At 53.8% G+C, this 115,343-nt stretch carries 72 protein-coding genes (2 of these 72 cut by a window edge); 35 read left to right on the forward strand and 37 right to left on the reverse strand.

From position 1 onward, the window contains the following. On the reverse strand, nt 1–1,950 hold the 5' portion of the coding sequence (locus RID21_RS16730; RefSeq protein WP_350190759.1) for an excinuclease ABC subunit UvrA. The gene continues 579 nt to the left of window position 1, outside the view; the window shows 1,950 of its 2,529 coding nt (coding positions 1–1,950); it begins with the start codon at nt 1,948–1,950; its stop codon lies beyond the left edge, outside the window. A gap of 140 nt (nt 1,951–2,090) precedes the next feature. On the opposite strand from RID21_RS16730, the gene RID21_RS16735 reads away from it, so the two are divergent. Then, nucleotides 2,091–2,717, forward strand: a complete 627-nt coding sequence (locus RID21_RS16735; protein WP_350190761.1) for a DOMON domain-containing protein — start codon at nt 2,091–2,093, stop codon at nt 2,715–2,717. A gap of 68 nt (nt 2,718–2,785) precedes the next feature. Here RID21_RS16735 and RID21_RS16740 read toward each other — a convergent pair whose 3' ends face one another. Continuing rightward, nucleotides 2,786–3,064: a hypothetical protein gene (locus RID21_RS16740; RefSeq protein WP_350190763.1), complete on the reverse strand. Its 279-nt coding sequence runs from the start codon at nt 3,062–3,064 to the stop codon at nt 2,786–2,788. 447 nt (nt 3,065–3,511) lie between these two features. Here RID21_RS16740 and leuB point away from each other — a divergent pair, with 447 nt between their 5' ends. Continuing rightward, a complete protein-coding gene (leuB, locus tag RID21_RS16745; RefSeq protein WP_350190765.1) occupies nt 3,512–4,585 on the forward strand; it encodes a 3-isopropylmalate dehydrogenase in 1,074 nt (357 codons plus the stop codon). Between the two features lie 91 nt (nt 4,586–4,676). On the opposite strand, the gene RID21_RS16750 is transcribed toward leuB, so the two are convergent. Genes RID21_RS16750 through RID21_RS16830 form a run of 17 tightly spaced genes read right to left on the reverse strand, consistent with a single transcriptional unit; the run spans nt 4,677 to nt 31,292 of the window. Next, complete coding sequence (locus RID21_RS16750; RefSeq protein WP_350190767.1) at nt 4,677–5,555, reverse strand: hydroxypyruvate isomerase family protein; 879 nt, start codon at nt 5,553–5,555, stop codon at nt 4,677–4,679. A gap of 34 nt (nt 5,556–5,589) precedes the next feature. Next, nucleotides 5,590–7,143, reverse strand: coding sequence for a hypothetical protein (locus tag RID21_RS16755; RefSeq protein ID WP_350190769.1), 1,554 nt, complete (start codon nt 7,141–7,143; stop codon nt 5,590–5,592). Beyond that, complete coding sequence (locus RID21_RS16760) at nt 7,143–8,105, reverse strand: ABC transporter ATP-binding protein (protein WP_145439956.1); 963 nt, start codon at nt 8,103–8,105, stop codon at nt 7,143–7,145. The genes RID21_RS16755 and RID21_RS16760 overlap by 1 nt, the downstream gene beginning before the upstream one ends. Further along, complete coding sequence (locus RID21_RS16765; RefSeq protein ID WP_350190771.1) at nt 8,095–9,984, reverse strand: hypothetical protein; 1,890 nt, start codon at nt 9,982–9,984, stop codon at nt 8,095–8,097. Before RID21_RS16765 ends, RID21_RS16760 begins: the two co-directional genes overlap by 11 nt. A gap of 12 nt (nt 9,985–9,996) precedes the next feature. After that, nucleotides 9,997–11,892, reverse strand: a complete 1,896-nt coding sequence (locus RID21_RS16770; protein ID WP_350190773.1) for an ABC transporter permease — start codon at nt 11,890–11,892, stop codon at nt 9,997–9,999. Further along, nucleotides 11,889–12,836 carry an ABC transporter ATP-binding protein gene (locus RID21_RS16775; RefSeq protein ID WP_350190775.1) on the reverse strand — a complete coding sequence of 316 codons (948 nt, stop codon included), beginning with the start codon at nt 12,834–12,836 and terminating at the stop codon, nt 11,889–11,891. The genes RID21_RS16770 and RID21_RS16775 overlap by 4 nt, the downstream gene beginning before the upstream one ends. Nucleotides 12,837–12,857: 21 nt before the next feature. Then, the gene (locus RID21_RS16780) at nt 12,858–15,050 is read right to left on the reverse strand and encodes a hypothetical protein (protein ID WP_350190777.1); all 2,193 of its coding nucleotides are present in this window, start codon (nt 15,048–15,050) and stop codon (nt 12,858–12,860) included. A 27-nt stretch (nt 15,051–15,077) separates the two neighbouring features. After that, entirely contained in the window at nt 15,078–16,961 is a 1,884-nt protein-coding gene (locus tag RID21_RS16785) for a vWA domain-containing protein (RefSeq protein WP_350190779.1), read from the reverse strand. After that, nucleotides 16,958–17,863, reverse strand: coding sequence for a DUF58 domain-containing protein (locus RID21_RS16790; protein ID WP_350190781.1), 906 nt, complete (start codon nt 17,861–17,863; stop codon nt 16,958–16,960). Before RID21_RS16790 ends, RID21_RS16785 begins: the two co-directional genes overlap by 4 nt. A gap of 6 nt (nt 17,864–17,869) precedes the next feature. After that, nucleotides 17,870–18,886 carry an AAA family ATPase gene (locus RID21_RS16795; protein ID WP_145185319.1) on the reverse strand — a complete coding sequence of 339 codons (1,017 nt, stop codon included), beginning with the start codon at nt 18,884–18,886 and terminating at the stop codon, nt 17,870–17,872. Nucleotides 18,887–18,916: 30 nt separating this feature from the next. After that, nucleotides 18,917–21,952: a VWA domain-containing protein gene (locus RID21_RS16800; RefSeq protein WP_350190783.1), complete on the reverse strand. Its 3,036-nt coding sequence runs from the start codon at nt 21,950–21,952 to the stop codon at nt 18,917–18,919. Next, nucleotides 21,949–23,790: an ATP-binding cassette domain-containing protein gene (locus RID21_RS16805; RefSeq protein WP_350190785.1), complete on the reverse strand. Its 1,842-nt coding sequence runs from the start codon at nt 23,788–23,790 to the stop codon at nt 21,949–21,951. Before RID21_RS16805 ends, RID21_RS16800 begins: the two co-directional genes overlap by 4 nt. An 18-nt stretch (nt 23,791–23,808) precedes the next feature. Further along, on the reverse strand, nt 23,809–25,263 hold the full coding sequence (locus RID21_RS16810; protein ID WP_350190787.1) for a hypothetical protein: 1,455 nt from the start codon (nt 25,261–25,263) through the stop codon (nt 23,809–23,811). Then, entirely contained in the window at nt 25,260–26,303 is a 1,044-nt protein-coding gene (locus RID21_RS16815) for an extracellular solute-binding protein (RefSeq protein ID WP_350190789.1), read from the reverse strand. Before RID21_RS16815 ends, RID21_RS16810 begins: the two co-directional genes overlap by 4 nt. Continuing rightward, on the reverse strand, nt 26,300–27,925 hold the full coding sequence (locus tag RID21_RS16820) for a hypothetical protein (RefSeq protein ID WP_350190791.1): 1,626 nt from the start codon (nt 27,923–27,925) through the stop codon (nt 26,300–26,302). Before RID21_RS16820 ends, RID21_RS16815 begins: the two co-directional genes overlap by 4 nt. Before the next feature lie 52 nt (nt 27,926–27,977). After that, nucleotides 27,978–29,657 carry an EF-hand domain-containing protein gene (locus RID21_RS16825; RefSeq protein ID WP_350190793.1) on the reverse strand — a complete coding sequence of 560 codons (1,680 nt, stop codon included), beginning with the start codon at nt 29,655–29,657 and terminating at the stop codon, nt 27,978–27,980. 3 nt (nt 29,658–29,660) lie between these two features. Beyond that, nucleotides 29,661–31,292 carry a DUF1549 and DUF1553 domain-containing protein gene (locus RID21_RS16830; protein ID WP_350190795.1) on the reverse strand — a complete coding sequence of 544 codons (1,632 nt, stop codon included), beginning with the start codon at nt 31,290–31,292 and terminating at the stop codon, nt 29,661–29,663. A 297-nt stretch (nt 31,293–31,589) separates the two neighbouring features. Between RID21_RS16830 and RID21_RS16835 the strand changes: the two genes are divergently transcribed. Together RID21_RS16835 and RID21_RS16840 are read left to right on the forward strand one after the other, a co-directional pair. Then, nucleotides 31,590–31,787: a hypothetical protein gene (locus RID21_RS16835; protein ID WP_350190797.1), complete on the forward strand. Its 198-nt coding sequence runs from the start codon at nt 31,590–31,592 to the stop codon at nt 31,785–31,787. Nucleotides 31,788–31,853: 66 nt separating this feature from the next. Then, a complete protein-coding gene (locus RID21_RS16840) occupies nt 31,854–36,194 on the forward strand; it encodes an outer membrane protein assembly factor BamB family protein (protein WP_350190799.1) in 4,341 nt (1,446 codons plus the stop codon). Between the two features lie 14 nt (nt 36,195–36,208). On the opposite strand, the gene recJ is transcribed toward RID21_RS16840, so the two are convergent. Next, on the reverse strand, nt 36,209–37,972 hold the full coding sequence (gene recJ, locus RID21_RS16845; protein WP_350190801.1) for a single-stranded-DNA-specific exonuclease RecJ: 1,764 nt from the start codon (nt 37,970–37,972) through the stop codon (nt 36,209–36,211). A 340-nt stretch (nt 37,973–38,312) separates the two neighbouring features. Between recJ and ilvN the strand changes: the two genes are divergently transcribed. From ilvN to RID21_RS16860, 3 genes are all read left to right on the forward strand, one after another. Next, a complete protein-coding gene (ilvN, locus tag RID21_RS16850) occupies nt 38,313–38,831 on the forward strand; it encodes an acetolactate synthase small subunit (RefSeq protein WP_350190803.1) in 519 nt (172 codons plus the stop codon). 173 nt (nt 38,832–39,004) lie between these two features. Next, nucleotides 39,005–40,009, forward strand: coding sequence for a ketol-acid reductoisomerase (gene ilvC / locus RID21_RS16855; RefSeq protein ID WP_145185355.1), 1,005 nt, complete (start codon nt 39,005–39,007; stop codon nt 40,007–40,009). 193 nt (nt 40,010–40,202) lie between these two features. Then, the gene (locus tag RID21_RS16860) at nt 40,203–41,072 is read left to right on the forward strand and encodes a radical SAM protein (RefSeq protein WP_350190805.1); all 870 of its coding nucleotides are present in this window, start codon (nt 40,203–40,205) and stop codon (nt 41,070–41,072) included. 50 nt (nt 41,073–41,122) lie between these two features. On the opposite strand, the gene RID21_RS16865 is transcribed toward RID21_RS16860, so the two are convergent. Continuing rightward, nucleotides 41,123–42,250, reverse strand: a complete 1,128-nt coding sequence (locus tag RID21_RS16865; protein ID WP_155367187.1) for a DUF4912 domain-containing protein — start codon at nt 42,248–42,250, stop codon at nt 41,123–41,125. An 866-nt stretch (nt 42,251–43,116) separates the two neighbouring features. Here RID21_RS16865 and RID21_RS16870 point away from each other — a divergent pair. From RID21_RS16870 to RID21_RS16935, 14 genes are all read left to right on the forward strand, one after another. Next, nucleotides 43,117–43,476: an AtpZ/AtpI family protein gene (locus RID21_RS16870; RefSeq protein ID WP_350190807.1), complete on the forward strand. Its 360-nt coding sequence runs from the start codon at nt 43,117–43,119 to the stop codon at nt 43,474–43,476. Between the two features lie 131 nt (nt 43,477–43,607). Continuing rightward, a complete protein-coding gene (locus RID21_RS16875) occupies nt 43,608–43,928 on the forward strand; it encodes a hypothetical protein (protein ID WP_350190809.1) in 321 nt (106 codons plus the stop codon). Between the two features lie 49 nt (nt 43,929–43,977). Beyond that, entirely contained in the window at nt 43,978–44,844 is an 867-nt protein-coding gene (gene atpB, locus RID21_RS16880; protein ID WP_350190810.1) for a F0F1 ATP synthase subunit A, read from the forward strand. A 205-nt stretch (nt 44,845–45,049) separates the two neighbouring features. Continuing rightward, nucleotides 45,050–45,244: an ATP synthase F0 subunit C gene (gene atpE, locus RID21_RS16885; RefSeq protein ID WP_145046274.1), complete on the forward strand. Its 195-nt coding sequence runs from the start codon at nt 45,050–45,052 to the stop codon at nt 45,242–45,244. 144 nt (nt 45,245–45,388) lie between these two features. Then, nucleotides 45,389–45,979 carry a F0F1 ATP synthase subunit B gene (gene atpF, locus RID21_RS16890; RefSeq protein WP_350190812.1) on the forward strand — a complete coding sequence of 197 codons (591 nt, stop codon included), beginning with the start codon at nt 45,389–45,391 and terminating at the stop codon, nt 45,977–45,979. Nucleotides 45,980–46,097: 118 nt separating this feature from the next. After that, entirely contained in the window at nt 46,098–46,700 is a 603-nt protein-coding gene (atpH, locus tag RID21_RS16895) for an ATP synthase F1 subunit delta (RefSeq protein ID WP_350190958.1), read from the forward strand. Beyond that, nucleotides 46,651–48,168, forward strand: coding sequence for a F0F1 ATP synthase subunit alpha (atpA, locus tag RID21_RS16900; RefSeq protein ID WP_350190814.1), 1,518 nt, complete (start codon nt 46,651–46,653; stop codon nt 48,166–48,168). The genes atpH and atpA overlap by 50 nt, the downstream gene beginning before the upstream one ends. A 58-nt stretch (nt 48,169–48,226) precedes the next feature. Beyond that, nucleotides 48,227–49,099 (forward strand): ATP synthase F1 subunit gamma, encoded by an 873-nt coding sequence (gene atpG / locus RID21_RS16905; protein ID WP_350190816.1) that lies wholly within the window; start codon nt 48,227–48,229, stop codon nt 49,097–49,099. Between the two features lie 73 nt (nt 49,100–49,172). Beyond that, nucleotides 49,173–50,627: a F0F1 ATP synthase subunit beta gene (gene atpD, locus RID21_RS16910; protein ID WP_145185385.1), complete on the forward strand. Its 1,455-nt coding sequence runs from the start codon at nt 49,173–49,175 to the stop codon at nt 50,625–50,627. Nucleotides 50,628–50,722: 95 nt separating this feature from the next. Continuing rightward, nucleotides 50,723–51,124 carry a F0F1 ATP synthase subunit delta/epsilon gene (locus RID21_RS16915; protein ID WP_155367180.1) on the forward strand — a complete coding sequence of 134 codons (402 nt, stop codon included), beginning with the start codon at nt 50,723–50,725 and terminating at the stop codon, nt 51,122–51,124. A gap of 491 nt (nt 51,125–51,615) precedes the next feature. Next, complete coding sequence (locus RID21_RS16920) at nt 51,616–52,104, forward strand: hypothetical protein (protein ID WP_145185394.1); 489 nt, start codon at nt 51,616–51,618, stop codon at nt 52,102–52,104. A gap of 56 nt (nt 52,105–52,160) precedes the next feature. Further along, entirely contained in the window at nt 52,161–53,303 is a 1,143-nt protein-coding gene (locus RID21_RS16925; protein ID WP_350190818.1) for a hypothetical protein, read from the forward strand. Between the two features lie 130 nt (nt 53,304–53,433). Then, nucleotides 53,434–53,871 carry a nucleoside deaminase gene (locus RID21_RS16930; protein ID WP_350190820.1) on the forward strand — a complete coding sequence of 146 codons (438 nt, stop codon included), beginning with the start codon at nt 53,434–53,436 and terminating at the stop codon, nt 53,869–53,871. Nucleotides 53,872–54,178: 307 nt separating this feature from the next. Further along, nucleotides 54,179–54,850: a hypothetical protein gene (locus tag RID21_RS16935; protein ID WP_350190822.1), complete on the forward strand. Its 672-nt coding sequence runs from the start codon at nt 54,179–54,181 to the stop codon at nt 54,848–54,850. Between the two features lie 17 nt (nt 54,851–54,867). On the opposite strand, the gene RID21_RS16940 is transcribed toward RID21_RS16935, so the two are convergent. Beyond that, nucleotides 54,868–56,298, reverse strand: a complete 1,431-nt coding sequence (locus tag RID21_RS16940) for a DcaP family trimeric outer membrane transporter (RefSeq protein ID WP_350190824.1) — start codon at nt 56,296–56,298, stop codon at nt 54,868–54,870. 256 nt (nt 56,299–56,554) lie between these two features. Between RID21_RS16940 and RID21_RS16945 the strand changes: the two genes are divergently transcribed. Then, complete coding sequence (locus RID21_RS16945) at nt 56,555–57,247, forward strand: SGNH/GDSL hydrolase family protein (RefSeq protein WP_350190826.1); 693 nt, start codon at nt 56,555–56,557, stop codon at nt 57,245–57,247. A gap of 11 nt (nt 57,248–57,258) precedes the next feature. On the opposite strand, the gene RID21_RS16950 is transcribed toward RID21_RS16945, so the two are convergent. The 5 genes from RID21_RS16950 to hpnH all read right to left on the reverse strand — a co-directional run bounded on the left by RID21_RS16950 (nt 57,259) and on the right by hpnH (nt 65,076). Continuing rightward, complete coding sequence (locus RID21_RS16950; RefSeq protein WP_145041317.1) at nt 57,259–58,587, reverse strand: MFS transporter; 1,329 nt, start codon at nt 58,585–58,587, stop codon at nt 57,259–57,261. A gap of 336 nt (nt 58,588–58,923) precedes the next feature. After that, the gene (locus tag RID21_RS16955) at nt 58,924–60,297 is read right to left on the reverse strand and encodes a DUF1501 domain-containing protein (RefSeq protein WP_350190828.1); all 1,374 of its coding nucleotides are present in this window, start codon (nt 60,295–60,297) and stop codon (nt 58,924–58,926) included. Between the two features lie 192 nt (nt 60,298–60,489). After that, nucleotides 60,490–63,312 carry a M56 family metallopeptidase gene (locus RID21_RS16960; RefSeq protein WP_350190830.1) on the reverse strand — a complete coding sequence of 941 codons (2,823 nt, stop codon included), beginning with the start codon at nt 63,310–63,312 and terminating at the stop codon, nt 60,490–60,492. Beyond that, on the reverse strand, nt 63,312–63,710 hold the full coding sequence (locus tag RID21_RS16965) for a BlaI/MecI/CopY family transcriptional regulator (RefSeq protein ID WP_350190832.1): 399 nt from the start codon (nt 63,708–63,710) through the stop codon (nt 63,312–63,314). Before RID21_RS16965 ends, RID21_RS16960 begins: the two co-directional genes overlap by 1 nt. Before the next feature lie 211 nt (nt 63,711–63,921). After that, nucleotides 63,922–65,076 (reverse strand): adenosyl-hopene transferase HpnH, encoded by a 1,155-nt coding sequence (hpnH, locus tag RID21_RS16970; RefSeq protein WP_350190834.1) that lies wholly within the window; start codon nt 65,074–65,076, stop codon nt 63,922–63,924. Nucleotides 65,077–65,214: 138 nt separating this feature from the next. Between hpnH and RID21_RS16975 the strand changes: the two genes are divergently transcribed. Next, nucleotides 65,215–66,405 (forward strand): enolase C-terminal domain-like protein, encoded by a 1,191-nt coding sequence (locus tag RID21_RS16975; protein WP_350190836.1) that lies wholly within the window; start codon nt 65,215–65,217, stop codon nt 66,403–66,405. Between the two features lie 5 nt (nt 66,406–66,410). Here the strand turns inward: RID21_RS16975 and RID21_RS16980 are convergent, their stop codons facing one another. Continuing rightward, nucleotides 66,411–67,436, reverse strand: a complete 1,026-nt coding sequence (locus RID21_RS16980; RefSeq protein ID WP_350190838.1) for a hypothetical protein — start codon at nt 67,434–67,436, stop codon at nt 66,411–66,413. Nucleotides 67,437–68,124: 688 nt separating this feature from the next. Between RID21_RS16980 and RID21_RS16985 the strand changes: the two genes are divergently transcribed. Together RID21_RS16985 and RID21_RS16990 are read left to right on the forward strand one after the other, a co-directional pair. Next, nucleotides 68,125–85,563 (forward strand): LamG-like jellyroll fold domain-containing protein, encoded by a 17,439-nt coding sequence (locus tag RID21_RS16985; protein ID WP_350190840.1) that lies wholly within the window; start codon nt 68,125–68,127, stop codon nt 85,561–85,563. Nucleotides 85,564–85,674: 111 nt separating this feature from the next. Continuing rightward, nucleotides 85,675–90,828, forward strand: coding sequence for a protein kinase domain-containing protein (locus tag RID21_RS16990; protein ID WP_350190842.1), 5,154 nt, complete (start codon nt 85,675–85,677; stop codon nt 90,826–90,828). On the opposite strand, the gene RID21_RS16995 is transcribed toward RID21_RS16990, so the two are convergent. Continuing rightward, nucleotides 90,825–91,430, reverse strand: coding sequence for a YMGG-like glycine zipper-containing protein (locus tag RID21_RS16995; RefSeq protein WP_350190844.1), 606 nt, complete (start codon nt 91,428–91,430; stop codon nt 90,825–90,827). The two genes, RID21_RS16990 and RID21_RS16995, sit on opposite strands and share 4 nt — an antisense overlap. A 361-nt stretch (nt 91,431–91,791) precedes the next feature. Here RID21_RS16995 and RID21_RS17000 point away from each other — a divergent pair, with 361 nt between their 5' ends. Further along, nucleotides 91,792–92,361 carry an antibiotic biosynthesis monooxygenase gene (locus tag RID21_RS17000; protein ID WP_350190846.1) on the forward strand — a complete coding sequence of 190 codons (570 nt, stop codon included), beginning with the start codon at nt 91,792–91,794 and terminating at the stop codon, nt 92,359–92,361. A 3-nt stretch (nt 92,362–92,364) separates the two neighbouring features. Here RID21_RS17000 and RID21_RS17005 read toward each other — a convergent pair whose 3' ends face one another. The 6 genes from RID21_RS17005 to RID21_RS17030 form a co-directional block, all read right to left on the reverse strand. After that, on the reverse strand, nt 92,365–93,213 hold the full coding sequence (locus RID21_RS17005; RefSeq protein ID WP_350190848.1) for a c-type cytochrome: 849 nt from the start codon (nt 93,211–93,213) through the stop codon (nt 92,365–92,367). 123 nt (nt 93,214–93,336) lie between these two features. Next, nucleotides 93,337–94,398 carry a DsrE family protein gene (locus tag RID21_RS17010; RefSeq protein ID WP_350190850.1) on the reverse strand — a complete coding sequence of 354 codons (1,062 nt, stop codon included), beginning with the start codon at nt 94,396–94,398 and terminating at the stop codon, nt 93,337–93,339. 55 nt (nt 94,399–94,453) lie between these two features. Further along, a complete protein-coding gene (locus RID21_RS17015) occupies nt 94,454–95,704 on the reverse strand; it encodes an NAD(P)/FAD-dependent oxidoreductase (protein WP_350190852.1) in 1,251 nt (416 codons plus the stop codon). A gap of 4 nt (nt 95,705–95,708) precedes the next feature. Continuing rightward, nucleotides 95,709–95,912 carry a hypothetical protein gene (locus RID21_RS17020; protein ID WP_350190854.1) on the reverse strand — a complete coding sequence of 68 codons (204 nt, stop codon included), beginning with the start codon at nt 95,910–95,912 and terminating at the stop codon, nt 95,709–95,711. Beyond that, nucleotides 95,909–97,372, reverse strand: a complete 1,464-nt coding sequence (locus RID21_RS17025) for a rhodanese-like domain-containing protein (RefSeq protein WP_350190856.1) — start codon at nt 97,370–97,372, stop codon at nt 95,909–95,911. The genes RID21_RS17020 and RID21_RS17025 overlap by 4 nt, the downstream gene beginning before the upstream one ends. Next, nucleotides 97,372–98,253, reverse strand: coding sequence for a sulfite exporter TauE/SafE family protein (locus RID21_RS17030; RefSeq protein WP_350190858.1), 882 nt, complete (start codon nt 98,251–98,253; stop codon nt 97,372–97,374). Before RID21_RS17030 ends, RID21_RS17025 begins: the two co-directional genes overlap by 1 nt. Before the next feature lie 479 nt (nt 98,254–98,732). On the opposite strand from RID21_RS17030, the gene RID21_RS17035 reads away from it, so the two are divergent. From RID21_RS17035 to RID21_RS17055, 5 genes are all read left to right on the forward strand, one after another. Further along, nucleotides 98,733–101,729 carry a DUF1553 domain-containing protein gene (locus RID21_RS17035; RefSeq protein ID WP_350190860.1) on the forward strand — a complete coding sequence of 999 codons (2,997 nt, stop codon included), beginning with the start codon at nt 98,733–98,735 and terminating at the stop codon, nt 101,727–101,729. Nucleotides 101,730–101,736: 7 nt separating this feature from the next. Further along, complete coding sequence (locus tag RID21_RS17040; RefSeq protein WP_350190960.1) at nt 101,737–103,191, forward strand: DUF1501 domain-containing protein; 1,455 nt, start codon at nt 101,737–101,739, stop codon at nt 103,189–103,191. A 105-nt stretch (nt 103,192–103,296) separates the two neighbouring features. Beyond that, a complete protein-coding gene (locus RID21_RS17045; RefSeq protein ID WP_350190862.1) occupies nt 103,297–106,173 on the forward strand; it encodes a DUF1553 domain-containing protein in 2,877 nt (958 codons plus the stop codon). A 4-nt stretch (nt 106,174–106,177) separates the two neighbouring features. Beyond that, complete coding sequence (locus RID21_RS17050; protein WP_350190864.1) at nt 106,178–107,641, forward strand: DUF1501 domain-containing protein; 1,464 nt, start codon at nt 106,178–106,180, stop codon at nt 107,639–107,641. Next, the gene (locus tag RID21_RS17055) at nt 107,638–109,449 is read left to right on the forward strand and encodes an amidohydrolase family protein (RefSeq protein WP_350190866.1); all 1,812 of its coding nucleotides are present in this window, start codon (nt 107,638–107,640) and stop codon (nt 109,447–109,449) included. The genes RID21_RS17050 and RID21_RS17055 overlap by 4 nt, the downstream gene beginning before the upstream one ends. 16 nt (nt 109,450–109,465) lie before the next feature. Here the strand turns inward: RID21_RS17055 and RID21_RS17060 are convergent, their stop codons facing one another. Both RID21_RS17060 and RID21_RS17065 read right to left on the reverse strand, forming a co-directional pair. Further along, nucleotides 109,466–109,903 (reverse strand): helix-turn-helix domain-containing protein, encoded by a 438-nt coding sequence (locus tag RID21_RS17060; protein ID WP_350190868.1) that lies wholly within the window; start codon nt 109,901–109,903, stop codon nt 109,466–109,468. 30 nt (nt 109,904–109,933) lie between these two features. Next, entirely contained in the window at nt 109,934–110,200 is a 267-nt protein-coding gene (locus RID21_RS17065) for a PAS domain-containing protein (RefSeq protein ID WP_350190870.1), read from the reverse strand. A 185-nt stretch (nt 110,201–110,385) separates the two neighbouring features. Here RID21_RS17065 and RID21_RS17070 point away from each other — a divergent pair, with 185 nt between their 5' ends. The 4 genes from RID21_RS17070 to RID21_RS17085 all read left to right on the forward strand — a co-directional run. Continuing rightward, nucleotides 110,386–111,300 carry a dihydrodipicolinate synthase family protein gene (locus RID21_RS17070; protein ID WP_350190962.1) on the forward strand — a complete coding sequence of 305 codons (915 nt, stop codon included), beginning with the start codon at nt 110,386–110,388 and terminating at the stop codon, nt 111,298–111,300. Next, nucleotides 111,297–112,259, forward strand: a complete 963-nt coding sequence (locus tag RID21_RS17075; RefSeq protein ID WP_350190872.1) for a 4-hydroxyproline epimerase — start codon at nt 111,297–111,299, stop codon at nt 112,257–112,259. The genes RID21_RS17070 and RID21_RS17075 overlap by 4 nt, the downstream gene beginning before the upstream one ends. Beyond that, nucleotides 112,256–113,518: an NAD(P)/FAD-dependent oxidoreductase gene (locus RID21_RS17080; RefSeq protein WP_350190874.1), complete on the forward strand. Its 1,263-nt coding sequence runs from the start codon at nt 112,256–112,258 to the stop codon at nt 113,516–113,518. Before RID21_RS17075 ends, RID21_RS17080 begins: the two co-directional genes overlap by 4 nt. A 190-nt stretch (nt 113,519–113,708) precedes the next feature. Further along, a protein-coding gene (locus RID21_RS17085; protein WP_350190876.1) for a hypothetical protein crosses the window boundary here: on the forward strand, nt 113,709–115,343 show its 5' portion. It continues 105 nt past the right edge of the window; only the first 1,635 of its 1,740 coding nucleotides appear in the window; its start codon is at nt 113,709–113,711; its stop codon lies off the right edge, out of view.

The raw sequence follows: 115,343 nt of genomic DNA on the forward strand, positions 1-115,343 counted from the left end.
ACGCCGGTACCCTTGTCCCTGACAGGCAGTACAGCGTCCCTGTTTCGAATTGAAACTGAAACGGCTCGCCGTGTATCCCCGCAATCGCGCTGTCTTTGTACGCGCGTATAATTTGCGAACTTCATCCCAGATTCCACAGAACGTCGCCGGATTAGAGCGGCCGCTGCGACCAATGGGAGTCTGATCAATGGTCTTCACCTGTTGCAGGTGTGAGACTCCTTCCAGGGACTCGTATTCTTTGTTCTGTACCTGCTGCTTTCGTAATTCCGCTTTCAGAGCCGGCACCAGCGTTTCCATGATCAACGAGCTTTTGCCGCATCCACTGACACCGGCGACACAGACGAGTTGTCCGAGTGGAAGTTCGAGTGTCACGTTTTTAAGATTATGCAGTCGTGCCCCGGTAAGGCTGATTTTCGCGTCTAACGGGGGACTTGTCTGCGAATCTGGAAAGTGAGCTGCGTGGCGGAGTGCCCGGGCGGTAAACGATTCTTCGTTCCGGACCACCTCCTCGTAGGTGCCCGCGGCGACGACTTCGCCTCCCGCCTCCCCTGCACCCGGCCCCAGGTCGAGAATCAGATCACCGGCTTTGATCAGGTCCAGATCGTGTTCCACCACAATCACGGTATTACCATTCTGCTTGAGGCGATTTAGAATGGTCAGCAGTTTTTCCGTCTCTTTTGCATGCAAACCGGCGGTCGGCTCGTCGAGAATATAACAGGCACCGGTTGTCTCACTCCCCAGGCAGGCCGCCAGTCTTGCTCGTTGCAACTCTCCCCCCGAAAGCGTTCGAACAGGTCGGGCCATCTGCAGATAGCCCAGGCCGATTTCCTCCAGATACTGCAAACGACTCCGGATCGGCGGCACCAACTGGCTGGCAATTTCCCGATTTCGGGCGCCGGAGTGTTCGAGCTCCTGAGACTCCCACTCATTCAGCCGGGCGGTGATGCCTGAGGGTGTCATTCGCATCAACTGGTCAATGGAGGTCTGGTGTAGAAAAATGGAGCGGGGATAGATATTCAGTCGCCCCCCCTGACAGTCAGGGCATACGGAGACCGTTTCCTCATCATCGTCCGCTTCAATCACCCCCAGTCCATCACAGACGGGGCAGGCTCCATAGGGGCTGTTAAAGCTGAAGGTGCGGGGTTCGGGATCCGGGAAACTCAAATTACAGGCCCCACAGGCCAGACGGGTGCTCAGATAACGGTCCGACCAGCCCTCCGGTGTCTGATGGGTTACATAACAGGCACCATTGCCATGCTTGAGAGCCAGGTCGACCGATTCCTTAAGACGGGCTTCAATCCCCTCTTTGACGATAATCCGATCAATCACAATTTCAATATCGTGGTCCATCTGCTCGTTGAGATCGGAAGCCTGTGTCACATCCAGAATCTCGCCATCAATGCGCGCTCGCACAAACCCCTCTTTGACAATCTTCTCCAGGAGTGCAGTGTGCTGTCCCTTCTTACCGCTGATCACCGGCGCCAGAATCATGACCTTCTGCCGATCTTCCAGTGCCAGAATCAGATCGACGATCTGTTCGGCTGATTGCTGGTGCAAGGGTTGCCCGCAACGCGTGCAATGCACGATTCCCACTTGGGCATACAGGATGCGAAAGAAATCGTAGACCTCGGTCAGCGTCGCCAGTGTGCTGCGTTTCGACTGGGTACGCGGGGTCTGTTCAATACTGATTGTGGGAGGCAGTCCTGTGATCTGGTCCACATCCGGAGGCGTCATCTGGCTGAGTAATTGACGGGTGGCCGGCGAGAGGTTTTCCAGGAAGCGTCGCTGGCCTTCGCTGTGCACAGTGTCAAACACCAGGCTGCTTTTGCCACTACCACTGACTCCGGTCACCACCGTCAGTTGCTGATGTGGAAAAGAGACGTCGATATTTTTCAGATTATGGCAGCGAGCCCCATAAATCTGAATGGCTTGTATCGACTGGCTGGGCATAGACGACTTTCTGAATCCCGGTTGGTTTTCAATAAAAAAACAGCTGGGAAAGAACGGGAACAACGCTGGATGGTGTGACAGGCAACTGATATGATTTTAATCGCTGTTGAGAATATTAAAAGTTCAGGACCTGAAAGCTTATGTCGATCATCCCACATTCGTTTTACTTTCGCCACGCGATCACGCTGCAGGAAGTAAAAAAGATTCCCCATCAGAAGGGGCGGCTGCTCAAGCTGCCCGCTGCCTGTACCCTGCCCGATCTGACGTTTCAGCAGGATGCCTCAAAATGGGGAACGGTCAAGCTGGCCTGGAATAACGAGGGACTGGGAATCAGTCTGAAAGTGGATGCGAAACAGCATCCCACGACGCCTGCAGAGACCTTTCAGGTCTGGATTGATACACGCGATACCAAAAACATTCATCGGGCCAACCGGTACTGTCACCTGTTTCAGTTCCAGGCCTGTGGAAATACCCGGAAACAGCCGCTCTGCACGCAGATGACAATCAATCGCGCCCAGTCAGACTCTCCACAGTCGGACCTCTCTCAGATCAAACTCTGGTCGGAGCTCAAAAACAACGGCTACGAACTGGAAGCCTGGCTACCTGCAGAAACGCTCAACGGCTACGATCCTGCCGCTTATCCACAGCTCGGTTTTTACTATAAGATCTTTGATTCGGAACTGGGTGAGCAATTCATGACGATCAACCAGGAATTCCCCTTTGGCCAGGACCCTAGTCTGTGGTCGACCATGCGACTGGAATCCTGAAACGAAAACAGCGATGAACCAGGTACGTTCATCGCTGTTGATCTGATATCTCTGGGATCAGTCGGAGATTATTTGTTTTTTTTGGGCAATGCAACTGCGTAAAGCATGGTGACTGCACCGATCGACATCAGGCTGAAGGCAGCCCAGTCGGGGGGATTCAGTTCTTCCTGCTGATCCTCATTCAGTGAGGTCATTCCCAGAAATCCACGGAACTCAGGTTCGCGAACGGGCTCTGGTTCTTCTTCCACCGTCACTTGGTGTGAGAGGACCATCTTGTCCACAAACAGAAATGACGTACCCGTCAGCAATACAAACAAGCCGGCAGCAAAAAATGATGAGCGAAACATGCGATGTCCCTGTCCTGTAGCATACATCGATTACTATTTCGCTAGCTCCTCCTGAGCGTAAGCCCCTTTCCAAAAAACCTTCCTGACCAGTCTTGGGGGCTGTGAATGCGAATCGACGAAGTAAATCAAATAACGACCCACTCTGCAAAAACAGCGGGTTCTTATCTTTCTCTATCGGTAACTTGCTCTTTTCACTTGATTTTCTATGGGAATTCAACTGTTTCGGATAATAACAGCTGTCCGGTTATGACAGTCATACTGGTCACCAACAAGGTGTACATTCGGTTTTAGACCCCTTCAATCCTTGAAACTGCATCGTGACCGGGATCCATGAAAAATCGCCTGAGCCCCGACTGGAGTTTTCACTGTTCAGTCGCTAAATTGACTCTTCCGTAAGATTTATCAAATGTTTGCTGACAAATTTTCAGATCAAGTGAGGAAAGAACCGTGGAAGCTCGGATTACCCTATTACCCGGCGATGGTATCGGGCCGGAAATTGTTGCACAGGCCAAGCGAGTAATTGATACGGTTGCCGATAAATATGGCCACCAGTTCGAAACTCCTTCCTGCCCCATGGGAGGCAATGCCATCGATGATTTCGGCGATCCGCTGCCTCCACAAACTCTGGAGACCTGCCAGGCATCGCAGGCGATTCTCCTGGGAGCCGTCGGAGGTCCTAAATGGGACGATCCGACCGCTAAAACACGTCCCGAAGCCGGTTTGCTGAAAATCCGGAAGGAACTGGGACTGTTCGCAAATCTGCGTCCGATTAAGCCCTACAATGAGTTGCTCGACGCTTCACCGCTCAAACGGGAAATCATCGAAGGCACCGATATTCTCTTTTTCCGTGAGCTGACCGGCGGGATTTACTTTGGTGAGTCTGGCCGCATGGAATCTCCCGATGGCGAAAAAGCTTACAGTATGATGACGTACACAACGTCGGAAATCGCCCGTATCGTCCGCCTGGCTGCAGAATCGGCCCGGAACCGGCGGGGCAAGCTGACCTCCGTCGACAAAGCAAACGTGCTGGAAGTCTCTCGTCTCTGGCGTCAGGTTGCCGCGGATGTGATCAAGAACGAGTTTCCGGATATCGAATACGAAGTAGTTCTCGTCGATGCAATGGCCATGCACCTGATCTCGCGACCTTCTGATTTTGATGTCGTCGTCACTGGAAACATGTTTGGCGACATCCTTACTGACGAAGGATCGATGCTGCCCGGTTCCCTGGGACTGCTCCCCTCTGCATCACTGGGCTCCGATGGCCCCGGCTTGTATGAGCCGATTCACGGTTCCGCACCGGATATCGCCGGCAAAGGGATTGCGAACCCGTTGGCAACGATTCTGGCCACCGCCATGCTGCTGCGACATTCGCTCAGCCTGGAAACGGAAGCGGCTGCCGTCGAAGAGGCTGTCGCCCGGGTTGTGGCTGCAGGACATCGCACAGCTGATATTGCCGCCGGTGGTAAGAGCATTTCGACCAGTGAGATGGGCGACCTGGTTATTCAGGAACTGACTGCCTGAGAACGGTATTCACCGTAATTCAAAGCAAAACGGCTGGGAAGAAAAATGATTTTCTTCCCAGCTGTTTTTCTGTTTTCTGCAGCTGAATTGCTTAGACGTCACACAGAATGACGGCTTCTTTCAGGCCCTCGTAGGGATCGCGCGTTGGAATAAATTCCTGTCCGACAAATCCCTGATAATCAATGTCGAGCAGCGCCTGCATGATTGGTGGATAATTGATTTCCTGTTTCATATCCAGTTCGCCACGCCCCGGATTCCCGGCTGTGTGCACGTGACCGATGTAGTCCTTATGTTCGTGCAGGCGACGGATCACGTCCCCGTCCATGATCTGGACATGGTAGATATCAAACAGCAGCTTCATTCGGTCCGAACCGACCTGTTTGATGATGTCGATGCAGTAATCCGTATGATCTCCCTGATAACCGGGATGCCCTTTCATGGGATGGCTGCTGTCCCGTGAATTCAACATCTCCAGGCAGAGATTCACATTATTCTTCTCGGCGTAACCAATGATCTTTTTCAAGCCGGCAACGCAGTTCTTCGCTCCTTCATCATCACTGATACCGTCCCGCATGCCGGTGAAAGTGATCACATTTTTGACGCCGCCCGCGGCACATTCATCGATTCGCTTACGCAGAATTTCAATACATTGATCCCAGTTATCCGGGTTGTTGAATCCGACTTTGAATCCATGGCTGGATGCGATCGCACAGGTTAAACCATGTTTCTGAAGTGTTTTCCAGTTCTCGGCCGGCGTCAGTTCTACACTTTTGATTCCCAGCTGACTGGCGACCTGGGCCGTTTTGTCGATGTCCCAGTACTTCTTGAAGCACCAGTGAACGACTGACTGATTGATATTTCCCTTAATTGTTTTGGAAGAAGAAGCATGGGCCGCCGAAAGCCCGAGCGCCGTTGCTGCCAGCGCGCCTGATGTCTGCAGCATGTTTCGACGACTGATGGGTGAGTGCATAAGAACCTCTGTTTCAGCAGGTAAAAGGAACAGTTTATTGTGAAGCCAGATGGACCAAACGTTCTTTGATCAGAAAATGAAAAGCAATAATGCCAATCATCATCATAAACGTTACCGCGACGGAAAGTCCATCCATATCAGGCGCCCCTGTTCCCAGGGAAAGTAAACTGACTGAAATGAAGAAAAAGGTGTTACCCATCCACATGATGAAGAACGAAAGGGGCAATGCCCCCCATTTAATATAGGTGGACAGAAAAGCCGTCAGATGCCAGAAAAACAGGATCTCGGTACACATCATCCAGAACCCGGGTTCGGCAAAGACCAGACCGGAATCGTAACGCATTTCTCTGAGGCTGAATAACACACCCAATGACAGATAGAAGAAGGCTGGCAGGATACTCAGTAACGATCCCAGTACTTTTGAATAAGCAATCTTCGCCATCGACTCGGGGAGCATCGCCGTGGAGACCAGCGTTTTCCACTGGATTTCCACATGAAAGATCCGCGCTGAGATCAGGCTGATTTCAATCAGAATGACAATCAACATGGTCCAGAACATCGTCATTCCGATTTCCTGGATGGAATAGCTACGCGTGGTATAACCAAAAAAAGTACAGAGAGAGAACAAAGCCATTCCGTAGGCAACAAATTTGATCAGGCTCATACCATAGCCGCCGTGGACAAAAAAGAAGTCTTTCCACATCAGTGCCTGAGACCAGGCGCGCCCCGGGGAAAACAGACTGCGTTTCTTTTTCGCGACGAGTCTGCGTTCAGGAGTAGAAGACTGTTCGAGCAACGCAAAGCGGGTGAACAGCCAGTTCGCTACGCCAAACAGGAACAGTCCAAACAACAGATTACTCCAGAACTGGTATCCCCAGGCCGTCTCGTTGAAGCCAGTCGACAGGATGGTCGTAACCTGTTTAATCACGGATGAATCGTAGATCCATTCGAGCATTATCCCCGCGACTTTCACAGGGAAGAAATTTCCTGAGATCCAGTCCTCTTTGATGGACGCGGTCAGTAACAGTTCAAACAGAGGGACACCCAGAAAGTACGTAACCAGGCCGATAAAGACCAGGGTGGAAGCCGTCCGCGAACGTGCGCTGATCACAGAGCACAGCAGGCCCAGATTGGCAACCAGAAACAGGAAGGCTGCCAGCGCGATATAGGCGGCCAGAACCTGCGAGAACATAACGCCGCCGAGCGTGATTGCCAATAGCGTAAACGGGAACTGAATCGAGAGCAGTAACAGGGCGGCAATCAGGCGGGGCAGCATTTTCCCCAGCAGAAGAGAGACCGGGTTGACTCCCGCCATCAATAACAGTCCGATGGTCTCTTCTTCCTTTTCTTCGGTGATCGCTGTTGCGAAGAAGCTGATGCCTGCAATCAGGATAAACACAAAATTCAGATAGACGATCTGGCCGAACAAAGCCAGACCAGCCGCCCCCATCATGGAACTGCTCATCTGGGCGGAGAAGAGGCAGAACAGAATCAGGATCGCAAACAGGAAGCGAAACAGGTGTGTGCGCATCAGACGAAAGTCGACTGCCAATGCACGGTGAAACAGCGCAAAGGTTCCCTGAAACATCAGCGTACCCCCTGCTCTGTGAGATCCAGGAACGCCTGGTTCAAGTGCTTCTTGTCGCGCTGGAAGGAATCTATGACTCCATTGAGTGCGATGATTTTAGAAAGCAGCGCACTGGAATTGAGGATCGTCATATCAAATGTCACCCGCATTTCCCGTGGTTTGGGTGTCTTTTCGACATTGACGATACCGGGTTCATTCGCCAGAGCTGCGATAATCGCATCCGGTTCCGACTCAAGGGTGATCTTATAGACGGGATGTTCCTGTTCATAATTCAACAGGCCATCCATGGATCCGCTGTATTTGATCAAGCCCCGGTCGATAATGGTTACACTGTCACACAACTCAGCGAGTTCGCTGAGGATATGTGAACTGATGAAAATCGTTTTGCCCATTCGCTTCAGTTCCTGGAGAATTTCCATTAACTCAATCCGGGCACGGGGATCCAGACCGGATGCCGGTTCGTCTAGCAATAGCAGGTCGGGATCATTCACCAGCACCCGTGCCAGACTGACCCGCTGCTGCATGCCTCGTGACAGTCCGCTGATCAGCGAATCTCGGCGGCCATCCATGTCCGTTAATGTCAGCACATCATTGATGACCTGATCGCGCTGTTCCTGCTTTAAGCCATAAGCAGCCCCAAAGAAGTCCAGATATTCGAAGACCGTCATCTGTCGGTAAGTACTGAAATGATCGGGCATGAAACCGATTCGCCGTCGAATCTCTTTGACGGCGGTACGCACGTCATGCCCAAAAACAGCAACTTTGCCTGCCTGTGGTTGCAGGAGCGTACAGATGATTTTGAGCGTCGTCGTCTTGCCGGCACCATTTGGTCCTACGAACCCATGCAGGGATTGTGGGTGAACCTGGAAACTGATTCCCTGAAGTGCACGATGCCCTTTGAAGGAATGCGAGACATTCTCAATATTGATGACAGGCGGATGATTCTGTTGGTCATTTATCATTGGTCAGATTCTTTTTCTCGGGTAAGGCGAGATTACAGGCGAAGAGAATACGTCCCTGCTGGGTTCCCTGCACGTTGGTTTTTACTTTTAGTGTTTCCGGAATCTCGCCATACAGGAAGAGTTGCAGGCGAGATGAGTTACCCTGGTACTGTTGCAGCTTTTCGGAGCTGAGCAGACCGAGATCTTTTAATATCAAGTGCGTACGCAAGCTGTCATAGACTTGCTCAATATCTTCATCCGAATTTGCGGTCCTGAGCCGTGAAGAATACAGCAGATCCGAATCGAGGTGTCTGTTCCAGGCTGAAAGCAGTTCTCGGCTTTTGCCTAACGATAATTCGCTCGGATTTTCACCGGAAGAGGGAATCAGATCGTAAACGTATTTTCCGAGGATGAGTTGCTGGCGATTCAGGCCGGGGGGAAGTGGCGTTTCTGACTTGAGGGTCAGCTGTTTGAGAATCACGTTCCCGTTTTCCATGTCGATTTCATAATCCTGCACAGAAAACCGGGGGGACGTATAGGGGGCTTTGATCCGGTATATCATCCGGCGGCTCGAAAAGGGAGGAATGTCGGATACGAACCTGCCGTCGTTGCCATTGAAAATCCCGCCACGAACCCGTTCGATCACTTGCGCTGTTGAAAAAATGGCACCTTCACCGTCTTCCGAAAACTGGTAATCGTCCCCCTCAGTGACGAAACAGTTCATCCAGCAGGTCAGGTCTAGATGATTGTCGGGGAGTGGTTTCGCAAGCAGCACGCTGTTGATAGTCGTTTTCTCTCCGTAACCGCGTTTCCCGATGGTCCAGAAGATAATGCTGAATACGCTAACGGTACAGAGTAGAAACAGGAGGGAATTGCGATACCGCATCATATTTTTTCGATGCTGAAACAGATAACAGCCGGGAAAGATCAGAAATATATAGAATAACGTCATAATATAAATTACCGCCCAGTTATGAGTGGGGCGTGTCAGTTCGGATAACTGGTAAAGAAATCCAGAGTTGATGTCCCCATACTGGTAAGGATCATAGTTCTCTCCGCTGGACTGGGATTCATTCGCCAGGGGAGCAGCAGTATAAATGCCTAACGACTTTGCCTCGCTGTCGCGGACGGCCTGAATTCGTTCATCAAGAGTCGTCGCTTTCAGTTGATTCAACTTGGTAGCGTGGCGAATCACCAGTCCCGCACCGACGCGAAAATGATCGAAGGGGGCATTCAGGGGGGCTAAGTTCGATGTAAATTTCAAACTCTCGCCACTGGGGTCGGGAAGCAGATGCAGAATGCCCCCCTGCTCCAGCCATTCCATGAACGAGTCTCGACGGGCCACATCCCAGCGTGGCACATGACCCAGAATGACTTCATCCAATGAATCCGTCGCGGTCACAAACGGAGGAAACAGGTCTTCCGGATATTTCTTAAAGCTGGCTCCCCCCTGAAGTAGACCATCGCTCCCGGCGATGATAATCCGAAGAGGCCCGGTTGTGGTGACGGTACCTCCGGTTCGTTTGACGCTGCGATATTGTACAAAACCGGGGCCCCAGTTCAGACTCCAGTCTTCATCCTGACCATCGACGATATAAGGATAGAACTGGACCCACTGGGAGCTGTAAGGCGGCAGATAGACTTTTTTATACAGTGGCGCGCCGACTTTTGTTCCATTAAATTGCTGACGATTCAACTGGACTGCTTCGTCGAAGACCTCAGGAGTATTATTGCTTAAACGCAGAGAGAGCGGGACAAATTTTCCCCGAACCGGTTGGTTATTGAATCCCCAGATGGTCTCCTCGACATCAATCGCATAGACAGCGGGAGGCAACATCAACAACATGAAGATCAGCAGCAGCTGGTTAATGATTTTGTAGTTTAGATACGTTCGAAACATCCTCGTCACATTCTATCCTTCCAGGGGAGAACTCAATACTGGTTTCGAATTACTCGGTGGTGCGGGAGGAACATAATCCTGTTCAGGCGTGTCCCCCAACCGCCCCAGTCTCTCATCAATGTGCCCGAGACACAAGTGGCGAAACCAGAAACATAGGCAGCCATAGATCAGGGAATTAAGGATGAGAGGAATCCAGATCGATCCGAAATCATGAAATTCAGCAATTTCATTCACCACGATAAAAGAAGCAGGTCCCAGTAGAACGCCGTAGATCACTGAATCTTCATTCATTGAGGGATTTAATACAAAAAGGGGAAACGCCAGGATGAACGGGGACAGGCACCAGAGAATGACGCCCCCCAGAGCCGTCAGGATGGCTTTCGTCTGGGATTTGATTTTCATCCCGATCCAGCAGAACAGATAAATCAACATCGGCAGGTAGATCGAAATCGTCAGCATCGAACCTGTAAAATAGGCGAACCAGCTTGTTGAGTAACTGGAGCGGCGGTAAGACGAATAAGAATAGCCGGCCAGGTGGTACTCCATTTTCCACCAGGTTTCAAACAACACGATGGTCAACAGGGGAATCAACAGCACCAGGCAGAGTCGTCTGACGCCGGCAATCTTCTGTCTGAGAATTTCTCTCCCTGAGAGAGGCGCCGTGAGCAGGACATCGAGTGTTTCGTGAGAACGCTCCCCTGCAATCAGACTGGTCGCTGAAACCGCGAGCAGCAGCGTTGTCAGGATCCAGACACCCCATAGCAACATGACCGCCCCGGGAACTACCGGTTCCGGACTACCGGTGGCAATCAAGATACACAAAAACAGAATGGGGACTTCCAGCGCGACCAGGATGCGAAACAGATAACGAAACGTGCCCAGTGATTTCTTGGATGTTTCCCGCCAGGCGATGGGATCATTCTCGGGCAGCTTCACATCATCCTGGACCAGTACGATACCCCGTGTCACGCGATTATCATTAATTTTACTGAACTGCGAGTCCAGTTTTTTGAACATATTTAACAGTAGATTTCGCGGCGTCAGGAAGGCTCGACGCACGAGAAAATAATGGGCCATAATCAGAAACATCAGGGTGACAGTCAGCATGGGAATACTCAAAATGAGTGGTCCCAGGATTGCGGAGATACCGGTCGTACGGGAGCACAGATCAAAGAGGTAGGGGCCGAACAGGAACAGGTTCAATTCAGACGATCGCCCCCAATTCCCCAGCAGATTACTCAAAGCCGGTATATTTTGCAGCACCTGTGAAAAAACGTGAAACAGTTCCCGGTAATAAAACAGATTCAGTTCGTAGACGATGATCGGCCCAAACAGCATGAAAAAACCAAACACATAGGTCGCAATAAAGGCACCAACCGTACTGCGAAAGAAACTGGAGCAGAGAACGCCTAAAGCGGCGACCTGCAGCATCGTCATGAGCAGAAACCAGATCCCGCTGATAAACATCGCCGGTGAAACCCCACCCAGGGCATAGGCGAAAGCCAGAATTGGAAGCCCCAGTGTCAGGAATGTGAGCATCGTAATTAAACGCCCCAGGTATTTTTCGAGAATGATGGTCCCGGGACTCAGTCGAGTAATCAGTAACAGCCCCAGACTGTTGCGCTCTTTTTCGTGGGTGATCACGCTACAGGAAATCGCGGGCAGGAAGAGATAAATGGCGATAAACTGCAGATAGATCATCGCCTCGAAGATATCGCGGCCCCGCCCCAGAATGGCCATCGGGTTATTTTGCAGTCCCGACATCAGATCAATGTAAATAAAACCGACAAATCCGAGGAACAGCAGCGCATAAATGGTGCGGATGATGTAAGTTCTACGGCGGTTGGCCAGTTCTGTCAGCTCTTTGGAGAGCAGCGGAAGCCCGAGTTGGATTCCTTTGAATTTCATGCCGTCTTGCCTTCCGTCAACTTCATGAATACCGTTTCCATATCCATGGCTTCCGCCTGGAACATGCGGATCCGGGCCCCCGTCGCTGCCAGTCTGGCGTGCAGTTCATCGACGGCCATCTGGTCTTCCTGCAGTTGAATTGCCAGGCGATCCGCCTGCACGGAAACGGACTTGACCCCTTCGAATTGTTCGATCTGTTGACAGATCCCGTTCATCTCACCGACAATCTGCACGTGAATGACTCGGCTGAGCTCAAGCCGTTTATAAATCTGATCCAGTGATCCCTGGGTGACAAACTGACCTGCCTCAATAATGCCGATACTGGTACAAAGCTGCGATAGTTCGTGCAGAATATGGCTGGAAATGATGATCGTCTTTCCCATCTCTTTGAGGGCCACCAGAAGTTCACGGACCTCAATTCGCGCCCGCGGATCCAGGCCGCTGGCTGGTTCATCCAGCAGCAGCAGATCCGGATCGTGCAGCAGGACGCGTGCCAGGGCCAGTCGCTGTTTCATTCCGCGCGACAGTGAGTCAACAGGAGAGTCAATCTTTTCTGTCAGATCGGTCAATTCCAGCACGTCGTCAACAATTGCTTTGCGTCGACTGCGATTAATGCGATAGGCGGCGGCGAAAAAGTGCAGATACTCGCGGGCGGTCAGGTCTTCATACACGCCGAAGAAATCGGGCATGTAGCCGATCATCTCGCGGATCAGATGCGGTGCTTTATGCACAGAAACTCCGTTGATTTTGACTGCGTCGCATTCATACTCCCGTTGCAGCGTCGCCAGAACTTTGATCGTGGATGACTTCCCGGCACCGTTGGGGCCGATGAAACCGAAGACTTCGCCTTTGGGAATCGTAAACGAAATCCCTTTGACAGCTTCATATTTACCGTAGCGGACCCACAGATTTTTCACTTCCACCATTGGAGGTTGTATGCTCATAGTATTCAATTCACACCTCTGTCAGAGGGCTTGTACGGCCTGCCGGCTTGGGGAAAACAACAGTTGACGATAGACCGTGTCCTGGGTCTGGCCCGGAATAAAGATCACCACCAGCCACTGTCCGGGAGCGGAAGGGTCCAGAATGCTCAGGTCTTCATAGTTGTTTCCCCCGGAAGGAGAAACCTGCGAAACAATCTGGAAAAGTCCTCCCTGATTGCGTACGCACAGGTCATCCATGAAACTCTGCTGAACATGGTTATGGATTCCATTGTGATACTGCTCGGTATTGAAGAGTCGGTATCTCGACGGGTAACGCGTCTGGTTCTGTGAGGGATGTTGCAGCCGGTGGTTCATGGGATATTTTGCCACTTTTCCGGCAGAGGTTCCGTTGTAGATCATCACTAAAGCCTGATTACCGAATTCTGCTTCAATCTGTTTTTTCAATTGCTCTCGCCCCTGCACGGTGGCCAACTGCTTTGTGTTAAATGATGCCCAGTTAAAAGACGGCTGTTCTGACTGGGGGTAATTATTGACGATGCGATTGAGCTGCGGCGTCCATTGCGGCATACGCTGGAAAACCGAATATTGTGTTGGAATGGAGCCCGCATAATAGGGCGGCCCGACCAGAGCGGCGTCCGTCCCGCGTGAATAGCGGTAATAATTCTCTCCCATTCCCAGTTCCAACTGGTTGAGCGAGGTCAGCAAGCCGGATTTGACTGGTGTTTCGACATCCTGATAAGAGCCCGTGAAAATCAGCTCGATCTGATTTTCTTTGACGGGTCTTCCCTGTGAATCCAGGTCAATGATCACCAGTGATTTGCGTTCGTGCGAAGTCTGCATGAAGAAATTCGAAATCAGAAATGCGATCACTGCAAAACCGACGGAGATCAGCGGGAAGGTAATCCAGGTAAAGCGTCTCAAGTTAAAACGACCCAGAACATAATATTCTCCCGGACCGATTACGGTGACGTAGCACAACAGAATCAACATAATCAGCGACGCAGGCACGATACGGAGATGTTCCGGCATCAGACTGGAGACGACAGCGCCCCCCGTGCTGACAGGGTGATAATTCAGATTGAACATTTCGGCGGGAGTATAAGCTTCTCCATAGCGACTATGATTCTGCTTTACCCGATCGACATAGGCATTGATCAGCGGCTGTTCGTCCCAGCGTTGATTTGCTGCGTAATAGTCCTGTTGAGACTGACGCAGTTTCCAGAGAAAAAAGGGAATCTGTCTGCGTTGCGTTTCAGATAACGAGTCGTTTGCGATCGCATCTGCAGTCACGATCACAGAGCGCCCCCAGCCGGTTCGAAAAAACCAGGTCGTCTGGGCTTCGTCCTGCTCCAGTTTTCCGGCGGAGTTGAGCACAAAGGGCGTGCTTCCCACATTATCTGACAACTGGTTGAGAAACTGCACCTGTGAAGGCTTGGGATTCTCCCCTACCAGCACGCACAGACTGCCCCCCGAGCGTACCCACTGCAGAATGGCCCGCAGATGCCGTGATTCGAATGCTTCCAGCCCCTGCTCTGTAATCAGCAGGATGTCGTATTGATGACAATCTAAAGGAAGCTGGGGAAACTCAGCCGGTCCTACATAGATCGAGAATGTCTGCATATTGAGAGATAAGGGGCGATTTGTCAGGTAGCCTCGATTATCCAGACCGTGTTTTCTGAGAATTTGCCGCAGATCGACGGGTAACGGATCGGAGGGACTGATCGCTTCAAATTTAAGTTCATCCAGGAGACGTTTTTCAGCCTGGGAGAGACTGGTATCAAACGAATCACAAAAGCCGACAGCAAACATGCGTTCATAAACACGCCCGACACGGAGTAGAAACTCATTTTTCAGATCGTACTTTCTGTCCGCTGTAACGAAACTGACCTGTAAGCTGACATTGGAAAACGCGTTGTCCACCTTCATCGGAGGCAGCATCATGGGGATTTCATGGAAACCGGCGTGTAACGCAACATCATTCGAACGATACTGACCAAACTGTTGAACGCCATCGTGGGCAGTGACCAGGAAATAGCCTTCCAGAAGTCCTGTCGAGGCAACCGAGCATTGCCAGACCAGGGTCAGTGGTCCATCTCCCTTGGGGGACTGAGATGTCTGCCGCAAATCAACCGTCATGGGCAGGTTCTGCGCATGGACGGCAGCAGGCATCGACAGACACAGCAACCAGATCAAAATCAGGAGTTGGCGCAACATGGTTCGATTTCAGGTTGAGGACGGATTTTAAGTAGGAACACCCGATGGTTTGCGTTGGAAATACCACCATTCGAGTAGTAACAGGAAAAACGCGATCAGGGCAAACTCACTCCAGAGCGGTTTATCGCTGTCAATCTGCGCTGCCGCTGCGCTGACCGGAACTTCGCTGAACTGGATCTTCTCTACGGAAACGAGAGAAGTTTCCAGAGGGTTCAATAAACTCACGCCAATTTCGGCATCTTTAGCACCTTCGCCACTGATGTTGTAAGTGCCCACATGGAGCGCCGCGATGCCGGACAAGACGCCATTCGCATCACTCTTCACTGTCATCGTCTTACCGACAGGGGACTTAATCTGGTAACTCTGCTCCGGCTGATATTCCACAACCGGTAAAACCGGTGTTGCTGCGGCTTGAGTTTCAGCGATTCCTGCCTCCTGCAGAGTTAACTGTACCAGGTTCGAAACCAGAATGGGAAAACCAACTCGATAAGGGAGTGTCGAACGGTCTGTATCGAACAGAAAATAGAATTCCTGATCGGTGGGAGTCCTTTTCTGCAGTAACAGTGGTCCCAGTTTGCCGTGAATCAGAACTTCGTAGCCCAGTTCTTCCAGATTTTCTACGCCGGAGTTCTCCGTCCAGACCGGCTGCTGGGTGATCTGGACATCACTCAACTGTACGTGTCTGAGCAGCGATGAACTGCGGTTCCAGTCCACCACTTCGGTCAGTTCCGTTTCCAGCTTGATATACTTCTCTAACTCTTCCGGTACAAAGCCGACTCCCAGTTTGATTAATGCTTCACGATCCATATCCTTAGCGGCACCGGAAATGACCAGATCGTATTCCGCAGGCGCTGAGCTTTGATCTGGTTGTGGATAAAGGATCATCTCGGAGTTTTCATCCAATGCATACCGATAGCTGGCTAACTCAGGATCCACATAAACCAGAAGTTGGCGAGACTGGGGAATGGTCAGATAGGCTTCGTTATCGGCGACCAGACTGTCTGCGCCTGCAGGAGTCAGGATGGCTTTGATTTTTGAAGCGCCTCCCGCATCAACGGAGAATTCCAGTCGTTGTGATTCTCCCGGGCCCAGAACAATCTCTTCCCGGGCGACACTCTGTCCATCCTGGATCAGTTCGACCGAGGCGGAACTGTCTGCCTGCTTTGAGTTCTCGATCCGCAGGAAGACATCCCAGGTCCCCGCCTGATTTTTGCGGGCATTCATGGAGGTGATTCCGACATTCACGCCAGCAGGAGGCAACAGCTGGTAATTCAGCTCAAAGGGGAGTTCAAAGTCGATCTCTTGTGGGAAATTACCATCGGAGTAGAAGAGGACTGATTTAATCGGGGCGGTGCGTGAGAGTGCCTGTGTCATCCGCAGCGCGTCTTCCAGCTGGCTGGGAACATCATCTACTTCGAGTGATGCCAGCGACTTTTTGAGAACACGCTGATTGTCGGTGAAATCAGTCAGCCGCCGGGCAGTCGAGCCGACGGCGACCAGCGAGATTCTCTGGTCGGGCAGCATATTCTCGATCAGCTCATTCACTCGCTCTTTGGCGAGATCCAGCCGTGACTTTTTTGTTTCCGGATCGGTCGCAGCCATACTGGCGGAGCAGTCGATCAGAATTGGCAGGTATTCGGCCCGTTCTGCCCCGCTCTGGATATAAGGCTGCATTAAAGCCAGAACCAGGAACAGCAGTAACAGGATCTGCAGCAGTAACAGAATGCTGCGTTTGAATTTCTGAAAAGGAGAATTCACCCGACGGTCATTGATGACCTGGCTCCAGAGTGCCAGCGAAGGCACGCGCTGATGCGGTCGCTTGAGTTTCAAAAAGTAAAACACAAGCAGCGGAATCAGCAGCAATAGAAACCAGGCACCCTGCAGAGCGTAAAATCCGGGCCAGAAATTCATCGTACCCATCCTTTCCGCCGCAGCTGATCAAAGAGAACATGCTCCAGGGATTCACCACTGTTGACTGAGAGGAAACGTCCCGAACGCTGTCGACACAGGGATGAAAGGTGGTCTTCCAGCATGGCTCGGTGCTCGTGATACAACCCCAGCAGGTCACCTGCAGAGGAAATATCGAGAGTCTGGCCTGTCTCGCTGTCGACCAGACGCAAGTCCCCGTTGATTTCCGGATTGACTTCTGAAGGAGCCAGAATCTGAACCCCGAAGATTTCCAGCCCTGCACTGAATAACAAATTCAAAGGACGCTGCAGATCACCGAAAGATTCAAAATCAGAGAGAATGACCGCGATCCCCCGTCCACGGTGCGTCCGTAACACATCTTCCACGGCCTGCTCGACCGGTTCATCTCCGCCTGGTTCCAGAGCCGTCAGAAAGTCAAACAGTCGTTTCATACTGACCCGACCCGATGAGGGCGGAAACTGGGCCGGACGCCCTCCCCGCTGATTACAGGCATATGCGCTGACCTTCTCAAAGTTTAACAGCCCCATGACTCCGAAAGCTGCAGCCAGTTGTTTTCCCCGTTCGAATTTGTCTTCGTAATCCATTGAAGACGAGGCATCGAGGATGATGACGACGTGCATTTCCTCTTCATGCTGATACTGTTTCATGAAGGGACGATTCAGACGCGAAAATATATTCCAGTCGATGTAGCGGACATCATCGCCGGCCACGTAGTTCCGATAATCAGAAAACTCGGTGCTCGATCCCCCTTTGCCGGTCAGGTGTTCGCCTCGACTTCGATTCGTAAGCCGCCTGGTCGGGTTGAGGCGCATCCGCTCCAGCATCGATAACGTCTTGTTTTCGAACAGCGGGGTATACTGCGTTAAGGCTGAATTCTCGGCCACGGTCCGTTACTCCTTCTCGGGCAGTTCCTGGCAGATTTTGGTGATCAGATCGGTTACTTTGATATTTTCCGCCTGCCCGTCATAGTTGAGCAGCACCCGATGCTGCAGCACCTCGTTCGCAAAGTAGCGAATGTCTTCAAACGCCACGTGCGCCCGGCCTTCACTCAAAGCACGCACCCGCGCCGCTTTCACCAGGGACTGCGCTGCCCGGGGACTGGCGCCCCAGTGAATGAATCTGCGGACCTCATCGGTTGCGAAATCGGTTCCCGGATGGGTTGAGAGCACCAGACGAATGGCATAGTCGCGGATTGGTTCGACAACCACAACCTTTTCCAGCACCGAACGCAGTTCCAGAATCTGACTGCTATTGAGCAGTTTGGTCAGTTCGACCGGCTGTTTCAGAATGGTCTGCTGCACAATCGTGTTGAGTTCTTCACGGTTAGGAAACGGAACATTAATTTTGAACATAAAGCGGTCCAGCTGTGCTTCCGGAAGTGGATAGGTCCCTTCCTGCTCAATCGGGTTCTGGGTTGCCATCACAAAAAAGGGCTGGTCCAGCCGATACTGTGTCCCGCCGGCGGTGACGGTTCCTTCCTGCATCGTTTCCAGCAGGGCCGACTGTGTCTTGGGTGACGCCCGGTTGATTTCGTCTGCCAGCAGTAACTGGGTAAAAATCGGTCCTTTGCGGAATTCGAAGCGGTAGGTCCCGGTTTCGTCGGTACTCATGATATTGGTGCCGATAATATCCGCAGGCATGAGGTCCGGAGTAAACTGAATCCGTTGAAAATGAAGGTCCAGTACCCGGGAGAGTGCTTTCACCAGTTCGGTTTTCCCCAGTCCGGGGACCCCTTCCAGCAGGACATTGCCGCCACAAAACAGGGCATAGAGTGTCGATTCTACGACCCGCTCCTGGCCGATAATCATCCGGCCCACTTCGGACCGCACCTCGTTGAACACTTTTTTAAAGTGATCGGCTTCGGCCTGTAACACGATGGGTTCGTCGGTTGTTTCCGGCTGATTCATATTATTCTCCACGGTTGAAAACCTGTCTGATTACTGATCGTTATCTTTGTCTTCTGAATTTCGTTTTCGTTTCATGTCCAGTAAACGCCCTGTCGTGGACTGATTATCCGGTGGCGTTTGCGGCGGAGGTGGTGCCGACTGCTGATTTCCGGAATCTTTTGCCCCGGGGGGCTTAGGTGTAGTTGCAGGTCCCTTCTGCAGACCCTGCTCCTGTAGTTGGGCAAGAGTCGACTGGCCAGTTTGTTCGGTCGAGCCGCCGCGGCGGGCATCCAGATCGTCCACCACATCCTGTTTGCGCTGCAACAGTGCTCCCATCGTAGCGGTGCTCTGTTTCTGCTCCTTCCCGAACCCAAACCAGCCTTTGATGACGTACCAGTCAAGCTGTACCCGACGGATGGCAACGTCCAGGGGAACGAGGATTGCCAGTGCCATCAGAAACCAGTCGAAGACCGGGTTGGAACTCTGTTTAGGATCGCGGCGACCGTAAATGACGTCTGTTGCATTCACGGGATCCAGCCGTTGCCCGCCGGTCTTTTGTGCAATTTCTTCCAACACAATGGGATTTGAGCGAAACCGCAGGAATTCTGGTGAATAAGGTACTATGAAACCCCCGTTGGCGTGATCTTCCCGTTCCCCCGATTTTCCAAGAGCCGTGACCTGGTATCGCCCCTTCCCCCAGAGAGGTACCTCAGCCTGGTAGCGACGGGGGCTGACCTGCTTCAGCACCACGGTCTCTTTCCGATCATGGGGGCCAGCAATCCGAGCTGCGACATTTAGAAACGATTCTTCCGGGTGAAAGTCTTCCACCATAATCGTTGCTTTATTACCTGTAACATGGCTCCACAGTTTCAGATGATCCTGTTTCTGCACACGTGAGATCTTGATCATCAGCTGTTTAACAAACGCCTGGTAGTGATCCCAGTTGACCCAGTCTTTTCCCCAGTTGGGAGAGAGGTCCGAAGTAAAGGCGGCCGTCGTTCCCAGTCCGTAACGCCAGAAGGAAAGAACCGGATCAATCTCCCCTTCGGCTTCTTTCTTTTCCGGCGCGTTTAAGACACCTTCTGCCCGTGGTTTGATTGTGGTTAACACATAACCAAACAGGGGTGGAATGCGTTCGATGCCGTTCAATACCGGAGAAATCATTCCGACCTCCGGCACGAACGTTTCATTCTGAATCATGCTCCGTTTCAGCGTTTTCGATTCTTTGATGAAGATCGAAGGTAACTGGTTGGGATCGGAGGGGAAGTAATACCGGCCTCCGGTGGCGCCCGCGATGGCCCGCATCGTCGAAATATCGCGTCCGCCATGTGGGAAGATGGCGACCATCGAAACGCTGACTTTATTCTTCTGAAAATCACTGATCAACTGCGGCGCGGGGGGCTGAGGATCTCCATCCGAGATGATGATCATGTGCTTGGTGGAGGCATCACTTTCTTTCAAACCCTTCAGTCCCAGGCGCATCGTGTTAACAAAGCTGGGCATATCGCCAATTTGCGCGCCATTGATCTTGGGAACCATTTTTTCATAATCGCCGGCAGGCGTCAGCTTGAACAGCCACTTTTCGCCCTCCATATAATCGTAGACCAGAACCCCGACTTCATCCTGGGCTCCTAAAACCTTAATCGCCTGTTTGGTAATGCGTTTCCCCCAGGTGTTCCCCTCCGGAAACTCACAGGTATGCAGAATAATTGCCAGCGCGCCTTTAGGTAGTACTTTCTTTTTGGTGATGTCCATCGTGACGGGCAACGCGTCTTCAATAACCGTACGGTGATAGCCCCCTGGGCCGAAGCTGTTGTCTCCGCCGACCATCATGAAGCCGATGCCCTGGTTGAAGACGGAGTCGTGGACGGCTTTGAGTTGAATGACATTAAACGCATCAGCGGGTACGTTCACGAAAAGAACCGCGTCATAAGGCATCAGCGAGAGCGAGTCACTCGGGAATTCATAAGCCGAAACGACATCGACATTGCGTTCTCCTTCGCGAATCGCTTTCACCAGCGACTCCCAGTCCCGGTCATCACCGGCCGGATTCGTTACAACGAGAACTTTCCCTTCGCCTTCGACGTAGATGTAATTGATGACGGTATTGTTTTCGCGGATCTGGTCATCGGCAGCCTGGGTTTCGATTGTCGCGGAATACTCGTAGTAGCCGGGATCACGCAGGTAGACGGGGACGACAAATCGATTTTTGCCGGCTTTGAATTTGACTTCCTGTTCGTAAATCTGTTCTCCGTTCTCACGCAGCACCAGCTTACCCGCACCATCCTGCAGCGAAGAGAGTACCACGGAAGCTTCATAGTTTTCGCCCAGTTTGACGAACCGTGGCAATTCCAGATTTTCCAGCCAGACTTCTTTGTCGTATTCGTATTGAATCGGCAGCACATCCACGGCGATATCGCGGGATTTCAGCTCGTCCAGAATCTGTGAAATGGAGCCTTCAGTCTCGGTGCCATCGCTGATCAATACGATGCGTCCGCGGTTTTCTTCAGGCAGCATGGCAGCGGCCAGTGACAGAGTCTGCTCGAGATTGGTCGCATCCCTGTCGATACGCGAATTCAATGCTTCAAACGGGAACGACATGCGGGGCGGCAGTTCGACAGCCGAATTTCTTCCGAAGACAACGAGACCGGCTTCATCCATGGGCGGTTTTTCGGTGACCGTTTTCGTAACGAATTCCAGTGCCTCGTCGACGGACCGTTCGCCGATGGAATCGGATAGATCCACCGCGTAGACCACCGAGATCACATCCCGTACTCGAACGGACCGTGGCTCTGCAATCAGGATCACAAACAGCCCCAGCATCACCAGACGCGTCAGCAGCGCAGCCAGTGCCCTGCCCCTGCTCAGCCCGCCATAACCGGCGACAGAGAGCCACCAGACCCAGACCGCGAAGAAAATCAGCACGAATGCCCAGGGCCGGGCAAAGAGCAGGACTCCCGAAAGTTCGAGGCCCACGCAAAGGCCGGCATAAAGCAACAGGAAGAAAATCAAAGGGAGTGCCCGCCGCCACCTCACCGACGTGCGTGCTCTGGGAACTAACTGTTGATAGAGTTCTTTGATTTTCATGGTGTCAATTTTACGATTAAACGATTTCCGGTGTCAGCCACGAATACCTGATCTTTTGAATTTACTGTCAGTCCCCAGGGAGTCAGGAATTCTCCCTGTTGCATCCCCGTTTTCCCAAACCGCCCCAGGATGTTTCCCTGCAGGTCTGTTTTGGTAATGCGTCCCGATCCGTATTCCACGATATACAATTCACTGGTCTTGCGGTCGATGGCGATGTCATAGGGGTAATAGAGGGGAATTCCCCCGGTTTTTGCTCCCAGAATTTCCAGAAACTCACCTTCATCTGAGAAAATCTGAATCCGGTTATTGATTGCATCCGAGACATAAATTTTGTGATCATGCCAGACCATTCCCGCCGGGCGCTGAAATTCCCCCGGTCCGGTCCCCACCTTGCCGAATTCGAGCAGATACTCGCCCGTTTCCGAGAACTTCTGAACGCGATCGTGATTCCCATATTCGCAGACGTAGATGTCTCCCTCCGGATCCTGCACCACAGACACCGGGTAGATAAACTGGGAAGGACCTTCACCATACTCGCCCAGCATGCGGAGCACATTTCCCTCTTTGTCAAAGAAGACGACGCGATGATAGTGGGTATCCGCAACCGCGATCTCGCCATTTCTGAGCAGACAGACCCCTTCCGGCTTGCCGATCTCAAAATCAGGCATCTCCCACTGTTTGATCAATTCATCTTTCGCATCATAAACCAGGACCCGTCCTGCGTTATCCAGGACGTAGAGTTCATCGTCAGGCCCCACATTCAGACTGCGCGGCGCGGGTACCTTGATGCCTTCCGCGGGAACCGGCCACTGAGAGATGTCGGAAAAGGATAACTCTGGCGCATCCCCTGTAATACAGCCTCCGCACAAGAGCAGACAGCAGAAAAGAATCAGCAGGCGAATGGAAATTCGCTGTCCCGCTTCCAGGGCTGCTCGCGCGGGTCGATGATAAAAAGTATGTGCTGCACCGGTTTCCCGGTTCATGGTGCGGACTTCTTCCATGGTACCGAGAAAGTGAGTCTGTTTGATTTCGAACGGACCGGCTGGGTCAGTGATCAATTCCACCTGTTCGGGACGGGCCAACATGGGTAAAACGGAGGTATCCCCGGACGAATCGATTTCATTCACGGGCCCCAGAAATGAAGCCGCCTTCACCGAGGGGGGCGAACGATAAAGTTCATTGACTGGACCATGATAGACAACCTGCCCCTGATCCAGGCAGATGACCTGTTGTGCTTCGCGCAGGACCAGTTCGGGAGAATGTGTGGAAAATACAAGTGAAATACCGTGGGAGAGACAGTACGCGCGAATGAAATCCCAGTACTGGGGCCAGTGTGCCTGATCGACGTGGACCAGTGGTTCATCCATCACCAGGACTTTCGCCTGACTGGCCAGGGCCCGGACTACCGAAAGCCGGGACGCTTCTCCCTGGGACAACTGTCCGGGGTATTTATGACTCACTTCGGTTAACCCGAAGGCGGCAAGCAGTTCATCGACGTGTGCCTGTTGCTGATCTGGGTCCGGGCTGACCAGCAGACAATGCTCGCGGACCGTATACTGGGGCCAGAGTCCCATACTGTGGGGCACCCAGAACAGGTCGAGGGTTGCGGTTTCCGAGTGTGTCTGGTTGCGTTGAATGTCTCCCCGATCGGGCCGTTCAAAGCCAACCAGCAGGTTTAACAGAGATGTCTTGCCTGCACCGGAATACCCCATGATGGCGGTCACCCCGGCTGGAATTTCCAGGTCGATGCCCTCCAGGCGTACGCCCCCCTGCCAGGACAGGCTGACTTCGCTCAGTCGCCAGAGAAGTGTTTCAGATTGGGGAGCCGTTACAACCATGGTTGAACTTTTTTACTTTCAGGCAGGCACTCGATAGCTGGCGATCCAGAATCGTTTCACAATGGGAACAAGTGCCAGACAGAGACAGACCGGCACCAGAAAACAGAAAAAGGTGATCGCGGACAACATTGCGTTCTGTCCATAATGCATGAGTCCGTATAAACGAACAGCTGACGTCATCGTGCTGCCGGGAGCGAGAATCGAGCTGATCGTGACGTCCCAGTAAGCCCAGAAAGCCAGCAGGACCACGGCCCAGAATTGCATTCTTCCCGAGACGGCCCAGAGCAATTCGCCCCCCTGCCCGGCTTGAGAGGGCCGCGGGGACTGACGAAGTAACTGTGCCAGAAACAGTCCGGCATGCTGTTCTCGTTTGAGGAGCATCAGCCGCAGGAACAGGGCGCGGGGAAACAGAAACAACACAAACCCGAGCAGCACCGGAATCGGAGTACCATACATGACTGAGCCGGCGCGGGTGAGAAACAGGGATGCCAGCCCAAGCGCGAGGATCAGCGCACCACACAAACCAGGTAGACAGCACAAGAGGCCCATCAGTCGGGTGAATACGGTGGAATCCTGTTTTAAAAAGAATGAGGCCAGTCCCCAGGCGGCAATACCGGTTGTCGCTGCGTAGGCCAGCGCCCAGGCGCACTCCTGTAAAATGCTGATGAGTTGATACTGATTCTGGAGCAGATTCAGCAGTGATTTTAAACTCCCACCACTGATTAAGAGAAAGGGAACCAGCACGACCAGGGCAAAAGCGGCCCCCAGGTAACACCAGTCCCAGAGCTTCGCTTTCTGAAGAGTGGGAGCTGGCGTTTCAGTCGCTTCCACTTTTCTGGTCTCTCTCTGAAACCGCTGCAACAGGCTGAAGACCCCCAGCAGGATGACGACTTCAATCGCGAGAGGCCCCAGCAGAAAAGAGAGTGTTTCCTGCACGGGAACGCCGCCCGCCTGCGCATCAAAGATCCAGACGGTCCAGGAATCGCGGTACATCAGCGAGGCCATTTCAAATTCCTGAAAGCTCAACAGAAATAACAGCGTCCAGACAGGGATCGACAATCGCAGGGAATTCCAGAGAAAAAAACTGGCCCGGGTTTTCAGGCTGGCCAGTCGCGAACCCGGCGTCCGAAAGACGCGTCGGATGAAATCCGCTTCGGGAGAGATTAACGCTCCCCCTGCCATACTGAAACAGAGTATGCCCACAGGGACCACTTTCATTAAAACCAGAGTTGAGTATGTCAGTTCGAGCAGGGCAGGATACTGCACGAATCTGACAGAAATCAGAGACCAGGCATATCCCACCAGGAGTTCAGGAACAAATAACGGTGATAAAATCAGAATTAACAGGAACCAGGCACGAGATTCAAACGCTTTCCGTGTCGGCGGGGTCAACCGCCGGGCTAAAAAGACTCCGATGAATGAAATACATAAACTGCGCAACACGGTCACGCCACAGGCAGTGGCCAGGCTCATTTCAAGTACTCCGTTTTGAGCCAGTCCAGCGTCTGCTCTCTTTGTTTGACCAGATTCGTCAGGGGATATGCTTTTTCGATCTCAGACCGATACTGTTTTACTTCTTCTGGAACCTGCTCCCAGTCGACCGGCCCCAGGGGAATCTGGCGTGACTGCGAGCGGGCCAGTTCCAGTTCAGCCCGCTCCGAGAGCAGAAAATCGACCAGTTTCTCGGCCTGCTCCCGCTTTTGAGTTCCTTTAATGATCGCCACGCTGTTGGGAATCAGAATGACTTTGTCCTCGATCGTCACGGGGACGGCAGCTACCGGCTGTTGCTCATCGACGGCGACAAAATAGTCATCCGTGTCTGTATAGCCCAGTACGCAGGCACCGCCGGCGACAAGGTTCTTGACTTGAGAATTTCCGGTCGTGACCTGAATCCCCCGTTTGAGTTGTTCCGCATACCAGGCTTTGAGTTGATCCAGTCCCCAGACATCACAGAGGATGGTGAAATGAGTGAGCGTCGTCCCGTACAGGGGTTTGGCAATCGCGACCTGGTCCAACGGCCCGGCCAGAACCTTCTCGATGGCGGCGGAATCCGCCTGCAGCTGATTCGTATTGGTAATAAAAACCCGCAAACGGGCTGCGAAACCGGTCCAGCAACCTTCCGGATCTTTGAATGACTCAGGGATTCGTTCGTATCCGGAGCCTTTATAGCTTTCCAGCAGTCCACGGGATTTCAGATCCGCGGTGCCCAGGGTCTGATTATTCCAGAAGACATCGCACTGGGGATGCTCCTGTTCCCGTATGATCAGATTCGTCAGGCCGAGAGATTTAGTCGCTTCGGTATCGAACCGGGGTTCGACGGCAATTCCCGTCTCCGCCATGAATTCGTTGAGTATTTTTTCCGAAAAGATAGAGTCATGTGCGCAGTACACAACCAATGGATCTGCCTGCTTCTGAACATAGAAGACGACTCCAATTCCCAACAGGGCAAGCAGCAGGATGATAATTAAGGTAAGCCAGCCGGGAGCACCCTGGGGCCTGATTTGTTCATTCATTTCTGAGGTGTATTCTCGTCAGTTTTTTTCTCGAGTGAGTTGAAATACTTCTTGATTCCGTCGTGATACCCGGGCGGGATCTGCTCCTGCATGATGGCTTCGCTCATGCCCTGCTTGAGATCCGTGACCAGCTTGTTGTAGTTCTTCTTAGCTTCGCCACTGTCGCTGAGCCCCTTGGATTTGAAGGAAAGCAGGACCTTACCAGCGGTGATGGCCGACTTGGACTTTTCGGTTTTAAAACCTTTATCACCCGTGTCGTCTTCATCGACCTTGCCTCCTCCGCCCTGTCCCTCATTGCCGGTCCCTTCACCGGGCATTTCTCCCCCCATCATTTCTGCATAGAGTTCTTCGTAGTCTTCGAGGGTCATGCAGTTTTCGCAGGCTTCACCGTCGAGGCCTGATTTGTCGTTTGCCTTTTTAGCCATCTGTAGAACTTTGAGCGCTTCTTCCAGCTTTTTCATGTCTTTGGCCGACTGCGCCACTTCTTTGAGTTCCATTTTTGCCAGGTCCATGGACTCCATGGCTTCTTTGAAAGCCTCTTCGGGAGAAAGCCCCTTGGACTGCGCCATCTGCATCTGTTTCATGGCTCGCTTCAGCGCTGCAGCCATCGGCTTGGAAGAAGTCTGTTCCCGGGCGAATGACTCCATCTCTTTGAGTTTCTTCTGGATTTCATTCTGCAGTTTTTCCCGTTTGACCGGGTCTTTTTCTTTCATCAGCCGTTGCAGCTGATCTTTCAATTCATCCATCTCTTTGGTGAGTGACTGGGTCGAACCTTCCTGCAGCTCCTTAGACCACTTCTTCATGCCGTCGTCTTTCGACATGCCACCAAATTTCTGGGCCTGGTCTGCCTTCATCATCATGCTTTTCATATTCTCTTCGGCGCGCTGCCGCCACTTGCCTCCCAGGGACTTCTGGTGACCAGCCAGGGTCTTGGCATTTTCCTGTTTTTTGCCGGGGGTCATCTTGCGAAAGTCCGATTTCAGATTCTCTACCGCCAGTTTGACATCTTTAGACTCTTCGTCGCCTGCACCGTTATCTTTGTTCTTCAACTCAGCCATGCGGGCCTTTGTTGCTTTTTTCTCTTTCTGGAACTCCTTGACCTTTTCCTGTTCAATTTCCGCGGCCTGGACTTCACCGAAGGGGTCAAGTTGCGGCGCGTATTGCAGTGTCAGAAACAGAACCAGCGAGGAGGCACAGACCCAGCCCACCCGTTTCGCCCAGGCAAATTCCACAACCTGGAATGGTTTGATTTTCTGTGCCTGCTTTTCTGCGTCTTGCGCGACCAGGGGCTTATAATTGCCGACAGCCTGTTCCAGCATCGTCACCGTCAGAAACAGATCCTTGGTTCCCTGTCGCTGATCGATCAGGCGGGCTGCCTGTTCGCGATCGGGCCGGCGAAACAGAATCGCTGACAGCACCAGCGTACCGATGGCGACACTGCTGATGGACTCCAGTGGGAACCAGCCGGTCCAGTAGCCCGTCAACCGGCTGAAGAGCATCAGCGCCAGGTACAAGGATGCAGAGATTACAAATGACACAAAGAGAGCACGCCCCCAGACCGCCAGAGCCAGGCGGCGTTCTACGCGTTCGATCAGTCGATTTGATTTTGTCATTTGTTCCATGAGTTTTCTCCTTATTGACAGGAGTTGTTAGTCCATTGATTTGTCTGCGATACTAATCCGATTTCGGGGAGAGGGCCTCCGCCTCATCGGCGCTGATCAGGTGGTCCTGATTCTGGTCCAGTCGTTTAAATGTGGCTGCATCGAACAGAAATTCCCGTTCCGAAATGTCACCATCCCGGTTACGATCCATGCGTTGAAACCAGCGCGGTCCAGAAATGGTACGTGGGATTGTACTGTTCTGGTTCATTGCCATGGAATCCATCCGTGGATCAAACTGAAACAATTGCGGTTTCCCGAGTTCAAATGTCAGTTTGAAATGTCCTCGTAATTCTGCAGGATCCAGTGACTGGTCCCGGTTTTTATCATACTCCCGCACTCGCTGGAGACTGTTTTTGAGTTCGCGAGGGCTCAAGCGTCGATCCAGATCGGCGTCGAGAATTTCAAACAGCGATTTGCCATCGTTGCTGACTGTCATGACGACCTGGTTCTGTACGGAAGACGTTTTCTGAATCAGGTAGTCGGTCAGCTCTTCCCTGTGCAGCATTTCATCCTGATTCTGGTCCGCTTTCTGATAGTCGGCACCGGGGATGTTCAACTGCATGAATTCGTTTGGAGACAGATAACCATTTCTATCACTGTCGACAACGCGAAAACGAGTCTGGTAGAAACGGACATTGTCGGCCAGCATGTGCCGCGAACTCTTGACGCGAAATTCGAGTTGCAGACTGTCGAGCCGTAACTGCAGTCGCGAACGGGACGGAGATTCAACCTCGGTGACGCGGGGTGTCTGCTGACTGACGAATTTGAGCGTGGGCCTGAATGCTTTCTGTCGGGGGAGCGCCATTTCCAGTTGCAGCTCACTTGCGGGATGATGCAGCCAGGCCGATATCTCCTCTCGATTCAAATAACCATCCGCGTCCTGATCGAAATCCTGAATCTGGGATGTCCCACTGCTGGTGGAACTGAAACAGGCCAGAGCCAGGGCATCCTGCTGGGGATTGGCGTGTTCAACATATTTTTTCAACAGTTCGTCAACCGCCTGGCGAATCGAGCGATCGTTGTCCAACTGCCGGAAGGGGGTCTCGGTTTCTCCCTGACCTCCTCCAACCACGGTTTGAGTCTGATTCGCATTAAACGGGCGAAGTTCCGCCAGATTCAGCACTTCATCTTCATCACGATCAAACTGTGTCAACGCGCGGGAGCTGGCTTCGAATTCCGCATCGCTCACGGAACCATCGCCGTTGTAATCCAGTTTGCGAAAGAGTTCGATCACCTGGGACGATCTTGTAGGAGCCCCCGCGATGCGAAACGCAGAACCCTGGGCCCGGTGAATATAAGTCGCAAATTCACCGATGCTCAACTTCTGGTCCCGGGGCGCTACATCCAGTAAATGCAGCCGCTCTGCCGGGCTCCCCTGATCAAACAGGCGGATACCGAATGCCGGGACGTTTTCCATCTCGGTCTGATCAATGAACTGATCCTCGTTACGGTCCAGCGAGGTAAACAGGCGTTGGATGTAATCAGTCGTCGTCGCGCAGAAATCAGCTTCATCAACCTGAATGTTGACTGCAATCACGACGGGGGCAGAAGGTGCCAAAAGTAGTATTCGCTGGGCCGTCGCTGCCTGCGGCGCGGAATCCTGAACTTCTCCTGCCAAACTGATGCGCAACGGGACCAGTCCCAGCAGAGCTGCGGTCAGGTAGCAACAGATTGTCCTGGCGGCTGCGGTCATGTGTTAATGATTCAATAAAAACTCGCTACTGTTTAACAGAGCCCAGAACAGATTCGCATAGGCGTCCGTCTGGTCTTCACTGGCTGTGATATACGATTTCAGTCTGTTTTGTTCGGCCGATGTGGGAGGCCGGGAAAGCGTGGACAGATAAAAGGCTTCGATTTTCTGTTCGACCGATTGACCGGGGAAATCTACTATCGCGGTAAACACATCGGACTCTTCCAGACTGGTCGCGTTGGTGATAAAGGTACCGTTCATCAGCGCCAGAGCCTGCAATATTGTAGCCCGGGGCTCTAGTTGGTTTTCGGCCTCCGATTGAAACAGTTCGTAAATTTCCGTCTGGGGAGAATTTGTGCCTCCTGCGACCAATCGCGGATCCGTTTCTGTCGTCTGGCGGAAGAACCCCGTGGCCTGGACCAGATTGGCAAAGATCTGTTCTGAGGTCAGGCCCCGTGTCGGCATTTTTCCATACCATTGTGCACGAGACTGACTGGGATCGGTCTGGCGACTGGTGAGCTGATAGGTCTCAGAATTCGTGATTTCGCGAATCAGATATTTCAGATCGTAATCATGTTGCTGGAAGGCACGCGCCATGGCATCCAGCAGTTCCGGATGCGAGGCGGGATTGGTCGCAGAAAAATCATCGACCGGGTCCACGATGCCTCGACCAAAAAACAGACTCCAGATTCGATTGACCGACGCTTTGGCGAAATAGGGGTTCTGTGAAGATGTGATCCATTCCGATAGCCGTTCTCGGGGGCCACGCTGATTCTGTTCCCAGTCGATCTCTTTTCCGTTCAGAAGACTGGCTTCGACCAGTCGATTTGTATCGGGAATTTTGATGGCGGGTTTGCCGGTGACTTCTCTCAGGCTGAATCCGGTAATCAAATTATTCTGCTGGGACTGATCGAAATTGGCAAAGAAGGCTGCAAACTTCCAGAACTGCTCCTGCTTCCAGGTATCGAAGGGATGATCATGGCACTGGGCACATTCAATCCGGACTCCCAGAAAGGCACGGGAAGTACTGGCAGCCAGGCTCTCTGGTTTGAGCTGCTTAGCCACATAGAAAGCCCGCGGAGTGGGTTCCATTGTCTCTGCCTGTGCTGCGTCCTGATCAAAGGACGCTCCAATGATGGCACGTGCCAGAGCAGCGTAGGAAGTGTCGTTTCTCAGTTGAGTTCGCAGCCAGGCTTCGAATTCCGGCACCTGTTGGCGTGCAAATGGATCTGTGCCAGCTTCGGGAATCAAGATCTCCCGCCAAAGACTGGTGAAGTGGACCACGAACCCCGGACTGGCCAATAAGCGTTCAATCAACTGAGACCGTTTATCTGGAGTGGTATCTGCCAGAAACTGGCGTACTTCCGCTACCGGTGGAATTTTGCCGGACAGATCCAGGTAGACCCGCCTCATGAATTCCGCATCCGAAGCACAGGGGGCGATCTGAACGTGTTCGCGCTGGTGAGCCTGCCTGATAAACTGATCGATCTGACCGGCCAGCCGCTGTGGTTCGCTGTCGGTAGCAGACTTTTCCGCGGCCATGATACTCGACTGCATGCAGATGAGCAGTAGTCCTGCCAGTAGCAGACTGCCCACCTGAGTACCTCGGTTGTGCTGATTTTCGCTGGCACTTAACACGGGTGCAGTCCTTAATGAGAAACGGACAACGGATTCACTCAGTCTAAAAGAAATGATTGCCAGAAGTGGCCTGATTACATATAGTCAATTGTACAATGAGCTTGCAGCAATACAAGGGCGTTCCCGGTCTCGACTCCGGAACCGGGCAGATCGGAATTAGCTACAGAAGCACTGATCTTGAAATATTTTATGAAAGTTCATGAAATACTGATGCCCCCTTAGTAAGTTAGAGGCGATAGTAAGTCCGTTTTGCTCAACTATTTCTCCAGATTCACGATTTTCTTACTGAAAGATGACATGTTGCTACTGTCGGGTCTGCGTCAACAGATGAAAAAACACAAAGATGATCTGCTGGTGATTGTCGGCGGTGCCGGATTGTTTATTTTCGGATTCCTGGACGAGGGCCTGGCCTGGTTTTTCAAGTCGTCGGGTGTGCTCATGTTTCTCTGGGGCTGTGCGACCCTGTATGTGAATCTCAAATCGAGCGAACAGTAATAACAACGTCTCCGTCCAGGGACTGGTCGGGCGTTTTTGAGTGTGTTAACCATGAAAATCATTTCTATGACTCGATCTATATTTTACTTGCCATTCCTGATCTGTGTGACGGCCTGTCTCCATAGCGTCCCGGTTCTGGAGGCAGGCGACTGGCCGATGTGGCGCTATGACGCCGGTCATACGGCCTCCTCGCCTGCTGCCCTGCCCGACCAGTTGACGCCTGTCTGGACCCGGAAGTTCAGCCCACGGAAACAGGTCTGGGATGACCCGTTAAACAATGACCTGATGACGTACGACAAAGTCTTTGAACCGGTGGTGTCTGGCCAGCGAATGTTTGTCGGGTTTAATGACGCCGATAAACTCGTCGCTCTGGATACTCGGACCGGGGAGACGCTCTGGACGTTCTTCACCGATGGTCCCGTTCGTTTTTCGCCGGTTGCGACGGAAGACAGGGTCTACCTGGTCAGTGATGACGGACACCTCTATTGCCTCAACAGCAGCGACGGAACTTTGATCTGGAAGTTTCGTGGCGCGCCAGCGGCACAGAAGACATTGGGAAATCAGCGGGTGATTTCTGCCTGGCCTGCCCGCGGCGGTCCTGTTTTATACGACGATCAGATATATTTTGCAGCCAGTATCTGGCCGTTTATGGGGACGTTCATTTATGCTCTGGATGCAGAGACCGGAACGGTCACCTGGGTAAATGATTCGACCAGCGCCAGCTACATCAAACAGCCGCATAGCGCCCCTTCTTTTGCGGGTGTGGCGCCACAGGGCACGCTCGTGGCAACTGAAGAACTGCTGCTGGTGCCCGGCGGTCGTTCCGTTCCCGCAGCCCTGGATCGCAAGACCGGCGAATTGAAGTACTTTCACCTGGGAGGCAAAGGGAACGGCGGTTCGTTCGTGATTTCAGGCGAGAAAGAATTCTTTGTGCATACCCGCTATCGGGGAGTTCGTGCTTACAATCTGGAAACCGGATTGCCCAACCTGTACGTGCACAATGAACCGGTGCTCCACGAAGAACAGATCTATTCCGCCAGTCTCAAAAATAAACAGCCGGTGCTGGAGGCCTTTAATAATCAGCATAAGGCACTCTGGTCTCTCCCCGTGGATGGACAGGGAGATCTGATCCGAGCCGGAAATCGTCTCTACGCAGTGGGCGAGCAGACGCTTTCCGCTGTCGAACTGCCAGCCAGTCCAGATGCCAAACCGCAGGTTGCCTGGCAACAACCCATTTCCGGAACCGTCGCTCGTTTACTGGCTGCAGATAACAGGCTCTACGCGGTCACTCAGGAGGGCGCGATCATGGCGTTCGCCGCACCGGGAGAGCAAACTGAATCCATAATCACGGAGGCCACATCGGAAACGAAACCGGCCGTCGATCCCGCTGCCATGGAACTAGCTGCCAGGATTCTGAAACAGACCGAAACCCGTACCGGATATGCTGTCTGCGTGGGCGGGGATAATCCTGATTTACTGGACGCTTTCCTGCGACTCTCTCCGTTGCAACTGTTGGTGCTGGAGCCTGATGTGCAGCGTGTCGCTGCACTCCGCAAACGTTATGACGCTCGTGGGGAATATGGCACGCGTATCTCGGCTCACCAAGCAACTCCGACCCGTTTCAAGTCGCCACAACACATTGCCCGGGTGACGATCGTCAGCGCTCCGCAGGTGGAATCGCTGACCAGTGCCTCCCTGCAGCAAATTTATCGCTCGGTTCGCCCGTATGGCGGTGTCATCTGGATTCCTGCAGCAGACGAGCGACTTGATTCTCTCAAAAATATGATCCGTCAGGCGCAGCTTCCTAAAGCTGAGGTGGCTGAACTGGCCGATGGTCTCCTGATTCGCCGAGTGGGGGCACTGCCTGATTCGGCCGACTGGACGCACCAGTATGGGGATATCGCGAACAGTGTGAAATCGAATGACAAGCGAGTCAAACTCCCGTTAGGTGTCCTCTGGTTTGGCGGTAATTCGCACGACGATGTGCTCCCGCGACACGGGCATGGCCCGCCTGAGCAGGTCATCGGCGGTCGCACATTCCTGGAAGGGATGAACAGCCTGAGTGCCCGCGATGTTTACACGGGGGAAGTGCTCTGGAGACGTGAATTTGACGACCTGGGCACGTTTGGCATCTATTTCAATTCGACTTATGCCGACACGCCACTAAGTACGCAATACAACCAGAAACATATTCCCGGAGCGAATGCCCGCGGCACCAACTATATCGCCACAGCGGAAGAGGTCTATCTGGCCATTGGCGCTGAGTGCCATGTGCTGAGTGCCGTTGATGGGCAGACGCAACGAATCGTCAAACTGCCGGATCCTAAAAAAGACTGGGCCTTTATCGCTGTGGACCAGGATATCCTACTGGCTGGAAATGGATTTGCTCATTACGGCAAAAAAGTTGAGGAGAAAGCTGGCAAGGACGGCCCCGCGGCGACTGACTTGTCTGCCAGTCGAGGGTTGATCGCCTTTGATCGTCGGTCGGGAGAAAAACTCTGGCAGGTCGATGCCGTGCATTCATTCTTACACAACGGAATCGTCGCGGGACGGAATCGGTTGTACTGCCTCGACAAACTTCCTGCGAGTGCCGAGAAAAAACTGTCGCGGCGCGGCATGGCTGATCCTTCACAGTACCGCATTCTCTGCCTGGATCTGCAGACCGGGAAAGAACTCTGGTCGACAAAGGAAAGTATCTTTGGTTCCTGGCTGGGCTACTCTGAAAAACATGATCTGCTGTTGCAGGCCGGTGCCCGGGCCAGCGATCGCCTCAGTGATGAAGTGGGCCAGGGTATGATTGCCTACCAGGCCGATGACGGCACCATTCTCTGGCAGAAAAAGGATCAGAAATATACCGGTCCGCTGGTGCTGCACAACGATCTGATTATCACTTCGGCTAATTCGTACCAGGTCTCAGGGGGCGCCTTTCACATCAGGGATGGCAGCCCTTACACGATTACGAATCCAATTACCCGCGAAAAAGAGCCGCTGAAGTTTTCCCGTACCTATGGCTGCAATTATGTGATTGCCAGTGAGAATCTGCTGACATTCCGATCTGGGGCTGCGGGGTTTTATGATCTGGCCAATCAGAGTGGGACCGGTAATTTCGGCGGGTTCAAATCGAGTTGTACTTCGAATTTGGTTGTGGCGAATGGTGTATTGAATGCCCCCGATTACACTCGCACCTGCAGTTGCTCCTATCAGAACCAGACCTCCCTGGCCTTGATCCACATGCCTGAAATCGAAATCTGGACCAACAGCCAGTTACAGGACGCTGCAGAGTCGACGGGAGTGGTGAAACAGGCGGGGATCAATTTCGGTGCCCCCGGGGATCGCGGGGCAGACACCGGTACGCTCTGGCTGGATTATCCTAGCGTGGGTGGGGAGTCTCCTGACTTAGCAGTCACCATCTCAAACAAAAAATATCGCACCTTCCGCCACCATGCGCTTAAAATCAGCGATTCACCGTCGAAACCGGGTTTGAGCTGGGTCGCTGCCTCCGGCATTGAAGATCCGAAGAAGATTACGATCGCCATCCGCCAGGAGGATTCAGCCAAACAAGGAGAAGGCATTCCTGTGGCCAGTGTAGATGATGACGCGGAAGAGAATCCCAAGGGGAACGTCAGCATGAACAGCAGCGATCTGGAGCTGACACTGGATGGCGGTAATCCACAGGTCGTGGCGATTCGTTTTACCGATATCCCCCTGTCACGCACCGACGAACTCGAAGCAGCCTATATTCAATTCACTGTCGATGAGACGGGCAAGGAAGAGTGCCAGCTGAAAATTCAAGGTGAGCTGACTGTCGATTCGAAACCACTGATGGAATCAAAACACAATCTCTCCGGCCGAAAACGGACGCGGGCTGTCGTCGCCTGGTCGCCTCCTGCCTGGACCAAGGTGGATGCTGCTGGTGAAGCACAACGGACGCCTGATTTAAAACCCATTCTCGATGAAATTCGCCAGCAGCCTGGTTGGAAACCGGGCAATCCGATTTCATTTATCATCACCGGTACGGGCACACGCACAGCCCGCTCTTATCGGGGACCGACTTCCGGATCGGCGCGACTGGTACTGAAAAAGAAAGAGACAGCGGCGGAGAACCGTCCTGAAGATGTTGCAGCGAAAACGAATGAAAATGCCCGACGATATTCAGTTCGCCTGACTTTCAATGAACCGAACATGAAACTCAAAATCGGGGAACGAAAGTTTGATGTATTCCTGCAGGGAGAACGGGTGCTGCAGGACTTCGATATTCTGGCTGAGACTGGTCAGCCCATGCGAAGCCTGGTCAAGGAAATCCCCGGAGTGGTGGTGACCGATCAGCTGGAGCTGGAATTCAAGTCTGTCCGTGGCTCTCAGGCCGCTCCCCTCATCTCGGGGATCGAGTTGATCAGTGAAGACTGAGAGCGCCTTTCGGCTCAGGAAGTAACGGGAGTATCAGCTGTTTCAGAAATCCAGTCCTTCAGTTGGAGCTGTACGCTTTCAAAACCACGAAAGCGGTTGATATTCGGAGCGAAGCTGATCGAAAAAGGACCGCCGGCTTCTTCCATCTGGCTGGCCCACTCCCCTTTGCCGAAAGCGATGGCACGAATGCGGGTTTTGTGCTGCTGGAAGACCAGTGAAAGGTGCCGTCCCCCTTCTCCCATCGTTTTGGGAGGCTCGGCCAGTTCGACCCGGGTGGCGACAAACTGAGGCCGTGGATTCTCCTGCCCGAAGGGGCCCAGGCAATCCAGTTCCAGAACCGCCTGTTTGGTGATCTCATTCAGACATACTTCCGCATCGATCTTCACCAGTAGATCGTCGTCTGACGGTGGTGGTGCCGTAGCCGCATAGGCGGCGAACGCCTGACGAAAGTCTTCGATTTTGTCCTCTTCGATGCGCAAGCCTGCGGCAGCCTGGTGACCGCCGAAGCGCATCAGGTGCTCAGCACAGGATGAGAAACCGGCATGCAGATCGAAGCCGGCGAAGGACCGCGCCGATCCCTGACCGGTGCGGGTCGCGGCTTCAAGGGCGATCAATACCGTTGGTTTTTCAAAATGCTCGGCGACTCGGTTTGCAACGATGCCGATCACACCGGGGTGCCAGTCCGGATGGGCGAGGACCAGGGTCTGATGCTCTTCCCACTCGGCGTTCTCTTCGACCATCTCGCGTGCCTGTTTGAGAATCCGGCGTTCGACCGTGCGACGGTTTTTATTGAGTTCATCCAGGTAGAGTGCCAGCTGCACGGCCCGTTCCCGATTACTGGTGGTGAGCAGTTCCACTGCCAGGCGGGCCTGCCCCAGTCGACCGGCGGCATTCAGTCGGGGCGCGATGGCAAAACCGATGTCTTCGGTATCGAGTGGCTGACCGGTTTTGATCTCCGCGACTTTCATCAGTTCCTGCAGTCCCAGGGGAGCCAGTTCTGCAAGTGCCCCGAGTCCGTAGCGAACAATAATCCGATTTTCACCAACGAGGGGAACCACATCGGCAATAGTCCCAATTGCAGCCAACCCGACGGCACATTTGAGAAACTCGCGCATCTGGGGAGAGGCTTTCTGGCCATCACCCAGTTTCTGACAAACGGCCCAGGCCAGTTTTAAAGCGACACCGGCACCACAGAGGTGAGGAAATCCATAGTCGCCTCCGGGGAGACGAGGATGTACGAGGCAGGCCGCAGCCGGCAGCTCTTCATCCATCTGATGGTGATCGGTAATGATCAGTTCCAGGCCGAGTTCTTTTGCGAGAGCAGCCTCTGTGACACTGGTGATCCCACAGTCGACGGTAATCAACAGCCGCTCGGGATCTTCTTCGTGTAATTCGCGAATGGCATCGCAGTTCAGGCCGTAGCCATCATCCAGGCGGTTGGGGATGAAATAGTCACATTGTCCGTTGGCCAGGGTGATGCACTGCAGCAGAATACTGGTGGCGGTCATGCCGTCGACGTCGTAGTCGCCGTAGATAGTAATCCGACGTTTAGAGTTCAGGGCAGCGATCACACGGTCGGTAGCTTCTTCGATGCCGGGCATACTGCAGGGATCGAGCAGCTCATTCATGCGAGCGTTGATAAAACTGCGGGCAGTGCCCACATCCTGGAGCCCGCGGGCGATCAAAACCTGGGCCAGGAGGGGAGAAATCCGCATTTCAGAACTGAGGCGGCGTACCTGAGATTCATCGTGGGGGGCAAATCGCCAGTTTTGAGTCATCCTTGCTCTCGCTCTTCTTCGTCAGAGGGCCAAATTCCGCTTGTATCGGGTATTTATTAAAACAGAGTCCAGGCTGGCTGTCAAAACCCCCGCTCCGGGAACTGGCGAAAATGCCCGAGTCGTGGGGTTTTCTACGCAAATGAACCCAATCGGAGGTAAACCTGTCTGTTCCGGAAGTAAGGTAGAGGCATAACCGGTCTAATCGTCCTGATCATAAGCCGAGTCTGAGAGTTATCGACTGCGGGACTTGCCGCGACTCACTGCCGCGACTAGACTGTATGCTTCAATCACTTGTCACGTATTTTTGAGTTTCTGATTGTACACGGATTAAGGTTTTGGGATGAAACACGTTCTTTCTGCTCTGGTCATGAATCAACCGGGTGTCCTGGCCCAGATTTCAGGCATGCTGGCCTCACGCTCTTTTAACATTGAGAGTCTGGCGGTCGGTGAAACCGAAGAACCCCAGTTTTCCCGAATTACTTTTGTCGTCGGCGATTACAACAAGCTGGATCAGGTCAGAAAACAGCTGGAAAAGCTGGTTACCGTAGTGAAAGTGGTCGATTTTTCCGGACAGGACTTTGTCGAACGCGACCTGATGCTGATGAAAGTAGCGACTCCCGGAAAAACCCGCTCAGAAATTCGCGAATTAGTCGAAATTTTCCGTGCGAAAATCGTTGACGTGAGCACCGAAAACGTAATGATCGAGATTTCCGGTCAGGAATCGAAGATCAATGCATTTATTGACGTGATGCGACCGTTTGGGATTCTTGAAATGGTTCGTACAGGTCGGATTGCCCTGTTACGCTCTGAAGTCGTGAAAGCAGAAGCTCCCACTGAGGAACCTGTGGAAACAGCTTAAGAATCCGCCGCGAACAAACAAAAATGTGAATCACGGTTGTTTTGTTCTCTCTGGACGGCCTGTTGTGTTCCGAACTTCATTCGAATCAACGTGTGGCTGTTCAAGTTCCCTTTTGTAGAAGCGGATCCGGTTCTGCTTCTAACCGCCTTACAACAATACAAGAGATCAGGATTATGGCAGTAACAATTTATTACGATGACGATGCAGACTTGTCGCTGTTGAAAGACAAAACCATTGCCATCCTCGGCTACGGAAGCCAGGGACACGCTCAAGCTCAAAACCTTCGCGACAGTGGCTGTAACGTCATTATCGGTCAGCGGAAAGGCAGTGAAAACTACGATCTGGCCGTCAGCCATGGATTTGAACCGGTCTCAATCGCAGAAGCCACCAAACAGGGCGACCTGATCAACATTCTGCTTCCCGACGAAGTTCAGGGCGATCTCTACAAGAGCGACATCCTGCCGAACCTGAGCAAAGGTAACCTGCTGCTCTGCTCACATGGTTTCAACATTCACTTCAACCAGGTTGTTCCGCCTGCTGGCGTAGACGCAGCCCTGGTTGCTCCCAAAGGTCCCGGTCACCTGGTTCGCAGCGAATACGTCAAAGGGGGCGGTGTTCCCTCGCTGATCGCTCTGGTTGAAGGGGCTTCTGAAAGCACCCGTCAACTGGCTCTGGCCTATGCCAAAGGTATCGGTGGTACTCGTGGTGGTGTGATCGAAACATCTTTCGCTGAAGAAACCGAAACCGACCTGTTCGGCGAGCAGGTTGTCCTCTGTGGTGGTGTCAGCGAACTGGTTAAAGCCGGTTTTGATACTCTGGTTGAAGCCGGATATCAGCCCGAAATGGCCTACTTTGAATGTATGCACGAACTCAAACTGATCGTCGACCTGTTCTACCAGGGTGGTCTGAACTACATGCGGTATAGTGTCTCCAACACTGCTGAATACGGCGATTACTCCAGCGGTCCACGGATCATCACCGACGAAACCCGCAAAGAAATGAAGAAGATTCTGGAAGAAATCCAGACCGGTGAATTTGCGAAGAACTGGTTGCTCGAAAACAAAGCCAACCAGGCTTCCTTCAAGGCGATTCGTCGTCTGAACCGGCAGCATCCCATCGAAGCCGTTGGTAAAGAACTGCGGCGGATGATGAGCTGGATTGATTCCAAAGAAGTCTAATCCAGGTCAATTCCATCGAATGACATTGCAACGCGTCGGGAACGGATCTCTGTTTCCGACGCGTTTTTTATTTGACTGAACTTCACGATTCCACTCACTGCCGGGCGATAACTTACCAGCGGCCTCTTGTCTTTCCGGGTGACGACTCATATAAAACAGGTAGAACCGCTGTTTTTTCACGGGAAATCGAATCATGACTTCTTCACTCCCCCTGCACTCCCAGCACCAGCGAACTTATCACGAGAATAAGTTCGTCTACCCGGTTTTATCCCGGCGGAGTAAGGGGATTTCTATCGGCGTGAACCTGAATCCGGACAAGATCTGCAACTTTGACTGTATCTACTGTCAGGTGGATCGCCGTGAGGAGTCAGAAACACGATTCGTGGGCTTCGAGCAGCTGCTGCAGGAGCTCGATCATATGCTCAAGTTCGTGCTGAGTGGTGAGATCTACCAGGACGAAAAGTTCCAATCAGTCCCCCAGGAATTACGCCGCCTGAATGACATCGCCTTTTCCGGTGATGGTGAGCCGACAACCTATAAGAACTTTGACCAGATTGTCGCTGCTGTTGCAGATCTCAAGCGCAAGCATGGCGTTGATGACGTGAAGCTGGTCCTGATCAGCAATGCGAGCATGTTCCACCGTCCGGGCACACAGGCTGCCTTGAAGATTTTCGATGAGAATCAGGGAGAGGTCTGGGCAAAGCTGGATGCGGGAACGGAAGAGTACTTCAAACTCATCGATCGTACGAAAATCCGATTTTCACAGATCCTGGAGAACATCACCGCAGCTGCAAAACAGCGGCCAATTGTGATTCAGAGCCTGTTCATGCTCGTGAATGAGGAGCCGCCGAGTGATGCGGAAATCGACGCTTATTGCACGCGTCTGAATGAATTCGTCGCTGCGGGAGGGCAGATCAAGCTGGTGCAGGTCTATACGATTGCCCGCAGTACAGCGGAAGCTTATGTGACTTCCCTCAAGTCAGAACAGGTTGACGAGATTGCCCGTAAAGTGCGCGAAGCGACTGGCTTGACAACCGAAGTCTATTACGGCAACGCCGACTGACAGAGAAGCGCACTCTGTCAGTCATCTGGCGAGGCGAGCGCAAATTCGAGTTATTCGTCGAGTTGAACGGGTTCCAGATCTTTGGTATTCCGTTCGATAGCCAGAACGATCGTCTGCTGACGTCGCTTGTTGGATGAGGTGTTGACTGCAGGAATCACCTGACGCCCGTTGGGCAGGCTTAACCGCAGGGCAAAACGCCCTTCCTTGCTGACCGGGATCTTTTCGCCGAGCAGTGTCACTTCTGCCTGGGGATCGGAAGTGCCGTGAATCAACAGTTCCGTTTCAACATGGAATTCCTTTTTCGCCTGCTTGGCACGGGAACCGTTGGATTCGCCGCTGGGATCCAGACTTAAAGGTAAAGCGAGTCGTGAGGGAACGCCATTTCCGTTTTCCGCACGGGACGTATAACGCCGCGAACGGGTTGCGGAATAGTTGTTGTCCAGTCGACGCTTGATGCGTCCGCCTTTATCACAGACTTCCGGCATCGGAGGTGTGAGTTTGTGCGAGTAGACCAGTCCGAAAAACTTGTTTTGCGGAGTCACAAAGCCCAGTTGCAGTTTGTAAGAGCGGGCCGGTTGATCGATCTGCACAAACCACAGACCGGAATCAATTTTGACTTCGACATCTTTCACATAGGCTTTGCTGGTGCGGCTGTTCTCGTTGGTTGTGATGTCGTAGACACGGATCACCGGAACGGCCTGATACCAGTAGGCCCCCAGGGCTGCTTTTGCCCGATCCAGACTGGATTGGGTAATTGTCCAGTTCGCCATTAACCAGTGGGAGTCTTTGACCTGTGCGGTCAGTTTTGTCTCAACTGATTCTGAAGTGGGGAGCATTCGATCACTCTGAGGCTTCTGACTATTCGATTTGAGAAGCTTCTGGATCCGAGCTGGTTGTTCGGAAGGAGTTTGAGTGGTCGAATTCTGAGAGGGATAAGCAGGGACAGCTGCCGGGTTCGGAGTAGACGAAGGGGTTGGTGAGGAACTGGTAGATTTTTTATTGCTGGCAGTGGTGGTTTTGCGTTTGGGCTTGGACTTCGCCATCTTGATTTTAGCGATGGCATTAACCAGTTCTTGCTTACGCATACCGTGCCAGCCTGCAATTCCGTGAGATTTGGCGGTGGCCGCTAAATCGCGACGTGTTTGGCTCTCAAGGGACTTTAGAATCGCTGGGGACATTTGGAATGACTCCCAAAATCAACCAAGACACTGGTCGGCGTCTTGATCATGCTCTTAGTCTTCCATGACACTCAGGATCAATGTAAAGCATATCTGCCCCGTTCCACACACTCTTATGGCCGCAGACCACATAAATCCTTTGATGCTAACGGCCCGAATGGTATGAACACCTTGTAAACGTCAAATCAATATTTCGACCAGGACGCTACTCTCCCAGAACAGAAAGCCACTAGTAGTAATTCTCACTTTCAGGAACCAGAACTGAACCAAAGAGTTAGTCCTGAGATTCCTTACCCTTCAAGTCTGCACGTCTAAACAGTCACAAATCGTCGTATACAGTCTGGTAAAGCGATTATTACCGGGTCTGGAAACGCGTTTGAACGGTGTTTGAGATGTCGGCTGACACATGAAACATGTTTGAAGCGTTAGGACACTTTTTAACACGGGCGTTGATAAAAAGCAACTAATGGGGCATTTGCAATTACACAAAAACTTATCAGAATGTTCGCTATCCTGTTATATATTTATCACTTAAGAATTTAGCCTCATCAAAAATTCATAGAGTTGATCAAGAGCCTGGTCAACGAAACCCCACGTGATCATACGCTTCACATTTCCCGTCCTCCCCAGAGTCTAAGTGGTTGTACTGATTTCAGATCAGCAGACTCTCTTGTAACCGTCGCCTGCAAACTAGAGAAAGATCTCGGTAGCATAGATCTATTCTTACGCCTAATAGACCCCCCGTATCCAGAATGCCAATTTTGAGAAAACCGGTAATCACATATTTCAGGTTGCAGATACTTTGACTCCTGGGAGACATCTCTTTACAGTCTGAACAAGTCAGTTCGGATTGGTTCTTTAAGTACGTGCTGACTGCGACACGATCTTCTGTTTTTGATACATCATCGAAAGCATCCTCCATGCCTCAACCGGACCGGCGCGGTCGTTCTGCCCTGGTAGAAGCCCATCAATGGGTCAGCCGCCTGACAACAGTCAGTCTGGAAATGGTACTACCTGCTTTTCTGGGATATTGGCTCGATAAGCAGTGGGGAACTCTGCCCTGGCTGACCGCAGTCGGTGCAGTGTTTGGTTTTATAGCCGGGATGATGCATTTGCTGCAAATGGCTAAAGAAGCCGAGCAGAAGGAACGAAAAAGGAAAGATCGGTCAACCGACAAAAAGAATTCAAATCAGAGGGATGACCAATCGTCTGCAACAGACTCCTGAATCTCTCGAATGATAACCGCCAGTAATACACACAACACTACCCGCTGACCATGCAATCAACGCCAAAGACATCAGACTCAGCTTTCAAACAGTGCGGCATTCTTACCGCTACACTGTTGGGTCTGTTTGCAGTGCTTTATCTGCCGGCTCAGCGACTGGTTGGCCCCCTTGCAGTGGAAGGCTTAACCTATGCCACCCTGCTCTGCCTGATTCCGGGCCTGATCCTCTTTCCGGTGGTCGGATTTCTGAATCGTGAAATCGCTCCTGTTGCCATCGTGGGTATCTCCACGTTACTGCGACTGATGACAGTCGGGCTAGGTGCCTTGATTGTTTTGAAAGTCAAACCTGATTTTGGTTTACCCGAATTTTTGATTTGGTTATTGATTTGTTACTTTGCGTCTCTATTGGTTGAAACATTACTGCTCGTTCGGTACTCTGCCGAAGCCGTTTAGAGTTAACAGAGTTTTGATCAGAAACATTTTTTAATATCGAGCTGAAGCAATGGCCGCGGGTCACTCTGATACCTTCCATCATGTTCGCGATTTCGCTCATTTCGACCTTCCCACCGGTTTGCAGGTTGAGCTGCCACGTATTTTGGGCTTCCAGATTACGAAATTCATGCTGCTTCAGCTGATCGCAGTCGCATTCCTGTTCTTTGTTTTCCGGGGACTGGCGAAACGGGCCGCAGGCGGTCAGGTCGTCACCGGACGCTGGTGGAACTTCTGGGAATCCATCGTGATCTACATGCGGGACGAAGTCGTCCGGCCAACGATTGGTGAAGGACATCACCACGATGATGACGATCACGATCATGGTCATCACCACGAACAACAGGTAGGACACCCTGCCGATAAATATCTGCCGTTTGTGCTCTCCTGCTTCTTCTACGTTCTGATCTGCAACCTGCTGGGTGCGATTCCCTGGCTGGGTTCCGCAACCGGCGAGTTGAACGTGACGATCGCCTTGGCATTCACCACATTCTGTGCCGTCATCATGTACGGCGTCAGAGAACTGGGCTTCTTCCGTTTCTGGATGTCGCTGGCACCGTCAATGGAACTGCCTTTTCTGCTCAAGATTATTCTGGTACCCATGATCTGGGTGATCGAGCTGGTCGGCTTTCTGATTAAGCATGCCGTACTGGCCATTCGATTGTTTGCCAATATCATGGCAGGTCATACCGTGATTGCCGTCTTCCTCGGCTTCATCGCTTTGACTGCTGATTCAAGTATGTGGGCCGTAGTGATGCCATCCAGTATCATTGCCCAGGTCCTCGTTGGTCTGCTGGAACTGTTCGTTGCATTCCTGCAGGCATATGTTTTTGCGTTTCTTGCAACTCTGTTTATTGGAACCGCAGTACATCCTCACTGAGATGTCCGTCGGTATCTGACTCAGACTTGCTGTGTATATTTCTAGAGTGTTCCTCGTTGAGAAAGGTCAGGGGATAATTACAATGATCCAGGCTTTACGGATTATGTGCGTGACATGTGTTGTTGTATTGGCCACAGCTGTTCCAGCATTGGCTCAAGAAGGTGGCGCAGCTGAAGAAGGTGCTGCCGCAGCACAGGCAGCTGGTATCTCTCTGGGTGCCATTGGTGCCGGTATCACCATTATTGGTGCTGCTCTGGGGATTGGCAAAATCGGTGCATCTGCTGTTGAAGCAATCGCCCGTCAGCCAGAAGCCGGTGGTAAGATTCAGACTGCAATGATTATTGCTGCAGCGTTGATCGAAGGTGCTACCTTCTTCGCGCTCATCATCTGTCTGATCTGATTCTGCTCAGGCAGAGAACAGACGGTCGAATCGTCAGACATGAACCGCTGACGTGATTTCGGGCAATATCTTTAACCTCCTTCAGACAACAATGTGAGATTTTTGATCATGTTTAAAAGTCTTTTTTCAAGCCGATGCATGATCATGCTGCTCGTATTCGGTGGCATGATTCTGGGTACTGCCCTGCTGGGCTCAGATGCATCCTTGTATGCAGCAGAAGACGCAGGTCACCATGCAGGCCCGCCCCTGCACTGGAAAACCGACCTGGCATTATGGTCATTCGTTGTGTTCGTGGCATTCATCGTTGTACTCAAGTCATTTGCCTGGGGACCACTTATCCAGGCTCTGGACGAACGGGAACAGCGGGTTGTCACGGCTATCAGCGATGCGGAATCAAAACAACGAGAGTCTGAAGAACTGGTTAAAGAGCATACCCGAAAGATCGAAGCAGCTCAGGACGAAATCCAGGCAATGATGGTCGAGGCCCGCTCCGATGCAGAACGCATCAAGCAGGATGTTCTCGAACAGGCGCGTCAGGAAGCAGAGTCAATTAAATCTCATGCTGTCGATGAAATCGAACGTGCCCGGGAACTGGCATTGAAAGATCTGTTCGACCAGATGAACTCCCGCGTAATCGATGCTACCGAGCATGTTCTGGGGCGTGCCCTCAACGAGTCCGATCGTGATCGGCTCGTTGAAGAAGCTCTGGCACAGATTTCCGGAAGTTCGAACTGAACTAACGACAAAACTTTTTCAAACCTGTTGTATCAAGTTTGAAGTATTCATCCTTTAGCAGTGAGTTGTGATCAGCGTGAACGATCAGGAACAAATCAAAGCTCGGATTCCAAGTGTGATGGAGGACCCTGGTGCCATTTCGGTGGCCAAGGTTTATGCCAAAGCGTTTCTTGGTTCAGTCCCCGAGTCCGATAAAGACTCCGCCATTGAGGAGTTTGCTGAATTTCTGAATGTTGCACTGAATCAGTATCCCCAGTTCGGGAAGATGCTCACCACGCGATCGCTGAATAAAGAGGAATCTTTACAGCTGATCGACCGGGCGATTGCCCCGCATGCCTCGGAACTTTTCACGAATTTCCTGCGTGTGCTGGGACGGCACGAGCGACTGAATCTGTTACAGCAGATCTACACACAGATCAACAAACTGCGTGATGCAGAAGTCGGTAAAAAGGCCGTTGTGGTCAAATCGGCTTTCGAACTTACGGATCCTATTTTAGACAGCATCCGACAGCGTTTGAATGACACACTGGGCTTTATCCCGGTATTAAAGACATCCATAGACCAGAACGTCCTGGGCGGACTGGTTATTCAGGTTGATGACACAGTTTATGATGGTTCCCTGCGTACTCGGCTGAAACAGCTGCGAGGACGTTTGGACAATAGGAGCATTCATGAAATTCAAAGCGGACGAGATCGCTTCAGTTATCCAGAAGGAAATTGAAGACTTTCGCGGCGAAATCGAAACCAGCGAAGTGGGGCGGGTCCTTGAAGTGGGCGATGGTATTGCTCGCGTCTATGGACTGTCTTCTGCCATGTCTGGTGAAATGGTTGAGTTTTCCAATGGTGTACGCGGCCAGGTCTTCAACCTCGAAGAGAACTCGGTCGGTATCATCATTTTCGGTGATTACCTTTCGATTGCCGAAGGTGATGAAGTACGCAGCACAGGAGCCCTGCTCTCCGTGCCTGTCAGTGACAACCTGCTGGGGCGCGTTATTGACCCGCTGGGTGCGCCACTGGACGGAAAAGGCCCGATTGTGGCAACGGAATCCAGACCTCTGGAAGTTGCTGCCCCCGGTGTTGCTGCCCGTCAGCCTGTAAAACAGCCACTGGCTACCGGGATCAAGGCGATTGACGCCATGACCCCCATCGGACGTGGTCAGCGTGAGTTGATTATTGGTGACCGTAAGACCGGTAAAACCGCCATCGCCATCGATGCGATTCTGAACCAGAAGGGGAAGGACGTAGTCTGTGTGTATGTCGGCTGTGGTCAGCGATCCGCCAGTATTGCCGGCGTTGTTGCTCAGCTTGAAGAACACGGTGCGATGGACTACACAGTGGTTGTCGCCGCGTCTTCCAGTGACCCTGCACCGCTGCAGTACATTGCTCCTTACGCTGGTGCCGCAATCGCAGAATACTACATGTATCAGGGTAAACACACCCTGGTCGTTTACGATGACTTGTCCAAGCAGGCACAGGCTTATCGCCAGCTGTCACTGTTGATGCGTCGTCCTCCCGGACGTGAAGCTTACCCGGGTGACGTATTCTACTGTCACAGCCGTCTGCTGGAACGTTCCGCCCGTCTGAGTGATGAACTTGGTGGTGGTTCGATGACTGCTCTGCCGATTATTGAAACTCTGGAAGGGGAAGTATCTGCCTACATTCCCACCAACGTGATTTCGATTACCGACGGTCAGATCTATCTGGAACCGGACCTGTTCTTCGCCGGGATTCGTCCCGCGATCAACGTGGGTATCAGTGTATCCCGCGTGGGTGGTAACGCTCAGACGAAAGCAACCAAGAGTGTTTCCGGTAGTCTGCGACTCGACCTGGCGGCCTTCCGTGAACTGGAAGCGTTTGCCCAGATGGGTACCGAACTGGATAAAGCAACCCAGGCGCAGCTCGACCGCGGTTATCGCATGGTTGAACTGCTGAAACAGCCTCAGTTCAAGCCGATGTCAATGGCCGACCAGGTTGTCAGTCTGTTTGCCGGAACCAAAGGTTTCTTCGACAAAGTGCCGATCAACCAGGTTCAGGACGCCGAAAACGAGATGCTGCAGTTCATCCACGATCAGTATCCTGAGATCACCGACAAGATCACAGAAACCGGACAGCTGGAAGACGAAACCGTCGAACAGCTCAAAACGGTTCTCGCGACCTTTGTCGAGCAGTACCTGCGTAAGAACGCGTAGTCGACTCGTTACCGTATTCATTGCTTGCACAGTTAATCGAAAACAGGTTTAGAATCTAATGGCCAAAGCACGTGCCATCGTCAAACGATTAAAGGCAGTTAAAAACATCCGTAAGATCACACGGACCATGGAATTGATCGCCACCGCGCGATTCAAGAAAGCCATGGACCGTGCTGCGGAAGCTGCTGCCTATACCCGCAAGATTTCCGAGCTCGTCGCCGATCTGTCCCAGGCAAATCTGGAATTCCACCATCCCCTGCTGGAAAAACACGAAACCGAAAAGAACTCGGTACTGCTCGTGCTGACATCCAACCGGGGATTGTGTGGCGGTTACAATACCGGCGTTTTGAAACTGGCACTCAAGCGTTACCAGGAACTGCAGAGCGAAGGACAGAATGTCCGTCTGGAAGTTTCCGGTAAGCGTGGCATCAGCTTTTTGAAATTCCAGGGAGTTACGGCCGACAACAGCTACACGCACTTCGAAGATCGTCCGACCTTTGAAGAAGTAGACGATCTGGCCAGCCGTTACATCACGGAATACATCGAAGGCAAAATCGATCGACTCGACGTCGCCTATACCGAATTCATCTCGTCTTCCCGCCAGGCAGCGGTAGTGCACTCACTGCTGCCGATTGGTGCACTGGAAACATCAGCGACGGATTCGGATGAACAATACGACTATGAATTCCTGCCTTCTGCTCAGGAAATCCTTGAGGAAATTGTTCCGACTGCATTTAAGGCCCGTCTGTTTAAGTGCTTCCTTGATGCCGCGGTGAGTGAGCAGATTGCCCGCATGGTCGCCATGAAAGGCGCCACGGAAAATGCGAATGAAATGGTGGGAACCCTGTCGGCTCAGTATAACCGGGCTCGACAGACCCAGATTACATCGGAAATCCTGGAAATCATCGGTGGGGCAGCAGCTCTCGAGTAATTTCCGGCCATCCCGGCATGGCACATTATGGTTTTTTACAGATTGATCAACATCAGAAAGTAGAGACATATCAATGGCGACAACCGAAGCCAGTACAGAAAGTTCAGTTGGCAAAATTACTCAGATCATCGGTTCTACCTTTGATGCTGAGTTTCCCGAGCATGCAATGCCGGAAATCTACAACGCTTTGACTGTCAACGAAAACATCAAAGGTGTTGAGATCAAAGTAACCGGGGAAGTTCAGCAGCATCTGGGTGGCGGCCGTGTCCGCTGCGTCGCACTGGGCTCTACCGACGGCATGGTCCGCGGAATGAGTGTGCATGACACCGGTGCTCCCGTTTCTGTTCCCGTTGGTAAGGGAACTCTGGGGCGTGTCTTCAACCTGCTCGGCGATCCCGTTGATGGTCGTGGTGCTGTTGAAACCGACGAACGCTGGCCGATCCACCGGAAAGCTCCTGCTCTGGAAAACCTGAGTGCTAAAACCGAGCTCTTTGAAACCGGGATCAAAGTGGTCGACCTGCTGACTCCTTTCGTGCGTGGTGGTAAAGCTGGTCTGTTCGGTGGTGCCGGTCTGGGTAAGACCGTGATTCTGACCGAGTTGATCGCTCGTATCGCGAGTGCCCACGGTGGTTACTCTGTATTCGCCGGTGTGGGTGAGCGGACCCGTGAAGGGAACGACCTCTGGCTGGAAATGCAGGAAACCAAAATCGGTCAGACCGAACGTTCCGTGATCGAACAGACCTGTATGGTCTTCGGTCAGATGAACGAACCACCGGGAGCCCGTCTGCGTGTTGCTCTGTCCGCTCTGACGATGGCAGAATGGTTCCGTGATACAACGGGTACCGATACCCTGCTCTTCGTGGACAACATCTTCCGGTTCTCACAGGCTGGTTCAGAAGTATCCGCTCTGCTGGGACGTATGCCTTCCGCCGTGGGTTACCAGCCGACACTGGGTACCGAGTTGGGTGAACTGCAGGAACGAATCACTTCAACCAAGAATGGGGCGATCACCAGTGTGCAGGCTGTTTACGTGCCTGCTGACGACCCGACCGACCCTGCACCGGCAACGGCCTTCTCCCACCTGGACGCGTTCATTTACCTGGAACGAAAGATCTCCGAAAAAGGGATTTACCCGGCCATCGACCCGCTGGCTTCTTCCAGTCGTATTCTGGACCCACAGTATGTGGGTGAGCGTCACTACCGTGTGGCTCGTGAAGTTCAGCAGACTCTGCAGCGTTATCGCGAACTGCAGGACATCATCGCGATTCTGGGTGTAGACGAGTTGAGTGAAGAAGACAAACTGATTGTGCATCGTGCCCGCCGTATTGAGCGGTTCCTGTCACAACCGTTCCTCGTGGCAGAAGTCTTCACTGGCAAAGCCGGTAAGATCACTCCGCTGGAAGATACCATTCGCAGCTTCGAAGAAATCTGTGCCGGTAAGTGGGACCACCTGCCGGAATCCGCCTTCATGTACGTGGGTGCGGTTGAGGAAGCAGAAGAACAAGCCAAGAGAATGGCTGAGAATTAAGACGTTTTTGAACGTCGTGATCAGATTGTGGCCGAAACTGGTTTCGGTCACAATTTCCATTTGAATATCCTGTTTTGAATGTGGTTAGAGCACCCATGGCTCAAGAATTTCGCCTGTTATTAGTCACACCGGAAACGACTCTGCTGGATCAGCCCATCCAGAGCCTGCGTTGTACTCTGTATGACGGTCAAATCGGAATTCTCCCCGGTCGTATGCCCATGGTGGGACGTCTGGGTTATGGCGAACTGGTGTTTGAAGCCACTGACGGTAAAGAAGAACGCTACTTTGTCGATGGTGGCTTCCTGCAGGTCAAAGGCTCCGTGATCTCCGTTTTGACCGAACAGGCGATTCCGGCCAGCAAGTTGAATGCTGCCGATGCGGAAAAGATGCTCGAGGAAGCCCTCGATCGCACCGCAGTTGGCGATGAGCAGTGCCAGGCCCGTCAACGGGATCAGGATCGTGCCCGGGCGATGCTCGCACTGGCCCATCAGAAATAACCTGAACTTCAGGTTCCAGATACATCTTGATCTACAGCTCTGAATCTCATAAATAAGCTGAAATGCCTCGCGCGTTTCAGCTTATTTTTTTACTGGAGCCGTACATGACCGACGCGGAATCCCGCCAACCCGCCCCGCGCCCCTCGGTTGGAGTTCTCTTCAAATGCTGTAATGTCTACAGCAGAATCTACTCAAACCACAACCAGAGTGCCTACGCCGGGCATTGTCCCCGCTGTGCGGCCCGGATTGAGGTACCCATTTCGAAATCAGGGGGATCGAACAGTCGATTCCTCTCTGGATCCTAACTTATTACTGGAAAGAGGCTTATCTCACCTGAAAATCTGACTTTCTCAGGAAGAAAAATGCTCCTCACCGCCAGAAACCTCTTGAGCTAAATCCTGAATTGCTCTAGGATTCGCCGCATTGATCAAATCAACAAACCAGAAATAACTTCCATTCTGACCTGCCTCTTCCTGATTTGAGCCTGATCCATGGATTATCATCTCAAACCTCTGGGTAAAACCTGTTCTTCGACGGGCAAGGAATTTGCGCCCGGTGAAACGGTGCATTCTGTGATCGTCGATCAGAACGGCCACCTGATCCGGATGGATTTTGCCGAAGATGCCTGGACGGGTCCTCCAGAAGGGGCAGTGGGAGACTGGACATTACAAGTACCGGAACCGGCTGCTCAGGGAGCACGCAAAATCGATCCCGATGCGTTGATGCAGTACTTTGAGCAGCTTTACGAGAATCCAAATCAGGTCCAGGAGAAATTCCTGTATGTCCTGGCACTGTTCCTGGTACAGAAACGTCGCCTGAAGCTGGATGGCTCGCGGAATGAGGATCAGAACTCCTATCTGCAACTGTCGGGAACACACGGTGAAGGCAGTTTTGAAATCCGCGATCAAAACCTGGAAGAGTCAGAAATCGAAGCCCTGCAGCAACAGTTAAACACACAGTTTTTAGAAGAGTGGGAATAAGGGACGTCCCCACTTTCGGACCATTCAACATGTCGCATGTTCAAGGAAGAACAGAAATGAAGAGATCCAGGCTGATCTTTCGACGGCTGCGTGCCGTGACGCAAGTTTGTGCCTTGATCTGCTGTCTTCTGCTGCTCTCAGCGTGTTCTTCGGTCCGCACTTTTCTACCCCAGGAAGCTCCTGTCTGCGTTCTGCCTCCCAATGCCAGCTACACACAAATTGTGAATCACCTGAATTCACAGACTGACGGCGTCTTTGGCTGGCAGTCATCTTCTGTCAAAATCCGGGCACGACAGAAAGGGGGCATCCCTGTCAGTCTGAGTGCGATGCTGGCTGTAGAACAGCCCCAGCGTTTTCGCCTGGTGGCCAGTTCTCCCCTGGGACCCGAGGTTGATTTCGGCTCGAATGACGAACGATTCTGGTTCTGGGTTAAACGCAGCGATCAGAAAAACATTTTTACCGTCCGGCATGACCAGTACGAGGCCATGGGCTCTCAGCTGAATATTCCCTTCGAACCGGGCTGGCTGCTGGAAGCCCTGCGGGTAGTGCCGCTGAATGACAAAGAACTTGCGATTCAAAAAGAAGGTCAGAATTCACCAAACGTGAAACTGATCTCCGATCGCCTGCTGCCCAACGGCAAACTGGTACAGAAGATTATTGTCGTCAATCTTTGTACCGGGCATATCATCGAACAGTCCCTGTATGACAGCCAGGGACAACGGATCGCGACTGCTACGCTGGGTGAATACCACACCTGTGGTGCCACCAATGCGGTTCTGCCACACGTCATCAAGCTCGACTGGCCCCAGGCGGGAATCGTGATGACGATGACCATGTCACAGATCAGCGTCAATCCGGGAGTTCCTTCCGATGTCTGGGGACTGCCACAGATTCCGGGCTACCCCGTGCTGGACCTTGCTGCAGGCCTGCCCCAGGTCAGGCATCAGGAAGCCTCCATAAGACATCGCCCGACACCAATTGAATCACGGGTTGCCGAGCGGGTCGAACCCGCCTGGGCCGATTCACCGGGTCCGGAGCCTCAGTGGAGACCGACGCAGGAAGAACCTCAGTTCGGTTTCGAAGAGCCGGACACCTTCCCTGCCAGCGACACAATGCCTGCCCCCGATGGAAATCCCTTCCGCGCGCCAGGCTCGTTTGAAGGGGTGGCAGAAGAACCGCCGGGGCGCGTGAAGCTCTAACTTCGGCTGACTAAAGCCTAGATCAGCCAGGCACGCATTTCCTGCAGAATCCCCGTCGTAATTTCGCCCCGATTCGGTTATACCTTGATTCCGGTGGTTTTCGAATTACTTATCTGGGGAGAGCTCATCCATGGATGAATTCATGCAGGCGGCGATTGAGGAAGCGGAACAAGGCTTAAAAGAGGGAGGCGTTCCCATTGGTTCGGTGATCGTGCATGAAGGCAAAATCATTGGCCGGGGGCATAACATGCGTCAGCAGCAGGGAAGTGCCATCCTGCACGGCGAAATGTCAGCTTTGGAAAATGCAGGACGACAGCCGGCGTCTGTCTATCGCAACTCGGTTCTTTACACCACGCTCTCCCCTTGTCCCATGTGCAGCGGTGCCATTCGCCTGTATCAGATTCCCCGCGTGATCATCGGCGAAAATCAGACCTTTCTGGGTGATGAAGAACTGCTGAAAGCAAGCGGCGTTGAACTGGAAGTGCTGCAGGACCAGCGGTGTATTGATCTGATGAACCAGTTTATTGCAGCGCATCCGGATGTGTGGAACGAAGATATCGGCGAGTGATATGACTATGAGTGTGTCTATTTTAACAAAACCTGCGTATGACCTTTTCAGGCGTCACAGAAATTTTAACCTGCTGTCGTTCCTGCTCATTGTCGGCTCTGTACTGCCAATACCCCGCCTGCAGGCGCAGCCTTATCTTATTAAACTTGACCGCCCTCTCGTTGAAAATACGAACTACCAGGTTTTCTATTCCGTTACCATAGAAGGGGGAGCTGAGTTTCAGGATGCCGACCGGGTTATTGTCCCCTATTCCGATTCCAAATATGTTTCAACTCATACCATTGAACTTCAAGGAGAGTTGAAACTGATGCGAACACCACAAGGACTGCAGAAAAACATCCAGGTCCACTCGTTTAAAGTGAATGAAGAACTGCAGAGTGATGATTTCTTCTTAGAGCTGACCGAAAAAGAGTTAGTGATCATCGAACAGGGAAACAGAAAGCAGTTTTTCGTTAACGAAAAAAAGGTGACTGGATATGACCAGGAAGTTTTAACCAAGCTGTTTTTTATAGACCGGATTGGTGCAGTCGGGACAGATATACTTCTAGGGACTGAATCTGAACAGCAGATTGGCGGTACCTGGAAGTTCTCACAAAATACGATCGACTGGAGTGAATATCTTGCGTCCTTCTCGGCTGTGGATGACTTGGACCTGAATATGGACCGATCAGGGACGGTCAAACTGTTATCGACAGGGAAAGTTCACGGCATCGACTGTCTGCAATTGCATTGCTCGGAAGAATATTCTGATTACATGACAGGCTATATTCTCGACAATCTGAAAATTCTGGATTCCAGTCTGAAACAGACTGTTACCGGCTCGATCCCCAAAGATCCTGCTTTGCCCTGGAGAAAAGTGGAACTCGTCAGTCAGGCCGAATGCACGACCCATCAACGGAATGAGCCATTCCACGATGTTTTTCACACACAATGGATCGCCATTAAGGCATCCAGGGAAATCTTGCTTCCCTCAAAATAAATCCGTCACGAACAGAATCACGGCAGATCAAAGATGAACGAGGTCTGCAGGCGGTGTGCATCGCCTGTCCCGCCGCCGACGTCTTCCTTGGTTCCGTACAGATACTCAACACCGATCTTAACGTTCTCGATCGGATTCCAGATCAGGTTTGCCGCCAGGTAAGTGGTCTGTTTGACATCTGTGGCCGTTTGAAAGGTTGAGGTATCAAGGGTATTTTCGGCATAGGTGAAGTTGGAGCTGAGTTCGTCATTCCAGTCATGGGTCAGACCGACCATCCAGCCGAACATGGGTAACAGATCACCCTTGTTGGCGGCTGTCGGCGCGGCATCAGGCAAAGCCCGGTAACTGCCGATCCCCTCACCGAATACGATCTGTGAATAGACCTTTGTGCGTTCAGTAATCAGCCGCACCCCAGTGAAGTTGAATCCATAGGCGAAGCTGGTAACAACATCCTGCCCTGTCGGCTGGAAGCCGACGACACGATACAGGCCCGCGACCTGGTATTGACCACAGTCATTCTCATAACGCAGTCGGGTGACAAAATCAGGGGAGGGACTGCGAGGTTCCCCTGTGATTCCCTGAGGAGGTTCGATAATAAAATTTGAATCTTCTACCGAGACCGCGAACGTTGTATTATCATTGAAGACTTTCTCTGTCCAGCGAACCTGCGCCTGTCTGCGGTTCACGGCTGAAACGGAGCCTTCAAAGTCGAGTGTCGCAGGAGCTGCTGCCACGTCGGTGAATGTCGTCCAGGTCTGTCCTACCAGCAGTGAACCAGACTGACCGAAAGCATGCCTTAACCGAAAACGGTCTCCGTCACTGAAGAAGTCACCTTCCACGTAGACGCGAACCAGGCGGCCATTTGTCAGCCAGCGGGTATCAAAACTCAAGCGGGACTGTCGCGCATGAAACCGGGCATTCGTCCGATGCGGGGCACCGATGGGAATGTCAGTCGTCACAAACGAGTCTGTCGAATCGATAGGATCGAAATCGTAGATGAAATCAGCTTTGACAAAGCCACCGATTTTCATCGCGGCTTCTTTTCCAAAGATAATTAATCCGTCGGAGAACGAGGGAGCCGCGTAGAGATCCAAACCGACGTTAAACTGGCGGGCATCTGTGATATAGGGATCCGAGAGGAGCTCCGGGTTGACTTCGCCACTCCCGACGCCCATGGTCAGCGGAGGCACAATCGCCTGACTGGACTCGGGCTCATCCGGAAGCGGACTGTTGTCTAAATTGTTCGCCTCATCCAGCGAGATATTCACCCGGCCGGGCTCATCCGTCATTACTCCCGGTGCAAAGGGCTGATCAACAGACAGAAACGGATCGTAAGCGGATCGCGCAGCAGGCTCCGGTGGCAAAGACCGACTTTGTGCCCCGACTGTGGCGGGAACAACGGTCAGTGCCAGCAGCAACGTACAGGCAAGCTTCGTATTCCAGTGCATGGGATGAGAAGTGGGGAATTGGATTTTGAGCTGAGAGAGTTGAGGAGAGACAGATTTATAGCAGAAACTGTAAAATGTGAAAACCTCGATTTCCAGCTGGAGAACGACATTCAGGCACTCATATCTAGCTGTTTGACATACACTTACGACTCGCTGCCAATTGTGATCATGGCTTGCGTTCTGTTAATTTATCTGACTATGATGGACGCCAGGACTCGCGTCTGATTCAAATCAACCTGCTGGAAAGACCGCCATTATGCTGAAACTGATCTACCTGCTGTTGCTGGCAACTCTCCTGCTTTGTAATGAAACCTGTTCTGCTGCAGAGGTCATCAATGCGGGCGTCGGCGGTAATCGCAGTTCACAGCTGCTGAAGCGACTGGAGCGGGATGTAATCTCGAAGCAGCCGACCGTGGTCGTGCTGATGGTGGGCACGAATGACCGGCTTAACTCGGGAGGCTTTATTGACATCAAGGCGTACCGCAAGAATGTGGTATCGCTGGTCGATCAGATTCACGCAGGTGGTGCGAAGGTTGTCCTGATGACGCCCCCCACCTGTATTCCGGAGCTTTTGTTTACCCGTCATGACCCCACAAAGTACGCCGACCAGGCGCCGCAAGCACGCATGCAGGAAGTACGAACGGTCCTGCTGGATCTTTCGCGTCAAAAGCAGATTCCGGTAATCGACTTTCATGACTATCTGATCGACCACAAAATCGCGGACGCTTCTAAAACCAGCGTCATCCGTAATCCAGCGAACAGCGGCGTCAAAGATGGCGTGCATCTGACACCAGCCGGTTATCAGCTGCTGGCCAGACTCGTCGCTGAGAAACTGAATGCAGAGCAGTTGGATGTCACAAAAGTGATCTGTTTCGGTGACAGCCTGACGAAGGGATCCAAACAGGCGAACTACCCGGCTTATCTACAGCAACTCCTTTCAGACAAGTAAACCCACCACGATCAGTCCTCTTCTTCCGCCGCTGGTTCAGGTAGCCAGAAACAGGCGATCGATCCGATCAGGTAAACCGCCAGAGCGACGCAGGCCGCTGCGAGTGCCGTCGATTTACTCGGCATCAGCGGAGTCAATGTTGTCGTCACCAGGGCAGCCGAAGTACCAATCATGCGGCCGCCGATATTGGCCGCGAAGCTTTCCCCGGTACCTCTTAAGTGCAGCGGATAGGCGCGGGGCAGATAGTTCCCCCAGAAGCTGAACTGGGCAATCGTCACCAGCCCGGCAAAGAAAATGCCCCACTTCAGCAGCTCCAGATTGTCGCGGGCCGGAAAAAGATAGACCAGCGGAATCAAAATCAGGCCGGGAATCTGAAACAGACGCATCAGTCCACGACGACTGACAATCCAGATGGCACACACGGCGAACAGGAAGCGTCCTGTCAGACCGCCGATCTCCTGGTAAAAGTTAACCTCAGCGGCGGTGGATTGTTCGATCTTCTTCTGGACGGGCACCGGCTTCCCCGCAGTCATCTCTTTGACCTGCGGCAGCGAGGGGACGATGCGCGGCGTATGCTGCAGGGCACCGAAGGCGGCTCCGTAACTGCAGGCGAACATGATGGTCGTCACGATGGTTGTACGGCGATAACGGGGTGAAAAAAGCTCCGCGATACTGGGGCGTTTCAAAGTCCCGGCATTCTTCTTTTTCTCCCACTCGGGAGACTCCGGCAGGAACGGACGGATAATAATCAGCGGCAGCGCTGGAATGACACCGGAAATCAGAGTATACCGCCAGGCCTCATGTCCACCTGCGATCGCGGGGAATTGATCACCGTATTGTAATGCGAGCCAGTTGGCACCGGTCACCAGCAGTCCGCCGAATGAAGAAAACGCCTGGGTGAAACCGAGTACGGCTTCACGCCGTTTCGGATCGGGAAACAGTTCTGCCAGCCAGGCGACCGCCGCAACGAATTCCACACAAACGCCGATAAAGGTCGTACAGCGGAGGACGATCAGCATTTCGATTGAAGTCACAAAGCCAGCCGCACAGGCGGAGAAAGCATAGAGCAGGATGCTTCCCACCAGCACCCTGCGGCGGCCCAGCAGGTCCGTCAGATAGCCCCCCAGTAATCCGAAGACGCCACCCACCATTGCCGGCAGAAAGAAGAGCATGCCGACCCAGTATTCAAACTGCGGGGTCCCCGGACTGGCACCGACAAGTTCCTGCAAGGCGGGACGAACAATCAGGGGAAGCATCAGCAATTCGTAGATGTCAAATGCAAAGCCGATGGATGCGATAATGCAGATCAACCACTGCGTACGGGTAAACCGGGGGTTCATACGGAAGGCTCTCTTTCGGATCAGGGAGGGATTGGGCAGTAACGGGTACTGGCGAGATGGCAGTCAGGTCACTCAGCTGGTGACAGGAGAGAGCTTCCCTTTACCGGGAACAGCAAAGGAAACTACCGGAGAGCCCACGAACTCAGACCGCAGATTAATCCCCGCGGCTGGTAATTCGTTTCGATCGCGGCGAAATTATTTTCAGGAAATCAGAAAACGTCAACTCACGCGAGGGTGGGAAAATTAAATATTTATTTCAGAGGGGCTCACGCTAGGCGCAACAAAAAACGGCAGTCTCCCGGGAAACGAAAGACTGCCGTTCGGTTTTTTGTTCTCTCAGATGAGCTCGCGAATCGGTTCGATTCCCTGGTCGACCAGGTATTGAGGTGTGCCCGCCGTGTCGAAGATACGGGTTCCGTTGAGATCGAGGCCGATGTTCTGGTACAGCGTGGCAAAGACTTCCTGGAATTTTACAGGGCGATCTTCGGCGTATTCCCCTTTGCGGTTGGTACGGCCAATGACCTGGCCGGCGTTCATGCCGCCTCCGGCGAGCATGGCACAGGAGACCCGGGGCCAGTGATCGCGGCTATTGTTTTTATTGATCTTGGGCGTACGTCCGAATTCGCCCCAGACCACGACCGAAACGTCTTTGTCGAGCCCCCGTTCGTGCAGGTCGGTCACCAAGGCTGCTAACCCCTGGTCGAGACGTGGAAATTCTTCACGTGACTTGGGGAAGTTCATCCCGTCCGGACCGTGCCAGTCCCAGCGACTGTAATTCAGCGATACGAATCGCGCCCCTGCTTCGACCAGCCGGCGTGCCATGCAGAAGTTTTCAATCATGGGGGGAGCACCGTCCCGCTGGAATTTCTCACTGCTTTCGCCGTAGCGGGCAAGGATCTGGGGATCTTCCTTGGACAGGTCCAGGGCATCGGCGAGTTTCGAAGTCGTAAGAATATTCATCGCCTGCTGCGAGTAAACGTCCATGCTTTCCATGAGACCACTGGTGTCAGCATCGCGGCGGAAGGAGTCGAAGGCTTTCTGCAGTTTTACTCGATCACGTAATCGTTCGAGCGTGATGCCCTGCAGGATCATATTGTCTGGCGAACTACGTGCCTTACGGCCCACCAGATTGAAGGGAGCATAGGGTACGCCCAGAAACCCACCGGTTCCCGGTTCACCCCAGGTACCATTACCCGTCTTGTACATCAGGGCGACATGCGCGGGGACAGCTGTATTAACGGGGCCCTGCAGTTTGGAGACGAAAGCGCCGGCGGCGGGCCAGCCTCCGGGGGGCTGACGACTGCCAAAGGTTCGCCCCGTCATACACTGATATGCATCGTGTCGGCCGTCGGCATCAGAGATCGTGCGGACGGGAATGAACTTATCCATCATGCTGGCCATGCGCGGAAACAGTTCGCAGATTTCCACGCCGGGCACGTTGGTCTTGATGGGAGCAAATTCACCGCGGATTTCTTTGGGCGCGTCCGGCTTGGGATCCCAGAGATCGATGTGCGATGGCCCGCCGGGCAGATAGATGTTGATGATCGCTTTGTGATTACTGCCGGTCTGGCTGTCGGCTTCGGCTCGCAGGGCACCGGGTAGAGAAATTCCACCCAGGGCCATGCCACCAATTTTCAGAAAGCTGCGGCGCGAGACGCCGTCACAAAAGGTTCCATTTTTCGCGGTCGGTTTACCCAGAATTGTCAGCATCGGATCACTTCCCTGGAGGCGATGATTTGCAGCACAATCAAATCAACATAAACATGCGTTGATATGATAGCACGCTCGAATCAGGGACGCAAACCGAATCTGACTGCGAAAAGCCGATTTTATGACCACGATATAACACGCCATTCACAAAAGTGAATGGCGTCTGAAAATGTAAAGTTTCTCTAAGCAAAATCAAGGCCAGTCGGTCACATGACTGTCATTGATCAGCAGCAGATATTTGAGTGTTTCAGGCTTGAGTGTATCCGGGAGATAACGGGCTGCACCGTCACACAGGCCGACACAGAATCCTCCGGGATAAAAACCACCAAGCTCGGGAACGGTTTTCCCGTCAAAGGAAATGTCCTCTGGCTTGGTCCAGGGAATCTCACGCCTGGCTTCAACAATCGCGATTGTGTTGGACGTTCCGTCGGTGATCTCACGCATGCGGACCCCGGCTACCGGTTCTGCCTTTGATTCGACACCACCGCCTCCTGCCAGTCCGCCAGTGGCAAACGGCTCTGTGCTCATCTCTATCCCTGCCCCACCAGCGGGGCGCGTTGATTTGCCAAACACGGTATTGGGACCTGCCACAGCCAGATAGGAAGTCAGATGGCCGGGACGATTATCGCCGGGATTTTTAAAGACCGCAGGCATTTTTGCCAGGACTTGTTTGTTATGCTCGCTGTCCCAGGGTTCGTTCAGGCGATATTCCTTGTAGAGTTTTTCCTGATCCAGGAAGGGCAACAGTGCGACTCGCCAGCTGTGAGGCGTTTTCCCATCTGGCCCGATCACAACCGCGGGAGGAAAATGCTTGTGTTTGCCATGAAAGAGATGCATGGCCAGCACCAGGCGTCTGAGATTGCTAAAAGATTCCATCCGCAGGGCCGCTTTACGTGCTTCAATCATCGCGGGAACGAAAGATGATAGCGTATTGTTGAGAACAGTCATGTCGGTCATTGAAGTTGTCAAACTGACATTTTCCCCGGCTTGATCAAAGTGGAGTGATTTGACGAGATCCAGAGATGACTCCACAAGCGGCACCATTGCCAGCTGTTCCCGGTTTTGACCTTGAACTATCTGTTGCAGATGCTGTTGCAGGAGATTGGTCCCGAGCACCTGTGCCGCCTCCAGGGTCTTACGGATCTCCCCACCGTTCTGCTGTTGATAGAGCGTAGACTGCAACGAGAACTTGTGTTCCAGATTCACTCCCAGGGATATCAGATCCGTGTGTTCCCAGACCGGTGCCAGGGATCCTTTCCAGACCGAGTCGTTTAATTCCAGTTTCCACTGATTCTTCCAGACCAGTTCGCGAAACTGACGCAGGTTGAACAGTGCGGCGATGGAATCTTGTGACACAGGTTTCCAGGGCTCTATCCAGCGGCTCGACTGTCGGTTACTGCGGGCTGTAATAACCTGTTCCAGACCTTTTGTCGTTTTCGAGACGATCAATTCATGGTCGTTGACGATCGACAGGCAATATCCAGGGTAAGTCTCTGACTGCAGGTAGTGAACTCTCCCATCAGTCACGCCGCTGAATATTTTGCCTTCACCACCAAATGATTTGGTGACTTGCTTCAAATCGAGAGTCGTCTGAATGACGGCCACATGATTCAGTGGCTGGCTTTGGGGCTGACCTGGTTCGGGCGCTAACAGAATCAGGGTAACCGACTGGATTTCTGAAAACGGTATATCCAGTGGATACAATCGAGAGTTCTCTCTTGCCGCTTTCAACAACTGCAGCCGGGCCATCAGCAGTGCCTGCTGCGCGAGCAACTCGGCTGGTCGCAGGGCTACAACCCCCAGGGCATTATTGGGAACCATGTCGATCTCAAATGGAACCTGCTTTCCCCGTACTATTTTATCGCGATCAACCGCACCTGCTGCGGATAGTGGGTCGCTTTCTGCCGAAGGTTGTTGGGCCAGGCTGATCTGATTGCTCCGGAAACCTGACGCGCAAAGGCCGATTACCAGCATCACACCGAACACCAATATTCGCTGGGTACGCGAGACGATATTTCCTGGAGTACGCCTCTGTTTCAACATCTCAATCCTCCTTAAAAAAGTGGAATGTGTGGGGAGAAAGGCCCGGGCCGGCCCCGTAAGTCGATGACTTGTCTGCGAAACAGCCATTTCTGCCAGGACAACCAGATAAGGAGCGGTACCGCCACTGATCGTCGCCGCGGTGGCATCTGCCGACAACTCCTGTTCCAGGCGCAATCGTGCGACAAGCCAGTGAATCAGCGGGTGATAAAAATAGAGGGAGCGGCTGAGTTCAGCCCCCAGAATCGCCAGGTAATCGCGATGCCTGATATGAGCCAGTTCATGGGCGAGTACAGCCCGTAGTTGTTCGGAATTCCATTCGCGCCAGGCAGTCGGCAGGAGGATCACTGGTCGCCACCACCCAATCACTGCCGCTGTTGTGAGTGAAGCATGCTCGCTGATTTTCAACGGGCAGGAAATCTGTTGTTGAGCTACCAGGATATCCAGCGTCTGCTCTGCAACTGATCCGCTAAGCGAAGTTGCCTGACGCAGTAATCGATTGAGTGAATAGAATGCGAACACCAGTCGGATTGCCGCCAGCAGGAAGCCCACCACGAACATCCAACCAACGATCCCTGCCGGTGTGGAAATACTGGCGGACTGATTGGCTACCGGTTTCTGTTGCAAGCCTTTTAGAAAACCTTCCCAGACGGTTGACCATTCCGTTTCCTGCGGGGATTGCTTCAAAATCGGCGTCTGTAATTCATTCTCGGGAGCTTCAGTTACGGTTGTATTCTGGATGTCTGAAGCGTCATTGATAGCGGGAGTTGTTTGCTTCCCGGTTGTCTGCCAGCGGGGCCAGGGGCTGAGGGCGAACATTGCCAGCAGCAAAGTCATTCCGATCGAACAGGAGAGGAGAAACGAGCGTGTACGGGGACCAAGTCGTTTCGTCGTACTGTAAATGAGTAATCCAGCGGCGGAGACCAGCGTTACCTGCAGTCCCAGCCAGAACAGGCTGATTCCAAGTTGATGCATCAGGACTTCTCCTTCAGAATTTCCTGGATTGCTTTGAGTTCCCGAGGGCTCAGCTGCCGCTCATCAAGCAAACGCAGTAACAGTTTTTCTCGTGAGCCTCCAAACACCTTTTGAATCATGTCTCCCAGCATGCTGCCCGATACATCATCAAAAGAACGGACAGATCGGTAAAAATACGGACGGACCTCGTTCGTCTGCTCCAGAAAATCTTTTTCGACAAGGATTCGAATCAGAGTGGCAACTGTGGTATAGGCCAGGTCGCGCCCCGCAGCTTCCAGGGCATCGCGAACCTGAGTGACAGTCAGTTCGACGAGGGACTCAGCTGACTGCTGATCCCAGAATACATGCATGATTTCCAGCTCACGCGTCGTTAATTCTTTGGCTTTCGGTCTGGCCATGTGCGCTCCTGCTTAATGAGAGAACAGTCAGTCAGGCTTAGTTTGGTTTTTTAGATTTGGTTTTATAGTAATCAATGATACGAAGAAGTCAAACGCATTTCTGAAAAAACAAAGAGCACCGCTGAAGCATGAAAAAAGGTGTCCCCCCAAACTTATGAGAGAGGACACCTTCAGTCGAAAGACCTGTCTGATTATTTTGCGGTTGTAGAGTTCAGCGTTCCACGAGTGCTTCGGTTTCTGACTCACAGGACTCGTCTTCGGCCGGGAGTTCCAGCTGATACAGATCGCGGTCGCTGACGGTATAGTGAGGAGCCGGGATCGGTTCCGATGTGGGAAGAGGCTGCTGGTTATCCTTCGACCCGAACAGGGTCAGCGAGACGACTTTCATGAAGCCTTTCCAGGAGGAGAAAGTCTGGTCGACCGCCGTCGGCTCGTGTCCGCAGTGCACCATGCAGTCCCGGCATTTTTCATTGCCGCTCTTACGGCCATATGCTTCCCAGCTGGTGGATGACATCAGCTCTTCGAAGGTTTCGGCGTAGCCCTCTTCCAGCAGATAGCAGGGTTTCTGCCAGCCGAAGATGTTATAGGTCGGGTTCCCCCAGGGGGTGCATTCCAGTTCCCAGTTCCCTTTGAGGAACTCGAGAAATAATGGCGAATGATTGAACTTCCAGGCCTTTTTCGGGGCGGACAGAATCCGGCGGAACATCGAAACCGTCTGATTCCGTTTGAGAAAATGCTCCTGGTCGGGGGCTTTTTCGTACTGGTATCCCGGGGAGAGCATCATGCTTTCGATGCCCAGTTCGGCGAGTTGATCAAACATCTGCCGCACGCGTTCCGGATCGGCATTGTTGAACAGGGTGGAATTGGTTGTGACCCGGTGCCCTGCTTTCACAGCGGCTTTAATCGCGCTGATCGCTTTATCGTAGATCCCTTCACGACAGACGGCTGCATCGTGATCTTCCTTGATGCCATCCAGGTGAATGGAAAATGTGAGATACTTCGAAGGAGGATAGTTTTCCAGATGTTTTTCGAGCAGAATCGCATTCGTGCAGAGATAGACGAATTTCTTACGGGCAACCAGACCCGCAACGATTTCCGGCATCTGGGGGTGCAACAGTGGTTCACCGCCGGGGATCGAAACGATGGGAGCACCACACTCTTCGACTGCCTGGAAGCACTTTTCGGGGCTCAAATTCTGCTTGAGAATATTCGCGGGGAACTGGATCTTCCCACAGCCGGCACAGGCCAGATTGCAGCGGAACAAGGGTTCCAGCATCAGCACCAGGGGATAGCGTTTGACGCCTTTGAGTCGTTGCGTTACGACATATTTTGCTACAGTCCACATCTGGGAAAGGGGAACACCCACAGTCGCCTCCATGTTGCGAAAAATTCTAAATCCGTTCAGAATAGAGGTTTCATAGCAGTTTTCAGAAACGCTGTCACCCCCAAATCGCGCGTATCTCGCAATCCAGCAAAGAGTTATTGAAGGTTTAACCCGGTCCACATGAAAATCGCCAGCCTGAAGGCTTATCGCATCCATGTTCCGCTGAAGCGTAAGGTGACGCACGCTTCATACAGCAGGACGGAATCGGAGTCGATCCTGGTCCGCTGTGAGCTGGAGGATGGCACCGTGGGCTGGGGGGAATCTGTGCCCCGCCCCTACGTGACCGGGGATACCGCCGATTCGGTGCTATCACAATACCAGGCGACCGATTTTCGGCCGCTGACGGACTGGCGGTGGGACAGTGCCGCGGAAATGGTGTCACTTTGTCTTTCTTTGAAGCTCGCAGCGCCGCTTGATGGACCAGCCGCATATGAGTCACGGGGCTGCCTGGGAAATGCCGCCCGTTGTGCATTGGAGCTGAGCCTGCTGGATGCGGCAACCCACTCTCTCAATGTTCCCATCTCGGAAGCGCTGACGTGTCTGGATGAGGGGCAGACACTGACTCAGCAGCTTCCCGAAGTGCGTTACAGTGCCGTGCTGACATCAATGAAACCGGTCAAACAGACTTTATTATCGTTACTCTATCGTCTGACGGGCTTTCGTCAGTGCAAAATCAAAGTTGGCATGCCTGGCTGCGATGATCTGGCACTGCTCCGGAAAGTCCGCCGTCTGACAGGCCGCCGCATGGGGCTGCGGATTGACGCTAATGAAGCCTGGAGCCGCTCTGAACTGGAAGCATACGATGCTGCTTTGAGTACGCTGGAGATCCAGTCGATCGAACAACCAGTGGCCCATGCTTCTCTCACAGACTTGAAGGGCATTCACGGACAATTGAAAGCCTGGGTGATGCTCGATGAGTCATTGTGCAGCTATCAGGATGCAGAACGGGCGATCGCCGAGGGGTACTGTGACGCCTTCAATTTACGGATTTCCAAGCTGGGTGGGTTGATTCCCACGTTTCAAATTGCCCGTCTCGCACAGCAGGCAGGGATCTACTGTCAACTGGGTTGCCAGGTGGGAGAGACAGGCGTTCTCTCGGCAGCAGGCAGGCAATTTGCCAGCCATATCAGGGGAATCGAGTTTCTGGAGGGGAGCTTTGATCGCTATCTGCTGAGACAGAACATCATCAATGAGGAGATCTCGTTTCAATGGGGGGGCAGAGCGCCCGCGCTGAAAGGACCAGGGTTGGGTGTTACTGTGAATGCAGAGCGTCTGTCAGAGTTCATGCAGCAGGAAATGCAACTGATCTGATACGATCAGGGAATCAGGAAGACAAGGCCGGTAACGGTTAAGCTCTCAAACAGAGCACCGCGAGCACTGAGCGGAAGCCGCTCAACCTGATAAGGGGGACAGTTTCCTGGTTTTTCATAGCCCAGAGTGTACTGGCACTCATACAGCGGGTATGCACCAATCATGTAAGGCAGTGCGGGAATGCGACCGAAGAAACGACCTGCAGAAATGAATGGTTGAATCGCAGGACCGTAGTTATAGCCATACCGTTCGAGGTAAGGTTCTTCGAAGTAGAGCGGATTGTGTGGAACCGCTGCTGCAACCCAGTCTTTATTCATGAGCTGCCAGTCGCGGGTGGTGCCCATCGTCACTTTTTCCGCAGGAATGTCAGCCAGGTGCTCGGCTGCCGTGTTGGTGGGCAGGTCACCTGTGGGTGGTTTGGTATTCAGAGTCAGCGACGTTAAAGGCTTTAATCCCAGTTCCACCAGTCGGGGTGCTTTCTTTGCGGCAGGCGGATTCGTCGGTGCTGGCGTCATCGGAGAATCGGGTGCAGGCGGTACAGGAGCCGGTTGTGTCTGCTGCTGAATAAAGTGAAATTCTGGTTCTTCCGTCGTCGTGATCACTGGCTTCTGAGCAACAACGGGAGTTTCTGGCTCTGGATCGACAGCTGGTGCAGGCTGAGGGAAGCGGATCCCTGTCAGCTCGATCGGCTGGAAATCCTTTGTTTCATCGAATTCGATGGTGAGTTCTCGTGATTCCGGCAACGGAGGAAGTTCAACGGGTTTAGAAACCGGTTTCGGACTGGTTTTCTCTGAAACCTGGAATTTATTGAAGCCGGTAATCGTGATCTGGTCAGATTTTACGTCGTCAAGCGTCTTATCTGGTGATAACTGTCTGCGGGAGGCTGCGGCTTGCGCGAGTGCAGACATTTTCACTTTGTCATATTCGGGAGCGACTGAAAAATGCGCGCCGTGATTGACTGCACAACCGCTGAAAACCAGACAGCTGAGACAGAGCAGTAATCGAGACGATTTGACGGTCAACCGAACCAAAACAGGCGCTCCAGTGAATAAACAGTTGATATCACAGTACTTAAGAACTGAATATCAGATACGAATTCGTAGAAACAGGAGTACTCATTCTCAGTTATCGGCTCTGGGAGTGCCCCGGGGACATCAGTGTCTGACTGAGTCGTAAGGTCATTGCAAACCCCCCAGTCATTCAGAGAATCCAGTATTAAGGCCAAATCCAATGGACATACAGTTACTCTCTGCAGGTGAATCCCGTTATTCCCCCTTCTTTCAGTGTGATTATTCAATTTGTGCTCGAACAACGTTCGTATTTTATCAGTTCCTATACGTAGGAAGATTAGTCCGGTTAAGGCACACTGATCAATCATGACTGGAGTCGCGGTTCAGATAACATGATTAAAACGGCTGTATTACTTATGAAGACAGCAGCTTTCCATTTTTGACAGATGATTCTGCTCCGTTAAAAATGATTGACATACCTTTTAGTGAGCAAAGATAATGTGGGGAGTCTTTCTGCAACACCATCGACCTGATCGCAGGTGCACATGTCGGCCAGGGGTAACGTGGTTTTCGCAGAAATGCAGGGTCGGTGTGCGTAAAACGCTCCCTGTTTGTGTTCCCCTCTACTGTATTGCCTCTTGAATGGTATTCGCGAACTCATGCCATTAATTTTCTGTGCATTACAAGGAACTCGAAGGAGCATCTCAACGTGCGATTTTTAGAATGGCTGAATCGATGCCTCGGCAAGACTCCCCCTGCCCCTAATCTCGAGTTCAATTCACTCCGCGCTGACAGTCACGCAGGACTGGAACTGGTACGTCTGGAAGAACGTATCGTTTTGAACGTGGATGCTGGCCTCTCAGGTGCCGCCAGCGATGTTCTGCAGATTAACCTTGATGCTGCCAACGATGAAGCGACCGTCTCCGTCGTTGATGGCGGCGCTACGATTCAGGTCGACGATGGTCTGGGCCTGCCCGACAGCATCATGCAGTTTGATGCAACGCAAATTAACTCCATTCTCGTTACGGGCGTCGATACATCACAATCAATTCAATTCTTGGGGCAGAATGACCTGATCATCCCAGACTCACTGGATCTGACCGGTTTTAGCGGTGATGTAAAAATCGGCATTGAAATCCAGCTTGGAACCGCTGGTGCTCCTGACTTCAGCACCCAGTCTACGGTCACCTACCTGGGACAGTACGACCGGGTCGGAGACCAGTTGAATGTCGTATTGCAGAATCAAATCGGTGCTGATGATTCGTTTGCCGTACAAATCAATGGCAATGATGTCGAGATCCTCGATCGAAACAACGCGAACGCCCTGCTCTTTTCCACTTCCCTGACCGGCTTGAATTCGATCCAGATCCAGGGAGCCGACGGTGAGACTGATCTGCTCGCACTCAATTACGGCGATGCCCAGCTGACTCAGCTTTCAATCTCATTTGACGGTGGTCTGGGAGGCAATGACGCTCTTGAATTCTTCGGGGGCACCTTTGATACCGTTACTCACAACCTGACTGGTCCGGGTGCCGGTGCCGTCGATTTCAGCGGAAATGCAGTTACGGAAATCAGCTACACCGGTCTGGAACCGGTGTTCGGCGGAAGTAATACGGCTAACAACGTCGTCATCAATCTCCCCACTGCCACGACCGATGCGATTCTGGAAAATGCCGCTCTGCCGGGAGAAATGCAGATTCGCAGCCTGAGCAGCAGCTTCGAGCTGACGACATTCGCTTCTCCAGCAGACTCCCTGCAAATTACTACAGCCGGTGGTGCGTCGATTGTTGAACTCGATTCCTATGACGCCAGCTTTGCCCCGACCGATCTGATTCTGTCTGGTCAGGCTGGTGACACCTATCAACTTGCCGGTAGTGACCTGCTCGACGACAGTGTCGCGCTGACTCTCTCTGGTGGCGCCACACTCGATCTGGGCAGCTTCGATGAAACCATCGCACAGTTCACGCTGGAAGATGGTACCGTCATCGCGACCGGGGGCATCTTGACGTCCCAGTCTGATCTGGATCTCCGCTCCGGCAGTGTCAAAGCTCAGTTGAACGGGAATAACCTCATCAAGAACGGTTCGGGGACTGTCATCCTGGACGCTTTAAACGGATACATCGGATCGACCACTGTCAACGACGGTACCCTGCAACTGGCCCAGTCAGCTGCGATTCCTGATACATCCAGCGTCGATCTGACGTCTGCAACCAGTGTGCTGGATCTGAACGGGTTCTCTGTCTCTCTCACCTCCCTGACCGGGACGGGGAGTGTGCTGCTGGGAGGTCCTGCCAGTTCGCTGACTCTGAATCAGGCGATTTCGACCTCAGCTACGTTTGAAGGTGGTATCTCCGGTGACGGAAGCCTGACGATCGCTGGTGCGGGGGAAGTCATTCTTTCCGGAAACAGCTCGTTTACGGGTGCCACCAACGTGCAGGACGGCGTTCTCAAAGTTGAGGGAACCCTGGCGACATCGGAAGTGATCGTCGCGACCGGTGCCACCCTGGGTGGTTCCGGCAGCATCTCAGCGCCCGTGACCATCAATGCCGATGCAACCCTGGTGCCGGGATCAAGTCCGGGAATCCTCAGTACAGGCGACCTGACACTCGACGCAGATGCAGATCTCAATATTGAAATCAATGGTACGACAGCGGGCTCAGAGTACGACCAGATCCAAGTGGCAGGCGAAATCGATTTGACCGGAGCGACGCTGAATATCAGCAGTTCTTTTACGGCCGCTGCCGGTGACCAGTTCCTGCTGATTGACAATGATGATGTCGATGCAGTCACAGGCAATTTCGCCGGACTGGCCGAAGGGACCTTGTTCAGTTTCAACGGCAACCAGGTCTATATCACTTATCAGGGCGGAGATGGTAATGATGTTGTATTGACGGTCAATTCACCGCCCGATACGACATTCCAGTCATTTCACATTGATGAAAATAGTCCCAATACAACTTCAGTCGGCACAATTCTGGCAACTGACCCTGATGCTCCGCCGGACAATATTACATTCAGTCTGATTGGTGGATCCGGAGCAACTGCCTTCGCTGTGAGCAGCAGTGGAGAAATTACCGTTATCGATCAGGCGCAATTGGATTACGAATCGACGGTTGCATTTTATCCACTGATCAAGGTGACAGATGATTCCGGCGCATTTGATACCGCATCCATCGCAATCATTCTGAACCCTGTCAACGATAATACCCCGGTTGTTCTGGATCAGGTTCGTGATATCGACGAAAATTCGACCAATGGAACTTCTGTTGGTGCTGCAATCGTCGCTTCAGATGACGACCTGCCGAACGACACACTGACTTTTACAGAAGTCGGGGGCACCGGCACAGCAGCGTTTGACATTTCTCCCAGTGGTCAGATTGTCGTCGCTGACCAGAGCCTGCTCGACTACGAAACGACAACGTCCTTCACTCTGGACATTCTGGTGTCGGATGGTGTGAACGCAACCGATACCGCAACAATCACCATCAATCTCAATCCGCTGAATGACAATGATCCGGTTATCGCCAACCAGACTCGCGAAGTCGATGAGAACGCAGCCAACGGCACATTGGTCGGCGCGCTGATTGTTGCCAGTGATGCTGATCAACCGGGAGACACCCTGACCTTCACCGAAGCAGGAGGCACAGGTTCTGCTGCGTTTGATATTACTTCTACAGGGCAGATCATTGTTGCTGATCAGAGTCTGCTCAACTTTGAAACCAATCCCAGTTACACACTGGACGTGATTGTCGATGACAACAAGGGCTCTACCGCCACCGCGACTGTGACGATCAACCTGAATGACCTCGTGGAAAGTATGGTCGTGACTGCCGGCGACTGGTCCAGCAATGACATTACGATCATTCGGGACGGCAGTCAGTTGCGCATTCTGGAAACGGGCACTTCCAACGAGATCGTGCCTTCACATGAGTTCGATAAGGTCTCCAGTATTATCATCACCGGAAATGGTTCCGATAATACCGTACGGCTGGATATGAGCGTCGACACTATTCTGCCACCAAGTGGCATCAGCTTTAATGGTGCGGGGGGATCGAATACGCTGGTCAGTGCCGATCAGACGACCGACTGGCTCATCAATGGCTTGAACTCCGGCAGCCTGCTCTCTGGTACCGTCAATTTCAGCAACGTGGAGAATCTGACGGGGAACGCGGGCGCCGACACCTTCACCTTCCAGGATGGCGGACAGCTTACCGGTACCCTCAGCGGAGGGGACGGAACGGATCACATTGACTTCTCAGCTGTGACCAGTGCTGTGACTGTCGATCTGCAAACCAGCAGTGCCTCAGGCGTGAATCTGTTTAACACGATCGAAAGCCTCAGTGGAGACGACACACAGGATGCCATCAGCGGACTGAGTGCAGGCACCACTTACCTGATCAATGGTACCAACCAGGGATCGGTCTCCGGGATTGACTTTGATGGTTTCAATCACCTGGCTGGATCGACAGGCAGCGACACATTCCAGTTCAGCGGTAGTGGCCAGATCACAGGCAGCATCGACGGCCTGGGCGGCGGTGACATTCTGGACTATTCAACGTCTACATTCAGTCTCGATCTCACTTTGTCAACAACAGGAGCAACCGATGGCTTTACAGGGTCGGAAGCTTCCACTTTAGCTGATTTTGATAATATCGACACGATTCAGGGGAGCAGCAACACTGATGCCCTGACAGGGATCAATGCGGCTGCAGCCTGGTCGCTGGATGGCACGAATCAGTACACAGCATCGAACACGCTGAACTTCAGTGATTTTGAGAATCTGACCGGGGGAACCGACGTTGATGAGTTCAATATCAGCGGCAGCCAGTCTTTGAATCTCTCAGGTAATTCCGGTAACGATGTCTTCGCTTTTGCGGATGGCGCAACCCTGACGGGAACAATTGACGGTCAGGCGGGTGCCGACCAGATCGATTTCAGTGCCCTGACCTCTTCGATTGACGTGGTTCTTGTTGCCAACGGAACCTTTGACGGATTCCAGGGAACCGAGGCGTCGATCAGTGGCGGGTTTGACAATATCAACAACATCACCGCAGGATCGGGAACTGCCGATAAACTGACCGGACAGAACGCGGCCGCTACGTGGTCGATTCAGCCGGCGAGCGTCTACGGCAGCGGGACTTCCCTCTCCTTCTCCAGTTTTGAAACCCTCCAGGGGGGCAATGATGTTGACCAGTTCAACATCAACGGATCGCATACGCTCGATTTGCTGGGCGGTCAGGGGGCGGATGTCTTCCGCTTCAGCAATAATGGGTCTACTCTGAACGGAACGATCGATGGTGAAGCCGGCGAAGATCATCTGAACCTCGACAACTATTCTTCCGATTTGAACGTCACGCTCAGTGCACTCGGGGGAATTGACGGCTTCGCTGGCAGTGAATCTGCCAAGTCCGTCAGCTTCGCAAATATCGACGTGCTCACCGGGGGCAGCGGCAGTAACACGCTGACGGGGATAGACAGTGCCGCCACCTGGACACTGAATGGCGTCAACATTTACAACAGCACCAACACACTGACCTTCAGTAACTTTGTGAACCTGACCGGAGGCAGTGCCGCCGACAGTTTCCAGGTCACTCCGAATGCGGAAGCCTTTAACATTGTCGGCGGTGACCCAACCAGTAACCCGCTGGGTGATGAGCTGCACGTGGATACTTCCGCAGCCGGAACGGCAGTCGTCTCAAATAATGGGAACGGCTCAGGATCGGTTACCGGCGGCTTCCCTACTGTGACCTACAGTGAAATTGAAAACTTCACGATTACGGGTACCGTCGACATTGAACTGCAGGGAACTGCAAACGCTGATGACATTGAAATTCTGGTCAACGGTTCGGACATCGAATACCGTCTGGGCGGGACATTGATCGGCACCAGTACTCTCTCAGGTACGACTTCAATCACAGTGAACGGCGGGGATGGCGATGACAGTCTGACCATCGATGCTGCACTCGCTGCGGCCGGGATCACTGTCGATTACGATGGCGAAGGCCAGGACTCGACCAGCCCGGGGGATGTGCTGAACCTGCTGGGAACGACCACTTCTGTTGAGTATTTCTTCGTTGACAGCAGTTCTGGTTCGATCCGCATTGATGGTGCAGGCACTGATTTCATCACCTACAGCGGCCTGGAACCGATCACCTCAACGATCAACACGACCAACGTGACTCTGAATTACAGTGCTGTCGCGGAGATCATTACAATCAGCGATGCCGGCGGTGGGCAGACCACCGTCACTTCGACAGCCGGCGAACTATTGACGTTTACCAACCCCGATGGTCTGCTGACGATCAATACAGGCGATGGCGCTGACCAGATCGAACTGAATTCACTGGCCAGCGATTTTACTGCTTCACTGACCATAAACGGGGAAGGTGCAGCAGACATCCTGAACGTTAATGGCAGTCTGACTTTCGACTCCGGGAAAAACTTGGAACTGAATGTCGAGTCGATTACCGTTGCCAATGGTACGGTGCTGACCGCAGCCAGTATCGCCTTGAATGCCGACACTGTCGACCTGGATGGTGACCTCGTTGCAGCGACCGTCTCCGGTGATGCTGCGACCGTGAATGTACTGGGATCAGCCGGAGGCGCCGATATTCAGGATGCCGTCGATGTTGCAGGTACCGGTGGTATCATCAACATTGCCGCCGGCATCTATCATACAACGGGCACACTGGAAATTGATGAATCGGTCTCACTGATCGGAGCCGGTAAAGACGTTGTCGAAATCCGCAAGGCGGGAGCTCCTACGAATACTTTTGACATCGCCGTGAATATCAGTGCGAACAACGTTTCTATCTCAGGAGCCCAGCTGGGCTGGGAGACGCATACCTCCGCGACCGATTATCGAGGCTACGTGGTTTACACGAATGCAGACAACACCACACTGAATAATCTGCTCTTCGGCGACAATTACCGTAGTGCGGTCGTCTTTGAGGGAGCGAACAACCTGGAGGTCTCCGACTCTATCTTCGAAGGGAATTACGGCCGTGCCGCGATCCGCGACGGAGACGGGGGCAGCGGTGAAAACTTCCTGATTACGCGGAACGAATTCCGTGAAAATCATTTCCGCTGGGGACCTATCGCAATTGGACCACAGGGGACCTTTGGTGATCCCAACAACCACGCTTTCAGTGGTGAGATCTCCTTTAACTACTTCGGCAACGGTCTTGAAGCGGGCGCATTTCAGGAAGCCGGCGACCAGAATTATACGGTCACGATTACCAACCGGGGAATGACGGCCGACGGTATCGACGTCAATCACAATACATTCGACTGGCAGGATTCTTCCACGACGAACTCAAACGGAATCTATGCACAGCCCGGGGGGATCTATTTCGATCCATCCCTCGCAGTACCAGCGAATTCAGTGAATATCACCAATAATATTTTCAATGGTTTCAGCTATGAGGGGCCGCAGCCTTCCGCTACGACTCCCGCCTGGGATCCTACCGGTGGCGTCTTCGGCGGTGCCCTGGAATTTGACGGCGTCGATGATTTCGGCCTCTTCCAGTCGGCGAACTTCGATGTAGGAGAATCCGGTACTCTCAGTTTCTGGGTGAACATGGATGACCAGGGACGTCGCAACCAGTTCTTCGAAGGTCCGAATAACGGGGGCATGGAGTTCCAGTACCGCACGAACGGTGGTGGTCAGTTCTTCGGCAGCCCTAATCGTAATGACGGAAACGGCAATACCTACATCATTCAGAATGGTGGTGCGGGCGGGACGACCGGTGTCTGGCAGAATCTCCAATATACCTGGGACTTCAATGGCGGCGTCAATCCGGAAATGCACCTTTACATTGATGGTGTCGAGGTCGGTTATCTGAGCGGGACCTATGATTCGGATCTCGCCCAGTGGACTGCGACCGTCAGTACCATCAATGAAATGATGAACGTCGGACGCGACCCGGGCGACAGCAGCCGCTTCTTTGACGGTAAGATGGACGATGTCGGCTGGTTTGATCAGGCACTCGGACAGACCGATCTGGATACCATCCGCACGACCGGCGTCAGTGCCCTGTCCGGAGATGCACGGCTGGTGGCTCACTGGGACTTCGATCAGAATTCAGGAGATATCGCCGTTGACAACGTGAGCGGCATTCAGATGTACCTGGTCACCGATGGGATTGTGCCTTTTGGTCCGGAATTCCAGGAAACGGCAGGTGTCTTTGGTGGTGCCCTCGAATTCGACGGCATCGACGATTTCGCAACCTTCCAGGATGCCTCATTCGATGTGGGACGTAAAGGAACGTTGAACTTCTGGGTCAAAATGGATGAGACAGGCCGTCGAAACCAGTTCTTCGAAGGTCCTGATAACGGGGGCTTCGAGTTCCAGTATCGAACCAACTCCGGGGGGCAGTTCTACGGCCGCACTCAGGATGGCGGAGATTACACGATCCAGTCGGGAGGCCAGTCGGTCAACGGAGGCGTCTGGACCAACATCCAGTATACGTGGGATGCTGACTCGGGCGAGATGCACATCTACATCAATGGTTCAGAACAACCTTATCTCTCCTCGTTCGATGAGAATCTGTCCGGATTTGACAGCACACACTTCACCGACACGGTCAATGGATTAATGAATGTCGGCCAGGACCCGGGTGACAGTGGGCGTTTCTTTGACGGTCTGATGGATGATATCGGCTGGTTCAATGATGTGCTGGACTCCACCGATCGTGCCACGATTATGAACACGGGCGTTTCCAGCATGACCGGCGATTCTCGTCTGGTCGCGCACTGGAACCTGGATGATCCTGCGGGAACCGAAATCGTTTCCGGCGACAGTGGTACCAACATCACACTGTACCTGCAGGCGAATCCTCCCCTGCCCCCGATTGAAGGTTTCGGTGTCATTGCACCGCTGAATGCGAATGTGACCTACAACGCCTTTAACGGGAATGACCTCGACTCGAACGTAACCCTCGATTCTACCAACACGTTTGGCGACCCGCTGTTTGCGTATGCCAACGATCCCAATTATATCCCGACCGACTCTCTGGCTACTCAATACGTGATCGGCTTTGGTTCCTCGGCCGCCTACGGTTCCTCGGAATTCGCTGCAGATACAAACACCAGCATACCTCACATTGGAGCCTTCCAGAACCTGCCCACCGTATATCCGGGAATCTACGGGTCTGGTGATATTGTCGTCTACGGAACGGGTGAAGATGATCAACTGGTATTGACGCTGACCGGCGAAAACACGGCAACCTTCGTGTTAACACGCGACTTCGGCGGACCGAATGAACTGGTTCTGGCCAGCGTGTCAATTACTGACATTACCTCAATCACCTTCAACGGTCTGGGGGGTGACGATGTCTTGATTGTCAATCAGCCCGACAACCTGTTCTTCAACCCCACCGACGGCATCACCTTCAACGGGGGCACCCAGAACAACGACGGTAACTCGCTGGGAATCGCTGGCATTCCAGGGGACACGCTGGTCCTCAATCACAGTACGCCTCTGGAAGCGGATTCGGTTGGTTATGTCTTTACACCGGACAGTGTGCCTGCGGAAGGAGAAGATGGCATCATCACCATTTCCGACAGCAGCATGACGGATGGTTCGACAACAATTGCCTTCACCGGCCTGGAACCCATTCTGGATAATCTGCTGGTGGCTGATCGAGATTTTGACTTTACCGATGCTGATGAAACCATTTCGCTGTCCGACGATGGCGTTATTGGTGACAATTATTCATTCATCGATTCGACGCTTAGTGAATCGGTACTGTTCCTGAATCCGACGAACTCGATCACAATCCGCACTGATAGTGTGGGGACACCAGCTGGCATTGATACTGTTCTGGTAAATTCGCTGGACAGTCTGTTTAGTGCCAGTCTGTCGATCTTCGCTGGTGCTGACGACCCGGTCACCTTCCAGAGTACGGTCAACCTGGGAACCGGCGACCTGTTTGTCACCGCAGAAAGTGTGAATATCCTGGCAGACATCGACGCCGCTTCGGTGGAAATCAGTTCGTCCGGAGTGACCAGCACAACCTTCAACGGCGGAACCGTTACCACGACAGGTTCTCAGCTTTACCATAATGCGGTCATTTTTGTAACTAATTCCACGCTCACCAGCAGCGGCGGAAGCAATATCCAGTTCAATGACTCCGTCGATGGTGCGATTGATCTGCAGATTGACACGGCTGGGACAACGATTTTCAATGGTGCGATCGGCAGTAACTCCCCACTCAGCAGTTTGACAACCAACGCAGGGGGCACCACACAGATCAATGGTGGCAGCATAGACACGACTGGCAACCAGATCTTCAACGACGATGTCGAACTGGGGGCGAATACTAGCCTCACCAGTACTGGTAGTGGCGCAATTACCTTCAATCAGCGATTGAACGGTACATTTTCGCTGGAATTGAATACAAATGGGGACACAACCTTCAATGGGACCGTGGGTGACACCAACGAACTGGCCAGCCTGACCACGGATGCCAACGGTACAACGTTCATTAACGGGGCCAGCATCGCCACTGAAGGCGGCCAATTATTCAACGATGCCGTGCTGTTGGGAGCCAATACGGTTCTCTCCAGCTCAGCCTCGGGTTCGATTAATTTCAAGTCGACGTTGAACGGTGCCCACACACTCAACATTAATACTGCAGGAGCCACAATCTTTGATGACCAGGTCGGCAATTCAACTCCCCTGACGAGTCTGACGACCGATGTGGATGGCACGACGGAAGTCAACGGTGGCACAATCACCACGACCGGCGGGCAGACCTTCCACGACGTTGTCTCGCTGGGAGCATCCGTGGTCTTCACTTCAACTACCGTGGACGATATCACCTTCGATCAGACACTGACGGGCGGAGCCGGTATTACGATCGAGGTCAGTTCGCGAGACAACGTGATTCTCAAGGGGGCAGTCAGCACCGATGGGGCTGTTACGGTAACTGCGGATTCAGACACTTCCGGCACCGGCAATGTGACTATGGAAACCGGGTCCAGCCTGGATGCTGGTACGGGGACAATCGACATTGATGGTGCGAACGTGCTGACGCGTTCGCTGACCACCACCAACGGAACTGCGAGTGCAATTACCATTGATGCTCATAACGGAAATGTGATTACTCGGGACAATGGTGTAAATGCTCTGGGAGACATCAAGATCAACGCCACCGGCAGTATCACCCTGGAAGACAACGGTGTCAATACGGGTGAAGGTGGCAGCGTGATTGTACAGGCTGACGGGGATGTCATCTCGACAGGCACTGGAATCGACACCACCAATGGTGCTGCTGCGGGAGGGAACATTGCTGTCACTTCTAACGCAGGCCAGGTCGATCTTTCCAATGGCTCATTGCTCACCGGATACGGAGGCAGCATTACGGTCAATGCGGTTACCGGATTCACCACACTGAATACCAGCCTCGATACAACGGCTGGCACCGGTGGAGGCTCTGTTGAAGCGAATGTTACGGACGGAACGATGTCGATCACCGGTGGTGATGCGACAGTCAATGGTGCCGGTTCTATCCTGCTGACGGCTAAAGGTACAACCTCCGATATTCAACTGGACACAAACCTGACCAGCGCTGACGGCAGTATTACGCTGCTGGCGGATAATGACATCACCCTGTCGGCGACGACCAGCATCATCAGTCAGGCAAGTGGAAGCATTACCCTGACGGCTGACAATGATGGTTCGAACGTCGGCAGTATCACCATGGATTCCGGCAGTCGGGTCGAATCACAGGGGGGACAGATTCAAATCTCCGCTGCGGGGGACATTGCCCTCTCCGGCATTACGACGACTGGTGGCCGCGTCGATATTACTTCGACCCTGGGAGGAATTACGGACAACGACAGCACAGGCGTCAACAATGTGACCGCCAGCCAACTCGTACTGAATTCGAATCTGAGTATTGGTCAGCTTGCGGATGCCATCGACACCGCCATTGCCTCCCTCGAAGCAGATGCGGGAACGGGAGGCCTGTTCCTGGACAACACGGGAGCCCTGACAATTGGGGGTATCACTGCCCAGGATGGTCTGGACGCAGACCAGGACATTGTAGTTCACAACACGGGAACGCTGAATGTCACGGAAACCGTGCAGTCAGCCACCGGTTCAGTCACCCTGGATGCGACAGACACGTTGACTGTCGACCTCGCGACGACCATCAGCACACTGGGAACCGGTGCGATTCTGCTGACATCAGACCGGAATATCAAATTGAACAGCGGCAGCAACCTGAAAACGGTCAACGGCGGTATCACAGTGCTGGCCAATGACGGGGGCTTGACCATGGGCGATTTCATCGGTGTAGAGGCAGACAATGCGACGATCTCGACTACCGGAACAGGCAACATCCTGATTACCGGCTTCGGCGGAGCGGATGTCGTGACCAGTGATCATCATGGGGTCTTCCTACATTCCGGAACGACAGTTTCGTCCTCAGCCAGTGGAATCGATGCCGGCACGATCACCATCAATGGGACCGCGGGAGAGGGAATCAACGACAATCATGGTGTCTTGATTGATGGTACAGGCACGAATGTCACGTCTGCCGACGGTGTGATTGGAATCACTGGTACCACGGATTACGGCACTGGTTTTGTGCTCTCCGATCAGGCACAGGTTGTCTCGAACGGAGCGGGTGTTAATGCAGCCGACATCACCATTTTAGGAACAACGACTGCAGATCGGGCGGGAGTACAGATCAGGAGCCTGATTCAATCGACGGCAGGAGCCATTTCCATCACCGGTGAATCAACGGGCGGAGGAACAACCTCACAGGGCACACTGATCGAGACGACCAACGGAATCGTGATCAACGAAAACGGTCAGATCACGATCAACGGCACCTCGAACGGTGACGATGGAATTGAGATCTCGAATGACGCAGTGGTCTCGGCCTCGGGTACTGGAAATATTGAACTGCTGGGCGAATCGACGGGTTCCGGCAGCGGGATTCACCTGGATGCCACACTGAAAAGTAATACAGGAACGGTCATCCTGACTGCAGAAGACGACCTGCTGCTCGGTAGTGTCGCTCTGATCGATTCAACCTCCGGCACCGTGACTCTCATCGCAGACAATGCAGCGGGCAGTAACGGCAATCCGATTACGATGACAGACGGATCACTGATTGATGCGGGAACAGGTACCATTAACCTGACTGCAGACGGGGATGTGTTTCTGGCTGGTCTGCTGACCACGGGGACGGTTAATGTTGATTCCCTGTCGGCTGCGATCAGCGACAATGGTGACAGTCATACAGATATCGTCGCTTCCACTGCCGTTCTGAACGCCGTGACTGGGATTGGTGTTGGAAATCCACTGGAAACAGAGATCGGCACGCTTTCCGCGACCGTCTCGGGAGTCGGCAATCTGCTGATTGACAACGGGATCGCCGTCGAGTTACTGGACCTGTCGACATTTGACGGTGCGATCACCGTGAATAATACGGCGAGTCTTACAGCAACTTCGGTCGTTTCACAGAACAACTCCAACAGCGACGATAACGATATCACTCTCAATGCCACCGGAACCAACAGCGACATTCTGGTCACCACAATTATAGCGACCGGCCTGGCGGATGTCATACTGACTGCAGAAGACGGTATTCTGGATACGAACGGTGCCGACTCGAACCGGATCGCCGCCGATGACTTGAACATGTCATCCAGCAGTGCCGGTGGTACGCAGGACGGTATCGACGTAGATACGAACGTCAACAGCGTGACGGCTGACGTGAACACCAACGCCGGAGGCCTTCGCATCGATGAAGTGGACGGCATTACGCTGACGCAACTCACGACGTTTGACGGTTTCATCAGCGTCAATGCTGCCGGAACCATTGAAGTACTGGATGTTACTTCTACGAACAACTCGTCTTCTGACTTAAACAATGGCATCACTCTGACAGCAACCGGAGTCGACAGCGATATTCTGGTGACATCTCTGACCGCTGAGAATACGGCTGATATCACATTGAACGCCGACCGGGACGTACTCGACTCAGACAGCACCGACAGTCAACTGACCAGTGGCGACCTGCTGACGATTGTCGCTGGCCGCAATATTGGTGGCATTACGAATGTCTTTACTGCAAATGGCTTTGATCCCTTGCAGACCAGTGTGGGCCATCTGAACCTGACCAGCGGTGACCAGATCGTGATTGACAACACGGGCACTACGCCGGAACTGATCAACCTGGATGCGGGCACAGGTACCGCGGGCACAACCTATATCAGAGCGACCGGCGGGGCTCTGGATGCTTCCACAACTACTGGTATCAGCAACACCCAGGATTCCATCAGCTTTATTTCCGATGTTTCCATCACTGTTCCGACTGGTCTGCAGACTGCGAATCTGCGGCTGGATGCACCGGACATTATCGACGCTGGTGGGGGCGCAATCGACGTCAATGCGGTGAACTCCATCCTGTTCAAATCCGGTTCTGCAGAGACCGTGAATATCACCGCACAGCAGTTCGACGGTACTGTGCTCGGTTCTGATTTCGTTATCAACAACGACTCCCCTGCCCTGGAACTGGTTGACCTCAATGAAGACAACCTGAGCCTGACCGGGGGGACGGACACCAATATTTCGTTGAGTTCTGCCGGCAGCATCACTGTCAGCGACCTGGTACAGACACTGGGAACCGGTACACTGTTTCTGGAAACGACGAATACCGACGCCGATCTGATTCTGAATCATAGTCTGCTGAGTGATACTGGCTCGGTCACGATTTCGACAGCCAACGATATCCTCTTCAACGGGACGACGAATCTGACCAGCACGTCGGGGGCCGTGAGCCTGACCGCCGATGCAGACAATGGAGCGGGAGGCCTGTTTGGTGGCATCACCATGGCCGATGGAACATTCATCAATGCCGGGGATGGGGCAGTCAGCCTGATCGCCAGCGATGACATCGTCCTCAGCCAGATTATCACGACCAACAACACCAGTTCTGCGATTCTGATCGATACTGACTCCAGCCTGGTAGACGCCGGCGACAGCACGGGAGAAGACCTGATTGCCAATGAGTCGGGAGCCCGGGTCACGATTATCGCGTCCCTCGGAGCCGGTAAAGTGGCCGATCTGAACGGCCATCTGGAAACACACATCGATCAGATCAATGTCACGAACCAGACAGCGGGCGAAATCCGGATTTTCGAGACGGATGATCTGATTGTGCACGATCTGATCCAGTCCACAGCGGGAGACATTGAAGTCTTCACCACAGGTAATATCCTGCTCAACGGCTTGATTGAAACTGTATCTGACAATGTGCTGCTCGATTCCAAGGCGGCGATCATCGACCAGAACGATGGTGTCCCGGGTGAACTCAACATTCATGCCACCAGCCTGGATATGAATGCGGTTACAGGGATCGGCACCGGTGACACACTTGAGATGAGTGTCGATACCTTCTCAGCAGATACTACCGATGGAGACGTCCTGCTGCACAACACCGCGACAACGGGTGTGACTGCAACCAGCATCACTACCGGTACCGGCAACATCGATCTGAAACAGGTGGGCGATGAGTCCCTGGCCATCGAACTGGCGACAACCGTCGACGGTTCGATTACGGTCGCCAACACTGGAGATGCCCAGAGTGACACGTTGACGCTGACCTCATTGTCTACCGGAGGCGCAACACCGGCCATCGATGTTTCCACGTTGAACTTCGGTAACATTCTACTGGGTGATCTTATCGCCCTGGAGGGGGCAATCGCCGTCACTTCCGCTGGTGAGATCAATGACGCGGTCGACGATCAGGGTGCCCCGGAAGTCGATCTGAATGCGGCATCAGGCTCAATCACACTGGAAGCGGTCAACGGGATTGGTAACACAGATCCGATCGAGGTCTCTGCGGGAACCTTAGCGGTCAACAGTAACACCGGTGATTTGAACCTGCACCACGTGTCCTCGGTCGCGACCGGATCAGTGAGAGTCACGAAGCTGACAACGGGGACCGGTGACATCGACTACGAGCAGACAGGACAAGAATTTGCATCATTTGAAGAGATCTCAACTACGGACTCTGATATTACTGTGAAAGCGGATGGTTCTCTGCTCTTTGAAAATCCTGGCGTTCTGCTGAATGTTGTTGAAACGGATGGTATCGGTACCATTGATGTCACAGCAACAGGCGTTAATTCCTCGATTGAAATCAACGATAGCTTCAGCACGGCTGGTGGAACGATTGACCTGACCGCACAGCACAGTCTGAATTTTGGCAGTGAGGGCGATTTGAGTTCCTCAGATGGGAAAATCAAGCTGCTGGCCGATTCTGCTTCTGTCGGGGCCGGAGGTGGTGGTATTACCATGTCAAATGGAACCATCTTTGACGCCGGGGTGGGAATTGTCGATCTCCAGGCCGGGGATTCGATCACCGTTGGCCAGTTGATGACGACCACCCTGACCCGCCTGACTACCACAGACGGCGGGATTGTGGACGCCGGCGATGCCGGTGGCCGCGACATCATCGCGGATGAACTGGTGATCCGCAGCGCAACCGGTGCTGGCTCTGCGAATGCTCTGGAAACTGCGGTCGCCCTGCTGGCTGCACACAATACCGCTTCCGGCGATGTTCTGATTCATAACGACCTGGGAGGCGCACTACTGACGATTGGAACTGTCGATGGACTGGCGGGGATCACTCATGCGGGAAGCGTTGCCGGAGACATTTTCGTCTCGAACGCCAGTCCCCTGACAGTGGATTCCCCGGTCACCAACGGTTCGGGTGGTAACATCGGCCTGGAATCGACGGGGCCCGGGGATTTAACCCTGAATGCCTCTGTGCGTGCCTTTGGCGGAAACGGAAATATCGATCTGCAGGCAGGCTTTGGATTCCTGGCCATCAATGATACGGGAGTCGCCTCCGATCACAGTGTTGCGGGGACCGGAGTTCTCTCCGGACACGGTGACAGCGGTGTCTTGATCGATGCCAATACCACAATGAATTCTGAAACGGGGGCAATTGCCGGCCTGCCACCTGATCTGCGGAATATTCTGACACCTCAGATTGAGCCCACAGGACTGGCGACGGTCACTGGCGACTTCGGACGCTTTACCGAACAGAATTTCTTTATCACCATCGACTGGGGTGATGGGACAGTGGAGACGTTCAACTTCTCCGATCCTGGTTCGTTCGTGTTTGAGCATACCTATACCGCCAACCCGGATGCGGGAAACCCTGCCGCTGATATTCCGATCCTGGTGACCATGCAGGGAGATAAGCAGTTTACCTTCTCTGATGGGAATGGCACTCTCGATTTCACCAGCGAAGCCGACGTTCTGGAAACGCCTGGTGAGGGCCTGGCGACTGTCGCCATCGATACGACTCCCCAGGTACCGCAGCTGATCTTCCCACAACAGGAAGTGATCCTCGATGCTTCTTCGCTCCAGCAGACCGTGTTCAGCATGCGGGAAACTCAATTGCTGGAAACGGCCATCAATGAAGCCAATCGGAATGCAGAACGTCTGGTCTTCCTGCGGATCCTGGCTCCTAACGGCGATGTGATTGAGGATGTGCCGCTGCAGGAATCTGACCTGGATAACCTGCCGAAACTGTTCAGCACACTGCCTGACGGCCGCTACCAGATTTATCTGAAGGAAGCGGGTGAAGAGCGGGTACGTCTGCTGATGGATGTCGATATCCGCAACGGGAAAGCCAGCGATGTCACCGAGGAACAGTCCAATCCTCCCACCGGTTCAGAGCAGCAGCCCCCGCCGAATAGCACTATCAATTCCCAACTTGAAGACCAGGAGCAGCGGACGTTGTCCTTCAGCGACCTGGAGCAATTAACGACGATCGTCATGGCGGACGCGGGTGAAGCAGACCTTTCCGACCGGATTGACCTGCTCCTGCAGATCCTGATTGACGAAACCTCAGACTGGCAACCTCTCCTGACGCCTGGATCTGACGTAGAATATGTACAGGAACAGCCGACCCTCCCCTTACCTGCTGAAGCGACGGCACAACTCGAAACCAGTGAAAAAGCCTGGGGCAGTGCCGCTTTACTTTCCGGTTATTTCCACGGTCGTTCATTATTCCGCAAGCCGGTGACGCAGAACGAATGCGAATCCGCGATGGAAAAATATGGCAGCCGTCTGTTGAATCGGCGATATAAACTGAATCGCAGGCAGAAATAACTGATATAATCGAGCCACCGAACTCGTGCAAATAACCGTAAGAATAGAAACAGACCAACGCTCAAACAGAACTGAGATCGTCGCCATGAGCGACAACATGCGGGTATCATTATGAATGAATTTCCGGACAAAGAAGAACAGAACGAAGCAGCGGCCGACGACGATCTGAGCCTGCGCAACGATCAGACGCTGCCCGATTCGATCTCTGATTCTGATGAGGCTGGTAGTGACATCGACCAGACGATTATTTCGGATCAATGGGATTCCGAAGCGCTGGCTGATGAAGCGCGAGATACGTCGGATGCCACAATGTCTGATGATCAATTCCAGACAATGGAAGAGTCTGATTCGGAAAATGATACCTATGAAGACCTGGCAGGCAACGATCAGACCATGGTCGACAACGGGGTGTCCGATGAGATCAATGCCACCATTGTCGATCCGAACCTGAATGATCTGGACCGGACGATCACCGAGGAAGAGCATGAAGGCTGGGCCGGCATGCAGACGGTCAGCGAAAATCCTAACGATCAGCCCGAACAAGGTAACGACCAGACCCTGATTATCGATGAGCCGCTGGACCAATCCGATATTGGCGCGACCCTGGTCGAGGATGGCAGCTCGCCTGCCGACATTGACGCCACCATTGTCTCTGACGATGTACCACCGGAACTGGTGGCGACCATGAACGATGCCTGGGGACCGGGGATGGCTACAATTCCGGAAGGTCCGGAAATGACCATCAAGGCCCGGGAAGTTCCCCTGGAGGAACTGACGAACCAGACTTCGCTGGTGATCAAAAAACGGGACTTCAGCGACAAGATTAAATCAGAATACCTGGAGAATGCGGAATACGAACTGCTGGAAGTCCTGGGACAGGGAGGAATGGGAGTAGTCTATACCGCCCGCCAGACTTCGATTGACCGCCAGGTTGCGGTCAAGATGCTCAAGGGCAAAACCGCCAAGAACAAAGACCAGCGGCATAAGTTCCTGGCCGAAGCGGTCGTCACCGGGGAACTGGATCACCCGAATATTGTTCCCATCTACGATGTGGGGAGCAACAACAGCGGTGCGCTCTTCTACTCGATGAAAAAGGTTGAAGGACGTCCCTGGCTGAAAACGATCCGCAAAAATTCCCTGGGCGAAAATCTGAACATTCTGATGAAGGTGGCCGATGCGGTCGCGTTTGCCCACTCGCGAAGCGTGGTCCACCGCGACCTGAAGCCGGAAAACGTGATGCTGGGTGAATTTGGCGAAGTGCTCGTAATGGACTGGGGGCTTGCCCAGTCGACGTCAGGCTTCCGGAAATCAGAGAGCATTATCACTACATCCAGCATGGGTGGGACCCCCGCCTATATGGCTCCGGAAATGGCAACCGGCCCCGTCGATAAGATCTCACCGCTGTCAGATATTTATCTGCTGGGGGCGATTCTGTATGAAATTCTGACAGGACGTCCGCCGCATACCGGCAAAACCGCCATGAAGTGTCTGATGGCGGCGGCCAAGAACGAAATCGTGCCGACCGAGAAAACGGGTGAGCTGGTTGACATCGCGATGAAGGCGATGGCCCTGAGACAGGAAGATCGCTACCAGAGTGTACAGGAACTTCAGCAGGCCATTCTGCAATATCAGTCGCACTCAGAGAGTATCTCACTGGCGACCCGCGCCGAAGAAGACCTGAAACAGGCCATCGATACCGAGAATTACGAAATGTTCTCTCGTGCCCTGTTCGGATTCCAGGAAGCCGTTTCCCTCTGGCCGGAAAACAAGACAGCCCGGGAAGGCGTCGAAAAGACAACCTTGTGTTATGCGAACACCGCTTATGCCAAGGGGGACTACGATCTCGCACTCTCCCTGTTGAAGGAAGAAGAAGCCGGACACGCCGATCTGATCGACACCATCCGCGAAGCCCAGACAGAACGCGATGCCCGTCAGCAGCGTCTGAAAACCGCCAAGCGGGTGTTCGTGGGCATGCTGACGACCGTGCTGGTCATCGTGACCGGTGCTTTCTTCTGGATTCGCGCTGAAGCGGAAAACGCGCGTCAGGCCGAAAAAGTGGCGGCAGAAGAACGTGACAATGCCTTGAAAGCAAAAGAAAAAGAAACGATCGCATTAACCCAGGCGATTGAGTCGGAAAAAGTCGCCATTGCACAAAAAATAGAGGCGGATAAAGCGCGAGAGAAAGAAGAAATTGCGCGTGAACAGGCGGTCAAGAACCGGGAAGTCGCTATCAAGGAACGCGACCGGGCTAATGTCGAGCGAATTAAAGCAGAACAGGCCAAAGAGAAGGAAGAGTACGAAGCCTATATTGCCCGTATCGGACTGGCGGCAGCCAAGATCGATGAGAATGCTTTCGAAAGTGCAACCGAACTGCTCAAGGGATGTCCCGAGCGGCTGCGGAACTGGGAATGGGGCCGACTGATGCATCTCTGTTCGCAGAGCAGTCGGACCTACGACGCCAAGGCGCCCGTAGACTCTTTGGCGTTGTCGCAGGACAATACACAGTATGTCACAGGGAGCCGCGACGGTTATGCCCGGCTCTGGGATCGTGCAACCGGTCAGATCCTGGCAACATTCGATCATAAAAATCACCCGGTGCTGGCAGCAGCCATCAGCCCGGATGGGACAATCCTGGCGACCGGCAGTGAAGACCCGAATGGCTATATCAAGCTCTGGGACCTGGAAACACATCTGCCGATCGCCCGCAAGTTTGAAGATCCGAGCCAGAGTGCACCATTCGACCGGGGACATACCGAAGGTATTCTGAGTATCAGCTTCTCCAAAGACGGCGAGCGTCTGCTGACCAGCTCGTATGATAAGACGGCCCGTTTGTGGGACGTCGATTCCGGTCAACAGATTCGGCGTTTCTGGGGACACAACTGGTGGGTCTGGGATGCGAATTTCTCGACTGATGAACGGCGGATTGTCACTGCCAGCCAGGACGGAACCGCCGTGATCTGGTCGGTCGAGACGGGAGAAAAAGGCGCTCCGTTCACCGGACACCAGGGGCCGATCTATTCCGCTCATTTTTCACCTGATCCGCAAAGCACGCATGTTGTGACCAGCGGCTATGATCGCCGGGTTCTGCTCTGGAAACCGGAAGACATTGTGCCCTTCGATTTCTCGAAAATCGTTTCTGGACAAAAAGTCAATGCGCCTCCCTACCTCGCATTCGAAGGTCACCAGGACAGCGTCCAGTCTGCCGAATTCTCGCAGGATGGTTCGATGATCATCTCTGCCAGCCATGACAACACGGTCAAACTCTGGGACGTGGAAACGGTGAAAGCCATTAAGACCTTCCGCGGACATGACAGCTGGGTCCAGGCGGCAACGTTACTGAACGATGGTAAGTGGATCCTTTCCGCGAGTCACGATGCGCATACGAAATTGTGGAACATCGCCGGTTATGCCGAGATCCGCACTCTGAAAGGGCGCGTTCTGGAGAAGCATGTCGATGCGGTTCTGGATGTCTCCTTCTCGAAAGATGGCAAGCATCTGGTTACTGCCAGCCGCGATAAAACGGCCATTTCCTGGGATGTCGCGACCGGCACACCGGAAAAAGAATTTACGGAAGGTCATGCATTCCTGGCTTCCAGCGCCGTCTTTCTGCCGGACCGGAAACGCCTGGCAACGGCCGCCGTGGATAACTCGGTTCGGATCTGGGATATTCAGACAGGAACCGAACACAAACGCTTCGAACACACGGGACGGAGTGCCGCCATTGATGTTTCGGCCGATTCCCGACTACTGCTGACCGGCAGTGATACAAAGACCGTGCGGATCTGGAACATTGAAACCGGTAAATTGATCCGGGAACTGCGCGGTCATAAATCAGAGGTCAGTGCCGTCGCTTTTTCCGATGACATGCGCTACTGTGCCAGTGGAGACGCCCGTGGACGCTGCATGCTGTGGGAAGTCGCCAGCGGGAAACTGCTACATCGCCTGGAAGCACATACGCGTCGGATTAATGGGCTGGCCTTCCTGCCGGACGGAAAAACGCTGTTGTCCGCCAGCGGTGACAATACCGTGGGTAACTGGGATATCACGACTGGGGAAGAGAATCAGCAAAAGATTCTGAAGCACCCCGATGCCATCATGTCGATGGATGTGTTTGACAACGGCACCAAAGCTGTCACCAGTTGTGCGGATGGACTGGTCCGGATCTGGAATTTATCAACGCCGGAAGTTGCGCAGACAATTCATCCTGCCAACGGGTTGATCAATTCCGTCAGCGTTTCCCATGATAACAAGCGGCTGTTGACTGCCAATGTGCAGCAGCGGGTGATTCAAGTCTGGGCTCTGGACACCGGAAAAGAACTGCAGGTTCCCGGCAATAACGGACACTTGCAACCATTCCTGGATTTCAAAACCCGGGGCGGCATGCTCTGGACGGCAGTCTTCTCTCCCTATCATGATTCCATTCTGACGGTCGGCGGTCGTGATGCCCGGCTCTGGAATGGGGTAACCGCCCAGCAATTGATGGCCTTCCACCCGCACGGCGTGGTCGCCTCAGCTTCGTTTTCTCCGGACGGTAAATGGCTGGTGACCGGCAGCTGGGATAATTCTGCCAAGATCTGGAGTACCGAAACCGGACAGGCAGAAAAGAAACTGGAACAGAAACATACGGGCTATGTAAATACGGTACGCTACTCTCCCCAGGGGAATCGGATTGTGACCGCCAGCGATGACGGGACTTCAAAAATCTGGGATGCACAATCGGGCGAGATGCTGCTAAGCCTCGATCAACCCGACACGCACGTGAAGAGCGCCGTCTTCTCTCCCGACGGAAAGAAAGTTGTGACCGCCTCCGATGACAAAACCCTGGTGATGTGGGATGCTCAGACAGGCAAGAAACTGTCCACCTTCAAGGGACACGACTGGCCTGTTCTGGAAGTCGCATTTTCACACGATGGCACGCGGCTGATCTCCGGTTCCGAAGATAATACGGCGATTATCTGGGATATCGCGACTAAGGAGAAAAAGGTACTGGCCGGGCATACGGCGTCGGTGGAATCTGTCGTCTTTTCACCGGATGATACGCGAGCCTTCACGGCCAGCGACGATGGTACCGCCAAACTGTGGGATACGAAATCGGGTAAGGAAATTCTGACGTTGAGCAGCCACTCACAGGGTGTGACCTCGGTCGATTTTTCTCCCGATGGACGTTTCGTCGCAACAGGCAGCCAGGACGGACAGGCTATATTGTGGCTGACCGTCGACTGGAAAGACAAAGCGGTCGCCCGCGTCGTCAGCCGCGCCCCTTAAAAGTGGAAGTGCCCGTGTACGCCATAGTGCGGGCGAACATATCGTGGACGCGGACGGGGTCGAACGTAGACCACCGAAGGTGATGTCACAACCGCCCGTTCCCGGACAATGACTGGCTCGGCAGTGGTACTGACGTAGTTGTGTTGCTGCATGTACTCGATCAGCTGGTCACTGAGTCCCTGCTGTTTGAGCATGATCAGCGTCTGGGGACTGAGGTCGAAGGCACCGCCGCGACTGCGAATGGCGCCCATGATGACGGAATCGCTGACGCCGCTGTGGGCCATCTGAATGACGTCGCTGTTGCTGATCGCCCCACGTGCCATGCGTTCGTGATTCGCCTGGGCGATGGCGACATCGCGTTCTTCCCGGGCATCTTCAGCGTTGCCGATCAAACCGCCGGCGAGTCCACCGGTGGCGGCACCGATCAGGGCCCCTGCTCCGGCATCGCCGGAATTACTGCCAATAATCGCACCGGCCAGAGCACCGATGCCCGCGCCACTGGCCATGCCGGCTTCCGTATGGTTTCTGGCAGCGCAGCCTGTCTGAACTAACAGACCTGCGAAAATAAGAGTGATACCAGCCCGATACGATAACGCGTTCATTGATGTGAATCCTTCCACACAACACTTGCAGTTTTTACAACCCCTGAACAGATTCTCCACGCTGACGGGCAATCATCGTCCCCTCAGTTAATATATCGGGATCGCAGGCTTCCATTATCAGATTTTCTGGGGGTTGCCTAGATGAATTTCTCAATAGTAAACTGCCAGGTGCAAGTTTATGATTTGCGGTGTGCCTAAGATGTTATTTACAGGGCTTTTAACAGGCTGCAGAAAAGTCACGAAATAGACACTTCACAAAATGACACACCCGGGCGAACAATAGGTTCAATTCACGGGCACATCAGCGAACCGCCCGCTGACGACATTGATATTCCCCTGCACACAGGAAAGCATTGGACGCATGCACTCAACCGATTCTGACCCCGTCACCATGGTTGTGACGGCCCACCCTGCCCCCGGAAATCAAAAGGAATGGGAGCAGACACTGACGAATACCATACAGGCCTCGCTGAAATTTCCCGGTCACCTGGGAACGACGGTCCTCAAACAGGAATCTCGCTCCCGGCCCACCTACCAGATCGTGTTGAGGTTCGATCGGTTGGAGAATCTCGAACGCTGGAAGAATTCACCCGAACGGGAGCACTGGATCTCTCGCCTGCATGCCCTTGAGCACCGTCCTCCGGTGATCACTCACAACACGGGGCTGGAAACCTGGTTTGAATTTTCACACCAGGACGAGCACCACCCGCATCCGCCTAAATACAAGATGGCCATCATTATCTGGATCGCCGTCTACGTGAGTATCATACCGATCATCAACCTGATTCGTCCTTTTACCAGCGAGCTGCATTTCCTGATCGGAAGCGCGATCACCACCTCGATTACAGTTCCGCTGATGACCTGGGTAATGATCCCGCTGCTGAGCTGGCTGCTCCAGAACTGGCTCTATCCGAAACCGAACAATTCCTGACGGCTACTTCGTGGTAGACGAAGCGGGCTTCCAGTCGTAAACGCCGCGCTGTTCGACCGGGGGCAGATGCTCTTCCAGGATGAAATGCGGACGCGAATGCGAATTGACATAGACGGCGATATCCAGGGCTTCCTGCTCGGTCAGATCGGTTTCCCCCGGCGGCATGGCCACTTTGAGCCAGGCTGCCAGCTTATCGTTTCTGCTCAGTCCCGCGCCGTCGTTATAAGAATCTTTGCCCCACACTGGTGGTCCTTCGGATGTTCCCGCGCCTGATGCGTCGTGACAGTCGGCACAGCGTGCTGCGTAGAGTTTCGCGCCCCGTCGTTCTTCTGCCAGTTCCGCCTGCAGACTGAGGGGTTGCACATGACGAGGGCCCAGTGGTTTCTGGTGATTCATTTTGATCTCAGCGCCCGAGGAGAGCCAGGTGATATACGCGGTAATCGCCACTGATACTTTGCTGCCGAGGGGAGGACGAATTCCGTTCTGGCTGCGCATGAAACAGTTCAGCACTCGATCTTCCAGCGTGATCACCCGTTTTTCGCGGGGAGACCAGGCCGGGTAAGCGGAAGCCACTCCCAGAAAACTGGCGGCTTGCGGATTGGTGCCGTTCTCCAGATGACAGGAAGTGCAGTCGAGCTTATTGCCGATATACTGTTTAGAAAGTGGATGCTCGTGAGTGCGTGCGACGATTTCTTCCCCCAGCTTGACGATGGCACCGAGTTCGCCGGGAGGATATGCCTCCGGGATGAGCGATTTCTGTGGTTCCTCAGAAGTCTCCCGTGCAGACAGTGTCGTCAACACAATTAACAGGGCCAGTCCAGTAACCGGTAGCGTCAGCCAGCGTCGTTGCATCGTCTTCTTTCCAAATTCGGTCATCTCTTACAGGGAGCAGCAGGCGCGTATCTCCCCCGCTCTGCGCGTACGTCTGGGATTATACGCACAGAAAGACCGGCAGTGGTGATTTTCTTCCGCTTTTTATTTCAGAGGGACATAGGCATAGCCGTCTGCCTGCAGATTCACCAGAGACGTGAGTGCGGAGACCGCGACATCCGTGAACACAACCACCTGGTCCGGCTGCCCCCCTTTACCGACGAGTGACTGACCACAGACGTAGATCTCGACACCGGCTTCATGCAGTTCGTGCAGGCAATCCAGGTTCGGATTACTTTTCGTATCGAAGCGTTCCGCGTAGGCATCATCATTTAAGGCACAGAGCGTGGCGTCGCCATGCAGGACGACCGCGATTTTTGCTGCCGCAGGATCCTTCCCGGCTCCCTCGTAAATATTCACAAAGCGGGCCACTTTTTCGATGGAGGGGTTCAGCTTGTCAGCAGGGCCTCCCTTGGTCAGGTCGACACAGATTTTACTCTGATCCCGTGGCTGCTGAGCTGCGCCTGGCAACTGGACGACCTTGCCATATTCCTTGATACGGGGATGATGGTATTCCAGTGGTGCAGGATCTTTGGCTGACGTAGAGACCGGGTGGTTCTTCATTGCCTCGGGGAATCCCCGTTTGACGAATTCCGAAACGGTCTTCGCATGCTGTTGAATAAGCTTCACAACGTAGGGGTTCTCTGAAGTCTCAATCACCCGCACACCTTTGGGTGTGTTTTCGGTGACCATTTTGATCTGTCTGGCATGCTTGAAGAGTTCGGCGAACAGGGGATCCCGCATCCGAATGGGCTGCTGTTTTTCAACCCGCTCTTTCATCCAGTAGACGTGTTCCCGGATTTTCGCCGCGACCTGTGGATCGTCTGATTCGGTCAGCGTCTTGACGCCATTGGGAAGTAGTTGCACATCGCGACGAATCTTCTGATGATTCGTTAAGAGGTAACGGAAGTCGGCATGATCCCGGTCATGTGCCTGCGAATGACCATTTCCTTGACCCTGACCGACTCCCGCATGACCTCGTCCATGTCCCTGCCCCCGTCCGGGACCTTTGCCACGTCCAGGTCCCCGCTGTGCGAGTGCGGTTCCGGCAATGGCACAGACCAGCAGTAAGGCAACAGAATTCCGTAGATAGTTTGACTTGTTCACTTTGACGCCCTTTCCTGATTTTATTCACAGAGATTTACGCAGTCCCGTCGTGTGGTTACGCCCGTCCCTTGAGCATGCCTTTCCAGTACAGCACGGGAAGAAAATATTTTTTCAAAACCCACATGCTCCAGCGTTCCTTCGACTGATCGAAGAGAAAGGTTTCATGGGGATGTTTGTCGTAGTCGAATTCCGCCAGCACAAGTTTGCCATACCCGGTCACCAGCGGACAGGATGTATATCCATCGTACTTCGCCGTCAGCGTTTTGCCGGCGATGGCCGCTTTCAGATTCTTGACGGCCACCGGTGCCTGTTTACGGATGGCGGCTGCGGTTTTGGAAGTCGGCAGATTACTGCTGTCCCCGAGGGCAAACACATTCGGATAACGGACATGCTGTAGCGAGTACTTATCGACATCCACCCAGCCCTTTTCGTCAGCGAGGGGGCTCCGGGCGATGAACTCAGGTGGCCCCATGGGAGGCGTCACGTGAATCATGTCGTAAGCAATTGTGGTTTCAACACCAGTCTCCGTATGCTGGAAGATCGCTTCTTTCGTCTCTGCACTGATGGCGACCAGTTTCTGGTTGAAACGGGTATCGATGTTTTTGCGCTCGATCACTTTATCCAGTGTTTTCCGATATTTTTCGACCGCAAAGATCGAACTGCTGCCGGAAGCGAAGATGATCTGCGTTTTATCGCGTACTCCTGATTTACGGAAATAGTCATCCGCGAGATAACAGATCTTCTGCGGTGCGCCACCACACTTGATGCCGGTTTCGGGCTGTGTGAAAATCGCCTTCCCCCCTTTGAAGTCGCGGATATTTTCCCAGGTACTGCCTACCGACTCGAACGAGTAGTTGCTGCAGACGCCCTCTTTACCAAGCGCGTCTTTGAGACCAGTGATGGCATCCCACTTGATACCGATGCCTGCACTGACCACCAGGAAATCGTATTCAATCGTCTGTCCATCGCGGGTTTTCAGGCGGTTTCGCTCTGGTTCGAATGAAACGACGGCGTCTTTAATCCATTTCGCTTTGGGGGGAATCACGGAGGCTTCGGTGCGTCGCGTGCTTTCCTTGCGAAAGGTTCCGCCACCGACCAGGGTCCAGGCCGGCTGATAATAATGATTCTCCGACGGGTCAATAATGGCCACGTCATAATCACTCAGCCAGCCTTTGGTCAATTTCGCGGCAACCGTAATGCCCGCACTGCCGCCGCCGACAATCACAACCTGGTGATGCACGACTTTCTCGGAAGGTGGCTGCACCAGTGTCTGATTCTCTGTTTCTGCAATCACATCGGAAATCATATGCTTATTCTCCCTGTTCTGGATGTCGGGATACCGCTTGCGGCTCTCGACCGTCAGTGGTTTCGCTTTTTACAGGCTGAAGACAAGGCTGGGGGTTCAGTTCACACAGCCCACTCAGACAGGTCTGCATTCCCAGTCGGGGCAGGATCCAGAGATTCAAGATGAACCAGAGGGCCAGCACCACGAGTAAAACGACGAGGTCAGTCATGATTTTTTCTCCAGTGAACAGGATGCAGCAGAACTTGTAGCACAACTGATGGGGCCGGAGCTGCCGGTAGTGGGCAGTCCCGCGGTTTCCCATGCCTGGTAGCCACCAGCCAGGTTGATGACGTCAATACCAGCCGCCTGCAATAGACTGGCCGCAATTGCAGAGCGAGCCCCACTACGGCATTGCACGACCACTGGCTGATGGCATTCCAGGGTAGATATCATGTCAGGAAAATGTCCGAGGAATCGGTGTTCGGCCTGAGGAACATGCCCCTGGTTCCATTCCGAGTCGGCACGGACATCGAACAGCGTTACCGCCCCAGACTCGATCTGGGGCGCCAGTTCGGCTGGCGCTTTCACGGGATAGTGTTCCGTCGCCCGACCGGACTGAATCTCTCCACTCCGTTCGAACCAGCCGGAGACGCGATCGATGCCGATCTTGTGTAATACGCGATAGGCTTCCGGCAGGTCGGCAGCGTCTGCGATCAGGTAGACCGGCTGATCGTAGTCAACGAGCCAGCCCGCCCAGGCTGCCAGCATCGACAGCGGAATATTGATTGTGCCCGGCACATGTGCTGTCGCGAATTCACTGGAAGGAGACAGGTCGATCACCGTGGCAGAGGAACTGACCAGCGACTCCTGTAATGCCGGGAGCGGTTTGGGCAGCGTGACCTTGCCGAGCACCAGCGGTCCTTCTTTATTAACGCGTTTCATCACCGCAAAGTAGCGGGGCGCTTCGGGCTGATCGGACAGGATGTAGTTCACGAATTCGGTTTCGTCTGCATACTGCAGGGCCGGATTGAATCGTTTTTCATAACCAACGGTGGAAGACGGAATCGCTCCGAGTCCCTTGCCGCAGGCACTGCCCGCACCATGGGCCGGCCAGACCTGCAGATAGTCGGGTAATTCTTTAAAACGCTGGGCCGAATGATAGAGCTGCTTCGCACCAACTTCGGCACTTCCCTGAACGCCGGCGGCAGCTTCCAGCAGGTCCGGACGTCCAATCGAACCAACGAACACGAAATCGCCCGTGAAGATTCCCATCGGCTCATTGGCACCGCCGCCCTGATCGGTTAACAGGAAGGAGATACTTTCCGGTGTATGACCGGGAGTGTGCAGGACGTCAAAACGAATATTCCCGACCTGGAAAGTATCTCCTTCTTTCAACAACTGTGCCTCGTACTGATCCGCAAATTCGTACTTCCATTCTGCAGGACCTGCATCGGAAACGTACAACTTCGCTCCCACGCGTTCTGCCAGTTCCCGCGCACCGGATACGTAATCAGCGTGGATATGGGTTTCAGCCACTCCGGTGAGTTTGACACCTTCACGCTGTGCCATCTCGAGGTATTGTTCGATGTCGCGTCCCGGATCGACCACGACTGCTTCTTTGGTTTTCTGACAGCCCACCAGATACGATGCATGGGCCAGTTTCTGATCGTAAAAGTATTTCAATAACATCACTCATCTCCCTGATGCTGAAAGGTGGAAATTCTGTGGTGAGAAGGCAGCAGCGCATAGTTGTTGCCAGTTGTGATGCGCGCCTGCCGAGCGGCTGCAGGAACCAGTTTGCTTCCTTCATGGACGATGACGAACCCGCCGAGCAGAATCAGAAATCCTGCAAAGACGGTCTTCAAGACATGTTGATTCAGGTGGGCATTTAATTTGTGGCCCACGACACTGCCGACAATGCCGATTAAAGTGAAGACGAGAATTGTCTGCCAGTTGACGGACATCTGGTGTGAGACCAGAAAGTGTTCGTACTTGACGAAGCCGACGGTGGCGTTAATCACGATAATGACCAGGCTCGTACCGATCGCTTTTCGCATGGGCAATTTGCCCAGAATGACCAGTGCGGGAACAATCAGAAAGCCCCCCCCCACTCCTACGAAGCCGGTCAGCATTCCGACGCCGATTCCTTCCGCCGCCATTTTCCAGCGGGGTGACTGCTGCGCTGAGGGCGCAAGAGATTCGTGGGCGCCCTCGGGTCCGCGCGCTCTGCGAAACATCACGAAGGCGGCAGCCAGCAGGATGGTGCCAAAGACTACCAGCTGCAACGCCTCCGTGGCCAGACCTCCCAGCCAGGCCCCTGCCAGTGTTCCCAACATGCCGGGAAGTCCGAAGAAGACCACACTGCGCCAGTCGATTAATTTCGAACTGGCATAAGGGATTGCAGCGGCGATGGAGACCATCCCCACAATCGCCATGGATTCGGCGATGGATTCCTTGGTACCATGCCCCACGAGATAGACTAAAATGGGCACCGTAATCGCCGACCCGCCCGACCCGAGCAGACCCAGAGTCAGGCCAATCAGCAGTGAACCAATCAGAATGTATGCCATGATGCTCTCCCAGCAGATTCCATGCAGACTGGCCTGCGGGAGATTCATTCCCTGATTCAAACAGCGGCCAGTCCGATGAATCACATACGCATTATATCGGAACATCGCGACATATCAATATAGTTATTCTGGAATAGCGATATTTAGCGAGCTAATATTTCCTGAGCCACCGGAATATTCAGCCGATCGAGATGGGAGAGACTTTTACAGTTGGCAGTGGAGCGGAAGCAGAGTCCCTAAAGTACTAATAAATAGACACTTATGGTCCACGGTCTGGTTTTCGTTCCCTATCGCAGTGGCCTGTTACCCGAGGCACACATTCAAAGAAGCCCGGCTGTAACAGACAAATAGACCGAACTGGACACTTACCGAGGTCTGTTTCTCGAGAGAAACTGTTGGAACGATTCGAGCGGCGTGGTATAGTGGAGCTTTCCTTCCTGATGCCCTAAGTCGTTTCACCACAACAAGACAGGTATTCCATGGCACTCCGACGGTCCCCCCTGCTCTTTCTACTGTTCTGGCTGAGTCTCGTCTCGTCCGATCTGGCTGCGCAGGACCGTACCCTCGACTTTAAAACCGACATCGCCCCGCTGTTCGCCGACCACTGTGTGCGCTGCCATTCACCCGATAATACCAAAGGGGGCGTATCACTGGCCGGCGTTCAGGATCTGCTGGACAACGGGTATCTGACTCCGAGAAAGCCGGACGAGAGCTATCTGCTGGAACTGGTCACCTCCCAGGAGGGGAAGCCGCCGGCCATGCCTCAGGAAGCGTCCCCGCTGTCAGACAAGCAGGTCGCGCTGCTCACCCGCTGGATACGCGAAGGCGCGGTCTGGCCCAAAGACGTGGTGGTCAAACAGAAATCCAAGGCCGATACCAGCTGGTGGTCTCTGCAGCCTTTGAAAGAAGATTTTGCTGCGATCAAGCCGGCTTCTGCTGAACAGGGACTGACCATCGATGATTTCATCCGTCAGAAACTGGCTGCAGAACAGCTGACATTGAGCCCTGCTGCAGATCGCCGCACACTGATCCGCCGTCTGGCCTTTGACCTGCATGGGCTTCCTCCGGATCCGGCCGCAGTGGATGCGTTTGTGAATGATCCCGATCCACGGGCCTACGAAAAGCTGGTTGACCGCATGCTGGCTTCGCCCCGGTATGGGGAACGCATGGCACAGCACTGGCTCGACCTGGCACATTATGCGGACACGCATGGCTTTGAGCGGGATAAACGCCGCGACAATGCCTGGCGTTACAGGGATTATGTGATAGCTGCCTTTAATGCGGACAAACCGTATGCCCGTTTTCTGCAGGAACAGATCGCCGGGGATGTCCTCTGGCCGGATGACGAACAGGCCATCATCGCCACCGGCTTCCTGGCCGCGGGACCATGGGACTTTGTGGGGCAGGTTGAAACCAAAAGCGATGTTCTGCGTCGCTCCGCCCGTTCGCTGGACCTGGATGATATGGCGACGCAGGTCATGACGGCCTGCATGGGCATCACCATCAACTGTGCCCGCTGTCATGATCACAAGCTGGATCCGATCACACAGAAAGAGTATTACCAGTTGCGGGCGGTCTTCGCGGGTGTCAAACGAGCCGAACGCGTCGTCAGCCAATCCGCAATCAAGGAATATGAGAGCAGAAAACAGGAGCTGACAGCTCAGCTCAACGACATTGATTACCGGATCAGCAAACTGGAAGGGACCGGGCTGGATCTGGCAGACATCGTCGGTGGAGGCAACGGTCTGGGGACGGGAGCCTTTCGCCAGGGGATCGACGCCCGCACCGCGAAGGTTCAGACCCGCGACTTCGGTGCATTAGGCAATGTGCAGACCAACCGGTTTGTCGCATCAGCGTTCAACTTCGTCGACGGCGTCTTCATCCCCGACGGGCAGGCAGGGAACGCGAATATCATTGTGAGTTCTACCGGAACCACGATTACGGGGCTCCCCCAGACCTCCGGTAAAGCGTGGGACATGATCCGCAACGGCCCGGTCGCCAGCCAACATTCTCCCGAATTGGACGGAATCGACTTTACCGCAGCGGGACACAGCCTGCTGGGCCTGCATGCGAATTCCGGGATTACGTTTGACCTGCAGAAAATTCGCCAGTCCACACAACTGGCTGAGCTGAAATTCACAGCGAAACTGGGTTACTTTGGTGCCAGCGGTCCGTTTCAGGCGGATGTGCGGGTTTTTGTGGATGGGGAAGAAGTTGCGAAGTATACGCAACTCAAACGGGAAGCAGGCCTGCAGCAGCTTGACATCGACCTGCCCTCGTCAGCCCGTTTCCTGACACTGATCGCAACCGATGGCGGCAACGGCTACAGCCATGATCAGGTCGGTTTTGGCGATCCCCGTCTGGTCTCAGCGACACCCCGCAAAATGGAACCGGCAGAGAAACAGGAACTGGCACAACTGAATGCTCAGCGGAAGCAGGTGGCATCCCGTTTGAAGTCACTGGGTTCCCCGCCCCGGTTCTACGGCGTCGTCAAGAATGAGAAAATGCCGGAAGTGCATCTGCTGGTGCGTGGAAATCCTGAAGCACCTGCTGAAGAAGTACTGGCTCCTGCTGCCCTCGCTTCACTACAGATGCTGGAGCCTGAACTGGGATCAACCAAGAGCAGTCAAGGCGAACGCCGTGCCGCACTGGCGGAGTGGATTACGCATCCCGACAATCCCCTGACTAAGCGGGTGATCGTAAATCGACTCTGGCTCTGGCACTTTGGTCAGAGCATTGTGAAAACGCCGAGTGACTTCGGTTATGGCGGGGGACGTCCTTCCCATCCGGAACTGCTCGACTGGCTGGCAGGCGAACTGCAGCGGCAGAACGGTTCATTAAAAGCGATGCAACGACTGATTCTGTTGAGCGACACTTATCGACAGCAGTCGCGGGCGGAAGCCGATCAGCGTGGCTACAAAGTGGATGCAGACAACCGTCTGCTCTGGCACCAGAATCCGCGACGCAGAGAAGCCGAAGCGATTCGCGATGCGGTACTGTTTGTGAGTGGTAAACTGAATCCGCAACGGGGCGGCCCCGGATTTGAAGATTTTCAATACCAGGACGCTTATGCACCGATCTACACGTATGTGACTGCGGACAAACCTGAATTGTGGCGACGCAGTATCTACCGTTATCGTGTGCGGACGACTCCCAACCGGTTTCTAACCACACTCGACTGCCCCGATCCCGCAAACCTCACGGCCCGCAGATTGACAACGACCACGCCGCTGCAGTCACTGGCGTTGTATAACAATGATTTCATGTTAAGACAGGCCCGCTATTTCGCCGTACGGATCAAAGAGGAAGTGGGTTCCCAAACCGACGCTCAGGTCCAACGGGCCTTCCAGCTGGCACTGGGGCGAAAGCCGACCACGCAGGAAGCCGGGCTGGCCAGTGATTTCGTTACCCAACAGGACCTGTTTGCCCTCTGTCGCTCCCTCTTGAATTCGAATGAGTTTGTCTATGTCGATTAAACTTCAAATGCAGCAGTCGCTGCCGCAGCAGCCAGAAGTGCCCTCAGCGGCGCCACTGTTCTCGCGTCGTCAGTTTCTGCAGACGGCAGGGGGCGGCTTCAGTGGCATGGCCTTAATGGCGATGCTGGCCGGTGAAACGAAGGCTGAACCGCACTATCCTGCCAAGGCGAAACGCGTGATTCAGATTTTCTGTCCGGGTGGAATGAGCCATGTCGACACCTTCGATTTTAAACCGGCATTAGAGAAACGGGCGGGACAGCCCTTTGACCCGGACGGCAAGCTGCAGTTCTTCGCGTCGAAACCGGGCAACTGTCAGCCTGGTTACTGGAAGTTCAAACGGCATGGGGAATCGGGCCTCTGGATGAGTGATCTGTTTCCCAAGCTGGCGAACTGCATTGACGACATGTCGTTCATTTATTCGATGCACAGTAAAACGGCCCTGCATGGCCCCGCCTGTTTCATGATGAATACGGGATTCACGCTGCCCGGCTTTCCCAGCATGGGAGCCTGGGTGACTTACGGTCTGGGGAGCGAAGCGGAGGATCTGCCCGCATTCGTCGTACTGCCCGATCCACGGGGACTGCCTCCCGGTGGCATCATCAACTGGGGCGCCGGATTTCTGCCCGCGGTGCATCAGGCGACGACACTCGATACATCTAATCCCCGGCAGCCCATTGCCGACCTCTTTCCACCGGATGAGTTCGCAGCGCAGACCAAACAGAGCGAACAGCCGGGACTCGACTTCCTCCAGAAACTGAATCGCCTGCATCAGCAACCCCGTTCCGGTAACAGCGAACTGGATGCGCGAATCAAGGCGTATGAGATGGCAGCCCGCCTGCAGTTAAGTGCACCGGAGGTGACCGACCTCGCCTCTGAGACGACCGCGACCCGCGACCTGTATGATGTCGATCATCCCGAAATCGGTCCCTTTGGACGACAGTGTCTGCTGGCGCGGAGACTGGCAGAACGGGGCGTGCGGTTCGTGCAGATTTATTGCGGTGCGGAGAACACGACAGCCAAAAAGATTCGTCCGAACTGGGACAGCCACGAAGACCTGGTCCGCGACCACGGATACTGGGGGGCTGTGCTCGATACCGGAGCCGCCGCTTTACTGCAGGATCTGAAGCAGCGGGGCATGCTGGACGATACGCTCGTCATCTGTACGACCGAGTTTGGTCGACAACCGGCAGGTCAGGGGAAACAGAGTAAGGGTCGTGACCATAACGCGGGTGCCTTTACGTCCTGGCTGGCGGGCGGGGGCATCAAAGGGGGCGTCGGCTATGGGGCCACCGATGAGCTGGGCTTCAAAGCGGTCGAATCGCCGGCTTACAGTTACGATCTGCACGCCACGGCTCTGCATCTGTTGGGGATCGATCATACAAAACTGACGTTTTATCATAACGGAATCGAACGCCGTCTGACCGACGTGCATGGTCACGTCATTCAGGAACTGCTGTCCTGATGTATTTTTGTCTTGAATGACCTGCTGTCTTACAGTAGAATCTAAATATAGTTAAGTAAATCGCCGCGCTTACCAGAAACCTCACTCCCACCTGCCTGCATCAATATGAATTTCAAGCGATGTGCTCTACTCCTGTTTCTGCTACTGCTGAGCTCATTTTCTGCACAAACCGGCTCCGCTGAGGAGAAAAAAACGCCCGTTTTCGAATCGGACATTCAGCCCATTTTTTCCGCCAAGTGCGGTAAATGTCACTGGGATAAGGTCCGTAAGGGGGGCCTGGATCTCTCCCGCATCGAAGGTCTGCATAAAGGGGGCGAATCGGGTGAATCATCGCTGGCGGAAACTGTCGATGAGAGCATGTTGTGGATCATGATCGATGGAGGCGGCATGCCTCCCGATGACTCACCGCAGTTGACTGAAGACGAGCTGGCGCTGATCCGCAAATGGCTCGAAACGGGAGCCCAGGCAGAAAAGCCGATTCAACTGGAAGAAGAAAAGCTCAACCAGCACGATGTGCTGCCGATTGTCTTACTGCGTTGTACCGCCTGTCATGGCGCGGCACTTAAACGGGGCGGTCTCGATCTGCGCACGCCGGCGAGCATGCGGAAAGGGGGCGAACATGGTCCCGCTTTTGTCGCAGGCAAGCCGGAAGAGAGTCTGATGATTAAGCGGATTGAAAGCCAGGCCTGTCCGCCGCGTGAGCTGCTGCTCAAGTTCTTTGTCCGCCGACCGCCGGAATCAGAAGTCGAGAAACTGAAGAACTGGATTGCCGCTGGTGCTCCGGTGGCCGATATCGCGCCCGACGTCGCCACCACGGGGCCGGATCCCCTGGTGACTGCAGAAGATCGTGAGCACTGGGCCTTTCAACCGCCCAAAGCACCCGAAAACGTGAAGTCCATCGATGAATTAATCCAGAAACAACTCAAGGCACACGAACTGGATTTTTCCCCGGAAGCGGACCGCGACACATTGATTCGACGAGCCTATGTCGATCTGATCGGCATGCCCCCTCCCGTTGAAGAATGGAAGTACTGGCGAACCAGCGACGATCCGCACTGGTATCAGACGATGATCGATCAGTTGCTGGCCTCACCCCACTATGGAGAACGCTGGGGACGTTACTGGCTGGATGTCGCCGGCTATGCTGATTCTGAAGGGGGTGTCTCCTCGGATCCACTGCGGGCCGTTGCCTGGAAGTACCGCGATTACGTCATCGACGCCTTTAATAAAGACAAACCATACGATCGCTTCCTGCTGGAACAGATTGCCGGCGATGAACTGATCGATGTGCAGCAAGCGCCCGAAGTTACCCAGGAAATGGTCGACAACCTGGTCGCGACCGGATTCCTGCGCATGGGCATCGACCAGACCGGTTCCCGCACGATGAACTTCGTCCCGGAACGACTGGGAGTCATCGACGACGCAATTAACGTCATGGGCTCAGGTGTCATGGGGCTGACCATGGAATGTGCCCGCTGTCATTCGCACAAGTATGATCCGATTCCCCACCGTGATTATTACCGGTTCAAAGCGGTCTTCCAGGGAGCACTGGATGAATACGACTGGCTTACATTCAAGAATCGTTCGCTGGAGTTGGGCACCCCGGAACAGAAACAACGGGTCAAACAGACCAATCCGGTCCTCAACAAAGAGCTGAAGCAGCTCGCTGCCCAGCGCAGAAAGGCAGAAGCAGATCTGCAGCTGGAACTGCTCAAGCAGCATTATCCGGAGCAGAGTGAAGAGGATCGCCAGAAAACGCTGCGGGCCCTGAAAATCGCCGATAACAACCGGACGCAGGAACAGCGAATCCTGGTCGAAAAGTTGAGAACCGCCGAGCTTATGCCGGAGACGGCCTGGAATGACGCGGTGCAGGCAGCCAAACAGCGACTGAAGGAGACCGATCAGGAGACAGCACGCGTGCAGGCGAAGATGGAACCGCCTTTGACGATTCGTGCACTCTGGGATCGCGGACGTCCTTCCCCCACGTATATCCTGCGACGCGGAGAACACGCGCAACCGGGTGAACTGGTTGGTCCGGGGGCACCTGCAGTGTTGGATCCGCCGGGAACGCCGTTCGTCGTCAAACCTCCCTTCCCCGAGGGCACTCCGAAAACCGGTCGCCGTCTGGCGCTGGCCCGCTGGTTGACGCGGGACGATCATCCACTGACCGCGCGGGTCATGGTAAACCGCGTCTGGTATCACCATTTTGGAACCGGCCTGGTCAAATCGCTGGAGAATTTTGGCGTCAAAGGGGAACGACCCTCGCATCCCGAACTGCTGGACTGGCTGGCTGTCCGCTTCGTCGAAGAGGGCTGGAGCATCAAAGAACTGCACCGTCTGATTATGAACTCCCGAACCTATCGCCAGTCGAGTCAGATCAGTGACGCGATCCAGAAACACGATCCGCAGAATCGCCTCTTGTCACATTTCCCGCTGCGGCGGATGAATGCAGAGGCACTCCGCGATTCCCTGCTGTTTATCTCCGGTAAACTGGATGACAATGCCGGCGGTCCCCCCGATTCGGTCAGCGTCGATCAGAATGGTCTGGTGAGCGCAAATGCAACCGCCGAGGGGGGCTGGAGACGCAGTATCTATCTGCAATACCGACGAACGCAGATTCCGACGATGCTGGACACCTTCGATTATCCCGAAATGGGGCCCAACTGTGTCACGCGGAGTATTTCTACTGTCTCACCCCAGTCACTGATGCTGATGAACAATGAACGGGTCCGCGACCTGGCGGTGGCCTTTGCGGACCGGGTTCAGCAGACGCTGGCAAAGCAGAACCAGGACTCCCCTGCAGCCCGCGTTGAGCTGGTTTACGAAATGGCTCTCTGTCGTCCCCCCAGTGAAACCGAACGCAAACTGGGGGTAGAGACTCTCAAGGAACTGGAGACCAGCTGGAACGAAAATTCCCAGGCGGCCCTGGAGACGTATTGCCATACGATCCTGAATTCCGCTGCATTCCTTTATGTTGATTAGTACGATGAAGCATTCTTCCGAACCACTGCAGACACGTCGTGACTTTTTTGCCCGGACCAGCGATGGCATCATGGGCGCAGCGCTGACGCACCTGTTCTGCCAGGACTTTTTTGGCGGAACCCAGGCACTCGCATCCGAGTCAGAACACGCGCCACAACAGTACAACCTGAAACCCAAGGAACCACACCATCCGCCCAAAGCGACATCGGTGATCCACCTGTTTATGAACGGGGGGCCGAGCCAGATGGATCTGTTCGATCCCAAGCCGGTGCTGGACAAGATGGATGGCAAACCCTATCCGGGAAACATCGAAGACCTGGGGAACTCGAACACGAGCAGCATCGGGGAAATGCTGGGTGGACAATACAAGTTCGCCCGTCACGGGGAATCGGGAATGTGGATGGCCGACGTCCTGCCGGAAACTGCGAAGCTGACCGACGAACTCTGTCTGATCAATTCGATGTGGACCGACCACCCCAACCACGACAATGCCCTGTATAAAATTCACAGCGGGCGGCTGTTCATGGGCTATCCCACGTTTGGCTCGTGGACCGTCTACGGCCTGGGCACCGAAAATCAGAATCTGCCCGCATACGTCGTGCTGACAGATCCCCTGGGGGCTCCCAAGAACGGTACCCGCAACTGGTCAGCCGGCTTTCTGCCTCCGACTTACCAGGGAACGCGGCTGCGTCCGACCGGTTCGCCTATCCTGAACCTGAAACCGCAGTACGAGCAGCCTTCCGCGGTGACCGAGTCTGCGCAGAAACTGCTGAACCAGCTGGATGAGATTCATCGTAAAGAGCGTCCCTATAATCCACTGCTGGATGCCCGTATCGAATCCTACAGCCTGGCGGCACGGATGCAGATGTCGGCTACCGAAGCCCTGGACCTTTCCAAGGAAACGAAACCGACACTGGAACAGTATGGTATCGGCGAGAAAGCGACCGACTCGTATGGGCGTCGCTGTCTGCTGGCCCGCCGTCTGGTGGAACGGGGTGTGCGGTTTGTACAGATCTTCCTGGAAGAACAACCGTGGGACAGTCACGCCGACCTGAATGCCAACCATCGGCTGATGTGCGAACGCACGGACAAACCAGTAGCCGGACTGCTGCGTGACCTGAAACAGCGGGGACTGCTCGATAACACACTGGTCATCTGGGGCGGTGAATTCGGACGGACGCCGACCACCCAGAAATCATCGAACGGTTATTCGGGCCGCGATCACAACATGCAGGCTTTCACTTCCTGGATGGCCGGCGGTGGCGTGAAAGGGGGCACGACCTACGGCGTCACCGATGATTTCGGACACAGCGTCGTCGAGAATCCGGTGAGCGTGCATGACTTCCATGCAACCATCTTACACCTCCTGGGTCTGCATCATCAGAAACTGCACTTCACCCGCAGCGGTCTGGAAGAGCGCCTGACCGGGGTCAAACCGCCTCGCGTGGTCAAGGAGATCATCAGTTGAACCGGTCCGAATCAGGCCTGACCCGTCGTGAACTGCTGCAGTGTGCTGCGACAGCTGGTGTCGCAGTCACATTGGGAAACAGTCTCAGTCAGGCAGCCGATCTTAAAGATGGGCGACCAACGATCATCGATTCCAACGTCAGCCTGTTCGACTGGCCTTTTCGTCAACTCCCGCTGAATGAAACCTCACTGCTGATCAAGAAGCTGCACTCGCTGGGCGTGGTGCAAGCCTGGGCCGGCAGTTATGAAGGTATTCTGCACCGCGATCTGTCTTCCGTCAATCAGCGACTGGCTGAGGAATGTCAGAAGTATCCCGAACTGATACCGTTCGGCACGATCAATGTGTCACTGCCGGGCTGGGAAGACGATTTCCGGGATTGCATCGCCGTACATCAGATGCCGGGAGTGCGGGTCTACCCGGGATATCATGGCTACGCTTTGGATGATCCGCGCTTTCAAGATCTATTGAAGCGGGCAGCCAGCCAGAAGGTTCTGGTGCAGATTGTCGTTTCGCTGGAAGACACGCGTACGCAGAGTCACCTGTTACGAGTGGCAGATCTGGATTTACAGCCGCTGCCGGAAGTGGTCAAGCAGATTCCCGACTGCAAAGTCCAACTGCTTAACGCACGTCCGCGATCACCGCTGTTGAAACAGCTGGAAGAGACACCCGGTATCTACTTCGATACCGCGCGCGTCGATGGAACCGATGGCGTACCGAAGCTGATCGAAGCTGCTCCTGCGGGGCGAGTCCTGTTTGGCAGCCATGCGCCGTTTCTGATTCCCGAAGCACCGCTGGTGCGTGTTTATGAAGCCCGTAAGCTCGACGCACCGGCGCTGGCTGCCCTGCTGTCGGGGAATGCCAGTCGCCTGCTGGAATCCTGTCAGATAACACAGGCTTCTGCTGTACGTGAACGCAAACCGGAGGCCGTACCCACGACAATCGATGCGAGGCAGATTCATGCCGGCCTGCCTGGTCAAGCACAGTTGAAACGCTATCGCATCTGGGATTCCTACTTCACGCCTTCACATTCGAATCCGGGAAGAGACGGGAGTAGTCGGCTGATCGCGGATATTGAGCGTGCATTACCTGCTGCCCGCACCGGTCAGTTTGAAAAACTGTGTTACTTCGCACATGTGGGACTGGGCACAACCAGTGATTCCCAACTGGAGCAACTGCTGCGTGCGCAACCTGACGTAGTGCTGAAACCGCTGGAGCGCTGGCCCGAGCTGTTAATCGGGATGATGCAGCTGAATGCCAACGATGTGCCGGCTTCCCTGGCGGCTTTGGATCAGTGGATCAAGAACGGACCGATGCGGGGCGTCTATTTCGCCAGCAGTGGTCCCGGGGCACAGGTTTGCACGCATCCGAACTTCAACCCGCTGGTCGAACGCATTGGCGAGCTGAACGGGGTGATTATGCAGCACACCTGGTTCAAGACCGGTGGCAAAGGGGGACCGGGTGAATCGACGCCGGACGACCTCGTGGTTCTGGCCAAACGATTTCCCGACCAGCAATTCCTGTGCGCCCATGCAGGCGGTGAATGGGAACAGGGCATCCGCGCAGTCCGGGATTGCGGGAATATTCTTGTCGAGACTTCGGGCTTCGACCCGACGGCGGGCTTCATTGAAATGGCCGTCCGCGAACTGGGGGCCGAACGCGTGGTCTTTGGGAGCCACCTTCCCTCACGCTCACTGGGAACCGAATTGTGCAAAGTCACGTGCGCTCAGATCACCGAACAGGAGAAATTCCTGATTCTGGGTGAGAACTATCGGCGGTTGCTGGCGGCGCAGGCTGCGAAAGCAGACTGATGGCAGCTGAGCTCTATCATTCTCCCCGACGTCCCGTGCGGCGATAATCCTGGGGCGTCATACCGGTTGTTTTGCGGAACTGGCGTGTGAAGGCACTCTGGTCGGCATAGCCGACATTCAGGGCGATCGTAGAGATGGGAGCGTCCGTCTCGCATAACTGCTGTTGAGCCAGATCGATGCGGAGCTTCAGCAGCCACTGGCTGGCATTCAAACCGAATACGCGACGGATACGGCGGTCGAACTGATAGCGGGACATCTGTGCCTGCGCAGCCAGTTCCGGAATGGAGGGAGGTTCTGCCAGATGCTGTTCGGCATATTGGATGGCGGTGGCAACGTGCTGATATTCTGCTGTGGCGTAGTCGGGCAGTTGCAGGTCTTGGGAAACCCCAACCAGACCGACCACGGTCCCCCGGCGGTTCTTGAGGGGCAGCTTGGTCGTCAGGCACCAGCCCACTTCCCGCGAGGGGTAGACGTGCAGTTCGAGTTAGGAAAGCAAGGGTTTCCCGGTTTTGAGCACACGCTGATCCTGTTCCTGAAAGCGGTTTCCCAGCGGCGACCGAAAGACTTCACAGGGAGTCCGTCCCAGTAGCTGGGCCTTGGTCTGCATGCCACACCGCTGCTGCAGCGTGGTGTTCACCACCAGATAGGCCCCACTCCTGTCCTTGATGAAATAGACGATATCGGACAGATGATCGAAAAGTGCTTCGCCGGTAAACGGTTCGTCCAGTTGCTGCAGGAATTCGTGGATCATTGTCGTCCCCTCGGATCCAGATCGCTAAAAGACTGAGTATGCGCATTTTCAAGTCTGTCGTCGAGGGAGCGACTATACAGTTCCCCCGCGAAACAGGTATGCTGATACTGGATTAACCGCATTCAGAGTCCCCCGGAACAAGGAGACGACGCGTGACCGAAGAGAGCCGAATCTTTCGTGGCTGCATGCCGGCTTTGATGACTCCCTGTCAGACAGATGGGAGTCCCAATTATGACGCTTTGGTCAGCAAGGCCCGGGAGCTGATTGACCTGGGGATGCGGGCGGTGGTCTATTGTGGCTCCATGGGAGACTGGCCGCTGTTGACCGATGCACAACGCCAGGAAGGTGTCAGGCGACTGGTCGAAGCGGGAGTGCCGGTCGTTGTTGGTACGGGGGCTCAAAACACGCGGAGTGCGGTAGCCCATGCAGCGCATGCCCAGGAAGTGGGTGCAGCGGGACTGATGCTGATTCCCCGTGTACTTTCGCGCGGCTCCTCACCGGCGGCACAAAAGTCGCATTTCTCTGACATTCTTAAAGCCGCCGACAGGTTACCGGCGGTGATTTACAACAGTCCCTGGTACGGTTTTGAAACTCGCGCGGACCTGTTCTTTGAACTTCGGCGGGCGTATGCAAATCTGGTGGGCTTCAAGGAATTCGGAGGGGCGGAGGCTCTGAACTACGCCGCCGAGCAGATTACAACCGGTGATCCGGGGCTGTCCCTGATGGTGGGCGTGGATACGCAGGTCTTTCACGGATTTGTGAACTGTGGTGCCGTTGGTGCGATCACGGGGGTAGGAAATGCGTTGCCAATCCCCGTACTGAAGTTGATCGCGCTTTGTGAACGGGCCGCGCAGGGAGATGTCGAGGCACGCAGGCTGGCTCTGGAACTGGATGCGGCCCTGGCGGTCCTCTCCCGGTTTGACGAAGGCCCCGACCTGGTTCTGTATTACAAATCATTGATGGTACTGGAGGGGAATCCCGAATATCATTTGCACTTTAATCCGTCGGATCAGCTGTCTGAAAGCCAGCGGTGTTTTCTGCACGATCAGTGGCAGTTATTTAAGAACTGGTGGAACCAGTGGCCGGGAGCAAACGCATGACGGTATCTGAATCGCGGGTCCACGTCATCGACTCGCATACCGCAGGGGAGCCGACGCGTGTCGTGCTGGCCGGAGGTCCCGAGCTTGGTACGGGACCGCTGAGTGCGCGACGGGATCGGTTCCGGGAGACCGCAGACGGGTTTCGTCGTACCCTGATTGATGAACCACGGGGCAACGCGGCGATGGTGAGTGCCCTGCTCTGTGAGCCGACGGATCCCTCGTGCGCCGCGGGCGTCATCTTCTTTAATAACCGCGGCTACCTGGGGATGTGCGGCCATGGGACAATCGGCGTTGCAGTTACGCTGGCCTACCTGGGCCGGATTCAACCAGGGATGCTCAGGCTCGAAACGCCCGTGGGTATCGTCAGTGTCGAACTGCACGACGCGCATACGGCGTCGATTGAAAATGTTTCCAGTTATCGTCTCAAGGCGGATATCACGGTCGCGGTTCCTCAACTGGGATCCATTCATGGTGATCTCGCCTGGGGTGGCAACTGGTTCTTTCTGGCGGATTCCCCGCTGCCGTTGACTACCGAACGGATTCCGGAGCTGACGACCGCGGCCTTACGTTTGCGGAGTGTCTTAGCAGATCAGGGTATTTGTGGTGCGGCTGGTGAGGAAATTGATCATATTGAATTCTTCGGTCCTGCAGAATCGTCAGAGGCGAACAGTCGGAATTTTGTACTCTGCCCGGGAGGCGCTTACGATCGTTCGCCTTGTGGAACGGGACTAAGTGCGAAGCTGGCCTGCCTGGCGGCTGCGGGGAAGCTGGCACCGGGTGAGACCTGGGTGCAGGAGAGTATCATCGGCAGCCGTTTTGAGGGATCGTATCGACAGGGAACCGCCGATCAGATTCTTCCCCGGATTACGGGCAGTGCGTATATCGTGAGTGAAAGTCAGCTGATTCAACAGCCGGGCGATCCGTTTGGACAAGGCATCCCGGCAGGAGCCATCAAATGACAGAGCAGACAGCTGCGGGAACCGTGATCGTTGTGGGAGGCGGCATTATCGGGATCGCCTGCGCGCACTACCTGTCTGACGCCGGCTTTCAGGTGACGGTCATCGAAAGGAAAACGATCGCGGGTGCCTGCTCACATGCGAACTGCGGTTTTATCGTGCCGAGCCATGTGTTGCCTCTCACTGAACCAGCAGCCCTTAAAACCGCTTTGAAATCACTGTTCACCCCGCGCGCCCCCTTTCGCGTCCGGCCCCAATGGGACTTTTCGTTCTGGAAATGGATGTGGCAATTTGGCCGCCGCTGCACTCACAAACAGATGCTGGCAGCAGCGCCTGCTTTGAAAGCCATGCTTGATTTATCACTGCACGAATATAGGCGTTTGCTTGAGCAGGAAGACTTCGTCTGTGAGTGGCGTGACGCAGGGCTGTTGTATGTGTTTCAGACAGAACGGGGGCTGGAGGAGTATCGGCAGACCGATCGTCTGCTGACAGAGCACTTCGGCGTCGCAGCTCGGGAGATTCCGGGAGAAACGCTGCCGGCCTTTGATCCGGCACTCAAACCCGGACTGGCGGGGGCCTTTCATTACACGTGTGACGCTTCACTGAAACCGGACCTGCTGGCGGCCGCCTGGACCGCGCGGCTGCGGGAACGGGGCGTTCAATTCCAGGAAGCATGTGAGTTGACGGGGGTCACGCATGCGGGAGGAAAGATTACACAGCTGGAGACTTCGCAGGGAGAACTGCAGGCCGATGCGGTTGTGTTTGCGACCGGGGCCTGGAGTCCGCTACTGGCGGAACAGTTGGGCTGCGCGATTCCGATCCTGCCTGGCAAAGGGTATTCGGTGACGATGGCCGCACCAGATCCCAGTCCCCGGTATCCGATGCTGTTCCCCGAGCATAAGGTCGGCGTCTGTCCGTTTGAGAATCGGTTCCGGCTCGGGTCGATGATGGAATTCACCGGCTATGATACTTCGATTCCCGAATATCGAATTCAGCAGTTACGGGACTCGGCGCGTCCGTACCTGGTGACTCCCTCTACCGAGACCGAGTACGAGCGCTGGTATGGCTGGCGGCCGATGACGTGGGACAGCCTGCCGATCATCGGTCGAGTGCCCCGTCTCAACAATGCCTGGCTGGCAGCGGGGCACAACATGCTGGGAATGAGCATGGCCCCGGCGACCGGCAAGCTGATTGCCCAGCTTGTTTCTTCAGAAACTCCCGATCTCGACCCGCTGCCGTATGCTCCGGACCGTTTTGAATGAGAGTCGGTTCGTCAAGCGATATGGTACACCTGCACAATATGAATCACGCAGGACTCTTGCTCGCTTTGATGATTCCAAAAGAATTAACACGCGAAAAATCTGCGTTCCGGGAAACGTTCTTATTTGAATTCCGATCACAGCTGATATAATACGGACGTTGGCCGCCATACATTAGGGATATCCGCCTCTTATGAGAAATGATTTTTCAATCATCAATGTCAGATTGAACCAGCTGCTGAGGCTGATTGTTCCCTGTCTGCTCTGCCTCTTCTCTTATTCCTCGCCGGCTCTGGCTGAGAGCAATCTGCTGCAGGACGATCCCAAACGTTGTGCCGTGATTGAGCTGTTTATCCGCAATGACTGTGAAGACTGCCCGGAGGTCGTGAAGCGGGTCGAGGAGTATGCTGAGAAGAACGGTCGGATCCGGCTGCATATCCACAATCTGGATGAATCGAAGAAACACGAAGAGCGTTATCAGCAGATCCTGCAGTATTTCCAGTTGAAAGAAGCGACGCTGCCGGCCGCTTATGGCTGTAATTCCCTGTTGAGAAAACTGAAGCCGGATGAATCGACCGATCGTCGCTTGGATTCCCTGCTGACTGTCACCGCCTATGTGCGTTCGGGGTGCTCCAAGTGTGCGGCCGCGAAAGAATGCATCGCCGGTCTCAAACAGCGGTATCCGGTCTTTAAATTCAAAGAACTTGATCTGGTCTCCAGCAGCGAGGCTCGGGTGAAGGTGCAGGAGCTTTCCCAGCGGTACCGCAAACAGGCCGTGAGTGTACCCGTGATCCATCTCTGCAATAAGCTGATGATCGGTTGGACCGGCGAAGCGACAACCGGGGAGGAGCTGGACTCGACGCTGAAATACTGGACTTCCGAGTGCCCTGAGAAAGAGAAAAAGGAAGATCAGGAGAGTTCCCTCGAGCAACGGTTGCTTCCCGAATCAGTCAATACGACGACCGCAGCGGTTTCTCATCCAGGGAACAGCGAGTTCCTGTTGGTCTCGTTCGTAGCTGATCCGGGTGAGGCAGATGCAGTGGAGGACGATCCCCTGCCCCCGATCCCCGGTAATGATCCGCTCCCCCCGATACCGGGAGGCAGTGCAGTGGCTCCGCCGATCCCGGGAGGAGAGCCGCCCCCTCCGGTAATGGATGGTGGACCTCCGATTCCTGTACCAGCTCAGGAAAAGGATACAATCGAAGTTCCCGTGTTGGGGGAATTGAGTAAAAGCCGGTTAGGAATGCCGGCTTTTACTTTTTTAATCGGTCTGGTCGACGGTTTTAATCCGTGTGCCATGTGGGTGCTGCTGTTTCTGCTCTCCCTGCTGGTGAACCTGAAAAGCCGGGCGAAGATCGTAGCGGTCGCGGGCACGTTTGTACTGATCAGCGGCCTGGCCTATTTTGCATTCATGGCGGCCTGGCTGAATGTGTTCCTGCTGATCGGCTACCTGCGGCCCGTACAACTGCTGCTGGGGATCTTTGCCACACTGGTGGGACTGATTCACATCAAGGATTTTTTTGCGTTCAAGAAAGGGATTTCGCTCTCGATCCCCGAATGGGCCAAGCCGGGCCTGTATGCCCGCATGAGGCGGGTGGTGAATGCTGAGAACCTGACCGGGGCGATCATCGGCGCCTCGATCCTGGCAGTGCTGGTCAACATCATCGAACTGCTCTGCACGGCGGGACTACCGGCCCTGTATACCCAGATCCTGACAATGCAGAACTATCCCGCGTGGAAAACCTATGCCTACCTGGGGCTGTATATCTTCGCTTATATGCTGGATGATACGATCATGGTGACGATTGTCGTCGTCACGCTGGGCAAG

The sequence above is a fragment of the Gimesia sp. genome (genome assembly GCF_040219335.1).
Classification (GTDB): domain Bacteria; phylum Planctomycetota; class Planctomycetia; order Planctomycetales; family Planctomycetaceae; genus Gimesia.

What these genes read in the sequence shown, in the direction of transcription:
- RID21_RS16735 (WP_350190761.1), top strand. Translation starts at nt 2,091, where the DNA reads ATGTCGATCATCCCACATTCGTTTTACTTTCGCCACGCGATCACGCTG.
- RID21_RS16740 (WP_350190763.1), bottom strand. Translation starts at nt 3,064, where the DNA reads ATGTTTCGCTCATCATTTTTTGCTGCCGGCTTGTTTGTATTGCTGACG.
- RID21_RS16750 (WP_350190767.1), bottom strand. Translation starts at nt 5,555, where the DNA reads ATGCACTCACCCATCAGTCGTCGAAACATGCTGCAGACATCAGGCGCG.
- RID21_RS16755 (WP_350190769.1), bottom strand. Translation starts at nt 7,143, where the DNA reads ATGTTTCAGGGAACCTTTGCGCTGTTTCACCGTGCATTGGCAGTCGAC.
- RID21_RS16760 (WP_145439956.1), bottom strand. Translation starts at nt 8,105, where the DNA reads ATGATAAATGACCAACAGAATCATCCGCCTGTCATCAATATTGAGAAT.
- RID21_RS16765 (WP_350190771.1), bottom strand. Translation starts at nt 9,984, where the DNA reads ATGTTTCGAACGTATCTAAACTACAAAATCATTAACCAGCTGCTGCTG.
- RID21_RS16770 (WP_350190773.1), bottom strand. Translation starts at nt 11,892, where the DNA reads ATGAAATTCAAAGGAATCCAACTCGGGCTTCCGCTGCTCTCCAAAGAG.
- RID21_RS16775 (WP_350190775.1), bottom strand. Translation starts at nt 12,836, where the DNA reads ATGAGCATACAACCTCCAATGGTGGAAGTGAAAAATCTGTGGGTCCGC.
- RID21_RS16780 (WP_350190777.1), bottom strand. Translation starts at nt 15,050, where the DNA reads ATGTTGCGCCAACTCCTGATTTTGATCTGGTTGCTGTGTCTGTCGATG.
- RID21_RS16785 (WP_350190779.1), bottom strand. Translation starts at nt 16,961, where the DNA reads ATGAATTTCTGGCCCGGATTTTACGCTCTGCAGGGTGCCTGGTTTCTA.
- RID21_RS16795 (WP_145185319.1), bottom strand. Translation starts at nt 18,886, where the DNA reads ATGAATCAGCCGGAAACAACCGACGAACCCATCGTGTTACAGGCCGAA.
- RID21_RS16800 (WP_350190783.1), bottom strand. Translation starts at nt 21,952, where the DNA reads ATGAAAATCAAAGAACTCTATCAACAGTTAGTTCCCAGAGCACGCACG.
- RID21_RS16805 (WP_350190785.1), bottom strand. Translation starts at nt 23,790, where the DNA reads ATGGTTGTAACGGCTCCCCAATCTGAAACACTTCTCTGGCGACTGAGC.
- RID21_RS16810 (WP_350190787.1), bottom strand. Translation starts at nt 25,263, where the DNA reads ATGAGCCTGGCCACTGCCTGTGGCGTGACCGTGTTGCGCAGTTTATGT.
- RID21_RS16815 (WP_350190789.1), bottom strand. Translation starts at nt 26,303, where the DNA reads ATGAATGAACAAATCAGGCCCCAGGGTGCTCCCGGCTGGCTTACCTTA.
- RID21_RS16820 (WP_350190791.1), bottom strand. Translation starts at nt 27,925, where the DNA reads ATGGAACAAATGACAAAATCAAATCGACTGATCGAACGCGTAGAACGC.
- RID21_RS16825 (WP_350190793.1), bottom strand. Translation starts at nt 29,657, where the DNA reads ATGACCGCAGCCGCCAGGACAATCTGTTGCTACCTGACCGCAGCTCTG.
- RID21_RS16835 (WP_350190797.1), top strand. Translation starts at nt 31,590, where the DNA reads ATGTTGCTACTGTCGGGTCTGCGTCAACAGATGAAAAAACACAAAGAT.
- RID21_RS16840 (WP_350190799.1), top strand. Translation starts at nt 31,854, where the DNA reads ATGACTCGATCTATATTTTACTTGCCATTCCTGATCTGTGTGACGGCC.
- recJ (WP_350190801.1), bottom strand. Translation starts at nt 37,972, where the DNA reads ATGACTCAAAACTGGCGATTTGCCCCCCACGATGAATCTCAGGTACGC.
- ilvN (WP_350190803.1), top strand. Translation starts at nt 38,313, where the DNA reads ATGAAACACGTTCTTTCTGCTCTGGTCATGAATCAACCGGGTGTCCTG.
- ilvC (WP_145185355.1), top strand. Translation starts at nt 39,005, where the DNA reads ATGGCAGTAACAATTTATTACGATGACGATGCAGACTTGTCGCTGTTG.
- RID21_RS16860 (WP_350190805.1), top strand. Translation starts at nt 40,203, where the DNA reads ATGACTTCTTCACTCCCCCTGCACTCCCAGCACCAGCGAACTTATCAC.
- RID21_RS16865 (WP_155367187.1), bottom strand. Translation starts at nt 42,250, where the DNA reads ATGTCCCCAGCGATTCTAAAGTCCCTTGAGAGCCAAACACGTCGCGAT.
- atpB (WP_350190810.1), top strand. Translation starts at nt 43,978, where the DNA reads ATGGCCGCGGGTCACTCTGATACCTTCCATCATGTTCGCGATTTCGCT.
- atpF (WP_350190812.1), top strand. Translation starts at nt 45,389, where the DNA reads ATGCTGCTCGTATTCGGTGGCATGATTCTGGGTACTGCCCTGCTGGGC.
- atpH (WP_350190958.1), top strand. Translation starts at nt 46,098, where the DNA reads ATGGAGGACCCTGGTGCCATTTCGGTGGCCAAGGTTTATGCCAAAGCG.
- atpA (WP_350190814.1), top strand. Translation starts at nt 46,651, where the DNA reads ATGAAATTCAAAGCGGACGAGATCGCTTCAGTTATCCAGAAGGAAATT.
- atpG (WP_350190816.1), top strand. Translation starts at nt 48,227, where the DNA reads ATGGCCAAAGCACGTGCCATCGTCAAACGATTAAAGGCAGTTAAAAAC.
- atpD (WP_145185385.1), top strand. Translation starts at nt 49,173, where the DNA reads ATGGCGACAACCGAAGCCAGTACAGAAAGTTCAGTTGGCAAAATTACT.
- RID21_RS16915 (WP_155367180.1), top strand. Translation starts at nt 50,723, where the DNA reads ATGGCTCAAGAATTTCGCCTGTTATTAGTCACACCGGAAACGACTCTG.
- RID21_RS16920 (WP_145185394.1), top strand. Translation starts at nt 51,616, where the DNA reads ATGGATTATCATCTCAAACCTCTGGGTAAAACCTGTTCTTCGACGGGC.
- RID21_RS16925 (WP_350190818.1), top strand. Translation starts at nt 52,161, where the DNA reads ATGAAGAGATCCAGGCTGATCTTTCGACGGCTGCGTGCCGTGACGCAA.
- RID21_RS16930 (WP_350190820.1), top strand. Translation starts at nt 53,434, where the DNA reads ATGGATGAATTCATGCAGGCGGCGATTGAGGAAGCGGAACAAGGCTTA.
- RID21_RS16935 (WP_350190822.1), top strand. Translation starts at nt 54,179, where the DNA reads ATGCGAACACCACAAGGACTGCAGAAAAACATCCAGGTCCACTCGTTT.
- RID21_RS16940 (WP_350190824.1), bottom strand. Translation starts at nt 56,298, where the DNA reads ATGCACTGGAATACGAAGCTTGCCTGTACGTTGCTGCTGGCACTGACC.
- RID21_RS16945 (WP_350190826.1), top strand. Translation starts at nt 56,555, where the DNA reads ATGCTGAAACTGATCTACCTGCTGTTGCTGGCAACTCTCCTGCTTTGT.
- RID21_RS16950 (WP_145041317.1), bottom strand. Translation starts at nt 58,587, where the DNA reads ATGAACCCCCGGTTTACCCGTACGCAGTGGTTGATCTGCATTATCGCA.
- RID21_RS16955 (WP_350190828.1), bottom strand. Translation starts at nt 60,297, where the DNA reads ATGCTGACAATTCTGGGTAAACCGACCGCGAAAAATGGAACCTTTTGT.
- RID21_RS16960 (WP_350190830.1), bottom strand. Translation starts at nt 63,312, where the DNA reads ATGCATCAACTTGGAATCAGCCTGTTCTGGCTGGGACTGCAGGTAACG.
- RID21_RS16965 (WP_350190832.1), bottom strand. Translation starts at nt 63,710, where the DNA reads ATGGCCAGACCGAAAGCCAAAGAATTAACGACGCGTGAGCTGGAAATC.
- RID21_RS16975 (WP_350190836.1), top strand. Translation starts at nt 65,215, where the DNA reads ATGAAAATCGCCAGCCTGAAGGCTTATCGCATCCATGTTCCGCTGAAG.
- RID21_RS16990 (WP_350190842.1), top strand. Translation starts at nt 85,675, where the DNA reads ATGAATGAATTTCCGGACAAAGAAGAACAGAACGAAGCAGCGGCCGAC.
- RID21_RS16995 (WP_350190844.1), bottom strand. Translation starts at nt 91,430, where the DNA reads ATGAACGCGTTATCGTATCGGGCTGGTATCACTCTTATTTTCGCAGGT.
- RID21_RS17000 (WP_350190846.1), top strand. Translation starts at nt 91,792, where the DNA reads ATGCACTCAACCGATTCTGACCCCGTCACCATGGTTGTGACGGCCCAC.
- RID21_RS17005 (WP_350190848.1), bottom strand. Translation starts at nt 93,213, where the DNA reads ATGCAACGACGCTGGCTGACGCTACCGGTTACTGGACTGGCCCTGTTA.
- RID21_RS17015 (WP_350190852.1), bottom strand. Translation starts at nt 95,704, where the DNA reads ATGATTTCCGATGTGATTGCAGAAACAGAGAATCAGACACTGGTGCAG.
- RID21_RS17020 (WP_350190854.1), bottom strand. Translation starts at nt 95,912, where the DNA reads ATGACTGACCTCGTCGTTTTACTCGTGGTGCTGGCCCTCTGGTTCATC.
- RID21_RS17025 (WP_350190856.1), bottom strand. Translation starts at nt 97,372, where the DNA reads ATGTTATTGAAATACTTTTACGATCAGAAACTGGCCCATGCATCGTAT.
- RID21_RS17030 (WP_350190858.1), bottom strand. Translation starts at nt 98,253, where the DNA reads ATGGCATACATTCTGATTGGTTCACTGCTGATTGGCCTGACTCTGGGT.
- RID21_RS17035 (WP_350190860.1), top strand. Translation starts at nt 98,733, where the DNA reads ATGGCACTCCGACGGTCCCCCCTGCTCTTTCTACTGTTCTGGCTGAGT.
- RID21_RS17040 (WP_350190960.1), top strand. Translation starts at nt 101,737, where the DNA reads ATGCAGCAGTCGCTGCCGCAGCAGCCAGAAGTGCCCTCAGCGGCGCCA.
- RID21_RS17045 (WP_350190862.1), top strand. Translation starts at nt 103,297, where the DNA reads ATGAATTTCAAGCGATGTGCTCTACTCCTGTTTCTGCTACTGCTGAGC.
- RID21_RS17050 (WP_350190864.1), top strand. Translation starts at nt 106,178, where the DNA reads ATGAAGCATTCTTCCGAACCACTGCAGACACGTCGTGACTTTTTTGCC.
- RID21_RS17065 (WP_350190870.1), bottom strand. Translation starts at nt 110,200, where the DNA reads ATGATCCACGAATTCCTGCAGCAACTGGACGAACCGTTTACCGGCGAA.
- RID21_RS17070 (WP_350190962.1), top strand. Translation starts at nt 110,386, where the DNA reads ATGCCGGCTTTGATGACTCCCTGTCAGACAGATGGGAGTCCCAATTAT.
- RID21_RS17075 (WP_350190872.1), top strand. Translation starts at nt 111,297, where the DNA reads ATGACGGTATCTGAATCGCGGGTCCACGTCATCGACTCGCATACCGCA.
- RID21_RS17080 (WP_350190874.1), top strand. Translation starts at nt 112,256, where the DNA reads ATGACAGAGCAGACAGCTGCGGGAACCGTGATCGTTGTGGGAGGCGGC.